Source organism: Clostridium algoriphilum (assembly GCF_020443705.1).
GTDB lineage: Bacteria > Bacillota > Clostridia > Clostridiales > Clostridiaceae > Clostridium_AD > Clostridium_AD algoriphilum.
Map to the genome: position 1 here is coordinate 1 of NZ_JAIZZK010000002.1, position 115,343 is coordinate 115,343.

At 29.9% G+C, this 115,343-nt stretch carries 111 protein-coding genes and 1 pseudogene (1 of these 112 running past the window's edge); 91 read left to right on the forward strand and 21 right to left on the reverse strand.

Annotation, left to right across the window (positions count from 1 at the left end; genetic code table 11):
- Nucleotides 1–134: 134 nt before the first annotated feature.
- The 5 genes from LGK95_RS02245 to LGK95_RS02265 all read left to right on the forward strand — a co-directional run bounded on the left by LGK95_RS02245 (nucleotide 135) and on the right by LGK95_RS02265 (nucleotide 4,943).
- Nucleotides 135–563 carry a DUF2304 domain-containing protein gene (locus LGK95_RS02245; protein ID WP_226121786.1) on the forward strand — a complete coding sequence of 143 codons (429 nt, stop codon included), beginning with the start codon at nucleotides 135–137 and terminating at the stop codon, nucleotides 561–563.
- A complete protein-coding gene (locus tag LGK95_RS02250) occupies nucleotides 547–2,382 on the forward strand; it encodes an HD-GYP domain-containing protein (RefSeq protein ID WP_226121788.1) in 1,836 nt (611 codons plus the stop codon). The genes LGK95_RS02245 and LGK95_RS02250 overlap by 17 nt, the downstream gene beginning before the upstream one ends.
- Nucleotides 2,382–3,149: an endo alpha-1,4 polygalactosaminidase gene (locus tag LGK95_RS02255; RefSeq protein WP_226121790.1), complete on the forward strand. Its 768-nt coding sequence runs from the start codon at nucleotides 2,382–2,384 to the stop codon at nucleotides 3,147–3,149. Before LGK95_RS02250 ends, LGK95_RS02255 begins: the two co-directional genes overlap by 1 nt.
- Before the next feature lie 374 nt (nucleotides 3,150–3,523).
- Nucleotides 3,524–4,702: a transglutaminase domain-containing protein gene (locus LGK95_RS02260; RefSeq protein ID WP_226121792.1), complete on the forward strand. Its 1,179-nt coding sequence runs from the start codon at nucleotides 3,524–3,526 to the stop codon at nucleotides 4,700–4,702.
- A gap of 100 nt (nucleotides 4,703–4,802) precedes the next feature.
- On the forward strand, nucleotides 4,803–4,943 hold the full coding sequence (locus LGK95_RS02265) for a hypothetical protein (RefSeq protein WP_226121794.1): 141 nt from the start codon (nucleotides 4,803–4,805) through the stop codon (nucleotides 4,941–4,943).
- Nucleotides 4,944–5,228: 285 nt separating this feature from the next.
- Here the strand turns inward: LGK95_RS02265 and LGK95_RS02270 are convergent, their stop codons facing one another.
- On the reverse strand, nucleotides 5,229–6,119 hold the full coding sequence (locus LGK95_RS02270) for a DMT family transporter (protein WP_226121796.1): 891 nt from the start codon (nucleotides 6,117–6,119) through the stop codon (nucleotides 5,229–5,231).
- Between the two features lie 292 nt (nucleotides 6,120–6,411).
- On the opposite strand from LGK95_RS02270, the gene LGK95_RS02275 reads away from it, so the two are divergent.
- The 6 genes from LGK95_RS02275 to LGK95_RS22640 all read left to right on the forward strand — a co-directional run bounded on the left by LGK95_RS02275 (nucleotide 6,412) and on the right by LGK95_RS22640 (nucleotide 12,472).
- Nucleotides 6,412–8,043 carry an NAD-dependent malic enzyme gene (locus LGK95_RS02275; RefSeq protein ID WP_226121798.1) on the forward strand — a complete coding sequence of 544 codons (1,632 nt, stop codon included), beginning with the start codon at nucleotides 6,412–6,414 and terminating at the stop codon, nucleotides 8,041–8,043.
- A 110-nt stretch (nucleotides 8,044–8,153) separates the two neighbouring features.
- Nucleotides 8,154–9,023 carry a LysR family transcriptional regulator gene (locus LGK95_RS02280; RefSeq protein WP_226121800.1) on the forward strand — a complete coding sequence of 290 codons (870 nt, stop codon included), beginning with the start codon at nucleotides 8,154–8,156 and terminating at the stop codon, nucleotides 9,021–9,023.
- 215 nt (nucleotides 9,024–9,238) lie between these two features.
- Nucleotides 9,239–9,640 (forward strand): hypothetical protein, encoded by a 402-nt coding sequence (locus LGK95_RS02285; protein WP_226121802.1) that lies wholly within the window; start codon nucleotides 9,239–9,241, stop codon nucleotides 9,638–9,640.
- Nucleotides 9,641–9,835: 195 nt separating this feature from the next.
- Nucleotides 9,836–10,978, forward strand: coding sequence for an aldo/keto reductase (locus LGK95_RS02290; protein ID WP_226121804.1), 1,143 nt, complete (start codon nucleotides 9,836–9,838; stop codon nucleotides 10,976–10,978).
- A 257-nt stretch (nucleotides 10,979–11,235) separates the two neighbouring features.
- A complete protein-coding gene (locus LGK95_RS02295; RefSeq protein WP_226121806.1) occupies nucleotides 11,236–11,898 on the forward strand; it encodes an ankyrin repeat domain-containing protein in 663 nt (220 codons plus the stop codon).
- A 34-nt stretch (nucleotides 11,899–11,932) separates the two neighbouring features.
- Nucleotides 11,933–12,472, forward strand: coding sequence for a DUF6241 domain-containing protein (locus LGK95_RS22640; protein WP_226121808.1), 540 nt, complete (start codon nucleotides 11,933–11,935; stop codon nucleotides 12,470–12,472).
- A gap of 209 nt (nucleotides 12,473–12,681) precedes the next feature.
- Here the strand turns inward: LGK95_RS22640 and LGK95_RS02305 are convergent, their stop codons facing one another.
- Entirely contained in the window at nucleotides 12,682–13,752 is a 1,071-nt protein-coding gene (locus tag LGK95_RS02305; RefSeq protein ID WP_226121810.1) for a M24 family metallopeptidase, read from the reverse strand.
- A gap of 299 nt (nucleotides 13,753–14,051) precedes the next feature.
- On the opposite strand from LGK95_RS02305, the gene ku reads away from it, so the two are divergent.
- The 6 genes from ku (at nucleotide 14,052) to LGK95_RS02335 (ending at nucleotide 17,774) form a co-directional block, all read left to right on the forward strand.
- Nucleotides 14,052–14,864: a non-homologous end joining protein Ku gene (gene ku, locus LGK95_RS02310; protein WP_226121812.1), complete on the forward strand. Its 813-nt coding sequence runs from the start codon at nucleotides 14,052–14,054 to the stop codon at nucleotides 14,862–14,864.
- Nucleotides 14,864–15,799 carry an ATP-dependent DNA ligase gene (locus tag LGK95_RS02315; protein WP_226121814.1) on the forward strand — a complete coding sequence of 312 codons (936 nt, stop codon included), beginning with the start codon at nucleotides 14,864–14,866 and terminating at the stop codon, nucleotides 15,797–15,799. Before ku ends, LGK95_RS02315 begins: the two co-directional genes overlap by 1 nt.
- A gap of 33 nt (nucleotides 15,800–15,832) precedes the next feature.
- Complete coding sequence (locus LGK95_RS02320; RefSeq protein WP_226121815.1) at nucleotides 15,833–16,006, forward strand: hypothetical protein; 174 nt, start codon at nucleotides 15,833–15,835, stop codon at nucleotides 16,004–16,006.
- Between the two features lie 235 nt (nucleotides 16,007–16,241).
- Entirely contained in the window at nucleotides 16,242–16,433 is a 192-nt protein-coding gene (locus tag LGK95_RS02325) for a hypothetical protein (RefSeq protein ID WP_226121817.1), read from the forward strand.
- Between the two features lie 345 nt (nucleotides 16,434–16,778).
- Complete coding sequence (locus LGK95_RS02330; protein WP_226121819.1) at nucleotides 16,779–17,216, forward strand: helix-turn-helix domain-containing protein; 438 nt, start codon at nucleotides 16,779–16,781, stop codon at nucleotides 17,214–17,216.
- 102 nt (nucleotides 17,217–17,318) lie between these two features.
- A complete protein-coding gene (locus tag LGK95_RS02335) occupies nucleotides 17,319–17,774 on the forward strand; it encodes a DMT family transporter (RefSeq protein WP_226121821.1) in 456 nt (151 codons plus the stop codon).
- Nucleotides 17,775–18,038: 264 nt separating this feature from the next.
- On the opposite strand, the gene LGK95_RS02340 is transcribed toward LGK95_RS02335, so the two are convergent.
- A complete protein-coding gene (locus tag LGK95_RS02340; protein ID WP_226121823.1) occupies nucleotides 18,039–18,221 on the reverse strand; it encodes an asparagine synthase in 183 nt (60 codons plus the stop codon).
- 206 nt (nucleotides 18,222–18,427) lie between these two features.
- Here LGK95_RS02340 and LGK95_RS02345 point away from each other — a divergent pair, with 206 nt between their 5' ends.
- Entirely contained in the window at nucleotides 18,428–18,799 is a 372-nt protein-coding gene (locus tag LGK95_RS02345; RefSeq protein WP_226121825.1) for a hypothetical protein, read from the forward strand.
- 403 nt (nucleotides 18,800–19,202) lie between these two features.
- Nucleotides 19,203–20,210: a DUF3231 family protein gene (locus LGK95_RS02350; protein ID WP_226121827.1), complete on the forward strand. Its 1,008-nt coding sequence runs from the start codon at nucleotides 19,203–19,205 to the stop codon at nucleotides 20,208–20,210.
- Between the two features lie 241 nt (nucleotides 20,211–20,451).
- On the opposite strand, the gene LGK95_RS02355 is transcribed toward LGK95_RS02350, so the two are convergent.
- A complete protein-coding gene (locus LGK95_RS02355; RefSeq protein ID WP_226121829.1) occupies nucleotides 20,452–20,724 on the reverse strand; it encodes a hypothetical protein in 273 nt (90 codons plus the stop codon).
- 539 nt (nucleotides 20,725–21,263) lie between these two features.
- On the opposite strand from LGK95_RS02355, the gene LGK95_RS02360 reads away from it, so the two are divergent.
- From LGK95_RS02360 to LGK95_RS22750, 4 genes and pseudogenes are all read left to right on the forward strand, one after another.
- Nucleotides 21,264–21,566, forward strand: a complete 303-nt coding sequence (locus LGK95_RS02360; protein WP_226121831.1) for a hypothetical protein — start codon at nucleotides 21,264–21,266, stop codon at nucleotides 21,564–21,566.
- 378 nt (nucleotides 21,567–21,944) lie between these two features.
- Complete coding sequence (locus tag LGK95_RS02365) at nucleotides 21,945–22,208, forward strand: hypothetical protein (RefSeq protein WP_226121833.1); 264 nt, start codon at nucleotides 21,945–21,947, stop codon at nucleotides 22,206–22,208.
- Nucleotides 22,209–22,456: 248 nt separating this feature from the next.
- Entirely contained in the window at nucleotides 22,457–22,762 is a 306-nt protein-coding gene (locus tag LGK95_RS02370; protein ID WP_226121835.1) for a hypothetical protein, read from the forward strand.
- A 161-nt stretch (nucleotides 22,763–22,923) separates the two neighbouring features.
- Nucleotides 22,924–23,040 (forward strand): annotated as a pseudogene (locus LGK95_RS22750) (DUF255 domain-containing protein); the annotation flags it as partial.
- Nucleotides 23,041–23,078: 38 nt separating this feature from the next.
- On the opposite strand, the gene ytaF reads toward LGK95_RS22750, so the two are convergent.
- Nucleotides 23,079–23,708 carry a sporulation membrane protein YtaF gene (gene ytaF / locus LGK95_RS02380; protein ID WP_226121839.1) on the reverse strand — a complete coding sequence of 210 codons (630 nt, stop codon included), beginning with the start codon at nucleotides 23,706–23,708 and terminating at the stop codon, nucleotides 23,079–23,081.
- A 249-nt stretch (nucleotides 23,709–23,957) separates the two neighbouring features.
- Between ytaF and LGK95_RS02385 the strand changes: the two genes are divergently transcribed.
- The 3 genes from LGK95_RS02385 to LGK95_RS02395 all read left to right on the forward strand — a co-directional run bounded on the left by LGK95_RS02385 (nucleotide 23,958) and on the right by LGK95_RS02395 (nucleotide 28,980).
- Nucleotides 23,958–26,033 carry a thioredoxin domain-containing protein gene (locus LGK95_RS02385; RefSeq protein WP_226121841.1) on the forward strand — a complete coding sequence of 692 codons (2,076 nt, stop codon included), beginning with the start codon at nucleotides 23,958–23,960 and terminating at the stop codon, nucleotides 26,031–26,033.
- A 354-nt stretch (nucleotides 26,034–26,387) separates the two neighbouring features.
- Nucleotides 26,388–28,097 carry an arginine--tRNA ligase gene (gene argS, locus LGK95_RS02390; RefSeq protein WP_226121843.1) on the forward strand — a complete coding sequence of 570 codons (1,710 nt, stop codon included), beginning with the start codon at nucleotides 26,388–26,390 and terminating at the stop codon, nucleotides 28,095–28,097.
- 172 nt (nucleotides 28,098–28,269) lie between these two features.
- Nucleotides 28,270–28,980 carry a ribonuclease H-like domain-containing protein gene (locus LGK95_RS02395; RefSeq protein WP_226121845.1) on the forward strand — a complete coding sequence of 237 codons (711 nt, stop codon included), beginning with the start codon at nucleotides 28,270–28,272 and terminating at the stop codon, nucleotides 28,978–28,980.
- Between the two features lie 93 nt (nucleotides 28,981–29,073).
- Here LGK95_RS02395 and LGK95_RS02400 read toward each other — a convergent pair whose 3' ends face one another.
- From LGK95_RS02400 to LGK95_RS02410, 3 genes are read right to left on the reverse strand one after another with little or no spacing between them, the layout of a single operon-like run.
- Nucleotides 29,074–29,241 carry a FeoB-associated Cys-rich membrane protein gene (locus LGK95_RS02400; protein ID WP_226121847.1) on the reverse strand — a complete coding sequence of 56 codons (168 nt, stop codon included), beginning with the start codon at nucleotides 29,239–29,241 and terminating at the stop codon, nucleotides 29,074–29,076.
- A gap of 54 nt (nucleotides 29,242–29,295) precedes the next feature.
- Nucleotides 29,296–31,059, reverse strand: a complete 1,764-nt coding sequence (gene feoB, locus LGK95_RS02405; protein ID WP_226121849.1) for a ferrous iron transport protein B — start codon at nucleotides 31,057–31,059, stop codon at nucleotides 29,296–29,298.
- 33 nt (nucleotides 31,060–31,092) lie between these two features.
- On the reverse strand, nucleotides 31,093–31,317 hold the full coding sequence (locus LGK95_RS02410) for a FeoA family protein (protein WP_226122298.1): 225 nt from the start codon (nucleotides 31,315–31,317) through the stop codon (nucleotides 31,093–31,095).
- 221 nt (nucleotides 31,318–31,538) lie between these two features.
- On the opposite strand from LGK95_RS02410, the gene LGK95_RS02415 reads away from it, so the two are divergent.
- The 5 genes from LGK95_RS02415 to LGK95_RS02435 all read left to right on the forward strand — a co-directional run bounded on the left by LGK95_RS02415 (nucleotide 31,539) and on the right by LGK95_RS02435 (nucleotide 36,491).
- Complete coding sequence (locus LGK95_RS02415; protein WP_404814396.1) at nucleotides 31,539–32,216, forward strand: ribonuclease H-like domain-containing protein; 678 nt, start codon at nucleotides 31,539–31,541, stop codon at nucleotides 32,214–32,216.
- A 122-nt stretch (nucleotides 32,217–32,338) separates the two neighbouring features.
- Entirely contained in the window at nucleotides 32,339–34,039 is a 1,701-nt protein-coding gene (gene ade, locus LGK95_RS02420; RefSeq protein WP_226121851.1) for an adenine deaminase, read from the forward strand.
- 94 nt (nucleotides 34,040–34,133) lie between these two features.
- Nucleotides 34,134–34,565: a prepilin-type N-terminal cleavage/methylation domain-containing protein gene (locus tag LGK95_RS22310; RefSeq protein ID WP_264174452.1), complete on the forward strand. Its 432-nt coding sequence runs from the start codon at nucleotides 34,134–34,136 to the stop codon at nucleotides 34,563–34,565.
- Between the two features lie 326 nt (nucleotides 34,566–34,891).
- Nucleotides 34,892–35,665: a prepilin peptidase gene (locus tag LGK95_RS02430; protein WP_226121852.1), complete on the forward strand. Its 774-nt coding sequence runs from the start codon at nucleotides 34,892–34,894 to the stop codon at nucleotides 35,663–35,665.
- A 187-nt stretch (nucleotides 35,666–35,852) separates the two neighbouring features.
- Complete coding sequence (locus tag LGK95_RS02435; RefSeq protein WP_226121853.1) at nucleotides 35,853–36,491, forward strand: hypothetical protein; 639 nt, start codon at nucleotides 35,853–35,855, stop codon at nucleotides 36,489–36,491.
- An 83-nt stretch (nucleotides 36,492–36,574) separates the two neighbouring features.
- Here the strand turns inward: LGK95_RS02435 and LGK95_RS02440 are convergent, their stop codons facing one another.
- Nucleotides 36,575–37,804, reverse strand: coding sequence for a 6-phosphofructokinase (locus tag LGK95_RS02440; protein WP_226121854.1), 1,230 nt, complete (start codon nucleotides 37,802–37,804; stop codon nucleotides 36,575–36,577).
- 228 nt (nucleotides 37,805–38,032) lie between these two features.
- Here LGK95_RS02440 and LGK95_RS02445 point away from each other — a divergent pair, with 228 nt between their 5' ends.
- The 6 genes from LGK95_RS02445 (at nucleotide 38,033) to radA (ending at nucleotide 49,358) form a co-directional block, all read left to right on the forward strand.
- Entirely contained in the window at nucleotides 38,033–40,357 is a 2,325-nt protein-coding gene (locus LGK95_RS02445) for a VIT and vWA domain-containing protein (protein WP_226121855.1), read from the forward strand.
- A gap of 35 nt (nucleotides 40,358–40,392) precedes the next feature.
- Nucleotides 40,393–41,142 (forward strand): SprT family zinc-dependent metalloprotease, encoded by a 750-nt coding sequence (locus LGK95_RS02450; protein ID WP_226121856.1) that lies wholly within the window; start codon nucleotides 40,393–40,395, stop codon nucleotides 41,140–41,142.
- Nucleotides 41,143–41,578: 436 nt separating this feature from the next.
- Nucleotides 41,579–42,925 carry a metallophosphoesterase family protein gene (locus tag LGK95_RS02455; RefSeq protein ID WP_226121857.1) on the forward strand — a complete coding sequence of 449 codons (1,347 nt, stop codon included), beginning with the start codon at nucleotides 41,579–41,581 and terminating at the stop codon, nucleotides 42,923–42,925.
- 11 nt (nucleotides 42,926–42,936) lie between these two features.
- Complete coding sequence (locus LGK95_RS02460) at nucleotides 42,937–45,768, forward strand: AAA family ATPase (RefSeq protein WP_226121858.1); 2,832 nt, start codon at nucleotides 42,937–42,939, stop codon at nucleotides 45,766–45,768.
- A 122-nt stretch (nucleotides 45,769–45,890) separates the two neighbouring features.
- Nucleotides 45,891–47,888, forward strand: a complete 1,998-nt coding sequence (locus tag LGK95_RS02465; RefSeq protein ID WP_226122302.1) for a DNA topoisomerase — start codon at nucleotides 45,891–45,893, stop codon at nucleotides 47,886–47,888.
- A gap of 87 nt (nucleotides 47,889–47,975) precedes the next feature.
- The gene (gene radA, locus LGK95_RS02470) at nucleotides 47,976–49,358 is read left to right on the forward strand and encodes a DNA repair protein RadA (RefSeq protein WP_226121860.1); all 1,383 of its coding nucleotides are present in this window, start codon (nucleotides 47,976–47,978) and stop codon (nucleotides 49,356–49,358) included.
- A 98-nt stretch (nucleotides 49,359–49,456) separates the two neighbouring features.
- Here radA and LGK95_RS02475 read toward each other — a convergent pair whose 3' ends face one another.
- The gene (locus LGK95_RS02475) at nucleotides 49,457–51,199 is read right to left on the reverse strand and encodes a phosphoenolpyruvate carboxykinase (protein WP_226121862.1); all 1,743 of its coding nucleotides are present in this window, start codon (nucleotides 51,197–51,199) and stop codon (nucleotides 49,457–49,459) included.
- 422 nt (nucleotides 51,200–51,621) lie between these two features.
- Here LGK95_RS02475 and LGK95_RS02480 point away from each other — a divergent pair, with 422 nt between their 5' ends.
- The gene (locus LGK95_RS02480) at nucleotides 51,622–52,530 is read left to right on the forward strand and encodes a DMT family transporter (protein ID WP_226121864.1); all 909 of its coding nucleotides are present in this window, start codon (nucleotides 51,622–51,624) and stop codon (nucleotides 52,528–52,530) included.
- Between the two features lie 111 nt (nucleotides 52,531–52,641).
- On the opposite strand, the gene LGK95_RS02485 is transcribed toward LGK95_RS02480, so the two are convergent.
- A complete protein-coding gene (locus LGK95_RS02485) occupies nucleotides 52,642–53,895 on the reverse strand; it encodes a D-alanyl-D-alanine carboxypeptidase family protein (RefSeq protein ID WP_226121866.1) in 1,254 nt (417 codons plus the stop codon).
- 199 nt (nucleotides 53,896–54,094) lie between these two features.
- Between LGK95_RS02485 and LGK95_RS02490 the strand changes: the two genes are divergently transcribed.
- The gene (locus tag LGK95_RS02490) at nucleotides 54,095–54,709 is read left to right on the forward strand and encodes an NUDIX hydrolase (RefSeq protein ID WP_226121868.1); all 615 of its coding nucleotides are present in this window, start codon (nucleotides 54,095–54,097) and stop codon (nucleotides 54,707–54,709) included.
- 24 nt (nucleotides 54,710–54,733) lie between these two features.
- Here the strand turns inward: LGK95_RS02490 and LGK95_RS02495 are convergent, their stop codons facing one another.
- A complete protein-coding gene (locus tag LGK95_RS02495) occupies nucleotides 54,734–55,084 on the reverse strand; it encodes a hypothetical protein (protein ID WP_226121870.1) in 351 nt (116 codons plus the stop codon).
- Nucleotides 55,085–55,139: 55 nt separating this feature from the next.
- Nucleotides 55,140–55,499, reverse strand: coding sequence for a winged helix-turn-helix transcriptional regulator (locus LGK95_RS02500; protein WP_226121873.1), 360 nt, complete (start codon nucleotides 55,497–55,499; stop codon nucleotides 55,140–55,142).
- Between the two features lie 371 nt (nucleotides 55,500–55,870).
- Between LGK95_RS02500 and LGK95_RS02505 the strand changes: the two genes are divergently transcribed.
- Both LGK95_RS02505 and ndk read left to right on the forward strand, forming a co-directional pair.
- Nucleotides 55,871–56,023, forward strand: a complete 153-nt coding sequence (locus LGK95_RS02505) for a hypothetical protein (protein ID WP_226121875.1) — start codon at nucleotides 55,871–55,873, stop codon at nucleotides 56,021–56,023.
- Nucleotides 56,024–56,117: 94 nt separating this feature from the next.
- On the forward strand, nucleotides 56,118–56,591 hold the full coding sequence (gene ndk, locus LGK95_RS02510; protein WP_226121877.1) for a nucleoside-diphosphate kinase: 474 nt from the start codon (nucleotides 56,118–56,120) through the stop codon (nucleotides 56,589–56,591).
- Between the two features lie 112 nt (nucleotides 56,592–56,703).
- Here the strand turns inward: ndk and LGK95_RS02515 are convergent, their stop codons facing one another.
- Nucleotides 56,704–57,063, reverse strand: coding sequence for a hypothetical protein (locus tag LGK95_RS02515; RefSeq protein ID WP_226121879.1), 360 nt, complete (start codon nucleotides 57,061–57,063; stop codon nucleotides 56,704–56,706).
- Nucleotides 57,064–57,113: 50 nt separating this feature from the next.
- Nucleotides 57,114–58,586, reverse strand: coding sequence for a nicotinate phosphoribosyltransferase (locus tag LGK95_RS02520; RefSeq protein WP_226121881.1), 1,473 nt, complete (start codon nucleotides 58,584–58,586; stop codon nucleotides 57,114–57,116).
- A gap of 158 nt (nucleotides 58,587–58,744) precedes the next feature.
- On the opposite strand from LGK95_RS02520, the gene LGK95_RS02525 reads away from it, so the two are divergent.
- The 12 genes from LGK95_RS02525 to LGK95_RS02580 all read left to right on the forward strand — a co-directional run bounded on the left by LGK95_RS02525 (nucleotide 58,745) and on the right by LGK95_RS02580 (nucleotide 72,289).
- Nucleotides 58,745–60,775, forward strand: a complete 2,031-nt coding sequence (locus LGK95_RS02525) for an ATP-dependent helicase (protein WP_226121884.1) — start codon at nucleotides 58,745–58,747, stop codon at nucleotides 60,773–60,775.
- A 105-nt stretch (nucleotides 60,776–60,880) separates the two neighbouring features.
- Nucleotides 60,881–61,840, forward strand: coding sequence for a tyrosine-type recombinase/integrase (locus tag LGK95_RS02530; RefSeq protein ID WP_226121886.1), 960 nt, complete (start codon nucleotides 60,881–60,883; stop codon nucleotides 61,838–61,840).
- 653 nt (nucleotides 61,841–62,493) lie between these two features.
- Nucleotides 62,494–62,661, forward strand: coding sequence for a hypothetical protein (locus LGK95_RS02535; protein ID WP_226121888.1), 168 nt, complete (start codon nucleotides 62,494–62,496; stop codon nucleotides 62,659–62,661).
- Between the two features lie 818 nt (nucleotides 62,662–63,479).
- Nucleotides 63,480–64,148 (forward strand): hypothetical protein, encoded by a 669-nt coding sequence (locus LGK95_RS02540; protein WP_226121892.1) that lies wholly within the window; start codon nucleotides 63,480–63,482, stop codon nucleotides 64,146–64,148.
- A gap of 159 nt (nucleotides 64,149–64,307) precedes the next feature.
- Nucleotides 64,308–64,790 carry an HNH endonuclease gene (locus tag LGK95_RS02545; protein WP_226121893.1) on the forward strand — a complete coding sequence of 161 codons (483 nt, stop codon included), beginning with the start codon at nucleotides 64,308–64,310 and terminating at the stop codon, nucleotides 64,788–64,790.
- A 233-nt stretch (nucleotides 64,791–65,023) separates the two neighbouring features.
- Entirely contained in the window at nucleotides 65,024–65,626 is a 603-nt protein-coding gene (locus tag LGK95_RS02550) for a helix-turn-helix domain-containing protein (protein WP_226121894.1), read from the forward strand.
- A 551-nt stretch (nucleotides 65,627–66,177) separates the two neighbouring features.
- On the forward strand, nucleotides 66,178–66,696 hold the full coding sequence (locus tag LGK95_RS02555; protein WP_226121896.1) for a hypothetical protein: 519 nt from the start codon (nucleotides 66,178–66,180) through the stop codon (nucleotides 66,694–66,696).
- Between the two features lie 261 nt (nucleotides 66,697–66,957).
- Nucleotides 66,958–68,055 (forward strand): hypothetical protein, encoded by a 1,098-nt coding sequence (locus LGK95_RS02560; RefSeq protein WP_226121898.1) that lies wholly within the window; start codon nucleotides 66,958–66,960, stop codon nucleotides 68,053–68,055.
- Between the two features lie 728 nt (nucleotides 68,056–68,783).
- Nucleotides 68,784–69,029, forward strand: a complete 246-nt coding sequence (locus LGK95_RS02565; protein ID WP_226121900.1) for a hypothetical protein — start codon at nucleotides 68,784–68,786, stop codon at nucleotides 69,027–69,029.
- Nucleotides 69,030–69,121: 92 nt separating this feature from the next.
- On the forward strand, nucleotides 69,122–69,487 hold the full coding sequence (locus LGK95_RS02570) for a hypothetical protein (RefSeq protein WP_226121903.1): 366 nt from the start codon (nucleotides 69,122–69,124) through the stop codon (nucleotides 69,485–69,487).
- Nucleotides 69,488–69,884: 397 nt separating this feature from the next.
- Nucleotides 69,885–70,346 (forward strand): hypothetical protein, encoded by a 462-nt coding sequence (locus LGK95_RS02575; RefSeq protein WP_226121905.1) that lies wholly within the window; start codon nucleotides 69,885–69,887, stop codon nucleotides 70,344–70,346.
- 560 nt (nucleotides 70,347–70,906) lie between these two features.
- Entirely contained in the window at nucleotides 70,907–72,289 is a 1,383-nt protein-coding gene (locus LGK95_RS02580; protein WP_226121907.1) for a restriction endonuclease, read from the forward strand.
- A gap of 275 nt (nucleotides 72,290–72,564) precedes the next feature.
- On the opposite strand, the gene LGK95_RS22755 is transcribed toward LGK95_RS02580, so the two are convergent.
- A complete protein-coding gene (locus LGK95_RS22755) occupies nucleotides 72,565–72,732 on the reverse strand; it encodes a BRO family protein (RefSeq protein ID WP_226121909.1) in 168 nt (55 codons plus the stop codon).
- Between the two features lie 408 nt (nucleotides 72,733–73,140).
- Here LGK95_RS22755 and LGK95_RS22315 point away from each other — a divergent pair, with 408 nt between their 5' ends.
- Complete coding sequence (locus LGK95_RS22315; protein WP_264174454.1) at nucleotides 73,141–73,272, forward strand: hypothetical protein; 132 nt, start codon at nucleotides 73,141–73,143, stop codon at nucleotides 73,270–73,272.
- Between the two features lie 152 nt (nucleotides 73,273–73,424).
- Here the strand turns inward: LGK95_RS22315 and LGK95_RS02590 are convergent, their stop codons facing one another.
- Nucleotides 73,425–74,159, reverse strand: a complete 735-nt coding sequence (locus LGK95_RS02590) for a zinc ribbon domain-containing protein (RefSeq protein ID WP_226121911.1) — start codon at nucleotides 74,157–74,159, stop codon at nucleotides 73,425–73,427.
- A 727-nt stretch (nucleotides 74,160–74,886) separates the two neighbouring features.
- Here LGK95_RS02590 and LGK95_RS02595 point away from each other — a divergent pair.
- The 17 genes from LGK95_RS02595 (at nucleotide 74,887) to LGK95_RS02670 (ending at nucleotide 94,467) form a co-directional block, all read left to right on the forward strand.
- Nucleotides 74,887–75,192 (forward strand): hypothetical protein, encoded by a 306-nt coding sequence (locus tag LGK95_RS02595; protein WP_226121913.1) that lies wholly within the window; start codon nucleotides 74,887–74,889, stop codon nucleotides 75,190–75,192.
- 101 nt (nucleotides 75,193–75,293) lie between these two features.
- Nucleotides 75,294–75,890, forward strand: a complete 597-nt coding sequence (locus LGK95_RS02600) for a hypothetical protein (RefSeq protein WP_226121915.1) — start codon at nucleotides 75,294–75,296, stop codon at nucleotides 75,888–75,890.
- Nucleotides 75,891–76,255: 365 nt separating this feature from the next.
- Nucleotides 76,256–76,903 carry an Ltp family lipoprotein gene (locus LGK95_RS02605; RefSeq protein ID WP_226121917.1) on the forward strand — a complete coding sequence of 216 codons (648 nt, stop codon included), beginning with the start codon at nucleotides 76,256–76,258 and terminating at the stop codon, nucleotides 76,901–76,903.
- Between the two features lie 267 nt (nucleotides 76,904–77,170).
- Nucleotides 77,171–77,833, forward strand: a complete 663-nt coding sequence (locus LGK95_RS02610; RefSeq protein WP_226121919.1) for a recombinase family protein — start codon at nucleotides 77,171–77,173, stop codon at nucleotides 77,831–77,833.
- Nucleotides 77,834–78,479: 646 nt separating this feature from the next.
- On the forward strand, nucleotides 78,480–80,261 hold the full coding sequence (locus LGK95_RS02615; protein WP_226121922.1) for a type I restriction-modification system subunit M: 1,782 nt from the start codon (nucleotides 78,480–78,482) through the stop codon (nucleotides 80,259–80,261).
- Nucleotides 80,254–81,561 (forward strand): restriction endonuclease subunit S, encoded by a 1,308-nt coding sequence (locus tag LGK95_RS02620; RefSeq protein WP_226121923.1) that lies wholly within the window; start codon nucleotides 80,254–80,256, stop codon nucleotides 81,559–81,561. The genes LGK95_RS02615 and LGK95_RS02620 overlap by 8 nt, the downstream gene beginning before the upstream one ends.
- Before the next feature lie 2 nt (nucleotides 81,562–81,563).
- Nucleotides 81,564–84,605: a type I restriction endonuclease subunit R gene (locus LGK95_RS02625; RefSeq protein ID WP_226121924.1), complete on the forward strand. Its 3,042-nt coding sequence runs from the start codon at nucleotides 81,564–81,566 to the stop codon at nucleotides 84,603–84,605.
- A gap of 747 nt (nucleotides 84,606–85,352) precedes the next feature.
- A complete protein-coding gene (locus LGK95_RS02630; RefSeq protein ID WP_226121926.1) occupies nucleotides 85,353–86,144 on the forward strand; it encodes a hypothetical protein in 792 nt (263 codons plus the stop codon).
- A gap of 224 nt (nucleotides 86,145–86,368) precedes the next feature.
- Nucleotides 86,369–86,731, forward strand: a complete 363-nt coding sequence (locus LGK95_RS02635) for a cyclic-phosphate processing receiver domain-containing protein (RefSeq protein ID WP_226121928.1) — start codon at nucleotides 86,369–86,371, stop codon at nucleotides 86,729–86,731.
- A 370-nt stretch (nucleotides 86,732–87,101) separates the two neighbouring features.
- The gene (locus LGK95_RS02640) at nucleotides 87,102–88,499 is read left to right on the forward strand and encodes a KAP family P-loop NTPase fold protein (RefSeq protein ID WP_226121930.1); all 1,398 of its coding nucleotides are present in this window, start codon (nucleotides 87,102–87,104) and stop codon (nucleotides 88,497–88,499) included.
- Nucleotides 88,500–88,735: 236 nt separating this feature from the next.
- Nucleotides 88,736–89,506, forward strand: a complete 771-nt coding sequence (locus tag LGK95_RS02645) for an HNH endonuclease (protein WP_226121932.1) — start codon at nucleotides 88,736–88,738, stop codon at nucleotides 89,504–89,506.
- Nucleotides 89,507–89,956: 450 nt separating this feature from the next.
- Nucleotides 89,957–90,370 (forward strand): 3'-5' exonuclease, encoded by a 414-nt coding sequence (locus tag LGK95_RS02650; RefSeq protein ID WP_226121934.1) that lies wholly within the window; start codon nucleotides 89,957–89,959, stop codon nucleotides 90,368–90,370.
- A 566-nt stretch (nucleotides 90,371–90,936) separates the two neighbouring features.
- On the forward strand, nucleotides 90,937–91,440 hold the full coding sequence (locus LGK95_RS02655) for a hypothetical protein (RefSeq protein ID WP_226121936.1): 504 nt from the start codon (nucleotides 90,937–90,939) through the stop codon (nucleotides 91,438–91,440).
- Between the two features lie 1,088 nt (nucleotides 91,441–92,528).
- Nucleotides 92,529–92,684, forward strand: coding sequence for a helix-turn-helix domain-containing protein (locus LGK95_RS02660; protein ID WP_226121938.1), 156 nt, complete (start codon nucleotides 92,529–92,531; stop codon nucleotides 92,682–92,684).
- A 155-nt stretch (nucleotides 92,685–92,839) separates the two neighbouring features.
- Nucleotides 92,840–93,028 (forward strand): hypothetical protein, encoded by a 189-nt coding sequence (locus LGK95_RS02665; protein ID WP_226121940.1) that lies wholly within the window; start codon nucleotides 92,840–92,842, stop codon nucleotides 93,026–93,028.
- Between the two features lie 460 nt (nucleotides 93,029–93,488).
- Nucleotides 93,489–93,632 (forward strand): hypothetical protein, encoded by a 144-nt coding sequence (locus LGK95_RS22760; RefSeq protein WP_404814394.1) that lies wholly within the window; start codon nucleotides 93,489–93,491, stop codon nucleotides 93,630–93,632.
- Between the two features lie 628 nt (nucleotides 93,633–94,260).
- A complete protein-coding gene (locus tag LGK95_RS02670) occupies nucleotides 94,261–94,467 on the forward strand; it encodes a helix-turn-helix domain-containing protein (protein ID WP_226121942.1) in 207 nt (68 codons plus the stop codon).
- 14 nt (nucleotides 94,468–94,481) lie between these two features.
- On the opposite strand, the gene LGK95_RS22320 is transcribed toward LGK95_RS02670, so the two are convergent.
- Complete coding sequence (locus LGK95_RS22320; RefSeq protein ID WP_264174455.1) at nucleotides 94,482–94,616, reverse strand: hypothetical protein; 135 nt, start codon at nucleotides 94,614–94,616, stop codon at nucleotides 94,482–94,484.
- A gap of 259 nt (nucleotides 94,617–94,875) precedes the next feature.
- Between LGK95_RS22320 and LGK95_RS02675 the strand changes: the two genes are divergently transcribed.
- The 5 genes from LGK95_RS02675 to LGK95_RS02690 all read left to right on the forward strand — a co-directional run bounded on the left by LGK95_RS02675 (nucleotide 94,876) and on the right by LGK95_RS02690 (nucleotide 98,553).
- On the forward strand, nucleotides 94,876–95,265 hold the full coding sequence (locus LGK95_RS02675) for a hypothetical protein (RefSeq protein WP_226121944.1): 390 nt from the start codon (nucleotides 94,876–94,878) through the stop codon (nucleotides 95,263–95,265).
- A gap of 642 nt (nucleotides 95,266–95,907) precedes the next feature.
- Nucleotides 95,908–96,294 (forward strand): 3'-5' exonuclease, encoded by a 387-nt coding sequence (locus LGK95_RS02680; RefSeq protein WP_226121946.1) that lies wholly within the window; start codon nucleotides 95,908–95,910, stop codon nucleotides 96,292–96,294.
- 288 nt (nucleotides 96,295–96,582) lie between these two features.
- The gene (locus tag LGK95_RS02685; protein ID WP_264174456.1) at nucleotides 96,583–96,921 is read left to right on the forward strand and encodes a site-specific integrase; all 339 of its coding nucleotides are present in this window, start codon (nucleotides 96,583–96,585) and stop codon (nucleotides 96,919–96,921) included.
- A gap of 644 nt (nucleotides 96,922–97,565) precedes the next feature.
- Nucleotides 97,566–97,694, forward strand: a complete 129-nt coding sequence (locus LGK95_RS22325; protein WP_264174457.1) for a hypothetical protein — start codon at nucleotides 97,566–97,568, stop codon at nucleotides 97,692–97,694.
- 652 nt (nucleotides 97,695–98,346) lie between these two features.
- Nucleotides 98,347–98,553, forward strand: coding sequence for a helix-turn-helix domain-containing protein (locus tag LGK95_RS02690; protein ID WP_226121948.1), 207 nt, complete (start codon nucleotides 98,347–98,349; stop codon nucleotides 98,551–98,553).
- A gap of 199 nt (nucleotides 98,554–98,752) precedes the next feature.
- On the opposite strand, the gene LGK95_RS02695 is transcribed toward LGK95_RS02690, so the two are convergent.
- A complete protein-coding gene (locus LGK95_RS02695) occupies nucleotides 98,753–99,124 on the reverse strand; it encodes a hypothetical protein (RefSeq protein ID WP_226121957.1) in 372 nt (123 codons plus the stop codon).
- 283 nt (nucleotides 99,125–99,407) lie between these two features.
- On the opposite strand from LGK95_RS02695, the gene LGK95_RS02700 reads away from it, so the two are divergent.
- Nucleotides 99,408–99,545 carry a hypothetical protein gene (locus LGK95_RS02700; protein ID WP_226121958.1) on the forward strand — a complete coding sequence of 46 codons (138 nt, stop codon included), beginning with the start codon at nucleotides 99,408–99,410 and terminating at the stop codon, nucleotides 99,543–99,545.
- Nucleotides 99,546–99,836: 291 nt separating this feature from the next.
- Here the strand turns inward: LGK95_RS02700 and LGK95_RS02705 are convergent, their stop codons facing one another.
- Entirely contained in the window at nucleotides 99,837–100,214 is a 378-nt protein-coding gene (locus LGK95_RS02705) for a hypothetical protein (RefSeq protein ID WP_226121959.1), read from the reverse strand.
- A gap of 898 nt (nucleotides 100,215–101,112) precedes the next feature.
- Between LGK95_RS02705 and LGK95_RS02710 the strand changes: the two genes are divergently transcribed.
- The 10 genes from LGK95_RS02710 to LGK95_RS02755 all read left to right on the forward strand — a co-directional run bounded on the left by LGK95_RS02710 (nucleotide 101,113) and on the right by LGK95_RS02755 (nucleotide 109,971).
- Complete coding sequence (locus tag LGK95_RS02710; RefSeq protein ID WP_226121960.1) at nucleotides 101,113–101,280, forward strand: hypothetical protein; 168 nt, start codon at nucleotides 101,113–101,115, stop codon at nucleotides 101,278–101,280.
- 333 nt (nucleotides 101,281–101,613) lie between these two features.
- Complete coding sequence (locus LGK95_RS02715) at nucleotides 101,614–102,087, forward strand: hypothetical protein (protein ID WP_226121961.1); 474 nt, start codon at nucleotides 101,614–101,616, stop codon at nucleotides 102,085–102,087.
- Between the two features lie 84 nt (nucleotides 102,088–102,171).
- Nucleotides 102,172–102,468, forward strand: coding sequence for a hypothetical protein (locus LGK95_RS02720; RefSeq protein ID WP_226121962.1), 297 nt, complete (start codon nucleotides 102,172–102,174; stop codon nucleotides 102,466–102,468).
- 380 nt (nucleotides 102,469–102,848) lie between these two features.
- The gene (locus LGK95_RS02725; RefSeq protein WP_226121963.1) at nucleotides 102,849–102,989 is read left to right on the forward strand and encodes a hypothetical protein; all 141 of its coding nucleotides are present in this window, start codon (nucleotides 102,849–102,851) and stop codon (nucleotides 102,987–102,989) included.
- A gap of 90 nt (nucleotides 102,990–103,079) precedes the next feature.
- Nucleotides 103,080–103,454: a hypothetical protein gene (locus LGK95_RS02730; RefSeq protein WP_226121965.1), complete on the forward strand. Its 375-nt coding sequence runs from the start codon at nucleotides 103,080–103,082 to the stop codon at nucleotides 103,452–103,454.
- A gap of 192 nt (nucleotides 103,455–103,646) precedes the next feature.
- Nucleotides 103,647–103,946 carry a hypothetical protein gene (locus tag LGK95_RS02735; RefSeq protein WP_226121967.1) on the forward strand — a complete coding sequence of 100 codons (300 nt, stop codon included), beginning with the start codon at nucleotides 103,647–103,649 and terminating at the stop codon, nucleotides 103,944–103,946.
- A gap of 119 nt (nucleotides 103,947–104,065) precedes the next feature.
- Nucleotides 104,066–106,084, forward strand: a complete 2,019-nt coding sequence (locus LGK95_RS02740) for a cell division protein FtsA (RefSeq protein ID WP_226121968.1) — start codon at nucleotides 104,066–104,068, stop codon at nucleotides 106,082–106,084.
- A 20-nt stretch (nucleotides 106,085–106,104) separates the two neighbouring features.
- Nucleotides 106,105–107,277 (forward strand): M20 metallopeptidase family protein, encoded by a 1,173-nt coding sequence (locus LGK95_RS02745; protein WP_264174458.1) that lies wholly within the window; start codon nucleotides 106,105–106,107, stop codon nucleotides 107,275–107,277.
- A gap of 99 nt (nucleotides 107,278–107,376) precedes the next feature.
- The gene (locus tag LGK95_RS02750) at nucleotides 107,377–108,330 is read left to right on the forward strand and encodes an RluA family pseudouridine synthase (protein ID WP_226121969.1); all 954 of its coding nucleotides are present in this window, start codon (nucleotides 107,377–107,379) and stop codon (nucleotides 108,328–108,330) included.
- A gap of 12 nt (nucleotides 108,331–108,342) precedes the next feature.
- Nucleotides 108,343–109,971, forward strand: coding sequence for a putative polysaccharide biosynthesis protein (locus tag LGK95_RS02755; RefSeq protein WP_226121970.1), 1,629 nt, complete (start codon nucleotides 108,343–108,345; stop codon nucleotides 109,969–109,971).
- Between the two features lie 61 nt (nucleotides 109,972–110,032).
- Here LGK95_RS02755 and spoVB read toward each other — a convergent pair whose 3' ends face one another.
- Nucleotides 110,033–111,544 carry a stage V sporulation protein B gene (gene spoVB, locus LGK95_RS02760; RefSeq protein ID WP_226121971.1) on the reverse strand — a complete coding sequence of 504 codons (1,512 nt, stop codon included), beginning with the start codon at nucleotides 111,542–111,544 and terminating at the stop codon, nucleotides 110,033–110,035.
- Nucleotides 111,545–111,771: 227 nt separating this feature from the next.
- Here spoVB and LGK95_RS02765 point away from each other — a divergent pair, with 227 nt between their 5' ends.
- From LGK95_RS02765 to LGK95_RS02780, 4 genes are all read left to right on the forward strand, one after another.
- The gene (locus LGK95_RS02765) at nucleotides 111,772–113,070 is read left to right on the forward strand and encodes a hypothetical protein (protein ID WP_226121972.1); all 1,299 of its coding nucleotides are present in this window, start codon (nucleotides 111,772–111,774) and stop codon (nucleotides 113,068–113,070) included.
- 88 nt (nucleotides 113,071–113,158) lie between these two features.
- A complete protein-coding gene (locus LGK95_RS02770) occupies nucleotides 113,159–113,857 on the forward strand; it encodes a zinc dependent phospholipase C family protein (protein ID WP_226121973.1) in 699 nt (232 codons plus the stop codon).
- Between the two features lie 92 nt (nucleotides 113,858–113,949).
- Nucleotides 113,950–114,489 (forward strand): class I SAM-dependent methyltransferase, encoded by a 540-nt coding sequence (locus LGK95_RS02775; protein WP_226121974.1) that lies wholly within the window; start codon nucleotides 113,950–113,952, stop codon nucleotides 114,487–114,489.
- Nucleotides 114,464–115,343: the 5' portion of a B12-binding domain-containing radical SAM protein gene (locus LGK95_RS02780; RefSeq protein WP_226121975.1), read on the forward strand. The gene runs 830 nt beyond the window's last position; the window shows 880 of its 1,710 coding nt (coding positions 1–880); it begins with the start codon at nucleotides 114,464–114,466; its stop codon lies beyond the right edge, outside the window. Before LGK95_RS02775 ends, LGK95_RS02780 begins: the two co-directional genes overlap by 26 nt.

Here is a 115,343-nt window from a genome sequence, read left to right on the forward strand (position 1 = left end):
ACAATTATAACAAATAGAGGGGGTCATTGTTTTTTTTATTATAAAAGTAGCTTAAACCCTTGCTAATGCAAGGATTCAAATAAATAAAACAAAGATAGTGTTAACACTATCGCATTTAATAAGGAGGTTAAGGTATGAGCTTAAACATACGGTTTAGTATTTTAATTTGTGGAATTTCTTTTTCTGTAGCTATAATAAAATTGCTTATTAATAAAAAATTTAGTGAAAGAATATCTTTGATTTGGTTAATTAGTGCTATGGGAATTTTTATAATTTCTATATTTCCTAAAATTTTAGACGTTTTTGCTAGATTACTTGGTGTAGATTATCCACCTTCCATATTGTTTTTACTTGCTATTTTAATATTACTATTTATTTGTTTTTATCATTCCATTCAAATATCAATGCTAAATAACCAGGTTAGAGAACTAGCTCAAAATATGGTGGTAAAAGAAACAGAACATGCAGAAAATGTAAATTTCAAGTTGGATTATAAAAAGGACGATAACTTTGAAAATGATTTAATTGAGGAGGAGCATAGAATAAATGGGGATAATAAATAGTTTTAGTTTGTATATTATAATATTTTTATTAATAATTGTTTTTACTATGGTAGTAATTTTTATTATTAAGAATAATAAAATGAAGGAATTAAAAAAGAGAGATTTCATTATTGACAAAATTCTAAACTCAATTAAAATAAGTAATAATTTAGACGATTCTTTAATGGAGTTACTTTCTGTTTTAACTCAAATAGTTAAAGCTCCTACTTATGCTTTTTATGTTAATGATTATAAAAATAGTTCCTATATTTTAAAGGCAGCCAGAAGTATGCTGGATGGTAATATTACTATTAATCCTTCTTATAGTGGATTATTACCATACAAAAAAGAAAAATTTAGTATGCCCGCCGTATTAAGCAGTGACAAAATACCTGAAGAAATAAATTTTTTAAAACAAGGAGAAGTACCACTAATTTTAGTGCCTTTTAAAAATGAAAAGGGATTAATATTAATTGGACCTATTTCAAAAATATCTTCAAGAGAATTAAGGGATTTACAGCAGTTAAGTTTAAGAATCAATAGAATTTTAGACTTTTTACTTGAGAAAGAGGAAAATAAAAATAAGATTAAGCAAATAGTCTCTTCAGAAAATGCTGTAAAAAATATTTCTAATGTTTTTTCTGATATAAAAGAAATGATGGAAATACTTTTGAACATAGCAGTGAAATCCATTAATGCAAATGGAGGCTTATTTCTTTCAGAGGATAAAGGTACTTTTCAGGTAGAGAAAATTATAGGATTAGAAACTGAAAAACAAGAGTTATTAATAAGAGATACCCAAACCCAGTCTTTGCTCTTTGACTTAATCATTGATAAGGATATGATTTTTTTAACTAAAAAAGATAAGGACTTCTTTAAGATACCACCCTATTTTGTTACTGACGGAATAGAAGAACTTTTATTTGTAAAGGTAAATTCAGAAAAAGGAATTGGATTGTCAGTTTTTTGGTATAAAGATAGTCTATCTTCTAAGGATCACCAAATTGCTGCAATTAAAATATTATCAAAGAGGATGGGAGATTTAATTAATAATCACATTAACTATCAACGTATAGCATATTCTTATAAAGATATTTTAAAAACTTTAGCAAAACTTATTGATAATTTAAGCAAAAACACAGTGTCATATTCTGAGTTAATGTACCGTTATGCATTTGTTATTGCAAAAGAAATGAACCTGTCAAAGGAAGAGATAGAGGATATTTCTCTTGCAGCTTATTTAAGTAACATTGGTGTTATAGGCTTGATAGATCAGTTGCTAAATAAAAAAGGTAAATATAATGAAATAGAGTATGAAAATATGAAATTACATGCGCAAGCAGGAGCAGCAATAATTGAAGCAACTCTTGGGAATGTTCAAGTAGCGGCTTATATAAGACATCATCATGAACGTTATGATGGGTACGGTTACCCCTCTAGGTTAAAGGGAGAAGAAATACCATTAGGTGCAAGAATTATATTTGTGATTCAAACTTTTCTTGCGAAAATTATGAGCCGTGATTATAGATCAGCAATTTCTTTTGAGGAAGCACTAAATCAATTAAAAATAGCGAGTGGAACTCAACTAGATGAAAAAGTAGTAGAGGCATTTATTAGTTGGTTTGAGAAAAAAGAAAAGATTTTCAAAAATAAAAATTGTGCGTTAGGGAATTGTTGGGATATGCGTTGCTCTCCAGAGCATATTTGTATCAACTGTCCTGCATATAAGAATACTACTAAAAATTGTTGGGAGTTTGGGGGTGCGAATTGTATCAAACATGGGAATAAATGTGAAGATTGTTTTGTTCGTACTGAGTATTTATATAGGATGAAGTCGTAATGATAAGTAAAAGACATGATTTTAAAAATATTAAAAATTTTTCATTGTTTTATGGAATTGGTAACAGTGAAGAGTTATCTAAATATGATTTAACTATAGTTGAACCTTTAGGTCAAAATGAGATTAGTGTTAAAGAAATGCAAGCTAAAGGAACCTTAGTGATAGCTTATGTAAGTGTAGTAGAAATAATTGAAGCTTTTCCACATTATAAATTCTTAAGAGAAGAGGATTTTCTTAAAATAGATAATAATCGTGTTATGAACAAAGAATTTAATACCTATTTGATAAACTTAAAATCTGAGCGGTGGATTTCAATTTTAATGCATCATATTGGCAATTTGATCCTAAATAGTAATTATGATGGCATATTTCTTGATACCATGGGAGATGTTGAATTTTCAGTGTTTAATGAACAACAACAAGAGTCTTTAATTTGTGGAGCTGTAGATTTTATAACAAAAATTAGAGAGCAGTACGAGGATATTATAATAATTCAAAATAACGGATTTAACAAACTTATAGAAAGTACATTTAATTTTATTGATGGGGTATGCTGGGAAAACCCAAGGCTCTGGGATATTAATAATTCTGATTGGATTAAGTACATTACAGGTAAGTTAACTAATTTATCTAAAGAGCAAATGAAGGTTTTATTACTTTATGAGGAAAATAGTTTTACATCACAAGAGTTTGCTAAGATTAATCTTGCAGAAAAAATAGCAAAAATAAATAATTTCTTAATTTATAAAACAGAAAGCTATTGTTAAATTTAAAAAATACCGGTTAATAATTTATGGACATATCCAGGGCAGGTTATAGCTGGGGGTGTTATATTTTTACTGATTAATTTATCTTGGTTTAAAAAACTTCCACTATCAAAATGGAAGGGATATCACTGCATGGATAAGGATAAAAATAACTGACAGTAGTTGAATGGATGAAATGTTTAAGTTGTGTTATTGATAATTTGTTGCTATAATTTGTAATTGCTTATGATATACTTATATTAAGTTAATATACAGTAGGGAGAATAACATTAGTTATAATTTAAGAGAATTAAGCAGGTTATGATTTTTGTTATTTATTTGATATAAGTTAAAGAGGTATCCTTTTCATGGCTATAAAGTGAAGGAGGGGTTTTATGTTACATAATTATAAAACAAATAAAGTATTATTATCTTTAGCTTTAACGATGAGTATAACAGCTTCGACTATAGGTAATTTAGTACAAGCAGCTCAGACTGGTTCAATATCAATAGTAAATAAATCAATTAAATCGCCAGTGTATACTGTAACAACTATTACTGCGTTTAGGGCTAGAGTGGCTTATGCAATTGGACATAGGGAGGATTCACTCAATATAAGTTATAAGGGATCAGAAACTATTCCAAACTATAATGCATTTTTGCTTGAAGTAGTAACAACTGCTGCTAAGACAGCGGGGAGTGATTATGAGAAAAATCTATTAAAGGGTTATCATTATGATGGAGCGTCAACACCGACTTTATCTAATACACATTTCTCTTTAACATACGGATTTGATTATACAGAGACTGCAAAGCAAGTAGCTAAGGTAAATACAAAAGTTAAAGAGGTTTTAAGCCAAATAATAACACCTAGTATGACTGAGGGGCAAAGAATAAAGGCTATAAATTCATATATATGTAAGAAGGTAGCTTATGATATTTCTTACAATAATAAAAATAACACAGCATACGAAGCACTACTCGGAAGTGGAAAAAGCATGTGCATGGGTTATTCTTTACTAGCTTACAGAATGCTCACAGATGCAGGTGTAGAGTCTAGAATAGTTCTAGGAATTGCTGATGGTAAACATGCTTGGAATATGGTGAAAGTAGCAGGTAGTTGGTATCATTTAGACACAACTTGGAATGATCCATTGCCAGACTTAAGTGGAAGGGTATATGAAACTTATTCTTTGCGTAGTGATGTTCAAATGAAGCCTAGTCATGTTTGGATGAATTCATTATATCCAATTGCTGCTAAGTCATATATTAAGTCTACTGACGTAGTTATACCTAAATCACCAGTAGTACAATCTCACTCTGTAGTAGCACGTTACATGTCAGTTGAAAAAGGTAAATTATACGTGAAAGGACTTGCAAAGGGAGACATAATTACTGTATATCCCTCTAATCCTGCTGCATTAAAGGGAGCAAAACCAATATCTATAGTAACAGTAAAAAAGGGGTATTCATCCCTATGGGCTACGGCCAAAACAAATACTAAATATCTTTACGTCACTAAGACATCAGTGAATAAACTGCAATCAAACGCAATATCCATAAGGAATAGGTAGATGCAAGGTAATAAATGCATATAAAGTTATCACATTTACAACAATTATTACCAAATTATGGTATAATAAATGAAGCGAGCAGCTTAGTAGGAGGGACAAGATGAAATTAATTTGTAAATGTGGTAATGTTGAGGATATAAAAACTGATAAGAAAATTGAAAGATATGAATTTAGAACATGTGAGGATTCTACTTTAATATTAGTATGCAAGAACTGTAATGAAGTAGTATTTATAAAATAAAGAACGTTATGGACAGAACATAGAATTGATTTAATGATAAATTAAAAAAGTTGCAGGCAAATAAAAAAACAAGTCTTACATTTTTAATGTGAGACTTGTTTTTTTATTTGCCTGCTTTTTCAATAGAATCAGCAAGACATTCATCAATAACATCCTTACTAATTATAATAATATTTTTATTACTCATTAAATTCACTCTCCTTCGTCTTATATAAATAATAGCATGTTAATGTTAAAGGGATATTATATTAACATTAACATTCAGCAAACTTTTAATGATTATTCCTAGAGTTCAACAGTATTGTGTGTAAATTTAGTTTCTAAGAATTCACCTAAAAATGTGGAACCTAAAATAAGTACTCCTCCAATTATCTTAACAAATGTTATAGTTTCGCCTAAAAAAATTGAAGCTATAATTACAGCAGATATTGGGTCAATATAGCTTAAGATAGCTATAGATTGTCCCTTTAATTCTTTTATTGAAGAGAAATACATTAGATACGCGATTCCTGTATGAAGGATTCCAATCATTAATATAAAAATCCAAGCTTTAGAACCTATTTTACTTAAATTAAGATTGCCACGATAAACAATGCTTGGAAGTAATACTAAAGCAGATACAGATAATTGAATTAGCGTTGTTTCAAAGCCAGATAAATTTTTTATAAACTTATTCATTAAAATAATACTAGCATATAATACGGCGGCGGCGAGTCCATACATTATTCCAACTATATGATTGTACGAGCCCGATGGGTTATTACTTCCTATACTAACTATTAAGAACAGTCCACACATAGCCATAATAACGCAGAGAATTTTTGTGATTGTGAGTTTTTCTTTAAGAATTATAGGGGCTAGCATTATTACAAATACAGGAGCAAAATAGTAACTCAAAGTTGAGTTTGAAATAGTGGTATATTTGTATGCCTGAAATAAAAGAATCCAGTTAAAACCTAAAGCAACTCCAGACAAAATGAGAATTAATATATTCTTCTTTATTACTTTAAACGATATTTTTTGTCCCATTATAAGACCTGCAAGGAGTAAAAATATGCTACCTATAATAGCTCTTAAAAAAGCAATTTCCAAGGAGGGCAGGTTTATATTCTTTATAAAAACTCCTAAGCTTCCAAAAATAATCATAGCACTAATAATATTAAGTTTGTTTTTCATCTAATTCCTCCTAGCCTAGTTTGGACTAATTAATATTTTATATAATTATAATGAGATTATTTGACAATGTCAAATGATAGTCATTGATATAGACAATTTTGTAGCGTTATAAAAAACATTTATAACACTATAAATAATCTATATTTCTAAAATGAAATATATGAATGTATAATATAGTTAAAGAAAAAAGATCATTGTTAATAATGAAAGAGACGTAGCTAGGATACATTTAATAATTTCTACATTATATAAATGGAACAAAAACATTTAATATTCAAAGGAGTGTTAATAAATGATAAATTTAAAAGGTCAAGAATTATTAAGAAACCCTTTCTTAAATAGAGGAATCGCTTTTACAGAAGATGAAAGAAAAAAGTATGAAATTATAGGGTTATTACCAAACATAGTAAGAACTATTGAGGAACAAGAACAGATAATTTATCTAAGAACTAAAGATTTTGAAGATAAATTAGAAAAACGTAATTACTTAATGAATTTATATGATACTAACAGAACGCTTTTTTGCTATGTTATTGGTAAACACATTACTGAATTTCTTCCTATAATATATACTCCAACTATAGGTGATTCAGTAATAAATTATTCAAAAAATTACGATACTCCAAAGGATGCTGTTTTTCTTTCAGTAGATCATCCTGAAGACATTAAAAAATCTATTGAGAATTCTTTAAAAGATCTTGATGAAATAAAACTTATTGTTGTGACAGATGGTGAAGGTGTACTTGGAATAGGTGATTGGGGTGTTCAAGGAGTTGACATAGCCATAGGAAAACTGGCCGTATATACAGTAGCTGCAGGTGTAAATCCTAAAAATGTTCTTCCTATAGTAATTGATTCTGGAACAAATAACGAGATACTCCTAAATGATCCACTCTATATCGGGAATAAACACAAGAGAGTAATTGGAGGAAAGTACTATGATTTTATAGATGAATTTGTAAAGATTTCTAATGATTTATTTCCAGGGGTACTTCTTCACTGGGAAGACCTTGGACGTGGAAACGCAAGTGCTATTCTTAATAAATACAAATCAAAGATTTGTACATTTAATGATGATATACAAGGAACTGGAGTTATGATGGTTTCAGCAATGAGTGCTATTGCAAAGGTAACTGGGATACCAATTAGAGACCATAAAATATTAGTTTTTGGTGGCGGCACTGCAGGTGTTGGTGTATCAGATCAGATATTAATTGAAAAAATCCAGAGCGGATTAACTTATGAAGAAGCAATAAAACAGTTTTATCTTGTTGACCGTTTTGGTCTTATTACTGAAGATATGGAAAATCTTACTGAGGGTCAAAAAAAATATTCAAAAAGCATTGGTGAATTTGAAAAACCACTTACAGATCTCGCAGAAATAGTAGCTGCTGTTAAACCCACAGTACTTATTGGAACTTCTGGGGTTCGTGGTGCTTTCACAGAAAAAGCCATAAGAAAAATGGCAGAATTAAATGAGAAACCTGCTATTATGCCTATCTCAAATCCAACAAAACTTGCAGAGGCAAAAGCTACAGACTTAATAAACTGGACAGATGGTCGGGCATTGGTAGTAACAGGAAGTCCATCCGAGCCAATAATTCATAATGGGGTAACATATACCATTGGTCAGGCTAATAATGCACTTCTGTACCCAGGCTTAGGACTTGGTATAATAGTTGCAAAAGCTAAAACTGTATCCAATGGAATGTTATCAGCTGCAGCTCATGGAATTGCTTCTCTTCAAGATTTTTCAAAGACCGGAGCTGCAATTTTACCATCAGTTGAAAAACTTAGACAAGCATCAAAACTTGTTGCAATTGCTGTGGTGAAGCAAGCAGTTAAAGAGGGGTTAAATCGTATAGAAATTACAGATGCTAAGAAGGCAGTGGAAGATAATATATGGGAACCAATCTATAAATAAGTTATACTAAATTACTATAGGAATAGTTCCTATAGTAATTTGTGATTTGGTACATTATTTGCTTAAAATAAATTAATAGTGTATGCTCATTTTTTAAGGAGTTGTGATAAATGAACATAAGAGATTTGGAATACTTCTATTATTTGTGCCAAAATAAAAATTTTACAAAAACTGCACAAGAGTTTTTTGTTTCGCAGCCTTCAATAACAATGGCACTACATAGAATAGAAAAAGAACTAGGGGAAACACTTATAATTAGAAATCAATCTAAAGCACAACTTTCGTTAACGCAAGCAGGTAAAATCCTTGAGAAACGAGCATACAATGTACTCAATGAAATAAAAGAAGCAAAACTCGAAATATCAAGAATAAGTGGAGCAAAAATTAAATTGGGGGTTCCACCAATGATTGGTGGTTATTTTTTTCCGTCAATTATGAAGGCTTTAGATATAAGGGGTCTTGTTGACGACATTGAACTTGTCGAAACGGGTTCCGCAGATATGAAAAAATTACTAGTTTCTGGTGAAGCAGATATTGCATTAATAGGTTCAACTTCTCCTATAAAAGATAATATGCTTAATGCTACTATTCTAAAAATAGATCGATTTATGGTTTGTACAAATAATAGTAATCAATTTTTAGGCAAAGATGAAATTAACTTTAATGAGATCGAAGATGAGCGTTTTATTGTCTTAGGCGATTCATATATTCATAATCAAGTGTTTAAAGATCTTTGTTTAAAGAAAGGTGTTTCCACTAAAAATTTATATTTCACAGCTGAAATACAAACAGCTAATTCTCTAATAGCATCAGGCCTTGGTATAGGAATAATGATTAACATGGCAGTTGAAAATATGGAATCTATAAAAACAGTACCTTTAGTTCCTGCTATAAATTTCTACATATCTATTGCTACAAAAAAAGAACATTATATGACTACAAAGGAAGAAGAGATAATGAAAATAATACTTAGTAGCTGAGGTTAAACTTGGCTACTATTTTAATTTGTTTATTAACATCTGTTTATACAATACTTTTATACCAAATATAGATAATATTTATGAGATTTAGTATGAATTCATGCATAAAATGAAAATAATCATAGCAATTATAAATTAACCGAATATTAATAATAGTACAGAGAATAAAGCAGCAACACGTGGAAATGTAAAATACCAATAAGGAGGTATAGCTAATGGGTAAAATAATTGACTTAAAAAAGGAATATGAGGTTTATATTGAAGACATTAAAGAAATGAAAGGTAGTATAGATACTGAAAAAAATAATGAAATTAAAGAAACTCAAAAAGATTCTTTGTCAGTTATTCATCAATTTGTTGAAGCCTTTTATAGGGACGAGGGACAAGAAAAAGGAGAAATACACCCTTATGAAATAAATGGTTTCGAAGTAGGCTTAATTTCGTATCTTAATCTTTTAGAAAAGGGTCTACTACCATATTCTATTAAAAATATAAACGTTCTCGCTGTTAAAAAATTCGAGAGACTTACTAATTTATTTCCAGAAGTTCCTATTCCACAAGAATTCTATATAGGTTTTTTGAAAGGCTTTTGTAGTCTTTATAAAAAATATATGTAATAATAAAAATATTTATTTTTAACTAAGTAAAGATATTGTCTTTCGTTAGTTTGCTTTTTCATTTCTTATAAAATAATCATTTTTGCATGATAGCTATGTTATAATATTCTATATAAAATAAGCCACATAAAAATAATTTTATGTGGCTTATTAACTTAGGGGGAATAGTACTATTTACTTAAAGGAGGAGTTATAATGTTATACAGAAAGTTTGGGAAGACAAATGAAATGGTTTCAGCTTTGGGATTTGGATGTATGAGGCTTCCACTTCTTCCAGGAGGAGATCCGACTAAAATAGATGAAGAAAAAGCAATAAAGTTAGTTCGTTTTGCTATTGATGAAGGGGTTAATTATATAGACACTGCTTATCCTTATCATGGAACAGGAATGCAAGAAGGTGGTGCAAGTGAGCCATTTGTAGCAAAAGTATTAAAAGATGGTTACCGAGAGAAAGTTAAACTTGCTACAAAACTTCCTAGTTGGCTTATAAAAACAAGAGAAGATATGGACAAATACCTAAATGAGCAATTACAAAGACTTGAGACAGATAGTATAGATTTTTACTTAGTTCATGCGCTTAATGCTGGAGTGTGGGCAACGCTTAAAGAAGCAGGTATTTCTGAATTTTTAGACCAAGCTATAAAAGATGGAAGAATAAAGCATGCAGGATTTTCATTCCATGATAAACTGGATCTTTTTAAAGAAATAGTTGATTATTATGATTGGTCATTTTGCCAAATTCAGTACAATTATTTAGATGAAGATTTTCAGGCTGGAACAGAAGGCTTAAAGTATGCTTCACAAAAGGGCTTAGGAATTACAATTATGGAACCGCTTAGAGGTGGTAAGCTAGCATCTAATCTTCCGGCAGAGGCTTATAAGGTATTTGATAAGACCAATATAAAAAGAACACCAGTTGATTGGGCGTTAAGTTGGGTATGGAACCACTCAGAAGTAGCAGTAGTTTTAAGCGGAATGAATGAAATGAACCAAATTATAGAGAATATAAAAACAGCAAGCGAAACGAAAGCAAATTCATTAACTCAAAAAGAATTAAATCTAATAGCTGAGGTTAAAACGATTATTAAGGAAAAAGTAAAAGTTAATTGTACAGCTTGTGAGTACTGTATGCCATGTCCATCAGGTGTGAATATTCCTGGATGTTTTACTTTTTATAATAATTACCATATGTTTGGCAAAGAGGAGAATTACAACCGATTTCTTACATCTAAGCAAAAGGCATCGAATTGCGTAGAGTGTGGTAAATGTGAAACTCATTGTCCACAAGGAATTTCAATACGCGCGGAATTAAAAAACGTTAAAACATTATTTGAATAGGATTTAAAATAATTATATTTAAGAAAAAAATTAAACTGAAATATATAATTAGTTATACACGAGTGAATGTGTATAGCTAATTTTTTTATACGATTATTTTAAAAAAATTAGCATTGAGCTTTAAGGTAAACAAATACTACAGAAAATTAGTTGGTGAATGAGATGAATAAGGAACATAAAAATAAAGGAATTTAATATATATCGTAGAATTAGTTAAATCAATGAACTTTATACAAATAATGGAGGAATACAAAAATATGAGAAAGATAATATTAGTGGTATTAAGTGGTTTTATTATAATATCTTCAATGTTTGTCATATCATTTGGAAATAACAAAATAGGTAGCCATATATCTACGACAAGAAATGAAAGAAAATTGTTTGCGGCAATACAAAATAATGATATTTCATCTGTAAAAAAGTTAATTCAAAAGGGTGTAAATATTAATTCGAAAGATGAGTTAGGATTCACTCCAATTTCACAATCAATCAAAATGAAAAATTTAGAGTTAACAAAGTATCTTATAAGTGAAAATGCAGATATAAATACTCTAGTTAAATCTGAAAAAACATGTTTAATACTTGCAGTAGAAACAAATAGAATTGACCTCGTTAATCTAGTAATACCAAAAATCAAAGATATTAATGCTAAAGATAATGATGGAGAAACAGCACTAGAAGAAGCAGTTAAAACAGATAATAAAGATATAGTAGAACTCTTGATTAGTAAGGAGGCAAATTTAAATACAATGGATGCTCAGAAAAGTACTCCTTTATCAGTTATTAAAAGTGAATCAATGATGAATTTGTTATTAAGTAAGGGGTCTAACGCTGATACTATGGTTTTTGCAGGAGATGGTGAAACTGATGAAACAGCTATAGAGGTAGCAAAGTATATCGTGGCAATTTTACCTAATTAACTTAGAAAACTAAAGTATGAAAGGGGTATACAGGGTGGTAAAAAATAAAACGAAAATATTAAGATTTAGAAAAAGAGGAGTTTCAAAAATAGTAATGTCAATATTCATTGGGGCGGTTCTGATTGTAACTGCAGCATTTGGGTTTATAGTTCAGTCTAAGAACTCAAAAGCTGCAACCCAATCAGCTAAGATGGTGGCATTACGGAAGGAAACGGAAGATGCTCAGGCAATTAAGAACCACCAACGAATTGAGTATGATATATACAATGATATGCATAATATGATTAATTCAGTTGTAATCGCTGACGATGTGCGGACGAAAGAAGAAATCACGGAAGCCAAAATTGCATCGTTAACTAAAGAAGTAACCGTTTCCCAATTTTCAGACAAAGACGACGTACTTGCAATACTTAATAAATGGGCAGCCGGTGACTTTACGCAAGCAGACAAAGACCATAATTATGTGTGGGGTAATTTACAAGGAACTGTAGGAGTAGCAACTGGAGTAGATGTGGCAGCAATACCAAAATGGGCGAAAGTTGTGGCAAAAGCAAAGAAAGAGAATAGTCAATAGAATAAAGGCTATGCTGAAACTTTAAAACATCTCCTATCAAATACAAATTGGATTAATACAACCCCCGTAAAATAGTATATAGCCACATGTTGGATATTGATTCCAGCAGGTGGCTATATGTTTACATAAGTGTAGGTTGTACTTAAAATATAATTCAAGTAATTTAAAGCTATTATAATATTATAAACTTTTAATTTTATTATATTTGTTTAGTCTATGCATATTAGGTGCTTTGGTGAATTAGACAGTACTTCTGATCCATTTTCAGTGATTACAAGAAGATCTTCTATTCGTACTCCACCAAATCCCGGTATATATATTCCTGGTTCATCTGTTACTACCATACCTGATTGTAGTAGTTGCTTGTTTCCATATCCAACTGTAGGTGCTTCATGGATTTCTCTTCCTACACCGTGGCCAAGACTATGTCCAAAGTACTCTCCATAACCTTTGTCTTCTATATAATCTCTTGCAATTTTATCTACACTTGTGGCAGGTATATTCGGTTTAAAAGTTCTTAAAGCCAGTTTTTGAGCTTCGAGTACAGTGTTATATATTTCTACCATTTTTTCTGATGGCTTTCCAATTACAATTGTTCTTGTCATATCAGAACAATATCCTTTGTAAACACACCCAAAGTCAAGAGTTAAAAATTCACCTTCATTTACAACCTTATCTGTAGCCTGCCCATGTGGTAAACTTGATCTAACACCAGATGCGATGATGGAAGGAAAAGATAATTCTTGTGCTCCTAATTTTTTCATTTTAAATTCAAGCTCAAGTCCTATTTCTCTTTCTGTCATTCCAGATTTTATAAATTTAAGTAGATGTCCAAAAGCCTCATCTGCAATTTGGGCTGCTTTTTTTATTAACTTTAGTTCTGATTCGTCCTTTATAGTTCTTATAGTCTCAATTATCTTCTCTATAGGAACGAATTCACACTGAACTTTACTTTTATAAAGACTATAATCACTAAAGGAAAGTATATCTTCTTCAAAGCCAAGTCTTTTTATATTATTATCTTTAACTAATTCGCCTAAAAAATCTGGAAGGTTTTTAGAGTGTTCTAATATTTCATAGTTCTTAACCTGTTGCTTTGCCTGTTCAGTAAACCTCGAGTCTGTAATGAAAAATGCTTTATTTTCAGTTATAACTGAGTAACTCTCGTTTCCTGTAAACCCACTTAAATAATTTCTGTTAGGATCTCCTACAAGAAGTACAGCATCAATGTCTTTAGCTTTCATTGAATCTCTTAACTTTAATATTCTTTCCTTATACATATTTTTCCCCCATAATCGTTTTTTGAAAAACTCATAATATGATTACTACACACTTCAAACGCTTGAGTAAGGAAACAATATAATGTTGAAAAATATATACCATTTCGCAAAACCTCACTTTTACTTGAACGTCATCTTTAGTATATAACATTCTAGATTAACTTTATTATTCCTTTATTTTGTATTATCTATAGCACATATTTGCAACTCCTTCATCCAACTTAAGTTTTGTTCATTAAAAACAATTTAGTAAAGAGATTACACTTTGGTTATACTATTAAAAAAGCGAGGTGTTAATAATGGCTATAGCCCATAGAACAGTAATTTCATTCGGTCTTGTTGCTATTCCAATATCCATGTATACTGCTACACAAGATAACGACATTCATTTTAACCAGCTCCACAAAGAGGATAACTCGCGAATAAAATACAAGAAGACTTGTGGTCATTGTGGTAAAGAAGTTACAACAAAAGATATCATTAAAGGATATGAATATGATAAAGAGCATTATGTAGTTGTAACAGATGATGATTTAGAAAAAATTAAAACTGAAAAAGAAAGATCCATACAGATATTGCACTTTGCACAACTAAATCAAATATCTCCCATTTTCTATGACAAAACATATCAAGCAATCCCAGATGCTGGTGGTGATAAAGCTTTTGAGCTTTTACGTGCAGCTCTTATGTCCGAGCAAAAGATTGCCATTGGCAAAACTGTTATGGGGACAAGGGAGACTTTACTTGCTATCATTCCACGAGAAGATGGAATATTAATTTCCAAAATGTTTTATGAAGATGAAATTAAAGACCTACCCAAAACTTATAATAAACCCGAGTTGTCAGAGGCTGAACTTACAATGGCAAATACCCTTATTAACTCAATGATTACTCCCTTTAATCCAGCAGAATATAAGGATGAGTATCAGATAAAGCTACGAGAATTACTTGAAACAAAAATATCCGGGCAAGATATTGTTGCATCTAAGTCGGAAGCTCCAAGTAATATAATTAATCTTATGGATGCATTGAAGGCGAGCATTGAGCAAAATAAAGTTAAAGAAGCTCCGAAGCCTAAGGTAAAGAAGAAAAGAATTCCAAAAGGTGCATAATGGATCTATTTGAGAGTAAAAACATAAAGCCTATGCTAATTGGTGAAATGCAAGATGCGTTTGACAGCCCTGAATATATTTTTGAGTTAAAGCTAGATGGGGAACGATGTATTGCTTACTTGGATAATGATGTTACTGAACTGCGCAACAAACGAAATATGAGGATGCTTGTAAAAGTTCCAGAACTGACTAACATACACAAACAGATCAAACGACGTTGCATTTTAGATGGTGAATTGATTGTTGTTAAGGATGGTAAGCCTGATTTCTTTGAGATTCAGAGGCGGTCTTTAATGTCAAACACCTTTAAAATCCATCTTGCGTCATCTAAATTACCGGCCAGTTTTATCGCATTTGATATACTTTACTATGAAGATCATGCTGTCACAGATTTGCCCTTGATGCAACGTAAAAAGTTACTAGATAAGGTAGTTAAGGAAAATGAACGCATTGCTATTTCTCGATATATCGAGGAACGTGGAGTTGAATTTTATCAGCTTGCTAAGCAAAAGCAATTAGAGGGCATAGTCGCTAAGAGAAAAGAAAGTAAATATTATTTAGATAAACGAACTAAGGAATGGATAAAAATCAAGAATCTTTTGGATGATGACTTTGTAGTGTGTGGTTATATTTTTAAAGAGAATGGTGTAATTAGCGTAGTACTTGGTCAATATTTGAGCAAACAATTGTTATACAAAGGACATGTTACTCTAGGAATATCAACAGCAGATTTTCACATAATAAAATCCATGCCTGAAATAAGCATGCAACCTTTTAATGATTTGCCTTCAGGGAATGATAATGCGATGTGGATAGAACCTAGCCTAGTGTGCACCGTAATATTCATGATGAAAACTTCTAAGGGCTCGTTGAGGCAACCTGTATTTAAAGGTCTAAGAGATGATAAAGACCCTAAAGATTGTTTACTTAATTAGCATCAATGCTATGTAGAACCACAGGAGGTAATTATGGATTTAAAACAAGCTAAAGAGTTTTCTTACGACGCAATATATGAAATTTCTCAAATGGTAACTCTTATTAAAGATCAAACAGAGGAAATTGAATATTTAAAAGATAAGCTTTTAGAAGCTACAACATTTATCAAAGAAACAAATGAAAACAAAATATATATAAAAAAATAAAAGAAGCCTGAAGCTAGTATAAATTTAGAGTAGGCATCTAAAATTATATAGTGTGGATGATGAAATAATATATGGGAATCTGATGTGTCTTCATGAATTTACCAATTTAATATAACATAAAAAAAACCCATCTTAATGGTGGGTTTTTATGTTTTAAAATATTTTTTTAAATATTTACTTAGCTGTATTTCTATAGTATGATATATATATAAATAATTTATTGGAGGTCTAAAACATGAAAATGAAAAAGAGTAAATCAATGACAATAGACATAAATGCATTACAATTAAATTGTAGAAAATTTACAACTTCAGAAATTGGACGGGGAATAGGAATTAAACCTGCTAAAAAAGGAAGAAGAAGTTATAATAGAAGGCAAAAACACCAAACTGATGAGGTTTACCATAAAACTACCTACTTAATGTAGACTATTTGCAAGTATAGTTAAAATGTTGAGCTTGGTAAACCTCTAGTAATAATTTAATAGTATAAATAAGCTTAAAGCTATACTTCGGTATGGCTTTTTTATATTGTTATTAAGTAATATAGTTATATAATAATTATGATTAACTAAAGCAACTATGTATATGGAGATATTTATAAAAGTATATAGAATCATGTAAAATAATGCTATAATTTTCATAAGTTATTACAATATTCTTATGAGATAGAAGAATGTCAACTACAGGTTGCTTTTAGAAACACTGAGTAGGTTTGTCTTTTTACTGCAGAATGCTACAATTAAAGCATAAAGTCGAAAGGGGATAGAAAAATGAAAATAGGCGAAAAAATAGCTAAGGCAAGAAAAAATATAAATTTAACACAAGACCAATTAGCCGAATTATTAGTAGTTACAAGGCAGACTATTTCCAAATGGGAATCTAATTTAGCTTTTCCAGAAACTGCAAAAGTTTCGAAATTAGCTGAAGTGCTGAAGGTAAGTTGTGATTATCTATTGAGGGATGATAAGTCAATGACAGCTGAAGTATCTATGCAGAGTTCAAATAGTTATGTTGTTGACTGGACTAAACTTTATCCTATTCTTGGGGAATATCAAAACACTGTAGATTATAAGCAATATCATAACATATTTACTAAGATGATAAAAGAGATGATGACAACATATAATTATTCTTTAGATAATACAATTTTGGTTCTCAAAGATTTGCTATACAAAGCATATCTAGATAAGCAGAAGGAAGAAAAATAAAGCAATGGAAAAGGTGAAATTTAAAGTCGTGAGGTTGTGAATAAGTGTGAGCATAAAACCATTGTGAGTAAATCAAAAAATAAAAGTATTGGAGGGTAAAGTGTGGTATTTATATATTACTTACTAGCATTGGTATCTGGATTTGCAGTAACCTTACAGGTTGGTATAAATGGTCAACTTCGTTCAAAAATAGGAAATCCTATACTTTCATCCCTTATTAGCTTTGGTGTAGGAACTCTAGGTCTTGCAATAGTATTTTTCTCTACTGTAATAATTGGTTCTAGCGTATTGCCAACTGCTAATAATATTAAAAATACAAGTTGGTGGATGTACATAGGAGGGTTATTTGGAGCATTTTATATATTTACAACCATATTCGCTTCTCCTAAAATTGGATTTGCCAATATGTTTAGTCTTATTATATGTGGACAAATAATCCTTGCTGTTATATTTGACCATTTTGGGTTATTAGGAAATCCAATTCATTTACTAACTCCACTAAGAACACTAGGAATTATTTTATTAGTCTTAGGTGTTTATATTATTCAAACTCATTAATAGAGACATACATTTAAATCTTAATTTTTGCAAATTGTCCAATACTCATATTACATGGTAAGTTTCGATCTATATATTTTATATGTACAATATATAGATACTTAAATTATGAATAGTTTATCTGCATTTAGTACAGATAAACTTGTAAGTGGATTTTATTTAAAATTTAATAATGGGAATTACAATAATTTTAAGCCTGAGGTTAGTTTAAATACTAGCTTCAGGCTTTTGTTTTTGACAACTGAAACTGTCTAAATTATCAAATTAACGAAAATTAATGTGCTTTTTATGCTGAATCAAATCGATTGAACCAAGTACAATATGCGCTACACCGAAGCCTACTACTCCAGCACCAACCATAGGTGCCACTTCCATTACAAGCATTGCTATTCCAGCTCCAGTGACTATTATACCTAAAGTGAGTGGTATTTTTCCTTCTCGAACCATATTAGCCCTCCTAATATATTTATATTAATATATATTTTATATAAAAAAACTAATTTTAAACATGTATTATTTTCTATATATTAGTTAAGTCATATTTATTTGAGTTAAAACATAAAAGTGATTATTAAATTAAATAGTACATATAACAATTATAAATGTAGTTGTTCTTAAATTAGAATATTTTATGTTTTGTCATAACTTTCATTTTGAAAAATAAATATATATATAAAGAGAATGCAGAGAAGGGAGAAAAAATGGGCGTATATACAACGAAATTAATTGATTTATTTATGGATGGTAAAAATTGGACAAGAGCGGATACTTTAAATGCATATGATTATTTACATGGTGCTTTTTATGAAAATGAAATAAATATAAATATAAAAGAATGTGAACCTAGTAAAATATCGTGGGGTATAATTCATTTATGTGATATTTTGAAAGGTGAAGGTATGTATGGTTCAAATGGTGTTCAGGATGAAATAAGAAACAGTATTTTAGCAGTAATGGAGAATTTGAATGTAATAACAAAAGGGCAATATAAAAGTATAACTGATTACTTATACAAATATTATTAAATAAGAAAATTGCAATCAAGTAATCTTTCAACACAAAAATCATACCCAACACCAATAACTAACAAAGCAGATATTAACTTATCTGCTTTGTCTTTTGTTCGCGTTTTAGCTTTCTGCTGAGTTTAAATAGTTGTACGTTTGGCTTAACATATACACTTTTGACACTTACTTCTTTTAAGAGTGATTTAAGAATGCTTATATAGACTAATCTAAACTACGTATTCAAAAGGGAGAGCAAAGCAGTATTCAAAAATATATAAGAATAGAATATTTATAAATGGGTTATATTAATATCAATTGAAATTTTAAGATATATTATTTAAGATATCTTTGTACTTATAAGAAAGATATATAAAATCCTGTTTTTATCATATTATAAATTTTAATAGAAAGAAGGATATAAATGACAACTGAAGCAAAAATACAATTAACTTCATCAGAACTAGGTATATTATGGATGACTTATCAATCAACATGCGCAACGATAATAAAGTGTGAATTTATGAAAGATAAAACTATAAATAAAGAGGCTCAAAACATAATAATCACCTATATTAATGAAGGACAAAGTGTAAAAGATAAAATTGTGTCTGTATTTAATAATGAAAAAGCAGTTATCCCAATAGGGTTTGATGAACGCGATATTGTAAGGGAAGCACCTGCTCTATTTGATGACATTTTTAATATAATGACTCTTCGCCAAATGATGAAATTAAATTTTGGTCATTCTGCTGTATTTTCAGCTATGTCATATATGAAAGAAGTTCAAGATATATTAAAGACTAACTATGATATTGCTAATAAATATTATGTTATATCAACAGACTATCTATTAGGAAAAGGAGTGCTTGCAAGACCACCATATGTAGCTATGCCAAAACAAGTAGAATTTATTGAAGATAAAAATTATATGAGTGGAACAAATATATTTTCTGATAAACGCTCATTAAATACAATTGAGGTTGGTTTTCTTAATGAAGCTATTGAAGATAACATTTTTGGTATGCAGTTGATGACAGGATTTTCACAAGTTGCAACAGATAATGAGGTTAAAAAATACTTTTTAGAGGGTAAAGAATTAGCAAAAAAAATTATCACTAATTTAAGTAATATATTATCACAAAGTGATATCCAGCCCCCGAGCACATGGGCAGGTAAAGCTACAGATTCAACTAAGACGCCTTATTCAGATAAACTGATGATGTATACAACTAGTTTAATATCTAGCTCAGCAATAGGTTATAATGCTTTAGGTACGTCTTTTAGTATGAGAAGTGATTTACATACTAAACTTTCACTTATTGCAAAGGATACATTTGGTTATGCAAAAAAAGGTGGAAAACTAATGATTGAACATAAATGGATGGAAGAACCGCCTCAAATGGAAGACCGAAATCAGCTTACAAAATAAAAGAATAAATATAGGGACATAGATAAGGTTACAATGTTATTTTTTTATAAAAACGAGTGTAACGCCAGCTGAAAGAGTAGTAGAGGATATATCTTTACTGCTTTTTTTATTTCATTTATTTTATCTAATGATATTAAATCATAATCCGTGGGGAGAAGAGGCATTCAAATTTATTAACAAAGGTTTAAATTCTTTAGGTTCATCTTTTAGTTTGAGAAGCGATTTACATGCAAAACTTTCATCATTGAATTTTTACTTTTTCATTATAAAATCCTTTATCTTTACTGAAACATTTGGCATATTTGAACCCAATATTAATTAAATCCAGAACTCCACAACCTCTATAACATTGATAATTTATTTCCGCTTCAGTCATACCTGATTTATAAAGTATTTTTCGGTTTTTTTCGTTATCCATTGTATAAGCGAACGCCCTTTCTTTAGAAGTAGCAGCACAACTTAAAATTTCAATACTGTTTATTAATTCTAACTTTTCATTATTTGTTAAACTCATTATTACACACTCCTGTCAATTTACTTGGCGTATATATTTAAAACATGGTAGTTCCATATTACAAATTTCTTCACCATAATTTATAGCATATCTACTAACAATTTTTAATAAACTCAAGTACCATATGTAATTATGTCCAACATTACCATATATATACAGTTAATGGATATCATTATCAATGCAAATATATCAACATTTTAAAAGTGATCGCATTAATTAAATTTATAAAAATGTAGATTATAAGCATTATATTTACTTAATATGAATGCATTCTTCTTATATAACGCAACAATCCATATCTAAATTTATCCACATATTAAGAAGTAATTATGTTATGTTGCTTCTTTATTTTCTGTGACTTAAAGTAGTTACCTTGGTACATAATTCTTAGTGCTATTTTCTTGCGCCTTTTAAATGGTTATTAAGTAATATAGTTATAAATAATCAGGATTAACCAGAGTTGTTTGGCAAGTGTGGAATATTGTCCATTTATTCTAAATAAAATAGAAGATAGTATCTTGATTAAAAGGAGGTTTAATATGAGAAAGAAAATTTTTATATTAAGTATTATAACTGTTTCAATTTTACTTACACTAACAGGATGTGTTCCAGGAGATGGAAGCTATACATCTTCAAATCCAGCAGGATTCTTTTGGGGTATTTGGCATGGATGGATTTCACCTATTTCACTTATAATAGGGCTGGTTAGCAAAAACATTAGAATTTATGAAGTAATAAATTCAGGCTGGTGGTATGACTTTGGATTTTATATTGCAGTTATTAGTGGATTTGGTGGGCTGTCTTTATTTCGTAAAAAGAGCTCAAATAAGAGGGATAATTAGACTTTAACAGAATTAGTAATTAGAATGCTGACAGATGGATGGTATACATTCAAAATATCAAAGCAAATCTGATGAAATAACTTCCCTTACGAACGGAAAATCGTTAACACTTATAGAAATATATACAACTATAACGCAACAACCCCTATATAAATTTATGGCACATATAAAGAAGTAATAAGGTCATATTGCTTCTTTATTATCTGGGACTTAAAGTAGTTACCTTGGGCATAATATTGTTAATGCATATAGAACGTAATGTTCATAATTACTTCATCAATCGTAAATATACGATATACGAATAATAATTTGTGTTTACAGGGGGGATGTTTTGGTATTTAATTTAGAATTTACTCTTCAAGAAGGGAGATGAAGAAAATGAAAATTACTTTATTGCCGAAAACTGATTTGGGGAAATGGGCTACCGTGTTGAGTATTGCTTTTATCATCTTAATTTTCTTTAAAATACAATACAGCATACATGTCCCTACATTTACTATTGCTGCGTTGGGATTGACAGGATTTGTTGTTGGCATCATAGCAATCATCAAAAGGGACAGATTTATGGGGAGTTTTCTTTCAATCTTAGTAGGACTGGTAATCATTCTCTGGATTATAGGTGAATTTACAAATCCTCACTAAGAATACATAGTAACGTTGTTTACCAAGGAAACGAAAGTAATATTGTTGATGGAGTAAGTTATAAAGAATTATTGATACATTTTCTAAATAACCTTTAGAATTAAGCATGAAAGTATATTAATAACATACTGAAAAGGGGCGAACAATAAAATTAATCATTTTACCGTTGTCAATACTTTTAAGTTTGATACCAAGTGTATTATTAAGCTATGGTTTAAACGGATACTATTTATGAAGGAGATGATAATATGAAAATTAGCTTTTTACCAAAATCTCGTTTGGGTAATTGGGCAGTAGGGTTGAGTATTTTTTTCTTATTAGTAGCTATATTTTTTTATATTTTTGCTGAAAGGCTACATGTCATTACTTCTGACATGTTAGTAACAATATTCGGAGCTACATCAATCATTGCATCAGTAATTGCTTTTTTTATAGGTGTTGTAGCTATTATAAAAAACAAAGAGCGCTCTGTTCTGGTTTTTCTGGCTATTTTCATAGGTTTCGTTGTTTTAGCATTTATTATTGGCGATATTTTAGGCTTTCCCGATGTCTGATTAAATCGCAATGTTCTTATAAAATGCAACAACCCCTATACAAATTTATGGCAAATATTAAGAAGTAATAAGGTTATGTTGCTTCTTTATTTTTGGGGACTTAAAGTAGTTACCTTGGGCATAATATTATTAATACATATTTGATAAGAGGTGTTGTAGCTATGACTAAACATAATACTACTAAACAAAACAGAAAACCTAATAGATTAATTAATGAAAAGTCTCCATACCTTCTGCAACATGCATATAACCTAGTAAATTGGTTTCCATGGGGAGATTTATTTTACTCGTTTATAAATTTATTAATATTCCGACTTCATACAAATAGATCATACATCCCAAGAATTAAAATAATACATATTGAAATTATTTCTGAATATCTTGATAACTTATCAGAAATTACCTTTTCACCAATGTAATACCCTATTGGTATAAATACAAGGCTAAAAATCAAAGAGGATATAGATGTTATAAAAATGTTTAACCCTGAAATACTTGCCCCTATTCCTAAACCAATATTATTTAAACAAAGAACAATTCCTAGGATAATAGCTTCTTTAAAGTCTATAGTTTTTGAGTCATTTGTATCTATTATTTCTGGGTTTCTAAGTGTGTTTTCATAGTGTTTAAACCCTGATGCATCCTCATTAACTTCTTCTGTGCTTTTCTTGCTGTCAATGTTTTTTTTGAGCCAATTTATTAATAGAAATATGCCCAATAATATTAATATGCCACTTCCTATTATATTTGAATATTTTAGGGGGATTAATTGCAAAAGCGTTCTTCCAAATAACATTGCTAAAAAAGTACCGATACCAGAAATAAAGGATATCATAAAGTTATTTATAAAATTTATTCTAACTTTTTTAGCCCCATAACTCAGCCCTACAATAAGATTATCGCTGCTTGAGGAAATAGCAAAAAGAAAAATCGATAAAATGTTCATATAATTCCTCCAAAGTAAAGATATCACGAGATTATAGTATTATAGGACTCATTAAAAGGTTACTGAATTCCAATTTAATGACTTCAAAAGAAGCTACATGTTTATGCATGTTTTTCTTATATAATTCAAACTCCCTATATAATTTATAAAGAAGTAATAAGGTTATGTTGCTTCTTTATTTTGAGGACTTAAAGTAGTTACCTTGGGCATAATATTATTAATACATATTTGAAAGGAGTTGCTGTAGCTATGACTAAATCAGATACTATTAAACAAAACAGAAAACCTAATAAATTAATTAATGAAAAGTCCCCATACCTTCTGCAACATGCATATAACCCAGTAAATTGGAATCCTTGGGGAGACGAAGCCTTTGCAAAAGCAAAAGCAGAAGATAAACCAATCTTTCTTTCAATCGGTTATAGTACTTGTCACTGGTGTCATGTCATGGAGAAAGAATCCTTTGAAAATGAGGAAGTAGCAGCAATCTTAAATAGATATTTTGTAGCAATAAAGGTTGATAGGGAAGAAAGACCAGATGTAGACAGTATTTATATGACGGTATGTCAAGCTTTAATCGGAAGTGGTGGATGGCCCCTAACTATTTTTATGACCCCAGACAAAAAACCGTTTTATGCAGGTACTTATTATCCGAGGGAGAGTAAATATGGAATGCCTGGTATAATGGATATACTTAATTCTATTGCGCAGCAATGGAAGGTCGAAAGAGAAAACATTGTAGACTCTAGTGAGAAAATAATACAGCATATAAAAAGTATAGATGCTAAAGTGAAGCAAGCAGATGTAGGAGAAGAACTAGGCGAAGATGAAATACATAATGCATATAATAGCTTTATGAGTGCATTCGATAAAAATTATGGTGGATTTGGAAGAGCTCCTAAATTTCCAGCACCTCACAATTTGCAATTTTTATTAAGATACTGGAAAAATTATAATGAACCTAAAGCATTAAAAATGGTAGAAAAAACTTTGGAGTCAATGTATGAGGGTGGGATTTTTGACCATATTGGTTTTGGGTTCTCAAGGTATTCTACAGATCAGAAGTGGTTAGTACCTCACTTTGAGAAAATGTTGTATGATAATGCATTATTAGCACAAGTATATATTGAGGCCTTTGAGGCTACGGGTAAAGTATTCTACAAAGAAGTTGCAGAGAAAATTTTTACTTATATACTAAGGGATATGACATCTAAAGAGGGTGCTTTTTACTCAGCTGAGGATGCAGATAGTGAGGGAGTAGAGGGTAAATATTATTTATTAACGTTAAGCGAAGTAGGTTTAGTGTTAGGTGAGCAATATTATAAGACTTATTGTGAATATTACGATATAACAAAAGAGGGTAATTTTGAAGGCAAAAACATACCAAACCTTATTGGTAAAAAAAGCAGCTCAAAACTAGATGAAGAATTAGGGCAAAAACTAGATAAAATGAGACAAAGATTGCTAGAGTATAGAGAAAGAAGAATTCATCCTTATAAGGATGATAAGATATTGACCTCATGGAACGGACTTATGATTGCGACGCTCGCTTATGGAGGCAGAGTTTTTGAAAATAAGAGTTATATAAATCAGGCAGAAAAGGCTATGAATTTTATCTTAAATAACATGATTAACGAAAAAGGAAGATTAATGGCTAGGTATAGGGATGGTGATGTTGCTCACTTAGGCTACCTTGAGGATTATGCATACGTTGTTCATGCATTAATTGAATTATATGAGGCTACATTTAACGTAGTATATTTAAGTAGAGCAATAGAGCTTAATCAAAATATGCTCAATTTGTTTAAAGATGAAGAGCAGGGTGGATTGTTTTTATACGGAATTGATGGAGAAGAGCTAATTGTTAGACCTAAAGATATATATGATGGTGCGGTGCCTTCAGGTAACTCCGTGGCAACTTTAAATATGCTAAGGCTCGCTAGATTAACTACAAATGGTGATTTAGAAAGTGAAGCATATAAGCAATTTGAGGTTTTTGCTTCAAAGGTTAAAACTATAGAAAGTGCCCATGCATATTTTATGACCGCTTTATTATATAGTATGGTACCAGGAAAGGACATTATTATTGCAGGTGATGAAAATGAAAGCAATACTAAGGTTATGATTAAAGAATTAAATAGCAAGTATCTTCCTTTTTCTACAGTAGTTTTGGATATTGGTGACGAAAGGTTAACTTCTATTAATTCTGAGATTAAAGCACACAAACCTATAATGGGGAAAACTACTGCTTATATTTGTGAAAACTTTTCTTGCAAAGAGCCCATTACAGATCTTAAAAAGTTTATTGATATTATCAAGGGTTAGGGTGAATTATTATTACACAGCTCAAACATTAAGAAAATTTGACAATAATGGACTATTGGTGATAAAATATAATGTATTATGGAGTAAATATATAATAAATAAATTTTAACTCTTATAGGGTAAATCGCGAGTAGCGTTAAAATATTGAGTGGACGTTATAGTCAACTATAGTGGTCTTTCGCAAGATATAACCCGTCTCTATGTGTAGAGATGGGTTTTTGTTATATTACAACATATATTTGTTTTCAAAGTAGAGACAACAATTAATAATTGTTATCGAGCGTCAAAGGAATACAGGAGAGATAACAATTATTAATTGTCATCTACCCCAGAGCTATATAGGAGGGTACTTTTATGGATTATAAAAAAATAGTTGCACAGAGAATTAAACAATTGGTAGAAATAGACATAGAAACAATAGAGAGCTTAATTGAAATACCACCAAGACCTGAAATGGGGGAATTTGCTTTTCCGTGTTTTCAATTAGCAAAAACCATGAGAAAAGCACCAAATATGATAGCAATCGACTTAAAAGAGAAAATAGAAAAAGATGGTTTTGAAAAAATAGAATGTTTTGGACCTTACTTAAACTTCTTCCTAGATAAAGGAGTATTTATTAAGAATACTATAGAAAAAATACTAGAAGAAGGAGATAGTTATGGTTCGTCTAAAATGGGTGAAGGCAAGAATATAGTAGTGGAGTATTCATCACCTAATATAGCAAAACCGTTTCATGTAGGACATTTATTCACTACAGTTATCGGTAACTCTTTATATAAGATACTTTCTTTTGAAGGGTACAATTGTACAGGAATTAATCATCTTGGAGACTGGGGAACACAATTTGGTAAGCTTATTTATGCTTATAAAAACTGGGTGGATGAAGAAGCTTTAGCTAGCGAGCCTATTAAAGAATTATTAAGAATTTATGTTAAATTTCATGAAGAGGCTGATATAGACCCAACACTTAATGATGAAGCAAAGATGTACTTTAAAAGATTAGAAGATGGATCTTCCGAAGAAGTTGAACTTTGGACTAAATTCAGAGACTTAAGTTTAGTTGAGTTTAAAAAGCTATATGAAACCTTAAATGTTAAATTCGATTCATATGCTGGGGAAAGTTTTTATTGTGACAAGATGGATGACGTGATTAAGGACATAGAGGATAAGGGACTACTTGTTGAAAGTAATGGAGCTAAGGTTGTAATGCTGGATGAGTACAATATGCCACCTTGCATAATTAAAAAGTCAGATGGAGCAACAATTTATGCAACTCGTGATTTAGCTGCAGCAACTTACAGAAAGAATACTTATGATTTTTATAAAAACATCTATGTAGTTGGAAAAGATCAATCTCTTCATTTTAATCAGGTATTTACTACTTTAAAGCTTATGGGTAATAAGTGGGCAGATGATTGTAAACATGTAGCATTTGGAACAGTAAGATTTGCAGATAAAAAATTATCTACAAGAAAAGGGGATGTTATCTTCTTGGATGAGTTATTAAATCAAGCGGTTGCGAAAACTCTTGAAATAATAAACGAAAAAAATCCTGAACTAGAAAACAAAGAAGATGTAGCTAAAAAAGTAGGAATAGGCGCTATTATATTCACTTACCTTAAGAATCATAGAGAAAGAGATATAGTTTTTAATTGGGAAGAAATGCTTAGTTTTGAAGGTGAAACAGGTCCTTATGTTCAATATACTTATGCAAGAGCAAAAAGCATATTAAGAAGAGTAGAAGAAAATAGTAATAAAACTGAAACTAATGTTGAGCTTGATTACAATAAACTTAATTCTAAAGAAGAATTTGAACTTGTAAAGGAATTAGAAGGGTTTAAGAACTCGATTATGTACGCTATTGATAAATTAGAGCCTTCTATGGTTACCAGGTATGTTATCGAAGTAGCTAAAGCCTTTAATAAGTTCTATAATCAGCACAATATAGCTAACTTGGAAGATGAATCCAATAAAAGAGCAAAAATTAAAATGGTAGAAGCTACTTGTCAGGTTATTAAAAATGCATTAAACCTTATAGGTATAGAAGTAGTAGATAGAATGTAAGATGCCTTTGTTATTTATAAGAATTTGCGTTATTGTGGCATTTGCAATAACGCTCTTTTTAAGGTATTATTATATTATAGAAAAATGTAAAACTTGTTTAGAATTACGTAACAAATAAAAACACATTTGTTATAATGTATGCTTTTCTTTTTTTTATAGATTAGGGGGAACTATGTTCATAAAAGAGTATCAAATAAAAGTTGTTTTACCTAGCGAAATTTATAACAAATATAAGATGGACACTATTGCGTATTTAGATATTGAAGCTACTGGCTTTGATATGGAATATGATAAGATAGTATTGATATCTTTAGGGTATTACATAAAAGAAGGTCTATTTAAAATTGTTCAATTTTTTGCAGAGACGCCTAGCGACGAGGAGAGTCTTTTGAAAGAACTTAAAAAATCTATGGGTAAGTTTAAAAGATGGTGTTCTTTTAATGGAACAGCGTTTGATGAACCTTTCATAATTAGAAAGATGTATAGATATGATCTCGGATTTAGATTGCCGAGGGAACACATTGATTTGTTCAGGATGATAAGACCATTTCATAAAAAGATGGGAATTAAAAATTGTAGTTTAAAAAGTGTAGAGCAGTTTACTGGAGTTAAGAGAAAAGATGAAATAAATGGAGCCAGATGCGTAGAACTGTATAATGAATACCTAGTAAAGCATGACGAAAAATTGAAGGAAATTTTAATGCTTCATAATTATGAAGATGTTGTAAATTTACCTAAAATATTTAAAGTAATTAACACTATTGAAATTGATTTAGATCTTAAGAGAAAAGAAAAACTAGCTAAAAAACAAATGTCTCATTTGAAGAATAATAGAAATTCAAATGAGTCATTAAAAATAGTTAACAGCCAACAACGATTATAACGATATCTTAGTTATATTAGCAAACTAGATGTATACATAAGATATTATAAAAAAACAGTGGTATAATACAAAAATGTATTATACCACTGTTTTTTATTTAATTTTGTTATCTTTTTTATTTGATGGTTTTATTTCACAATTATGGTTACAGCTTTTGCATCCATTTCCACAACCACAATCGCCTTTTGCTTGCTTTTTTATAGTAGAATACAAGATATATCCAGCTGCAATAACAATCACGCCAACTATAATAAATTCCATGGCCGCTTCACCTCTTTATATTTATAGTATATATTTTATACTATAAATTTTTTATTATCCCATTATTATACTACCGACATTAAATATTATGAATGAAACAACCCAGGCTAGAATTAATTGATAAGATACTGAAAAAACTGCCATTTTGGTTCCATATTCCTTTTTCATAATAGCTATTACTGATACACAAGGAGTATATAATAACACGAAAACTAAAAAACTATAAGCGGATAATGGCGTAAAATAGCTAGCTAAAGCATGTGTTAAATTACCACCATATATAACCCCCATAGTACCTACAACAACTTCTTTAGCCATTAGTCCAGTTAATAGTGCTATTGAATTTTGCCAAGACGCAAATCCAAGTGGGATAAATATTGGGTTTATAAATTTTCCGATAGAAGCTAGAAAGCTAAGGTTTATGTCAACCATACCAGTTGAGTTGAAATTTGATAAAAACCATACTACTACGGAAACTGAGAAAATTATAGTTCCGGCTTTCTTTAAGAAACCTTTGCCTTTTTCCCAAGTATGTATTAATAAGCTCTTTGGTTCTGGTAATTTATATTCTGGTAATTCTATAATAAAAGGTTCCTCATTCTTTTTGAATAAAGTATTTTTAAATAATAAGCCGATTGCAAATGCTAAGGTAATACCCATTAAGTATAATGAGAATACCATAAGTGTTTCTCTACCTGGAAAGAATACTGATACAAATAATGCATAAACTGGAAGCCTAGCATTGCACGACATAAGAGGTATCAAAAGTGCAGTTAATTTTCGGTCTTTTTCACTCTCTAGTGTTCTAGCAGACATTATTGCTGGAACAGAGCAACCGAAACCAACTATCATAGGAATAAAAGCTTTACCTGATAAGCCCATTTTTCTCATTAGCTTATCCATTATAAAGGCCGCTCTAGCCATGTATCCACAGTCTTCTAAAAATGAAATACCTAAGAATAATGCCAATATAACTGGTAAAAATACTATTACAGAACCTACTCCACCCACGATACCATCTATTAATAAAGATGAAAACCACGCACTGTTATTAGACAGTAAATGAGTTAAAGCTGGAACAATAGAATCATTAAGCAAGCTATCTAGTAAATTAGCTAAGGGCTGTCCAACCCAATTAAAGGTAAACATAAAAATTATAAATAGACATACGAAAAATAAAGGATAAGCAAGAATTCTATTAAGCACGATTTTATCTATTTTTTGTGTAGCAGAAGCTTTATCATCACTTTTTTTATTAGTACATGATTTTAGCAGCGTTTCAATGTAGGAATAAGTTTCTCTTTCATCTTTAAATTTTAAGCTATTTGATGATGAAGTAGAATAATCTCCCTTAAGAAGGCAATCTTTAAGTTCAGAAATACCCTTACTCTTTGAGGCCACTATAGGCATTATTTTTACCCCTAGTTTTTTTTCTAAAAGGTCGTAGTTAATATCTAAACCCTTAGCAATTGCTACGTCAATCATGTTTAATACTAAAATTATTGGTTTGTTGAATTGTTTTAGTTGAGTTGTAAGGTATAAATTTCTATCAAGGACCGACGCATCAACAATGTTTATAATTACATCTACGTTACCATTTTCTAAAAATTCTTTAGAAACTTTTTCTTCATTTGAATAAGTATCCATGGCATAAATGCCAGGCAAGTCAACAATTTTAATTTTATTGTCTATAAAGCCTTCCTTTTTTTCAACTGTTACTCCAGCCCAATTACCTACATATTGGTTAGACCCTGTAAGTGCATTAAATAGAGTTGTTTTACCAACATTAGGATTACCTAGTAAAGCAGCAGTGATCATTCAAACCCTCCTTGTAATGTCTCGAAATAATAATTACGCTTTTCTTATACATATACTTTTAGCATCATTTTTTCTTATTGCTAAATTAAAACCACGTAAATTTATAATAATAGGATCTCCTAGAGGTGCAGTAGCTATTAATTTAACTTCAGTACCTTCGATAAAACCTAATGCGAGTAATCTTTTAGCGAACTTATCGTCACCACATATTGACTCAATAAATGCATTGTCTCCTGGTTTTAAATCATAAATGCTTATAATAATCACTCCTTAATGAAAACACTTCTCAATACAATATTAACATGGATATTAATTAGTGTCAATATAAAGAAAAAAGATAATTTATATAAAAGAATTTAATAAAATAATTTTATAAAATAGTGGATATGTGATAACATATAAGTAGAGCAGAGTTTTAAATTAGATATGTGCAAATTTACGGTTTTGCTCCCAGTAAATTAGTAGAAAAGAGTGATATTGTGATTACAAAACTTATTAGTGTTAAGGTAGGGGAAATCTCTACGGAAGGGTCCTTTACCATAGACGGAAATAAACAACTCTTTAAAGATGCATTGTTTTTTGATTTAGAGCATTACATTTACAAGAAGCCTATATGTATTGGAGTTTTTGGATGCTGCTTTTATGATGAAATAACAAATGAGCTAAAGGTTACTCAATATATGGCAGAAAACAAAACAGATGCTATAGAAATATTAACTTTAGCTAAAAACTATTTTGAAGAAATGAAAATAAAATACAATAAAAAATACATCGTTACATTTTCAGGTAACAATGATTTTACAGTTATAAACTATTTATTAAAAGCTCATAAAGTTGATTTTTTACTAGAAGGGTATTTTGGTGAAGTAGATCTACAAAAATGTTATGAGAAAGCTGAAGGAGTTTGCATTGGACTTAAAGCTTTAGAAAAAATATTTAACATAGATCGAGAGAGCGAAGTAATAAGTGGCTCTAATCTAGCTAAAACCTTCAGTAGAATAGTAAAGGATAACGAGTATATAAATAGAATGCCACAAGCGAAAAAAGAAAAAATATTATTATATAATCAACAAGATGTTGTCAGTTTATTCTATATATATGTAGATTGGTTTAATAGAATAGGGTTAAAAACAGAAGAAGACACAACACAGCAGTAGCTGTGTTTTTTATTTTCAAGAATTTATTATAATAAGCCTTACAATAAGGAATATCGTGACGACTTCTTTAATAATTTAATATAAAGATATTTTATAAAAATATTATATGAGGGGGGAAGTATATGGAGAAGGTTAAGCAATACATTGATGCAGCCATGGGTAGGATTAAAGCAGATCTGGTGTTAAAGAATGCAAGTTTTATCAATGTTTTTACTGAGAGCATAGATAGAGGAGACATTGCAATAGTTGGGGATACCATTGTAGGAATTGGTAAATACACGGGCGACGTAGAAATGGATTGTTCAGATTTATATGTGTCACCTGGGTTTATTGATGCACATGTACACATAGAATCCTCCATGATTATGCCTAAAGAATTTGCAAAGGTAATAATAAAAAAAGGTATAACTTCGATAATAGCGGATCCACATGAAATTGCTAATGTAGAAGGCATGAGTGGTGTTAATTTTATGATAGACAATAGTAAGCAGGCACCTATAGATGTTTTCTTCATGCTACCATCGTGTGTTCCAGCAACTAAATTTGAGGATAGTGCATATGTTCTTAATGCTGAGGATTTAGAAAAACTAATAAATTACGATAAAGTGCTAGGTCTTGGTGAAGTAATGGATGTTCCAGCAGTTATAAATAATGATGAGGGTATGTTGAAAAAATTAGATGTAGCAAAGAATAAACTCATTGATGGGCATTGCCCTAATATATTACCTGGCGAGTTAAATGCATGCTTAAGCTGTGGAGTAAGAACAGATCATGAAAGTACAAGTGTTAAAGATGCATTATTAAAAGTTAGCAGGGGAATGTACGTTATGCTAAGAGAGGGATCCGCTGCAAAGAATTTAAAAGCAATACTCCCAGCTGTAAACAATCAAAATTTTGGAAGATTTTTATTTTGCACTGATGATAGGCATATTGATGACCTACTAGAAAGTGGATCAATAGATAATTGTATTAGAATTTCTATAAAACAAGGGCTTAACCCTATAAAGGCATTTATAATGGCCTCATATAATGCGGCTAAATGTTATAACTTAAAGGATAGAGGAGCTATAGCCCCGGGATATAAAGCAGATTTGGTAATGTTTGAAGACTTAAAGGGTGTTAATATAATAAAAGTTATAAAAAACGGTAAAGAGTATAAAGAATCAAGGGATAAAAAACATGTTAAAGTAAATGTAAAATCTTCTATGCATATGGATTTTATAGATAGTGAAATTTTTAAAGTTGAAAGTGAAGCCTCAGCCGTAAATGTTATAAAATTAATACCCAATTCTCTAGAAACTAAATTGGTACAGAGAAAAACAGAAAATAAGCTGGGCTACATAAAAAGAATAATTGATAAAGATATATTAAAAATAGCAGTATTTGAAAGGCATCATAAAACAGGTAAACATTTTGTTGGATTTTTAGAAGGACTAGGTTTAAAGAATTGTTCAATAGCGCAAACTATATCTCATGATTCCCATAATGTTATAGTTGTAGGAGATAACGATAAGGACATGGAAGTGGCTGTTAATTCTTTAATTTCTATTGGTGGAGGTATAACTATGGTATCAGGTGGAAGGATTATTGCCCAGTTAAACTTGCCAATTGCTGGAATAATGACATTGGAGGCTCCATATATGGTAGCAGAGCATCTAAAAAGGCTCAGTAGAATCGCTAGAGGGTTCGGAGTTCGAAACGAATATGATCCTTTTATAAGTTTATCGTTTATGGCACTGCCTGTAATACCAGCAGTTAAGATTACTGCTAGAGGGTTGTTCGACTATAATAAATTTGGGTTTATAAAACTTATTGTAAAATAATATAAATATTAAAGATTAAATTGAATACAAAGTACTCTTCCTTGGCAATAATTGAGATAAATCAATTTCAATAAGTGTAAGGAGGAGTATTTTTATGTCATGTATTTCAGATGGAAGGTTACAACAGAAAAACATAAAAAATAACAAGAAAAGGGGGTTCACGCTAATTGAACTTATAATTGTAATTTCAATTATTGGAATCCTAGCAGCAATTGCGGTGCCTAAGTTTAGTGGAATACAAAAGGATGCTAAGATAAAGGCTGACATTGCTAGTGCAAGGGTTATCGGTGATGCTACAAATTCACTTATTGCTGAAGATAAAATCACAGGAACTTATACTACTTCAGCTATTTTAGGTGCGGATATAAAGGGTTATATTCAAGCTGAGCCAACTGTTAAGACGACTCCAGAAGGCTTGTTTAAAGTTCTAATAGATACTAATGGCAATGTTGTGGTTTCAGCTGGTTCTGGAATTGTTACCTATAAAAACTTGTATCCTACGCCAGATCCACAATATGGGAAATAAATAGTCATATTTAGAGTGAATTTATTATTAAAAGGTTTTAATGCATTGTGCTTTAAAACCTTTTACATTTAAGAAGTTATATTGTATTAATTATTTATTGATAAATTTATAGTAGAGTAAAACTCCTAAAACATGTTATGCAAATTCTACAATATTAAGAATGAATATAGACATTTTACATGTTAATATTTCCTTATATATGTTAAAGTTATAATGAAAATAAATACAATAGAGTTAAATACTTATATTAGTATTATATTAATACAAGTAAGAAAATCTTTTATTGTATTAAGGACAGAATAACTTAACTTAAGGAGGATTCACCAATGGAAAGCATTTTTCCAATATATATTTTTATCTTAGGACTATTAATAGGAAGTTTTTTAAATGTATGTATATATAGAATTCCAAAAGGAGAAAATATATCATATCCACCATCTCATTGTACCTCTTGTGGGAATAATATTAAGTTTTATGATCTTATACCAGTACTTAGTTGGATTTTTTTAAGAGGTAAATGTAGAAAATGTGGTGAGAAGATATCTAGCAGATATGCCTTAATAGAACTTGCTACAGCTATTCTTTTTTTATTAACTTATTTTCATTATGGAATCAGTATTAATCTTGTACGGTTCCTAATACTTATACCTTTTTTAATAGTCATAGCTATGATAGATTATGATACTATGGACGTATATACTATTACCACATGGATTGCAATATCTATAGGTGTTGTTTTACTAGGAGTGAACTTTTATCTAAAAGAACCAGTAGCTACCTACATTTACGGTGGAATCTTAGGCTCAGGTCTTATAATTTTTATTATTCTTTTGTCAAAACTTATTCTTGGGACAGAAGGTATGGGTTGGGGAGATGCAGAGATTTGTGGACTTTGTGGTCTGTTTCTTGGTTTTAAACTAACCGTTGCTATGCTGTTTTTTTCTTTTATAATTGGTGGAGTCATTGGCGTTTATTTACTTAAATTAAAGAAAAAAAGTGGTAGATCAGAGATGCCCTTTGGTCCGTCTATTATTATTGCTGCATTAATAATAATAATTTGGGGATATAGAATTATGAACTGGTACTTAGGAACATTCTAAAATCATTAATGATATTCATTCAAGCATTTGAAAATAGTAGTCTAAACATAAGAAATTTAACGAGAACTAGAGGATAACCTGGATAGATTAAGTAATTGGTAAACTATCTTGAATGGTTCTACTTGGCGATTTGGATTAAAAGTTGTATAATAAAACATAACTGAATTAGTTATGAAGGGTTGATATAATGCAAAATGCATTGCAGAACATGAATACTAAATGGAAGGAAAAAATCATGAAGCCGAAGAAAAGTGATTATCTTCAAAAGATTTATGAGCAGAATGCTAGCACAGGAAATTACGTTATACAGGTAGCTATAGATAAGTACACTGATATATTTAATGACTGGGATAATGCTCCTTTTAGAAAAAGAGACATGGATCCGGATTTAGCAATTTTTCTAGAAAACTGTTTTGAAGAGATTCCTGAAAAACATGGAGTAGATATATGTTTTTATTTACCCAAAGAAGGAAAAGACGTAAACAGAGAAGAATCGTTAATTGCAGGTATTAAAACCTACTATTCCTTTTATTTACATCAGGAAATTAAAGTACTAAAGAATAATTATCATAAGATATTTAAATATGTATTCGCATCACTTTGTCTACTGGCTGTGTCTGTTTTTTTAGGCGCAAATGTCGGTGATAACATAATACTTGGAACCATACAACAAGGATTTAACATAGGTGGTTGGGTGTTTTTATGGGAAGTTATTTCAATGGTGATCTTTCGAGGACGTGAAGTAAGCTCTGAAATTAGTAAATACCAAAGATTTTTAAACTCATTAATATATTTTAAATATGGTAATGAGAATCCATTACCATAATGCGAATAATATAAAAGCTCTACGAAATTTATCGTAGAGCTTTTATATTTGTTAATTGATTTCAAAACATCATTAATAATAATTTATAGATTAAAGGCATCTTCTAAAAATGTGTATTTAGGAAGACCGTTTTCTATTAGTATCTTTGGCTCTCCCATTATTAATGGCAGAGTATACTCGTAAGCTTCAAGGGTAACATTATTTCCCTCAGCATTTATCCATTCTTTAGGAAAGTATTTAATGTTATTTGCAACCTCAGCTGCTTTAAGTGCAAAAGGAACAGACGTATAAGGTGAGTTTGAAAGTCTTCTTATACCTATCATGTTTCCGCTTATCCCATCAACAGAATAATCTGCTGCAGCTTTACCTACGTCGTATGCTTCATCAATATCTGTTTGAGATGCGCAGTGCATTGCACATCGCTGAATGGTAGAAAGTTCTAAGACTCTAACTTTCTGCGCAGTATTTGTAGTTAAAATTAAATTCTTAAGGTAGGCACAAACACCACCTAATTGTGCGTGACCAAATTTATCAAGGCATACTTCTCCAATCTCACCTAAAAATACTCCTTCTTTAGTTCTTATTCCTTCAGATACAACTACAAAAACATGTTTTTTCTCAATAAGTTTTTTACTTACATCCCTTAAAAATTTTTCTATATCAAAAGCTACTTCTGGAAGATATATGAAATCTGCAGCAGGTTTACCGTTAACAGTTGCAATGCAAGCACTAGCTGCGAGCCAGCCAGTATCACGTCCCATAGTTTCGAGTATGAAGACTCCTTTAGTTGGATATACACTAGCATCTAGGAAGTTTTCAAGAACTTGAGTGGCTATTAGTTTAGCTGCACTTCCAAAGCCAGGGGTATGATCCATAATTGGTAGGTCATTATCTATAGTTTTAGGAATTCCAATAAATTTTACATCACTTTTGTGCTCATTCGCGTAAATACTTAATTTGTGAACAGTATCTTGAGAATCATTACCACCGATATAGAAGAAGGTCTTAATCTCATATGCTTCTAGTATCTCAAAAAGTTTTATATACTCTTCAGTGCTTTCTTTAAATGGTTTCAACTTATACCTGCAAGAACCAAGACCGGAAGACGGAGTATATTTTAATCCTTTAACATCGTCATACGCAATATTGGATAGGTTTATAATATTACTGTTTAGAATACCTTGTATCCCATTTATACCAGCATAAACGTTGTCATAATAGTGAGAGTTGTTATTTGCGTCTAGCACCCCTATAACACTGGAATTTATAACAGAGGTTGGCCCCCCTGATTGAGCTACTATACAATTTTTCATATAAGAATTCCCCTTTCGATAGGACATAAATTAATATTATAATTTATAGGATTCATTAGTATTATAAGGTACATAAAAGTAAATAACAAGGAAGTATAATAGAGTCTTTGACGTTGGAAATAAAATGTTAAAAAAATCAAAGACTAATTATAATATTAATGATAAAATATGTGTATAATATTTTTAAGATTCTGTAATGTTTTTGTTATATAAATCAGGAGGGATACTATGTCAATTAACGGTACAAAACATAAAAAAGAATTAAAAAACAACATAATTTTAAAGGAAGTTAATGTGCGAGGAAATTTGTGTGGCGAGTTCGCTGAGTATACTATAGATCATGTATATGAAAATAAAGGAACAAATAATGTAGAAGCAATATATACTTTCCCAATCCCAGAGCAAGCTGTTATATCTGGTTTTGAAGCAGTACTTGGTGGGAGAACTATAAAAGGGCTAATCCAAGATAAAGAAGAAGCAAATAAAATATATGAGAATTCTAAGGATAAAGATAATAATACTTTTTTGCTTGAAGAATTTAGAGATAATACAATTAGAATAGTTATTGGTAAGATAATACCTAATGAAGTTGTAAAAATCAAAGTATCTTATATTGAAGAACTTAGTTATGAAAACAGAAATTTAAAATTAGTTATTCCAACAATTGTAACTCCAATAAATCTTTCTGAGAAGAGTGAAGGACTAAATAGTGAATATGGCAGCACTAATAAAGAGTACAATTACAAGTTCACGTTAAGTTTACTTGTAGAATCATTAACTAAATTAAAATTTAAGTGTATTAATCATAAATTAAAGGTTGAATATGAAGATAATAATTTATATAAAGTAACATTAGATGGAAACAATCAGAAAATGGATAAAGATTTAGAAATAGTACTTGAAGAGCAGGAGAAATTGGAAACTACAGGAATGATATATGAATATCCTAGAGATGATAAAGGAATATTATATTTAAGATTTATACCAGAGCTTGAAAGAGAGCAAAGCGAATCGGGATCAAACTATATTTTCCTTCTAGATATATCACAGTCAATGGGTGGAGATAAGTTAATGGAGGGTAAAAATGCACTTCAGTTATGTTTAAGAAATTTGAGCATAGGAGATACCTTTAATATAGCAGCTTTTGGAGATAAGCTTAATTATTTTTCCAAAGAGACAAAGGTTGATTTCAATGAAGAGAATTTGAGTAAGGCTAGTAAATGGATTAAGGAACTTGTAGCTGAAAAAAATGCAGTAATTTTTGATGCTTTAAAATATGCACTACTTGGAAAAACTTATAAAGAGGAGAATATAATATTTCTATTTACAGATGATTCAGTTGAAAATGAAAAAGAAATATTAGATTTCGTTGAAGAAAATATTAAAGAAAGTAGAATATTTCCTTTTGGAATAGATACTTCAGTAAACAGCTATTTCATAAATAAATTGGCTCGTATTAGTTTTGGTGCCGCGGAAGTTATTAATCCTGATGAGCGAATTGAAGATATAGTGCTTAAACAATTTAATAGAATTAAAAATCCTCAAGTTACTGATATACAGATTGATTGGGGTAAAATGAATGTGGAAACAACTTTCCCAAGAACTATAGAATATATGTATGATAAAGAACCATTTTCAATCTTTGCTAAAATTAGGGGGGAAGTAGGTGGAGTTGTAGTATTAAAAGGAAAGGTCGGGAAAAATAGAATTCAAAGAATAATTTCTTTGAATGACCTTGAACTAGAAGAAAATGTTAATTTGATTGAGAAAATATGGTACAAGAGAAGAATAGAATCTCTTCAACATAGAGTTAAATATGAACGTGGAGAACTTCAGAAAGCAATGAATAATAAAATCATTGAAATCTCTAAAAAAGTTGGTATAATATGCAAAGAAACTGCTTTCATTCTTTATGAAGAGATGGAAGATCCAATACTTGGTATAAGAATAAGGGAAATATTACCTGTAAAAACAACAAAAAGATTAGAGATTTCTTATGAAAAATTAGATGAAGATTCAGAATCAACAGCATTTTATTATAAAGACGAATCAGAGCTAAATGAAAATCACAATGAATATACTAATTATAAAAGAAGTGAATTATTGAGATTATTGGCTTCTAATCAATTTGCTAGCGGAGCATTTGGTATTAATGTTGAAGATAGCGTAGAAAGCAATATAAAATATACTATAAAAGCAATATTAGCATTTGTCATTGGTAATGAAGATACTAAGATGTACACTATTCAGTTGAATAAATCCTTAGAGTTTTTAAACAAATCATTAAGAAAAAGCGATATATCTTTAAGTAAAAGAGAATATCTAAATTTATTTTTAGTTTTAAAGTTATCTATTAAGAAAGATATAGCATTATCTTTTCACAAAGATAACATTGATAAAAAAATGCATGAAATTGAAGAGAAATTACAATTACATAATGTTGATGTAATTGAAATACAAGAAGAAATTATTAATAGATTAAGGCAGAGTGCGAATGAACCTAAAGATACACTTGATTTTATAATTGATGCTGCTATTTTAAAAACTGTTTAAAATTCACTGGATTTTTGCAAAAGGAAGTAATATTAATGAGGACTGAGAATATAAAAGGGTTGAAATATAGCAGCTCAGAAATAAATAAAAAGAGAGATTTGGTAAGAAACAGATTTATTATTGAATCTAAGAATGTAAAGACAGGCAACATACAAAATATGTCAAAGGTCGATCTGAAAATTTTATTTGATTTGTATGATAAAGAATTTTTTAATGATTACTTTAGTAAAAGTTTCAAGGGATCCTTAACTTTTTCCTTGTCCACTAGAATGACATCTTCTGCAGGAAAAACTATATATAGTAGAAAACTAAAACTATTACGAGAAGCAGAAGAAACTTATGAAATTAGGATGGGAATAAAGTTTTTTTATCAGTATTATAAGGTTGATAGAGAGAAAATAGTATCTGGTATAAACACAAAGGATTCCTTAGAGGCATTTCAAATAGTATTTGAACATGAATTATGTCATTTAATTGAGTTACACCTATATAAAGAATCTAGTTGCAAAAAGATCAGGTTTAAAACTATGGTTAATGTCATGTTCGGTCATACAGATGTGTATCACCAATTACCTAATCAAAAAGAAATAGTTTCAAAGGAGTATGGATTAGCAATTGGACAAAAGGTTAGCTTTATAAATGAGGGCACAAAATATAATGGTTTCATTTATAAAATAAATAAAAGAGCTACAGTTATGGTTAAGGATTCTAAAGGTACTTATAGAGATGGGAATGGAAATGCCTATTCTAAATGGTATGTACAGTTTGGACAACTTAATATTTAATAAACGAAAACCCATATTTAAAGTTACTATAAATAAAAAAGGCAAGTTATATGCAATGAACATTTAAATAAATAACAAGTCAGAATGCTAGTCTTTTGATTTGTTATTTATTTTCATGTAATTGATAACTTGCCTTTTAACCCTAGGGAATTTTGACAACTCAAAACAATCTACGCTACAACCCATATACATGCTTACATACATATAGACAATCTTTCGACTACAAACAAGTATTACAGCACATATATACATCTTTGCTCGCCGAACACTCTAAAGCTATTTCAGCCTACGAGCACTCTAGACTCAACCATTTTAAATCATCTACTAACATTATTGTATGCTCTTTTTTATTTATTATACTATATGGCATTAGAAAAATTGTAGTAACATGTACAGTTGGTTTATATGGTAAAATCTATACTGGGGGTGAAAAGTAATGAGTGAAACATTTAAATTTATTCATGCTGCAGACTTGCATTTAGGTTCATTTCTTAATACAAATGGAAAACCACAACAAGAAATACAAGACCTGTGTAAAAGCGCTGTTTATGATGCCTATGAAAGAATATGTAATAAAGCCATATTATATAAGGTGGATTTTATTTTGCTCTGTGGAGACGTTTATGATAGCTATTTAAGGTCAGTAAGAGGAAATAAATTTTTTATTAATCAATGTATAAGATTGGGTACAAAGAATATAGGTGTATATGTTATTTACGGTAATCATGATGCCATAAATGATTCAAAGGAATTATTTACTATGCCTAATAATGTTCATATATTAAGTTCCAATAAAGAAGAAACCATTGAAGTATATAAAGAAGGAGAAGTTATTGCAAAAATCACAGGTAGATCATATAAAAGAAGAAATGAAAAAGAAAAGACTTATGAAAACTATTTAGTGGACAACGATGTTTTTAATATTGCTATGCTCCATACTGCGCTGGAGAGGGATAATAAAAATTATATTCCTTGCACTTTGGAGGAAATATCTAAGGTACCTAACATAGACTATTGGGCGCTAGGACATATTCACAAACAAAATATTTTGAGTAAATCAAAACCAATTATTGCCTTTTCTGGGATTCCTCAAGGGCGTGATATGGGAGAACAGGGAGTAGGAGGAGTTTTCTTAGTTACAGCATGTAAGAAGGATGTTGTCCACATGGAAATGTTGCCTATAGCAGCAGTTATATATATAAGTAGAGAAATAATATTAGATGATAGTAATATTATAGAAAATTATAGCGACTTAATTAGGGTGATTTATGATGAAGTAAGTAGTTTAACATATGAACTTCCATATCATCTAAATGAAGTAAAGGATTCTAGGGAAGATATAGGGGATGAATTTAAAGGGTATATTGTTCAATTAACAATAAAAGGAAGAACGGACATGCACCACGATATAACTCAAATGACAGAAGATGATTATAATCAACTTATAGAAAGCATAAATGAAGAATTGGGATTCCAAAAATATTTTCTGTGGATAGACTCAATATTATTTAGAACCACTGCACTTATGCAGGATTTTGAAAGCCTAAAGATGCAAAACTCTATTTTTAAGGATTTAGAGGATGTAATTAGCATGTATTCTACGGATAGTGATTTTAAAAATCAACTCGTGAAAAACTGGGGATCCATCTGGAAAAAGCAGTTATGTACAGAAGACATAGATGAAGAGAAATTTGATTATGATGAAAAAGTTATTGCAGATATTATATTGCAAGCAAGGGAATTAGTTATTGAAAAATTAGCGGAGGTTTTAGACATAATGTAGGGAGGTGTAACTTGAAAATAACAGAGCTTGATATCAGAGATTTTGGAGTGTTTCAAGGCGAAAAGTTAGAAGACCTAGGAGACGGTATAATAGTTATTGGCGGAGCTAATAGGGCGGGTAAAACCAGCTTAATGCAGGTGCTTAGAAACATACCTTTTGGATTTCCAAAGAAGAAAGATCTACCACCTCCAAAATTTGAATATGATGTTAGATGTGATTTATTGTTAGAGGATGGAGCCTATGCAAATGTACACCTAAAAGGATTTAGTAATCCAGAGGTAGTTTATAGTGATGCTTTAGGAAGTACTGCTAACAAAGGAATATACAATATAGATAAGGCAACTTACAGAGAGCTTTTTACCATAAGCCTTGATGAACTAAATAAGAGCACTGACAAGGAAGATAATGATTTGCAGTCTATGCTACTAGGCGCTGGGTTCAAACACATTGTAAAAATACCTTCAATTTCTAAAGAATTAAGGCAAAACGCTAATGCGATTGGAGGTACTAGGGGGAATCCTTCTACTAAGATGTTTAAGCCATACACTCAAAATATTAAAAAAGGTGTGGAGGGTAGGAAAAAATCTATAATGTTATTAGATTCTTTTAATATTAAGAAAAATAGTTTATTACGTCTTGAAAGCGATATTTCTTCAAAAGAAGAAGAACTCTTAATTAGCAATAACAATATAATAAAATTAGATGTTTTAAAGCAAAATTACAATCTAAATGAATATGGAAAAAGGCTTGAGGCTGAGCTTAGTACATATTCTTTTAGTGGTACAAGCTTTAAGGAATATAATATAGAAAAAGCCAAGGCACTAAAAAATGAATATATTAAAGTACTAGAACAATATAATAATGACAACTATGAATTTATAAAGGATGCACCAAAAGACAAGATTTTTAAAGAATTGCTACTCCATAGCAAAGTTGAGATTATTAGTTTTTATAGTGGTATATCGGGCATTAAAGAAATGAGCAAGAATTTGTTCATTATAAAAAATGAGTATTATGAGAAAACTGGAGAACTAAAGAGAAAAATAAAAAGAGCTAATGATAACTGGGTTAGTTTTGAAGATGTTACAGAGATTAACTGTGATGAGGTGCAACGAGAAATTTTAAATCATAATATTAATGAATTCAAAAGAAATGAAGTTGAAAAAACAGTTTTGGATAAAAAAGTAGAGGAATACAAGATTCAAAAAGAAATCACTGAAAAGCAAATAGTACCAAACAGCTCAGTAGAATACTTAAAGAAATATTTTTATTATACTTTATTTTTCTTGATTTTAGGACTGGCACTGTCTTTTATAGATAAGTTACTTGGATGTTCACTAATAATTATTGGAGCAGTAGGGACAGCACTATATTTGTATATAAATCACTCGAACAAAAAATTAATAATAACTAGAAATCTACAATTAAGAGAACAAATAGATTATATTAATGTTAATTTGAGTAAAAGTTCTGAGAAGCTAAAAAACTTAAATGAAAGCCTTAGAGTGTTATACAATAAAATGGATGAGTATAGGGATATTCTAAAGCTTGATGCAAGAGTTTCAGAAGATGGAATTAAAGATTATTTTAAAACAGCAGCATATTTTAAGGATGATATATCTGGATATTATTTATTAAAGAAAAAGCTAAGTAATCAGTTTGATAATCTTTGTCATTCTTTGAATAAGATAAATAAAGTGCTTAATAAGTTTAATGAATATTTTACTAAAGAACTCGAGAAAACATGTTTAGATAATATTGAGAATGCTTGCAATGATATTATACTAAAGGTAGAAAGTTTATATAAAAATTCCATGCTTTTAGAAAAAGTTGATATGAGTTTTTCAAAATTAAGCCTGTTAGAGCAAGAGATACTAGAGTTTCTATCTGTTATTCACTCAGAGGATGTAATTTCAGATGTTGAAGAGTATATTAAACAAGGCGAGAAGTATATAAAATATATGAATCGGAAGAATGAATTTAATATTAATCAGGACAAATTATTACAAGCGGCAAAAAGCAAGCGTATAAAAGAAATATTATATGATGAAAAAGAAGAACTTGATCCAATTGATGATGAAAAGTTACTTGAAATTATACGAGAGTTATATAATCAGTATATTAGTGGGGATGAGATTAACGAGAATTATGAGGTAATGGAGTCTGAAAATAAGGAATTAGTGGTGCAACTGGATAGGTTAAAGAATGAAAAACAAACTTTGAAAGATAAGCTAAGAGCTTTAAATTCTGATGAGTTGTTAGTTATGCATGAGAAAGAGATAAGGCAGGCAAGAAGCCAGCTGAGACCCCTTGCAGAAAAATATGCTGTTTATAGTACAGCGGCACTTCTACTTGAAAAAATTAGAGAAAGATTTTTAGTAAATACAAAGGATAAGTTACTGAAAGGGGCTAGTGATATTTTAAGTGACATAACATCTGGTGAGTATAAAAGTATTATGCCACCGGATGATTTAATGCAGGGAGATTTTAAAACAAAGTTACAAGATGAGAGTATTAAGGAGAGTTCAAAAGAATTAAGTAGGGGTACAAAAGAACAACTTTTTTTGGCAGTTCGCATAAGCAGAATAAAGGAAATAAAGCCATATTTACCAGTAATATTAGACGACTCATTTGTTAATTTTGATATAGCACACACACGAAATACAGTTAAAGCCTTAATAAAGCTTTCAAAATCTCATCAAATTTTTGTGCTTACCTGTCATGCACCTTTAGTAGAGCTAATAGTTGCATTATCATCTAAAGCACAATATTTCAAATTAGATAAGGGTAGGTTTACAAAAACATTAGGTGAAGATTTAAAAGAGTATCTTAAACAACTTTAGGGCATTTTAATTTTTTTGAACTAGATGTATAAAAAATGGTATAATAGATTGCTTAAAGAATTATTAGGGTCATGTATTTCGAAGTTTATTGATTCAATTTAATGGAAAGTGGAGTGGTAATTATTAGTAAAGCATTATTTATTACAGAAAAACCAAGTGTTGCTGCGGAGTTTGCCAAAGCCTTAAAAATAAATGGTAGAAAGTTAGATGGATATATAGAGTCTGACAAAGCCGTCGTAACATGGTGTGTTGGACACCTTGTTACTATGAGTTATCCTGAAAAATACGATGCAAAACTTAAAAAATGGTCTTTAGATACTTTGCCATTTTTACCTAAAGAATATAAATATGAAGTTATAGATGGAGTTAAAAAACAATTTAATATAGTTAAGAGTCAATTAGTTCGCGATGATATTGATAGAATTTATGTTTGTACAGATTCTGGAAGGGAAGGCGAATACATATATAGATTAGTAGATGAAATGTCAGGTAAACCTAATAAGCAAAAACGAAGGGTATGGATAGATTCACAAACAGAAGCAGAGATTATTCGGGGTGTTAAAGAAGCCAAGGATTTAAGTGAGTATGATAATTTATCGGAAGCGGCTTATTTAAGAGCAAAAGAAGATTATCTAATGGGAATTAATTTCTCAAGACTTTTAAGTTTAGTCTATGGAAAAACCGTAAGCAATTATCTTGGGAAAAATTATATAGTTATAGCTGTAGGACGGGTAATGTCTTGTGTTCTTGGGATGGTAGTCCAAAGGGAAAGAGAAGTTCGAGAGTTTATAGTTACTCCTTTTTATAGGATTATCGGAAGCTTTAATGTGGATGAGGACTGTAATTATGATGGAGAATGGAAGGCTGTAGAAGGCTCTAAATATTTTGAATCACCTATGCTCTATAATGAGGGTGGATTTAAAACACAAGAAACGGCAGAAAAGTTAATAGGAGAACTCAGAGATTCTAGCATGGATGGTAAAATCTTCGTTGAGAGCATTACCAAGAAAAAAGAAAATAAGAATGCTCCATTGCTTTTTAATTTAGCAGAAATACAAAATGAGTGTTCTAAAAAATTCAAAATAAATCCAGAGCAAACGCTTAGTCATATTCAAGCATTATATGAGAAGAAAATGCTTACATATCCAAGAACTGATGCTAGAGTATTGTCTACAACGATAGCAAAAGAAATAGATGAGAATATAAAAAAATTAACGAAGTTAAATGGAAATACTGAGATAAATAATATAGCTCAGCATATTTTAGAAAATAAATGGTACAGTAATATAGCTAAAACAAAATATGTTGATGATAGCAAGGTAACAGATCATTATGCTATTATTCCAACAGGTGAAGGGCTTCAAAACTATTCATCATTAAAGGATATACAAAAGAAAATTTATGATTTAGTGCTACGACGGTTTTTGGCGATTTTTTATCCGCCTGCTGTGTATAGTAAGGTCTCTGTTATAACAAAGATTGATACGGAAAGATTTTTTACGTCAGATAAGGTTTGCGTTGAACTCGGCTATTTGGAGGTTTTAAAACCAGATAGTGACAGCAATGATCGCGAGAGTACAAATATGAAATTTTTAAGTCTATTAAAAAAAGGTCAAAGTGTGACGCTTAAGGATTTAATAGTGAAAGAAGGTAAAACTTCACCTCCTAAAAGATTTACTACAGGTTCTATAATTATAGCCATGGAGAATGCAGGTAAACTTATTGAAGATGAAGAACTAAGGGAACATATAAAGGGATCGGGAATTGGTACCAGTGCAACTCGCTCAGGAATATTAACGAAGCTTGAGAAAATTGGATACATTAAATCTAATAATAAAACACAAGTGGTTATGCCAACACTCCTTGGAGAAATCATATATGATGTAGTGAAAAATTCTATTCCTACATTGTTAAATCCGGAACTAACAGCTAGTTGGGAAAAAGGTTTGACTATGGTTACTCAAAGCGAAATAGCAGGCAATATATATATGGATAAGCTTGAGAATTATATAATTAAAAATACAGATAGAGTACTTCAACTTAAGAATGGCTTAAGACTTAAGAGTAATTTTGATGTGGCAAGTGGATTTTATAAAAATTCTAAAGCTGGTGTAGAATAATAGAAAAGATAAGTAGAAATTATAATATACCTTCTGCTTATCTATTTAAATTTAACTAATATGATAATTAAAGGGAGATGACTCTAATTGGCAAAAGATAAAACAATCTATGTTTGTAAAGAGTGTGGGTCACATGCTCCAAAATGGATGGGCAAATGTAGTGATTGCGGTGCATGGAATTCATATGAAGAGAAAGTTATTAAGGGGGGGTTAGCTAAATCAAATACCTTAAATAGTATGGTAACAGCAACTAAACCTACAAAACTAAAGGCGGTTCTTCAGGCGAGCAGTGATAGAATAATTACTGGAGTTTCAGAGTTTGACAGAGTTATGGGTGGAGGGATAGTTAGGGATAGTGTGACTATTATATCTGCTCCACCAGGGGCTGGAAAGTCTACACTTTTGCTACAATTAGCGAATTCACTGTCATTAAAAGAATATAAAATTTTATATGCGTCTGGAGAGGAAAGTAATAGTCAAATTAAAAATAGAGCTGACCGAACAGTAAAAGAGATAGCTGATAATTTTTGGGTTGTTTCAGATACAAAGTTAGACGAAATATTACAACATATAGAAACTGTTGATGCTGATTTAATAATACTCGACAGTATTCAAACATTTACTTTGGACGAATATTCAAGTTCTAGGGCAGGTTCTCCTACTCAAGTAATTGAATGTGCCACAGCTTTAAAGGATAAAGCAAAAAATCCAGATAGACCAAGGGCTGTTTTTCTGGTTGGGCAAATGACAAAGGCAGATGAGATGGCAGGACCACGCATATTAGAGCATTTAGTAGACACTGTATTATATATTGAAGGAGAAGACGGAGAAGAGCTAAAACACTTGGTAAGTAAGAAGAATCGCTTCGGAAATACAGAAGAGAGTGGTATGTTTAGGCTTTCGGACGCGGGAATGGAAGAGATTACTGACCCCTCTGAGTTCTTTATGACCAAAAGAGATGAGTTAGTTCCAGGAAGTGCTTTAGCTGTTATAAAGGATGGAACAAGACCCATTGTTATAGAAATAGAAAGTCTTGTATCTAAATCTTTTACTCCTTACCCAAGCAGGTTAAGTGAGTGCTTTTCAAGGAAGGAACAACTGGGAACTCTTATTTCTATTCTTGAAGAAAGAGGAGGAATAGGTCTTTATGATAAGAATGTTATTATAAAAGCAACAGGGGGTCTTAAACTAACTGAAACATCGGTGAATCTTGCTGTAGTTATGAGCATTGCATCTTCTGCACTTAACCACGGAATAGCTACAGATACAGTATTTATTGGAGAACTGGGTCTTACTGGTGAATTAAAAAAAGTTCCATCTTTAGAGCAAAGACTAAAAGAAGTAGACCGTATGGGGTTTAAAAAGGCTTATATACCTCAAAATTGTTTAAAGGCGGGAGTTAAATTTAAGAACTTAAAGGTTATCCCATGTAAAAAATTAACCGATGTTATCAAAAAAGAATTCAAGTAACATAATAGTATGAACTTTCTCCTGCGTGACTTCAAATAGGAGATTGAAACGTGAATTCAAGTCATTTCCGGAGAAAGTTCATAGGTCTTGCATCTTTCTTATTTTATAATTAAATCAAATAGCTTTTTAGCTGCTTTTTTAGGACCATCTTTTTCTTGGCCAACTACACCTAAAGAAGTTCTAATTTGACCAACTTTTACTCCTGTTTTGAAGAATTCCTCAAAATAACTATCTATAAGTACATCTACTAGTTCTTGTTTTTGCACTGGCCCAAAAGGGTTTGCAAAATAAGATGTTACAAGGCCTAATTCAGTTGTGGTACCCTTTGCCATCCTTGCCCCTCTTTTGCAAACATCAATGGCATCTTTTGAATTCGTAAAGAAATTAATTTCTTCCAACCCATCCTTTACTTCCTCATAATTGTTTGCATAAAGGAACAAATCTATAGGATATCCTTTAATAATATCTTTATAACTTGCTACAGGCATAACAAGTCTTGCGTTAATTTTATCAGGGTTCATAAATATACTTCTATCAATTTCTTTGAAAGCATAACCTGCATCCAAATCATCGAGCCTTACGAAAGCTCCAATTTCAGTTCCAAAGGCTAGTGGTTTTGAGCCTTCATCTAGAGTTAGGTATCCCATGTCATCAAAGACTATGGTCATATCACTGATGTAATCTTCACTTAAGCTTCTAAAAGCTTCTAAGCACTCAGATTTACCTGCACCACTATCACCCATAATAACAACATTTGCACTGTTACCATTATTCATAATAATGTGTACCATTGCACCGTGAATTGGTAGTGAACCTCGTTTTATCATTATTAGGTTATGAAGTGTTAAGGCCATTTTTTTTACATATCCGAAGTAATCAATTTCGTCTCCATAACTTATATAGCCAAGCATAATATTATTTTCTATGTCATCATAAAATACTGTTTTAACTTTAGAAAAGGAATCTTTAGCACCAAAAACAAAAACTATATCTGGTTTAATGTCTCTATATTCTTTTTCTTTTGCCATTTCAAATAGGTTACAAAGAGTTATTGCATGAGCCATAAAATCTCTGTGAACATAAATAAAAGCAAGCAATGTACCTACTTTAGCGGGATAACAAAACCAATGATCTGTGCTTATAGTACAATTTTTTAATGGATTTTCAAAACATTCATCAAAAATTCCATCGCGAGTATTCTTTTTAGGATAACTTATATAAGGTAGATCTAGTATTATTGCATCAATAAAAGGAACGTGTTTCAATAGTTCATATCCAGTAGGCAATGGCCAATTAACATTATTCACTATTAGACCAGCATTGCCACCGGCAGGTAGTTGTCTGTAAACCTTAGGTTTATAACCAACAACATTTTCTTCGATTTTTCTGTATAAACTAAGTATAAGCATTGAAAAATCATTATTGGCTTCAACAAAGCTTGTTTTCTCTAAACCCTCATTAATTTTATTGTTGTGGATTACTGTGTATCTTTCAAGTTTTCTCCAAAATCCATAAAAATCTTCTATAAAATCAATAAAATTACTCTTTCTATCTATAAGAGAACTATATTTAGTATTTAAGTTTATGATTTCATTTAAATTTAACACAGATAGGAGTTTAAACAAATGCACAATAAAAACATCTAATTCCTCACTGTCTGTTTGTGCATCTTGGATTAGGTATTTATATATATTTGATTTTTTCTTCTTTATTTTCCTAAAATAGGCATTAAAAACTCTTCTGAAACCATAACTTTCTAATAATTGAACATGACTATTACAATATTTTGAAGTGAAATTTATCATTACTTTTTCATTACTTAGAGAAAATTCTTTTTTCAATTTGGCACCTCCGTGTGTGAGTAATTAAATTGTAACTATTAAAATGAAATATATATATGCGAATATTATCATTAAAGCAATGAATATTCGAATATTATAACATAATACTCTAAAAGTGATGTGTTAACAATACTAAAATTGCAAAACAGTTTTTTAGCATAATGACATCTTAAAGCAATAAAGGATTAAATATATTAAAATATCTATATATTTTTTGTAATAGAAAACCCTATTATTATAATATACTATAGTAAATAAGTAATTAGAATGAAAATATTTGTGTAATATTTGTGTAATTTTTGGTACTTCTGAGATATAATAATAGTAAGCTTATTATAAAAATAACAAGTCAAATAGATTTGCATATTGACTTGTTATTTGTTTTGAAGCGCAGTTAAGAACAAATAAAGGGGAGTGATATATTGACAAATAAAAGAATATCTCATGTAATGGCAATTGGTTTAATGTTTATATGGAGCTTATCTTATTTAAGCATAAAGGTTATATCGGAGGAAGTAAGTCCCATATTATCAGCATTTTACAGATTTGTGGTAGCCGCAATTATTCTATTTATAATACTTAAAGTGAAATTTCCAGAGGAAAAAGTTTTAAAAAAGGATAAATTCAAATTTGCCTTAGGTGGTCTTTTTGGAGTAGCTATATATTTTATTTTTGAAAACTATGCTGTAGCATATACATCTGCATCAAATGTTGCAATTTTAATTGCGTCTATACCTGTATTTACTATTTTTACCCAGAGGATAATTTTCAAAGAAAAATTAACATACGGGAAAATATTAGGTGCCACATTAAGTTTAGTTGGAATCATTATAATAATTGCGTCAAAGGAAAGAGTAAGCATATTATCAAAAGGAAGTATAGGCGATTTGATGGCGCTTGGAGCAGTATTTTCCTGGGTGATTTATAACATGGTTTGCAGTACTTTTACAGGAAAATATAAAGTGATAACTATAACTACCTATGAAATCATGTGGGGATCATTGTTCTTAAGTCCTTCACTGTTTTTTAGCACACTGCAAATTCCTTCTACAAAGGTTGTATTAAATTTAATATTTTTATCTATTTTTTGCTCTTGCATTGGGTATGTAATGTACGTACATTGCTTAAAAGATCTTGGAGCAACCGTTCTTACTACGTATATTAATCTACAGCCTATTATGAGTTTATTCGCAGCAGCAATCATATTAAATGAAGTTATTACAATCTGGCAGGTTTTAGGTTGCATTATTATAATAACAGGTGTAACTCTAGTAAGCTTAGATAATAGGTTTAATTTGAGAAAACGAAGAAGGGCTTATAAAAATTTATAAATAAAATATATGCTGTTATATTAGATGAATATTATGTAAATAACATAAAAGGGACTATATTAACATTAAAGTTAATATAGTCCCTAAATTTACAAATTCATTAATTACTTCCTAAAATCTTATTCTTCTACCATGACGATTTTTACGCCCATTAATAAAATTAATTAATAAAATAATTAAAGCTATAACTACAATTAATACAATGGCAGCTGCGGCATATATAATTATATTATCTTTGATAAGAGCAGATTTTGAAATCATTGGATATAATTTATAACTTTTTTCATAGTCTCTTTGTTTAATATTAACAGTTCCAACAGAAGTGTCTTTATTAAGCTTCCATGCACTTATTCCAGAGGTTTTAAAGGTTGTTTGTGATTTAACATCATTGTTGTAAAGAGTCAAATCTTCTTTTGATGTTAGTGGTACATTGATTGTTTTTTCTGGTCCTATGAATGGAATAACTTTATAAGGTACCGAAATTGTTTTGATTGTAGTATTTTTTTTATGTAGGACTTCTGTTTTAGCGGCATAACTATAGTTAATTAGTTTTGTCATGTCTTCAAAGACTTTTGTATCCTTTGGTAGGTTATATTCAGAATTCATAACAACACCTATAATATGGCGACCGTTACGTTCATATATAGAAACTAAGCATCTTCCAGCCTTTAATGTGTAACCGGTTTTACCACCTACGTTACCGTCTATCCCAAGAAGTTTATTTCTATTTGAAACAGTAGCTGGGGCACCGTTAGTAGATTTTATCAAGCTTGTTTTTTTACCCATAGATTTCTTAACCCATTCATTTTTATTCGCAGCTCGACCTAAAAGAGATAAGTCGTAAGGGGTTGTATAATGATTATTGTTTGCATCATCTAAACCATTTGGCGTAAGAAAATGAGAGTTTTTCATTCCAAGCTTCGCAGCCTTATCGTTCATCATTTTAGCAAAATTAACTGGATTTCCACCAACGTTATCAGCTATCATATAGGCAATATCGTTTCCAGAATAAAGAAGAAGTCCATCCATTACGTTATCAGCGGACATAGTATCTCCGATTGCTACAGGTTGAATGTTTAAATTATACGAATAAGGGGGCTGAGATTTTGCATTTTTTGTATAAGTTAAATCTTCTGTTGATTTTTTGTTTTCAGCAAGAAGCAATGCTGTAATAAGCTTTGTAATGCTTGCAGGGTACATCTTATTATCAATGTTTTTAGTGTAAATAATCTCATTAGTATCGATATCTACAGAAATAGCAGCTTTACCAATCAACTCTGGTGGGTTTACGGTAGCAAAAACAGTTGTAGAAAAGACAACAGTAAATGCTAGTGATAATAAAAAAAGTCCGTTTCTTCTTTTCAATTTTCATCTCTCCATTACAGTTAAATTTTATATTTATTTAGTGATAAATACAAGAATAAGTATATCATTTTAACATATGAAGAACAAGGTACAATAATATCAATTTCATGACGGCCAAAATATAATTGTCAACAATAATCTTATGTAAAAAAATGTTTTTAATGGCGTATTGTGATATTATTAATTTGGTGGTGATTACATGAAAAATGATATAAAAAAGATATTTGAGAATAGAAATTCTAAGGTAATAGGGGAATTTGAGGAAAGCGCAGTTATGATATTATTATCTGAGGACTCAAATGAACTATCAATTATATTTGAAGTTCGTGCTCGTGGATTAAGAAGTCAGCCTGGTGATGTTTGTCTTCCGGGTGGTAAAGTGGAAATAGATGAGAATCCAAAGCAAGCTTCAATAAGAGAGACAATGGAAGAATTAAATTTAAAAAGAGATCAATTAAATATTATAGGAGATATGGATTATTACGTAAGTCCTTATGGAAACATATTGTATCCTTTTGTAGGCATGTTAAAATATGGAGATATAAATCCTAACGAGGATGAAGTAAATAATATATTCAAAGTTCCTTTAAAATTCTTTATGGAAAATGAACCACTGCTTTATAAAATGGAGATAGGACCAATTAACAAAGAGGGGTTTCCGTTTCATTTAATTAATGGAGGGAAGGATTATAAGTTTAGGAAAGGGTATTTAGAACAGTATTTTTATCAGTATAATGACTATAAAATATGGGGTTTCACAGCTCAAATAATTAAAAGTTTTATTTCGGTTATAAAAAATAGTAATAATATTTAAATTATTACTACTTTTTATGTTATATTATTTAGTCCTAACAAGTTTGTTCTGTTTAATAAACAATGCAACACTTAATACAATAAGAACTACATAGATAAAAATATATACAATTGAAGCTAATCCCGAAGTATAGAAAAACTTCAGATAAATGAAAGCAGCCATAGAGACTAGTGCCCAAAATAAGGAAATAAATGCAACGATATTGTTGCGATGTCTCCAATGGTCAGGATCCTTCATAGATCCAACAATTTTCTTTCGTGTCTTACTTTTAGGGTCGGTATTAATTACTAGAAATTTATAATACAAAAAAACAATAAATTCCACTGCAGAGATTGCAAAAAACATATAGGATAAAGATATACTCGTTATGTTCAAAAAAATCACTCCTTTTAGTATATAATTAATATGTCCTAAAAGTTAAAACATAACACTAATCTTTTTTATCACAAATAACACCTTCATAATAATCTGTTCCCCATTTACTCATAACTTCTAATATAGGCATTACACTTTTACCTTGTTTGGTTAAAGAGTATTCTACTTTAGGAGGAACTTCTGCATATACTTTTCTATTAACCATATCGTATGCTTCTAATTCTCTAAGTTGTTGTGTTAACATTTTTTGTGTTATACCACACATTGATCTTTTAAGTTCACTAAACCTAAATACACCATTTTGCGCTAATTTCCATAGAATTAATGGTTTCCATTTACCACCTATAATATCTAGTGTTAACTCTATGGCACAGCTATATTCTTTATTATTTATTTTCATAGTTTTATCGCACATAATACCTCCTAGTTTTCTTAGGTCCTAATAATAGTTATTATATTTAATCTAATACATACTTAGTAAAAATAGTTAATTTGTATACTAAGTAACTTAACAGACTCTTAGTAACTAATAGGTAAGTACCTATTTAAAAAACCTTTAGTATATGATTATATCATTGATATATTTTATATACAACACAACTTTCAGATTATGTTTTTATGTAAAATTATAAAAAACACTTTTAATTTTCATTAAAATGTATTATAATGTTACTAAATTAATAATATTACTAAAATTACAAAAAATAGGAAAGAAGTGATAGTATGTTACAGTGTCCTTTTTTAACGACTGAGAATGAAAATGTAGACTGTTTTAAGGAGTGTGATTTGAATAAGTGGCAGGGAAATGGAGGAGAATGTCCATTTGTTGAATTAAAGAATTATAACTCTTCTAGTATTAATAATGCTTTTGATTACGAATTGCTTGGTAATGATAAAACTTCACCATTAGGAATGTTATATAACGATAAATATATATAGTATTTTACTGTGTAATCGTTTATAATGTTGAATTATAGGATATAATAAGATATATCGTGTATTATAATTAAACTAAAATAGGGAGTGAATTTAAATGGAGAGAACCTTAGTATTAATTAAACCTGATGGGGTTAAGCGTGGATTGATTGGAAAAATTCTTAATCAGTATGAGGAGAAAACACTTGAAATAGTGGAACTTAAAATAATTACTGCAACAAGAGAGGATGCGCAAGAACATTATAGTGAACACGCAGGAAAAGGATTTTTTGAGGAGTTAATTAGTTACATTACTGAAGGTAAAATTTGTGCTATGATTGTAATGGGAGACAGTGCTGTTGAAGTAGTGAGAAAAATCAATGGCGATAAGGATCCTGTAAAAGCAGAACTCAGCAGTATAAGAGGCAGATTTGCAATAGACAAAACTCAAAATTTAGTTCATGCCTCAGATAGTCATGATAGTGCAGAACGTGAAATTGCAATTTGGTTTCCAGAACTTAATGATAAATATAGACTTAGTAATGTAAACGATTTATTTTCAAGAGTTGATGGTCCATTAGTGAATGTATAGGCGATTGTACATGTAAATAGTCTAGTTTGCTAATAATTATTATTTGAATATGGTTTAACTAAAAAAGCTAACCAATTAATATTGGTTAGCTTTTTTAGTTATTTCCATGTGATTAATGAGAACCACAATGTCCAGAGCAACCGTTACAGGAGTCGGTACCAGCACTTGAACAACCCTTTTTACTATCTTTTGCAGATATTGTTTTAATCCAAAATCTAGTATCTTTATAGGCTATTGTGAGTTCATTAATGTTTTCTAAAAGAGTTTCATCATATAATATTTTTAAATCATCAATATTATTTTTAATGTCTCCAGTTTTAAAATTATCTAAATAAATATCAACTTTTGCGGTTTTGCAACAACCGCTAACGTATACAAATCTTACACTATCATGTGCTTCATCGAGTTTAATCATTTCCATAAGCTCGAAAAGAGCAACTTTTGAAAGCTTGATTTTTAAAGGTTGTGCCATAAGTCCTCCTAGTATTTCTCTTTTGGATAACAAATTTATTTCTTCGACTATTACAGAATTTCAGAATAATGATTTAATAAATTTTGCTTAAGGGTCCATAAATCCCAAGATAAGTCCACAGAATATACATGTGGATTGTCAAACCTTAAAACTTCACTCCATAATTTAGAAACTTCTTTAGCAGAGAATGCTTTAATGTCCATAACAGATGGAGATTCATAAATCTGCTTACCATTCTCAAATAGTTTAACCATAAGATCTTTTATATAGTAATGTTTAAGAATTTTCTTTTTCCATGTATAAATGGGATTGAATATTTCAAGGGGTTTGCTTTCATCAATTACCTCATCATTAAGGGTAATTAAATCTGCAATAGCCTTGTTTGTTGTTTTATCAAAGATTCTATATAATTTTTTAAATGCAGGGTTAATGATTTTTTCTGCATTCTCACTAATTTTTATCTTTGGTACTATCTTTCCATCATTTTCAATAGCAACAAGTTTATAAACACCGCCGAATACTGGTTCTGATCTTGCAGTAATAAGTCTTTCACCAACACCAAAGTTATCAATTTGTGCTCCGTTTTCCAAAACACCTCTTATGATATATTCATCAAGAGAGTTAGAAACCGTAATTTTAACGTCTGAATAGCCAGCGTTATCTAACATTATTCTAACCTGTTTGGTTAGGTATGTTATGTCACCACTGTCAATACGTATTCCTATAGGTCTCTTGCCCATAGGTTTAAGTACCTCATCAAACACCTTTATAGCGTTTGGTACGCCAGAGCGTAGGACGTTATAAGTATCTATAAGAAGTACGCAATTATCAGGGTAAGTTATAGTCCATGCTTTAAAGGCATCATATTCAGTATCAAAAAGTTGTACCCAACTATGTGCCATAGTGCCGAGGGCTGGAATATCAAACATCTCTTCAGATATAGTGCAAGCAGTACCAGCGCAACCACCAATAACAGCAGCACGAGCTCCATATATAGCACCATCATAACCTTGAGCACGCCTTGAACCAAATTCCATAACCGGTCTGCCTTTTGCCGCTCTACATATTCTACTTGATTTAGTAGCTATTAAAGTTTGATGATTTATTGTAAGTAGTGTCATTGTTTCAACAAATTGAGCCTGGATAATAGGTCCTTTAACTATAACTAATGGTTCACCAGGAAAAACAGGGTAACCTTCAGGTATAGCCCACACATCACAAGAAAATTTGAAATCCTTTAGATAATTAATAAAAATTTCTGAAAAAATGCCTTTGCTTTTTAAATAAGCTATATCATCATTAGAAAATTTTAAATTTGAAAGGTATTCAATTAATTGTTGTACTCCACCCATAATACAATATCCACCACTGTCAGGTATACGTCTAAAAAACATATCAAAGTAGGCAATTGTATCTTGAACATTGTTATCTAGATAACCGTTTGCCATAGTTAATTCATAAAAATCTACTAGCATCGTTAGGTTTCTTTCATTCCTCACATTAAAATCTTTTGAGTATATCATAATTTATTCCCCTTTGAAATTTAATAAAAGTATATAATAGAGTTATAACACAATTACATTTTAATGTAATAATAGGAATATTACAATAGTAATTTGGGTATAAAAATGATTTTAGATTAATTTAAAGTAGGTGCATGAGAGTGGAGACAAGACAAAGTATGAATAATAAAGTAGTTAATAATAGAATAAGTTCAAAATTAAGTGCCGAGCAAAGGGCTGCCGTATTTTCTACTAATAGAAATTTATTGGTCACAGCTGGCCCAGGGTCAGGTAAAACAGTAGTAATTGTCAATAGGTTAGTTCATTTAATAAATGAGCAAAACGTTAATCCTAAGAATATAATCGTTATTACGTTTACAAGAGCTGCATCTATTAATATGAAAAATAGGTATATAGCTATTAATGGAAAAGAGAGGGTTCCTTTCTTTGGAACCTTTCATGGTTTGTTTTATAAAATTCTTAAGAACTATTATGGTCAGATAAACATAATTGACACGCTTGAAGTATATAAGCTCATAAAAAATGTATTAATGTCCTATCTAGATGAGGTAGGAGATGAAAAAGTGAAGGAGGTCATAAATAACATTTCTGTGTTTAAAACAAGTGGAGATGTCATAGAAAATTTTACGTCAAGTGTTGATAAGGGCATATTTACAGCTGCCTATAATATTTATGAGCAGTATAGGAAAGAAAAGAATCTGTTTGATTTTGATGATCTTCAAATAGGCTGTAAAGATTTGTTTGTAAAAAATTACAAAATACTTCAGGGGTACAAAAAATTATTTAAACATATTTTAGTTGATGAATTTCAGGATTGTGATTCCATGCAAGTTGATATACTAAAACTCTTAAATGAGGGTAATTCAATTTTTGCGGTAGGAGATGAGGACCAATGTATTTATGGTTTTAGAGGATCCAATCCTGAATGCATGGTTAAGTTTTCTGAGCACTTTGACGGTGGAGGTATATTGCCTCTTTCTACTAATTATAGATGTCCAAAGAACATAGTAGAGATATCAATGAATATAATAAAGAATAATAACATGAGGAATGAAAAAGAGATAATAGCATTTAAAGAGCGAGATGGTATTGTTAAAGTTCTTAATAATATAAATGAAAACTCGCAGGCAGAAGAAATTAGCTGCATTATTCAAAAATATAAAGAAGATGAAGATAAGGATTATCGGGATAACGCGATACTTTATAGAACAAACGTAGAGTGTAGAAGCCTAATTGATATTTTTATAAAAAAGAGGATACCATTTAAGCTTTTAGATAGGGAATATGACTTCTTTCAGCACTTCATTTGTAAAGACATTATTGCTTATCTAAAACTAAGCATTGATAGTAGTGATAAAGGTAGCTTTCTAAGAATAATTAATAAGCCGTTTAGATATATAAGTAAATTAAACTTAGATAATTTAAAGAGAAATTATGTAAAAGAAGACTGCTTTGAAATGGTAAAGGACATTGAAGGTGTACCTGTTTTTCAAATGAAGATGCTGGATAAGCTAAATAAAGACATACATTTTTTAAATAAAATTTCATTAGATAACGCTATAAATAATTTAGTTGAGAATATAGGCTATCATGATTATATCAAAGGATATTGCACTAAATTCAAGATTGATTTAGGTGAGATGGAAGATGTTATTGACGAGTTTAGACAATCTACAGAAGGGTACAGTTCTATAATAGCTTTTCTAGCTCATGTAGAGCAGGTAAAAGAAGAGATTAGTAAGCATAAGAAGAATATGGATGAGGATGCGGTAATACTTAGTACAATCCATGGAGTGAAGGGTATGGAGTTTAAGAATGTTTACCTAATTAATTGTAATGAGGAAAACATACCTCATGTAAATAGCATAGATAATAACTTAGAGGAAGAAAGAAGATTATTTTATGTAGGAATTACAAGGGCAATAGATAATGTTTGGTTATGCATTTGTAAAAATGTAAAAGGAAAAGCAAAAGAAACCTCACGGTTTATTAAAGAATGCAATATATTAGGGGCAAGTGATTCGGAGTTACCTTTTAAAGAAGGGGATGGGGTGCTACATAAAAGTTTTGGCAGTGGTAATGTTGTTTCAATTACTAGTAAAGATTTAGAAATTAAATTCGAGGGAGGAGTTGTAAGAAAATTTGATACAGATATTTTATATAACAACTCTCTGATTTCAAAGAAATAATGGATGGACTAGACTGAAATTTAGGTGCAATAAACGACCATAAGACCATTAAAAAGACTCCATACATGTAACTATTAAAAAAACGTGTGGAGGGATGGAATAAAAATGGCTAAAATGATGCTGAAAAACATGAGAAAAACTATTGATAAAACTATTGATGAATGTCACAAAGATTATTTAAATTATTGTATTGCTATAGGGCAAAGGGATAAAACACTTGAAAGCAAAATAAGATTCTACAGATATGAATTATCTAAAATTTTAAACATTTCAGAGAGTATAGAAACGCTTACTAAGTATAAAATAGAAAATAAGGTTGTCTCTATGAGAAGAGATGGATACAAAGGGAATACTTATAAAACATTTGTAATTAAGACTAGAGCATTTTTAACCTACTGCTTTGATAATAATTATTTGAAAAGGTTTGATGTCAAAATTCCTACAGTTGATTTAGATAAAAAAACAATTTATACTGAAGATGAGTTAAATAAATTGCTAAAAAAGCCTAACCTAGATAAGTGTTTAGTTGGAGATTTTAAAGGGTGGGCAACAATTAATTTCCTTTTTGGAACAGGTTGCCGTTCAGAGACTTTATTAAATGTGAAAGTACAGGATATTAATTTCCTTAATGATATGATTTTATTTAGGCATATGAAAACTAGAAGGCAAATTACAGTTCCATTAAGTCCTACACTAAAGAAGGTTTTAAAAGAATATATAGATATAATGGATTTAAGTAATGAGGACTTATTATTCTCTAAGCTAAATAAAGAAAAGATGTGTTATGATACATTGCACCAGAACATAAGTAATTACTTTAATAATAGAAATGTTAAAATGAGAGGAGTAAACACTTTCAGAAATACATTTGCTACCTTTTTTATAATTAATCATGGTGATATCTACAGATTAAAAATTATTCTAGGACATTCAAATATTAAAACTACGGAACGATATATTAGTCTTTTACCACTTGATTTAAATGAAGATATTAGTAAGTTTAATCCATTGGATGTGCTAAATAAGAAAAATTTGAAGACTAGATTAAAAATAAATAAGACATAAAAAATGGGTACTGCACAGTATAATCAAACTTGCTTCACAAAAACAGTAATATTAAAATACTACAGGTCAAACTAGCAATGTTGACCTGTAGTACTATTATGCGTATATTACCTATGAGCCACCCACCAGTATAATGGAAAATATTTGCTGATGCTGTATAATACATCAATAAATTTATAAATAAATAACCATTAACAAGACTACCTTAATTGGTAGTTTTTTTTATTATAATAAGATAGTAAAAGATACGCCTGTTCAAATAGGAATGCCTAAGCTTGGAGTGGAAACACAAGTAAGTGAACATATATTATTTCAGTAATAGTTGATTATTTAGATGCTACATATTTTACTATCTTATGGTTATTTGGATAATACAATAATAGTGAGTCTATTTATTTATAAGTATAATATGTATAATCCCAAAACCTAAGGAATTATAGGCTGTAGGAGCCATTCTAAGCGATTAGAACATCTAAAACACACTATTACATTACCTTAAATCAGATATTCGTATTGGTGGCAAGGGGAGAGTTGTTTTCTTTAGTTGTAGTTGTAGATTGAATTGGAGTGGTCTTTAATTTATGCTATAGAAGCAATTAGGATTATATTTTATTGCAGTTTTCAAGCACCACAGATTTATGGAGGTTGGGTGTATGTTGAACATACACGTAGTACTCGATACAATTTCTTATACTAAAACTTACAGGGTAGGACATTTTTGGGACACGCTTACAGAGGGGTGGGTAAAACACCATGTCATTGAAGAAGAAAAGGTGAACGGAGCAATACTCCTAGCAGGTCAAAATCGGTGCTCTAACTAATAGTTATACTGCCACTACAAGCATTGTTTGTGTTAGGTAGCAAATCACGACGTAGGGGTCAAACTAAACAATGCTTATGATGACGTTATCTCCTCGTTCAAAGTGTGTAGCGATATACGACAACATTTAGTTTTAGTTGGAAAAGACTAATAGCTTTGACGGTGTAACGATTCGTGAGGTCAAAAAAGAAGTGGAGTGTTTCATTTACAGTTAATAGTTAATGACTTTCGCAAGGGCATTACCTATTAGTCTTTTTTTGTACTTATTTTTTTATCTTTTACCTTTCTCGTAGTTTCCCAATTTCTCGTCATTCAGTCATATTCTCTCGTTCACAGTTATATCCTGTCTGAATCAAATCTGTATTTTATTTAACATATTTTAGAGCGTTTTGACGTACGTATGTACACAAAAATATTATATTATAGTTATTGACTTGCAGGTTTCAAGAATACAGTTATTGATTTATCAGCTTGGAGAACTAATGAGTGGGAAGTAATTATTTTACTATCTTATAATGTTCATATAACCTCAAAAGTAGAGCGTCAAAAGCTTATATGACGTTCTAAAAGCCTATTATATTGATTATGGCATCTTAAAGGATGAAATTATATATTAGTTTTTGTCGTTATAGATTGTATTAGAGGTGATGGTGTATTTTACTATCTTATAATATGTAATAATTTGACATATAATGCGAATAGGTATATGATACTAATAGTAACTTACTTGTTTAGACTGAATGGGTTAAGGCTTTAAAATAATTTTTATTAAGTAGCGTTAAAAAATCTATTAATATAATGAAAGGAGAAGTACTGTAAATGAAGTTGGTTAAAATTGGTAAGTTGGCAGTTAAAAACTATTCTACTACAATTTCTAATAAGGAAATATATGAATGCATTAAGATTCTCCCTGTAGAATATAAGAAGGTCAACTCTCGTGTATTCATTCATGAAAATAGAAAATCCTACCTCTGCTTCTGCATAAGGCATCTTAGATTTATTGATTTTTACATTGGCATTGAAGATGGAGTAATTGAAAAGTTTAAACGAGTGTTTAAATTAGCAGTTTATAAAAAATACAAAAATGAGATTCATTTGTTCGAATATAAAATAAATACATTTCTTCTTTTGGTTAAAAAGGAAATTAAAAAAACAGAAGAAGGGAAATATGTAACTCAAGATGTATGGGAAAAATATAGATATGTTTGGGTTAAATACATAATAATGTATAATTTAATTCACGAAATGAATCATGATATTCAAAATAGGAGAAAAGAACTTAATTTCAAATTATATGATTTAGTCTTTTCGAAGTGGGAGAATAGTAACCATGAGATAGATTCAGCGAAAAGAAGCGAGAGAATCTATGAAAAGTATGGAGATAAATTTAATAAAATTTTGAAAACAGAAGGTATAGAAGTTTACCATAAATTTGAGAATGGATTAGATATTGGATATAAGTATAATATTGATATAGATAGTGACTAGGAAACGGAGAATTAACAAAAGGATGTCTGAAACATAATTCTTGACATCGTCAGAAAAGTAAAGTAATAGTAAACAAAATCTGAGATTTATGCAAAAATACTTTCTCATAATAAATTTTAAAAATATAACAATGAAAAAGGTGATAATTTGAAATTAAAATTGAAGAAATATAATATTCAAGACATGATTTATACTATAAGCAACTATGGAGAAGTATTTGGTAAAAGTGGATTATTAAAAACTAGACCAGATAAAGATGGGTATTTAGTTGTTACACTAGGAAGAAAAGGAAAGAGACAAACAAAGAAAATACATAGACTTGTGGCTGAACTATTCTTACTTAATGAGCATAATTTGTTAGAAGTAAATCATAAAGATTTTAACAGAGCGAATCCTAGATTTGATAATCTAGAATGGTCTACTCATAAAGATAATGTTTTGCATTCGAGTTTGCAAGGCAGATATTCAGCTAGTAGCATAGGGTCAAAAAATAGCAATGCAAGACTTACAGAAAAAGAAGTATTAAAAATAAGAGCGTTACATGATAATGGGGATACTGTATATAAAATTGCAAAATTGTATGTTAGAGGGTGGCAAACCATTAACCATGTTGTCAAAAGAACAACATGGAAACATGTTTAATGGTGGCACTTTATTGTTTGGTAATTAGCTAACAAAGAGTCAACAGGGATTAATATCTGTTGGCTTTTATAATTGTTGAAGGAAAGAAAAAATAAAATGCAACGGAAAGGTGTAAAGGCTAAATTGATTTTATAATTTACTGTAAAAGTAGTTGACAATGCTAAAATATCATGATAATATGTACTAGTAAGTATTTATTAGTAAATATTCTGAATTTGGAGGAAACAATAATTATGATAGGATTAGAATTCATACTTAACCTTTATGGTATGCAACAACAAGAACTTGCTGTTAAATTAAAAATAAAGAAACAAAATATTAACCTTTGGTTTAAAGGAAGACAGGATGTATCCAAAAAACATTTACATACACTTTCTGAAATGTTCAACATTCCACAAGAATACTTTCAGAAAGAACTTGGTGAAATTGATAAATTAGAAATCCAAAAGATGAAATTAGAAACAAGTGTTGAATCAGATATTGGTGTTGGATATGCAATTGAACGTTATGACTATGAAATTAAAGAAAGAAAACTATTCGTACAAATTGGGAACACCCTTACGACGTGTTTTAATGATGAAAAGTCAGATGGAGGACTTTATGATGCATCCGAGTTGCTAGATTTATATAAAATGTTTACAGACATAGTGGCAGATAAAGAAATCAATAAAAGTATATTAGAAGGACTGCTTTTAGCAACCGTGAATAAATATCAAGGAAATTCCACAGAGAAGGATAAATTTGTACTTAAGGTGGCAGATGAAATTAAAGAATATAATAAAAAGTTACTTGATGAAAAGATTCTTATGGATATGGATGATGGTTCAGACGAATAACAAATTAAATTCAAGCTATAAATATAGATAGGCACCAGTACGGCAAGTAAAACATATAACACATAAATTATAAAATAGTAAAATATCAAATAAATATAGAAAATAACGCAGGGAGGAATTTAGAGTGAAACCAAAAGAATTATATTATTCGGACACATAGAAAATTCAAATATTAAAATGCTTAGTCTAATTTAACTATAAAATATAAATTGAGAAAGGGGAATTAAAGAAGGGATTGCTACCACCACATATATACGTGGAATATTTAATCTTGGTTAGCAAACCAAAATAATTATAGAAAGTTGGGTAACAACTATGAAATCACTTAAAATCATAAAAATGTCAACAACTAAATATCGGGATTTAGCCCTAGTTACCATGTGAGATACTATGTTTTGTTCATAGCATTGCTTTGCTATACCCTTAAATAATCAAGGCATAAGCAGTAAGCAATGAACTATATTGATATAGGTCAGATTACGCAAATAATTAGGGTGAATTGTGGACGGCAAAAATAAAATAAACAATATTATATGGAGGAGGAAATTATAATGAATCACTTTATGCAAACTCAACAATTATCAAGTATGTCTTCAGATATAGCTAGAGAATTACAATCAATACTAGCCTGCAGTGTAGTAACGTCAATTTTCCCTATCACCAACACTATGGAATTTTATATATTTATTTCTTCAAATGGATTACTAAGTGAAAATGAATATAGAATAGTAATTGTGAATTTGATTGAACACATTACTGATTTAGATATTTATGTAAACTACTTAATGGCGTGCTTGAATGCCCAAATATTTGTTCAAGGAAATATTAACTTAATGAGCAAAGTTGTATATAACACTAGCATTGAGATTGGTTACGAAAGCTTACCTACTAAATTTTCAACTGCAGAGGATATGACATACCAAGAAAGCAAATACCTATTTTATATCAATGAGGATATAAGCATGAAAGCTTCATTGGAGGATGAAATTTTTATAATCCAAGATAGGGGGTATGGGACTACCATAATAGATTTGAACAGGAACCATTATTCTATAAAAGAAGTAGCATAGGACATCACTGATTAAAGTATTATACGAAATTACATATTAGATTTAAAAGCAAACTAACAACATACATAAATTAGATTATAACGCTGTAATATTTTTAAAGTACTCAATAATTATAAAATAGTAAAGTAGGAGGAGAATTATGTATCAAACAAAATAAAATGAATAAATTATGAAATTCACAACAACAATTGATGTGCCTGCTTTAGAGTGGGCAATAGAGAATTTGACTAATAATAAGAAGAAAGGGATGAATGTGAAACAATGGATAAAATAAATCTAAGTATAAGGATGCTTAGAGGCGAGAAAACAAGTGATGAATTAGCAGTAGCATTATTTGTTTATATAAAATGCATGAGGATAGAGAAAATTTCATTGAATTTGTTAATGAAATTGTTTGGGTACAAGTTAAGAACAGAAACAGCATTGAAATTTAGAACGTCATTGTCAGTGCTGATAAGTGAGGGGGTTATAGTTGTGAGTGAGGATATTGAAAAGGTAAAACGAAATAGTAACTTTAGTATAAAAGTAGACGATGCAGAAGATGAGCATTTAGAAGCCAACGAGGATATTTTTAATTTAGTCTACAATAAATTAGATGATAAATCACTAATATGGTTATATATGTTTCTGTTATCATTCAAACATAAGTGCGAAATATATGGTGCTGTTACACTTAATATGATAATGCTTGGATTTAATATTAAAGATGAAAGAACGGTAAGGAAGTATTTAAAAAAGTTAACTGATTGTGGGATAATAAATAAAAGCATATCAAAAGTTGGAACCTATAGTTTGTATTATTATTTATTGGAAGAGTTTAATGAAACAGAAATTTCAGATGTAGAAAATAATAAGATATTTGGAACATTAAAACGTGATTTAAGTGGATATGGATTAAATTTGTTTGGAATGAAGGGAAGTTTCTTGCCAAGATTTTCAATGCCTAAGAGAATATTGAGTTTAATTATTCAAGGGGCTATTGATTTAGATAAGCTTAAGTTGAGCATGGATTACCATAAAAGACACGTCGGTTACTTAATGAAAAACCATGTGCCAGTAGGAATAATTTTAAACAGCTTAGTTAAAATTTCCTATGAAAATTATTATGCTGTAGACTTTAAGATAAAAATTTATAGCTATGAATACAAAATTGAAGATAAACAGGCACTTGTGTATTATTATGTTGACCTTGATGGCAATGTTCAAGGAGAAATAAATAAAATAGAAAGGGACAAAAAAATGGTTGAGATTTCGAAGATAAAAGAAGAAGAAAGAGCTAGGGGCATTGATGAGTGGAAACAGAAGAAAGAAAAAGAGGAACAACTTGAATGGGAGGAAAATGTGGCATTATTCGGTTAAAATATACAAAAAATGTAGGGTACTATATTAGAGCACATTTTATTACCTTAATATAGTACCCTACATAAAATGTATATTTAAAGATTATCAACTAAGTGAATCCAATAATACAATCTAAGAGAGATGGTTAAGAAAATACATAGAAAATAAGTAGTTATGTTATTATCGCTTTAATATGTTTATCACATTTCTTCTAGGATTAGAGGACTCCGTCCACACTCGCTCTGCGAGTGGCTTGAGCAAAAATAAAATTAATCGTTCTATGAATTATCCTTTTTTAAAGGACTAATTATTTATGGTGTCTTAAAGGTTGGATATCTGTTGATGAAGATAATAAATACCTTAAGATGGTTTTAAGGATTCTCTGGTGGATTTAGAGGGAGAGCAATTTAATGCATTTGTACGAGATAAAAACTTATTAAGGTGGCAATAACATAAGCTTTCTACTTTGTGAATTTTTATGTAATTACACAGTGACAATATCGTTTGTAAGACACTTAGTAATTAATTAGGTGCAAGTGTATGGGTGAAAATAGTATGTTTAGGAAGGATAAATTAACGAGTGGAAATGGATGTATTCAGTTATACGAGGAGAGTAGTAATTGAAATATAAAGAGAATGTTCGACAATAAATATGTTGAAACTCTATGAAATTATACAGGCTAGAGCATATGAAAATATAATTTACAATAATTGCTACATGAGATATTTAGAGGAGGAAGTTAATAATGGCAAGAGAGAAAAAAGGATTAGCAAAATTGGGGGACATTAAAATTATTCATGGCAAGACATATGAATTTCAAGAGGTGATTGAGGATTTATTTGTTAATCATGTATGGGAATGTATTGATTTAGAACTGGAATATTTATTTGGAGATGGAGATAAACCAAAGTCTATGGATGACGACGAACAGAAGGAGCGTTATAGTGACTTTGATGCATATGATTATTTAAATAGGTATAGTATGGAGTAATGTATGATTATTATTAGTTTTAGAAATTGAAGTACATAAAACAAAAAAATGAAATGACAATAAAAATAATTTATAGTAAGGTGGTGATATCCATGCCATGCAGATTTCCCGAAAGTACAATTAGAAAATATGAATCACTTGGATATTCACTCGAAGAAGCTACATTGGAAGAGATGTCATTTATTTATGAATTAAATATTGCAATGACATTGAGACATTTAAAATTTTTACATAAGAAAAAGTGGATTGTGCTAGACAGATACCTAATAAAAAATAGACCCTTGGAGATGTTTAGTTATTTATTTGCCGACGAAGAAGCATACCAGAACTATTTAGAGTGGAAAGAGTCCAAGGCTAAATTGCTTGAAGAAAGAAGGGTGAGGAGAAAAAGGCGTGTTTATAGAAAGCGTATGGAAAATAAAAAGTTGAAAGATAGTTTGAAGAAATTGGATATATGATAGATGGATATAGACATTCTCTTGTATTAATAGGATTCCGATAAATGTTGAAAATTAATCCATGAAACTAAGGCTATCATTAGTGGGACTCGAAACGTCCCAGAAAGGATGCTGGATTTTGAATTATAGGAGGGAGGGTGTGGTAAAAATTCGCCTCATACATTAGGATTATCCAATCTAATGTATATTAAGCTGTTGTAAAAAATGAGATAACCCATCTATAAGTTTTTGAGGAATTACAATTTATTGAAGGATACTAAAAACATAGTTATCATATGTCCATGGATTTGGTAGGTGATAGATTATTTTTATGGAAAGTAATGTTCATTGAATTATCTTAGAGCATATGGTATTATCTATTTTGAAATTATTAGAATTATAAGGGGGACATTTTAGAATGAAGAAGAATAGTAAATTTTTAGTAGCAACTATGGTAATTGGGGTAATACTAAGTGGGTGTAGTTCTAAGCCAGTAACTAAAGTTGTAGATACTGCGAAACCAGTTGCCACACAAAAGTCTTCATCAAAGCCAACACAAGCAGATTTAGATGCAAAATTAAAAGCAGTGGCAGTTAAAGCAGACTTTGTAAAACTAAATGGTCATGAGTCTGAAAACAAGGACTTAAAAGTAAAAGTAACAGGCAAAGTATCAGTTGTAGATAATACTAAAAAAATAGAATTATTTGATTGCTTTCAACTAACTACAAAAGAAGGTGATGGATATGGAAGGTATACTATAATTAATGTGTTAAGTACTCCAGTAGCAGAAGGGGATACAGTAACGGCATATGGAACTGTAAATGAAGAAAAAAGTGGATATGGTGGCACAGGTATAACGTCCACAGTTGTAGAGAAATAAATAAAATAACATTAATGCGAGAACAAAAGTTGCTAGGATAGGTATGACAACGCAGGAATGTATTGATTCTACTTGGGGACGTACAGAAAGTATTAATCGAACTACGACTGCAGACGGGTAAGTGAACAATGGGTTTATGGTGATACGGCAATGAGTTTTTTATATTTTGATGATGTAATACTAACATACATACAGAATTAAATAATTATTAACAGATAAGAGGCTACCTTGATTGGTAGTCTTTTTATTTTTAAAGATTAGCCAGCCTATTTTAATAATATGATTAAAGCATCTAAGATTGTTTCTAAGAGACTATAATATTGAATTAATGCTAGAGTATAGGAGGGAATTGGGTATTCAGATTTAATTCCAATATGAAGAAAAAATTAACTTATAAACAAAATTAAACATATATGTATATAGTTGTTTTAACTAGGGGTAAATGGTACAATCTATGCATCAGGTGATAAGTATTCGTAAATTTAGCGTAACAGTTATTATAATTTATTTTGATGTATGGGTGAGCATAGTTTAATTTAATAAGTAAAGGGATGATATAGTTGGCAATTAAAGAAGAAGATTTAGTACAAGATAATTATTACGTACATTCTAATCACGGTGTATGTCTATATAAGGGTATAAAATACTTGACAGTGCGAAACATCGAAAACATAAAATGTTACTGTCTTATCTTTCTTGATGGAGAGAGTTTATATGTACCTAACGACCAATTAGACCTCATTACTGAATGTGATAAACAATATGGACAAAATATTGGACTAACTAAGTTAGGAAATATAAGGTGGAAGAATAAATACAATAAAATTTTATTGGATAATGAAATTCTAACTAAAACAAAGAAGTCTCTTTTACAGATTAAGGCGTATGAAAATATATTAATGAATGGAGTTAAAAACAATAAAATAGTGTTAGAACAATATTATAAAAAATATATTGGTGATGATAAAGCTATGAATAATTTTATTGAATCCGTTCTTCAGAAGTCTACTTATCCAGAAGGATATAATAAAGACATTGAAGTTGAATATGAAGCTAGTTCTAAAACAGCTATTATAAATTATAGAATACCAAATACGGTTGAAGTACCTAATACAATCAAATATAAGTATGATTCACTAATTGAAGGATTAATTGAAATTAAGATGAAGGATAAGGAATTTAATAAATATTACGAATCAGTAGTATTTCAGAGTACACTACGCTCAATAAAGGAAGTATTTGATGCAATTGGAAATGATATACTTGATACAATTGTATTTAACGGATTGGCTGAGGATATTGATAAGAAAACTGGAAATAATTTTACATCTTGTATTATTTCATTAATGGTACCAAGAAGCCAATTTGAAAAAATAAACTTAACACAGATTTCATATAAGGATTGTATTCTGTATCTTAAAGGGATTTTCGTTGGTCAGTTACAACAACTTTCTCCAGTTAAACCTATATTAGATATAAATAGGAATGATAGAAGATTTATATCTAATAAGGGCATTTTATCAGAATTGGATGAAGGTGTTAATCTTGCTGAGATGGATTGGGAAGATTTCGAATATTTAGTACGTGAGTTATTTGAAAAAATCTTTTCTGATGATGGCTCAGAGGTTAGGGTAACACAAGCGAGTAGAGATGGTGGAGTCGACGCAGTAGCATTTGATAACGACCCAATAAAGGGAGGTAAGTTTATAATACAAGCTAAAAGGTACAATAATGTTGTATCAGTTTCGGCATCCCGAGATTTATATGGTACTGTAATTAATGAAGGTGCAGTTAAGGGTATTTTAGTAACAACAAGTTATTTTGGAAATGATTCGAGGGAGTTTGCAAAAGATAAGCCTATTACATTAATAGATGGGTCTAACCTAGTATATCTTCTAAATAAATATGGTTATAAAGCCCATATTAAGCTTAAGAAAAAGTGATACTGATAACGGAATAGTAGACCTACATGAATCTTGCATCTTTCACTTTGAGGAGGGTAGGTAATACTTTTTTTGTTACACACTTTCTAAAGGCTCTGCACCTTTCTGTTTTAGTTTCTAACATAAAACGATATAACATCTCTTTTGTTAAATAAAGTTTCCCATTGTGGAAAACCGTTAGAATTTCAGCACTCTTTATATTTTGGTGAATTATATCTTTCCTAGGAATCTAAACCGTGTCCCTCAAATTCTGTTGTTGTAGCCGTAGGTTTGACTTACATTTTATAGCCCCTAATAGAAGGGAAAACTGTTCCAGTGACCCAGTTTCTAAATGCTCTGCATTTATCCATTCTAGCTTCTAATATAAAATCATACAACATATCTTCTGTTAAATATCTGCTTACACAGTGTAAGCAAGTAGCTATATAGCCATTCTTAACCACTTTATCTATTCTTGTTTTATGTGCGTAAACAGTTCCTTTAGTATTAGGTGATGTTACATACCTACCCTAATGCCATTCCAGTTGAATATTAGTATAATGGAGAATCATCTACTATTATTATATCTACACCTTGACCCTCAAATTAACAATGGTTGAACCTTAACAAAAGATGTATTTAAATTGCGTGTTAGTCCAAGTAGACGTACTAAATATGGAAGATGTAATTTTAAACTAAAGTGTTAATTAGAAGACAGTTAGAGGACTATGTGATGACTGAACATGGTAGTATGTGTGCCTAGTAGAATATTTTTAGAAGCTATCTTAATTGGTAGCTTTTTTATTTTTGAAGATTAGTCTATTTTAATAATATGATTAGAGCCTCTAAGATTCCTTCAAGAGCCTACAATATTGAACTTATTCGTAATCTTAGGTGTAGTTAAGGTTGGTCATAAATACACAAAATCACTTTATGTATTATTTAGAGGTGAAGATATATTAATTAAAGGTTTAGACGTCTTAGAAGGCTATACAGAGCCATAGATTATAGAAAGTAGCGTTTTAAAGGGTGGTGGAATATATATTATTACATCCTACCTTATTTTTTTTAATCATGATACTCATTTAAATATATACATCATACTTATTAAGTACAGCCGACATACATGTAAAAACCACATGATGGAATTTATCCATTATGTGGTGGGTATTTGTTTAAGCAATATTTCATCTATTGCATCGTTTATAGTATTACGAGCACTGGCAACAGAAATAGTATTTATTGCGTTCATCTGCGCATCTATCTGTCCATACCCATCAGCTAAACCAGTATTTTTGAATGAATCACTATTAGCTTGAATTTTCATTAGCTTATAATTTAAACTATCTTTAATGGCAATTATATATGTTGATAATTCTGATTTATCATTTGCAGAAATACCTTCAAAAGTTTTAAGCTGACTAACAAGGTCTCTCATTGAATACTCCATATCTGATAATGTGACTGTAATGCCACTACGAAGTTTAGTTTCTTGCAATTTTTTTATAAAATTTACAAAGCCAACAACTTTGTTACGGTTCTCATTTTCAATTATTTTTTCTTCGGTGATTTTGATTTTTTTGGTTACATCTGAAGTGTTTTTATCTGTTTGAAGTGATTTAAATGCAGATAAAGCTTTATCATATTGTTTGTTTTTAAAGAAATCATCAGCAACCGATAAATTATTTTCATATGTTTTATTTTGTATGTAGGATATAGTTATAGGCGTTCCAATGCCTATTATGCATACACATAATATTGCTATTGATATTATTAGTTTCTTTTGTTTAATAGTTTTCTTAGGCTTTTTCCTTTTGAAACCACAGTTAGGACATTGTTTTGTTGTATCCGAAATTTCTTTTTCGCATTCTGGACAGTTGATAAGAGCCATATGTAATTCACCTCACTAATTATTTTATATTTACCAAACATAGTATACCACTTAATTACTACGTTTACATAAATTATAAATAATGAATATTAAATCCATTAGACCAACCTATAGACTCATTGTTAAGTCGTAATATATGATAACAGACTACCTTTATTGGTGGTCTTTTTTATTTTTGCTGATTAACCTATTTTATTACAATGATTAAAGCCTCTAGGACTCTATCTAAGAGCCTAGAATAAAGAATTAATGATAGAGTATAGGTGAAAAGTGGGTATTCATTTAATTTCTAATAAAAAGTAATGGAACTAAAGGTGTTTTAAACCAATGATTTTAAGCTACTTAAAGCCTCGTGATTGTCGACGAAAACGAAATAAATTGTTGATTTTATATGTTCTGTTTGTAATAGTTTATGATGTGATGTAGCCACCTTTATTTACAATTTAAGGGAACAAAATTCGTATAAATAAAGTTATTCTTATACTAAAGATTTAGCAATTAATCACGATAATCAATATGGTAAAACTATTTAAATTAATGCTTGTTATAGGTTAAGGCAACGGTGGATGCACTGCAGACCATGATTTCTTTGGAAATATTATAGAGATAGACGACCCAACATTTAGAAAGGTACATAAGGAGTTTTATCAGTTTTATGGGATGCATGATATTCCCGAATTGGTGAAGTAATAGAATTAGAATTTTTAAAAATGAGGGGGATTTATTAATGAGTGAAGTAAAAGTTGAAAATGAGACAGTTGAAAAGCCAAAAACACATGGTGCAATTATTGGTGATTTAGTAAGTGGAATGGGCAAGGTTACGTTAGTGATAGGAATATCGTTAGGTCTTATCGTAGGTGCTACTTTAACAATACCCGACCCAACTTACTCCTTATTAACATTGCCAAATCCTATGAGATATGTATATGGCTTAACCATAATGGCATCTTCGTTTGTGAGTGGTATTGCGTTCTTGGGTTTGGGAGAAGTTGTTACTTTATTAGAAAAAATTAGACAAAGGGGTTCAGAATAATCTCGGAGACTAGAAATATGTGCAAGGTTAATACACAAATGATGGGTATGAATACTATAGATGAATTGTTCAGCAGTAATTAGAATTAGGGGGGCATTAAAATGGAAAACAATGTAGAAACAAAGGTAGGAAAAAAGGTAGAAAAAAATAAAGCAGTTAAAATTGTAGTTATAATAGTACTTTTAGCCGTTATTATAGGTGGAGGGATTTTTTATCAGAATGCAAAAGCTGAAAAAGCTAAAAAAGCAGAAGCAATTTACAATATAGAGTTACAACAAGTAATGCTTTTGGCTTCAATACAAGGTGCTAAAATTGAAACAGATGCACAAGAAATTGCCAGTGTTTGGCATAGTGCTATTTTTAGCGCACCTGTTACGGTCAATGGGAAACCTGCATATGATTTTGACGATGCGATTCAATATAAGAATGAAGAATTCAAAGCAAATGGAGAAATGGATGCAATTATTGAAGGTAAAGCCGAAATGCAAAAACATATGGATGCATTAGTTAATCCTTCCATAGAAAATAAAGAAGCTTATGAATTAGTTATGAAAATATTTACCACATATAATGAATTTGAGGGTATGGTTGAGTCTCCAAATGGCTCACTAACAGATTACAATCAAAAATATAGCACATTAGATAATAGTTTGGCATCTCAGATTAAAGAGTTTCAAACAAGATATCCAAGTAAATAAAAATCAAAGTTTAGTTTTATTAAGAAAGGTTGATGAATACTTGTGGACGATAAAAAACCTGTTTATGTTGGGTATAATAGATATTATTAGTATCAGTCGTAGATAACTCTAAAGAAATAGAATTATTTGATTCCTTTAAGCTAACTACAAAAGAAGGCAATGGATATGGTGGCATAGGTATAACGTCCACAGTTATAGAGAAACAAATGAAATCACATAATAAATATAAAATAACTATTGTAATATTTATTTAATTATGGTAATGTCTAATTGGAATAATATATAAATAATATGTATAAACTGTGAAGGCCATAATTTGCATCTTAAACAATGGGGTATTAATTAAATTTTAGGGGGACTTATTAATGAGTAAATTAGTTAAATGTAAAGCGTGTGACAAGGAAATAGCGAAGGGTGTAAAGAAATGTCCTAGTTGTGGACATGACCAAAGGAATTTCTTCGGTAAGCATAAGATATTAACAGGACTAGCAGTAATAGTATTATTAGTAGCAATTAGCAATGCAGGAGGAAAAGATACGACAACTACACCAGTAGCAGATAGTAATAGCACTACAACGACTACAACTACTGAACCTGCAACAACTCCAACTGCTGAACCTACAACGACTACAACTACTGAACCTGCAACAACTCCAACTGCTGAACCTATAACGACTACAACTGCTGAACCTGCAACAACCCCAACTGCTTCGTCAGAAGATACTTCTGCTTTAGCAATGGCAGAAACATATGGTACTACCATGAATATGTCTAAAGCAGGAATATACGACCAGTTAACATCTGAAGCAGGAGAGAAATTTTCAGCAGAATCTGCTCAATATGCAGTAGACAATGTAAAGATTGATTATAACGCAAATGCATTAGCATCAGCAGAAACGTATCAAAAAACTATGAATATGTCTCCAAGTGCAATTTATGACCAATTAATATCTTCGGCAGGAGAAAAATTTACACCATCAGAGGCTCAATACGCTAAAGATAACTTAAAATAATTAAACTAAATATTATATGAGACTGCCGTTGAGGTGGTCTTTTTTTGTAATATACATTAACTAAAAAGTATTTTATATATCATATTAATTTCCATGTATTGGTGTCTACAAAAACATATGATTTCACGTACATGAGAAAGACATAGATAAACCTTGATAGACATAGATAAATAGGTTTAATTTATGCTAATAAGTGTCTATGATACTTGAATATGATTTCATAGACGGATATAATATAATCATAAGATAGATGGAAGGATGATTGTAATGATATACGGATATATGAGAATAAGCACACAGAAGGAAAAGCAGACAACAGATAGACAAAGAATAACCTTAGAGCAGTATGCAAGTGAGAATGACTTCAAGTTTGATGATATTAAAGAAGAGAGAATTTCGGGTACAGTAAAAGCACAAAACAGAGAAGTGTTTGGTAACCTAAAGAATGATACATTAAGGAAAGACGATATTCTTGTTATAACTGATTTAGATAGATTAGGTAGAGATGCAGATGATGTTATTTCAGAACTCAAAGACCTTAAAGCCAAAGGAATAAAGGTTGTAAGTTTAGATATACCATATATGAACAATTGGGAAAAGGTTACCGATACAACTACAGATAAGAACAATGACAGTATGTATAGTATGATAATTGATATAGTAATAACATTGAAAGCACATATGGCACAACAAGAGAGAGAAAAAACAGTTAGTAGAATAAATCAAGGGTTAGCATCTGCAAGGGCGAAGGGTAAGACATTAGGCAGACCACAGGCAGAGTTACCAAAGGATTTTATCAAAGAATATAAGAAATTTAAAAATGGCGAATATGGTAAAATATCTGCATTACAATTTGCTAAAATACAAGGTATAGGCAGGTCGACACTATACAAATACATTAATATTTATGAAACACCTGAAGGTAGATAATGCTACCTTCGATTTTTTTTACCCATTATATATCGTTTAAAGAAAGGTAAGTAACCTATCTTGTTTTTAATGGTAGACCCTTTAAATGTTTTGTTTTAAGACTCCACAAGGCACTACAAGCACTGTTATTACTTTAGGAGTGCCATAGCACCTCTTATATTGTGAATAAGATACTTATCCACAGACTCGGGGGTATGTCACAATATTAAATCCTTTTGGTTGTAATGTATACAGCTTAGTAGTTCATCAAAGACAGGCTGACCTAGAATAACTCACTAAAGATTAGTAATGGAAAGCACTCCATCCATTTGTTATATTACTATATGATTTTTATAATATTTGAGGGATGAATTTAGCTATTTTTAATAATTTAGTTCAATGAACTGAACCACTAAAAACCGAAATTTAGAAAATACCCCTCAATTGTAGCTATTGTCACCTTAAAAGCTCCTTAATTACAAATTTGTTTCTTAAACCAAAATGCTTCTCTATTTTTTTATGTCTTCCCCTTTGAAACCATTCCTTTAACTTCATTTACAATTGCGTATCCAAACTGTCTTTTGTCCCTGACATAATAAATTTCCCAATCATATTCAATGAATAACATACATAAATTTACATAAGAGCATAAATAAAGGGGAAGAAAATGACAGAAGACATTAAAAACAAGCAAACAGCTGTTAATGTAAATGAAAAAGCAAACCTAATATGGAGCATTGCAGATATTATAGGACAAGGATTATATAAACCTCACGAATATGGGAAAGTTATACTTCCAATGACTGTAATAAAAAGATTTAATGATACTTTATTGCCATCAAAACAAGCTGTCTTAGATAAATATGAAGAGATTAAGAAATTTGAAGTAAAAGATGGTTTTCTTGAAAGTGCATCAGGTTATTCTTTTTACAATACTAGTCCTTTTACATTTGAAAATTTAATAGCTGATTCAGAACATATTGAAGTTAATTTTAGAACTTTCCTTGCAGGCTTTTCCGAGAATGTACAAGATGTTCTTGAAAATTTTGAATTTGAAAAAGAAATTACAAAGCTTGCAAACAACGGTATGTTATTTCTTATCGTTCAGGAATTCAATAAAAAAAATGCTTATATGGGTGCTGATATTATCTCAAGTACTGATATGGGCTATATATTTGAAGAACTAGTTAGGCAATTTTCAGAGTCTTATAATGAGCAGGCAGGTTCACATTTTACAAGCAGAGATATTATTTACCTTATGACTGATTTACTTATTTCAGAAGAGAAGGATGCCCTTATTGAAGAAGGTGTTGTAAAAACTGTATACGACCAAACTATGGGAACAAGCCAGATGCTTGGTTGTATGGAAGAAAGATTAAAGTTATTAGATGAAGAAGCTGAAATTACAACATTTGGTCAAGAATTAAATCCTGAAACCTTTGCAATTGCAAAGGCAGATATGATTATTAAAGGCGATAGCTCTGGTAATATGAGGCAAGGAAATACCTTATCAGATGATAAGTTTAAAGATTTCACCTTTGATTATTGCATTAGTAATCCCCCATTTGGTATCGATTGGAAGGTTGAAAAAGCATCTGTTGAAGCAGAAGCTAAACTTGGTTATAATGGCAGATTTAGTGTTGGATTACCTAAGATAAGCGATGGACAGCAATTATTTGACCTTAATGGTCTTAAGAAGCTAAAAGATACAGGTAGAATGGCTATTGTTCATAATGGCTCATCTCTATTTAGTGGTGATGCTGGTTCTGGTTCAAGCGAAATCAGAAGATATATTATTGAAAATGACTGGTTAGAAGCAATTATACAACTTAGCAATGATGCTTTTTACAATACTGGTATCACCACATATGTTTGGATTATGTCAAAAAATAAACCAGCTAACAGAGAAGGAAAAGTTCAATTAATTGATGCTTCAAAGATGTATGAAAAACGTAGAAAGGCAATTGGAAATAAGAGAAATGATATTACAGAAGAATGCAGAGATATTATTGTAAAAGCTTATGGAGAATTCCAAAATAAAGTTTATACTCTTCGGGACAAGACCTGTGAATCTAAAATCTTTGACAATGTAGAATTTGGTTTTAATAAAATAGTTATTGATAGTCCAATACTTGATGAAAATGATAAAGTAGTTAAGAATAAAAATAAACCAGTTATAGATACATCGAAGAGAGATACTGAAAATGTGCCAATTACAGAAGACATAGATAGCTATTTCAATAGAGAAGTATTGCCATATAATAAAGATGCTTGGATTGATAAGTCAAAAACAAAAGTTGGCTATGAAATTCCATTTACAAGATACTTTTACAAATACAAAGCACCTGAAAAAGCTGATGATATTGCAGAGAGAATCAGTAAAATTGAAACTAAATTAATGTTTTCCTTAAAGTCATTATTTGGTAAAAATGGTGAAAATAATGAGTAGAGAAATGAAGGATAGCGCGATTAAGTGGATTGGGGAAATCCCTGAAAACTGGGGAGTATCAAAACTTAAAACTATCGGTAATACAAAGTCTGGGTTAGCCAATAAAAAACCAGAAGATTTTGGACATGGTTATCCGTTTATTAGTTATAAAAATGTATATTCCAATATTATAATAAATAAAAACTATCCTGATTTAGTTGAATCTACAGAAATAGATAGAACAAATTTTAATGTTCTTAAGGGTGATACATTTTTTACAGGTTCATCTGAAACAATTAAAGAATTAGGATTTGCTTCTATGTGTTTAGAAGATATTCCAAACGCAACCTATAATGGATTTTGTATTAGATTTAGACCAAATAGTTTTGAAAATTATAATCTAAATTTTATGAAGTATAATTTCAGAAGTGAAGCAACGAGGGGCTATTTAATTCAAAATGATAATTCTATAACAAGAGCAAATCTGAGTCAAAAAGTGTTAAAGATAATGCCTGTAGTTATTCCATCTATAAAAGAACAACAAAAAATTGCAGAATACCTCGATAAAAAAGTAACTTTAATAGATAATATTATCACTAAAACAACTCTTTCTATTAAAGAGTATAAGAAATACAAACAATCAGTTATTACTGAAGCAGTAACAAAAGGATTAAATCCAAAAGCTGAAATGAAAGATAGCGGGATTAAATGGATAGGGGAAATTCCAAAAGAATGGAATATTAAAAGAATTAAACATTGTTGTAAGTTGAAAAATGGTACAACTCCGTCTACGTCACAAATAAAATATTTTAATGGTGATGTTAATTGGTTTACTCCATCAGATTTTAAATCTAGTTTTTTATTAAAACAACCCATAAAAACACTCTCTGAATTAGCAATTACAAATGGTATTATCTCTTTGTATCCTGAAAAATCTATTTTATTAATATGTATTGGGGGTACTGTTGGGAAAATTGGATATATAGATAAAAAAGGTTACAGTAATCAACAGATTACTGCTCTAATACCAAGAGATATTTATTATAAATACCTCTTGTATTATTTGGTTTCCAAAACTGAATATATTAAAGATAATGCACTATATACAACATTGCCTATTATCAATATTTCATATTTAAAGGATATTCCAATTTTAGCTCCTTCAAAAACAGAACAAAAACAAATAGTGGATTACCTTGACCAAAAATGCTCCACAATAGACAACCTTATAACTCAAAAACAACAATTACTTAGAGAACTTGAAGCTTATAAAAAATCACTTATCTATGAATGTGTAACAGGTAAAAGGGAGTTGAGCTAATTTTGGAAGATAAAGAGAAACGCTTTGAAGCAGATATAGAAAACTACCTTCTCACAAAAGGTGGTTACGTAAAAGGTGATATGACTACTTATAATCGAGAAAAGGCTATGGATATATCAAAATTAGTTACTTTTATTAAAGCTACACAGCCAAAGCGATGGGAACGATATGAAAGAATATATAAAGGTGATGCTGAGAATAAACTTTATAAAAGGTTCAATGAAGCAGTAGAAATTCATGGACTTATTTATGTGCTTAGAAATGGCATTAATGACAGAGGCGTTAAAATTAATATTGCTTATTTTAGACCTGAAACATCTCTAAATCCTGAGGTTGTTAAGTTATATGAAGAAAATATCCTTACTTGCACAAGACAGTTTTATTATTCAACTGAAAACAATAATTCTATCGATATGGTTTTATCATTAAACGGTATTCCTCTTGTTGCAATCGAGCTAAAGAATCAAATTACAGGTCAATCCGTTCAAAATGCAAAAACTCAATTTATGTATGATAGAAATCCAAAAGAATTGTGCTTGCAATTTAATAAAAGATTTCTGGTATATTTTGCGACAGATTTATACGAAATAGCAATGACCACTCAATTAAATGGTAAAAATACTTTCTTTTTACCATTTAACCAAGGCTCTAATGGGTCAGGAAATGTTGGAGGAGTAGGTAATCCAGAAAATCCAAAAGGATATGCAACTTCTTACCTTTGGGAGTCTGTTTTAACTAAAGATGTATTTATGGATATTCTGCAAAGATATATTCATTTAAGTGTTGAGGAAACGAAAATAGTAAAAGATGGTAAGGAAGTAAAGAAAGTATCTAAGAAAATTATATTCCCAAGATATCATCAGTTAGATGTAGTTACAAAACTACTTGCAGATGTGAAAATAAATGGTAGTGGCGATAACTACTTAATTCAGCACAGTGCAGGTTCGGGTAAAAGTAATTCAATTGCATGGCTATCCTATGGATTATCAAGTATACACAATAAAGATAATGAAAATATTTTTACGTCAGTTATTGTTGTTACTGATAGAAGAGTTCTTGATAGTCAATTACAAGATACAATCTCAGGATTCGACCATACAAAAGGTATTGTAGAAACAATAGGCGAGGGAAAGACCTCTAAAGACCTAAAAGATGCGATTAATGACGGAAAAAAAATTATTATCACTACGCTTCAAAAATTTCCTGTAATCTACCAAGATATTGATGACAATAAAGGAAGACATTTTGCTATTATTGTAGATGAAGCTCATTCAAGCCAAACTGGGAATAGTGCGAGAAAGTTAAAATCAGCTCTTTCAGATACCCATGAAGCTTTAATAGAATACGCAGTTATCGAGGGTAAAGCCGAATCAGAAGTAATAGATGATGAAGACAAACTTGTAAATGAGCTACTAACACATGGAAAGCATAAGAATCTTTCGTTTTTCGCATTTACTGCGACACCAAAAGAAAAAACATTGGGAATGTTTGGCAAACAATATTCAGATGGTACTTTGCACCCATTTCATATTTATAGCATGAAACAAGCGATTGAAGAAGGCTTTATCCTTGATGTATTAAAAAATTACATGACCTATAAAACTTGTTATAAAATTGCTAAGAATACATCCGACAATCCAGAAGTACCAACTTCTAAAGCAATAAAAACCGTTAGACGTTACGCGTCACTCCATCCACATAATTTACAACAAAAAACGGCTATTATTATTGAACAATTCAGGGATATAACTAGAAATAAAATTGGTGGTCGTGGCAAAGCAATGATAGTAACATCATCAAGGCTTCACGCAGTTCGTTATTACCACGAATTTAAACGATACATTGAGAAAAAAAGCTATACTAATTTAGATATTTTGATTGCTTTTTCAGGTGTAGTGAAAGATGACTCAAATGATTTTACAGAAGAAGCCATGAACAAGCGTAAGGATGGTTCTAAAATTAAAGAAAACCAATTAAAAGCAGATTTTCACACAGATGACTTTAGTATGTTAATCGTAGCTGAAAAATATCAAACAGGATTCGATGAACCTTTACTACATTCAATGTTTATTGATAAGAAACTGAGTGGAGTTAAAGCAGTACAAACTCTTTCGCGATTAAATAGAATCTGTGAAGATAAAAAAGATACATTTATTCTTGATTTTGTTAATACAGCAGAAGAGATTCAAGAAGCATTTAAACCATATTATGAATCAACAATTCTGGAAGAAGAAATTAATGTCAATCTTATTTATGACACGAAAATATTATTAAGACAGTTTAATCTTTATAATGGTGATGATATTGAGAAATTCATAAAAATTTATTATAAAAAGGGAAGTCAAAACAATACAGATTTAGGTAAAATGATAAGCCTTTTAAAGCCAGTCACAAATAGGTATTTGGAGCTTAGCGAAGAAAAAAGATTTGAATTCAAGAAAACTGTTCGCAACTTTAATAAATGGTATTCATACATTATTCAAATTGCAAGAATGTTTGATAAAGACCTGCATAAAGAATATATGTTTACGGCTTATCTTGAAAAATTACTTCCAAGAGCTACCGAAAGGGATATAGATTTAGAAGGTAAATTAAAGCTTGAATTTTACAATTTAATGGAAACTTTCAAAGGAGATATTACACTAAATCCTACAATTGAGGATTCAATATTGGAGAATCCCCCAAAAATAGATGTAGGTGGCAAACCAGAAGATACAGATGTGCTCTTAGAAGAGATTATTAACAAAATCAATGATAGATTTAAAGGTATTTTTAATGAGGGAGATAGAGTTATAGTGGAAACCATTTATAAAAAGTGCGTGAAAGGTAATAAAAAACTTAAACAATACGCTAAAAAGAATGATTCAGAAATATTTGAGCAAAGCATCTTTCCTGAAATCTTTAAAAAGGTTGCACAAGATTGCTATAGTGAGTCCGTGTCATCATTCTCTAAGTTATTCGAGGATAAGGCATTCTACAAATCGGTAATGGAAGAAATTGCTAAAGAAGCATATAAGGATTTGAGGAGTGGGAAAATATCATAAAAATATATCTGGGGGTACAGGAAAGTTAAAGAATGAGGAAGGTTTGAAATAGACCTTCTTTTTTTATGGTGAGTCTTATTTAGCATTAAACAAGGTTTTACAATGCGATTTGTTATTTAGAGATAATTATGGCACTCCTAGATTTAAACATAAAATACTCGGGTCTATATACTGGGGGCGTATCAAACAATTTTTGAACTCTTTGTACTTCTGAATTACCTTATAGTAGTTGAGAAAAGACAGAGCCTTCAAATATCAAAATTAGCAAGAAGGATAAAAAGCAGATTGATTGCTATAACCATAGTATTAAGCCTTGATTATAGGGACATATAAATACACTTATATATGCTTTAGGGATGCTTAGAATGGCTCTTAGGAGGTTCAATATAATAGGATAATCATATAAAATGTCATTATTAAAAAAAGTCTGTATTTTATGTGAAATAAATGAGGTAAAATTATAAGCAAGGAATAGGGTTCCTTTCGTTATTCAAAAATAAAATTGTAGATATATTTTAACTTATTTACAAGTGAGGCAATTAAAGGTAAAATTATGTAGAAACTAGTAAAATATGCTTCAAGGGAAGCATAGAAAAATTGTAACTATATTGCCGAAGAAATTAAAAACGCATTTTAAGATAAAGAAGCAGTTAAGATGTTGAGCATATAGAATTTTAAAAGGATTGAATGATAAGTGTACAAGCTTTTTCTAAATATAAGAATGGATAAATTTGGGGAGGAAGTTTAATGAAAAATATGAGTAAGATGAAAAAAGGAATAATCACAATGGCAGTAGTGGTAATAGTTGCAGTGGTAGGAATAGCAGGAGTTGTTATGAATCCAAATTATAAGTATAGAAAAGTAAATTCATTAGTCGCTGATGGAAAATTTGATGAAGCTGTGGCAGTTTGCGAAAAGTTAATAACTTCTGAAAACAAAGCTGAGGTACAAGCTAAGATAGCCAAGGTGAAAGTTTTAAAAGAATCTACATATTCCTTTAATATTGGAATGACAGAGTTTAATAGCGAAAGTTATAAAGATGCATATTATCAGTTTACTACTGTACCAAAGGAAGATACAAAAAATTATGATAATGCATCAGATAAAATTAAGCAATGTATAGACCTAGAAAACAAACAAGCAATTGCACAAGCTGAATTATCTGTTTCTAAACTAGATTATCAAGGTGCATTGTATGATATTGAGCCAGCTTTAGATATAGACAAAGACAATAAACAATTGCTTGATTTGAAGGGGAAATATATTAAATTAAATGAAGAATCAAAAGCAAAAGCGTCTGAAGAGTTTAAAACGCAGTTATTTAATGAAAATGGTATATTAACACCTAAACAAGAGGAAGCAAAATCAAAGGGTGCAACAGTTGGAATGACAAAACAAGAATGCCTAGATTCAAGTTGGGGAAACCCCGAAGATATAAATAAGACAACTACAGCTAGTGGAGTTAGTGAACAGTGGGTTTATAGTAGTAACCGTTATTTGTATTTTGAAGATGGAATTTTAACAACAATACAAGATTAATAATAGGGTTAGTGAGGTTAAATAATATATGGAATAACTCCAATAATATTAGAAAGTGTAAAAGGCTTTAGAATAGATAATCCTATACTACATTGATAAAAGCAAATAAAATATAAGTTTTATTTTATTTTCATAAGGTAGAGGAAATGGGTATATAATCAGTATATATATTTAGTATGTAGTCGTAGATTAGTGCGAAATAAAATTCGGGAGATTTGAATGTTATGAAAGAAAAAATAAATTTATATGTTGATGATTTACGTGATTGTCCAGAGGGGTTTGTAATAGCAAGAACAGTAGAACAGGCGAAATATTATCTTGAAAATTTTAAAATTGAGATTCTTTCACTTGACCACGACTTAGGGATTGATGAACAAGGAAAACTAATACCTACGGGATACGATTTAGTCAAATATATTTGTGAAAAAGGGTTAAGAGCCGAGCGTATATATTTACATACTGATAATTCTGTAGGTAGAGAAAATATGTATCATACTCTATTGGGTGCGCAAAAAAGGGGTTTTATAGATGATGACATTAAAATTTATTACTATCCAATAACTCAAAACAAATATTCTGGAAAATAAGCAATATTATAAGCTAATAGATGGGAAAACAGCTATAGTAGTAGGTAGTTGATTGAGAATGAACCCATAGATGAGGATATGTAAGGCTTTTATTTTGGGTATGAAGTAATCATAAATTAACTTAGGGATAACATGAAAAATTATCAGTTTTATGCTTAAACTGACGAGAAAATAAATACAGAATGGATATATAAAGGCATTTGGAAGCAAAATTTTTTAATTAGTACAATATATAATGCATAATTACGAGCGTATATCTCAAAAAGAATATAAGAAAGACTAGTTAACTAAAAGAACTAATCGACTTTGATGACAAGTTATTTAGTTGGTTAGTAAATTAATTCTTATTTAAATTGGTGGGGGGATAAAAGTGAAATTACATAAAACTATAGAAATACCAGAGGATAATCCTTTTCAGAATGATAAATTTCACAGAAAAGATTTCATTAATAATTTGATGTCAGTATTAAGTACGTATGATTCAGGTTTAGTTTTATCAATTGATTCATCTTGGGGTACAGGCAAAACAACTTTTGTTAAAATGTGGGAAACTTATCTTAATGATAATGTAGATTTTAAACCAATATACTTTAATGCATGGGAAAATGATGATAGTTTAGACCCTTTAGTACCTTTAATCAGTTTAATGTCAGATGAATTGTCTAATGAAAACGGAATCAAAATTAAGGATAGACAGCTATATAAAATAGGTGCTAAAATAATAAGAAAAGGTATCCCTTATCTTATTAAAATGGCTTCACATGGTATTTTAGAAGTGCCTGAAATTAGCTTAGGTAGTGATACTGAGAAAGAAATAGAAGAGTATACAAGCAAAATAGGGGAAACAATATTTGATGATTATAAGGAAAAAAGCAGTTTAAAAAGACAGTTCAAGAATGCTCTTATAGAATATCAAGAGAGTATAAATAAAAAAGTTGTAATTTTTATTGATGAGTTAGACAGATGCAGACCTTTATATGCAATAGAAACATTGGAAAGAATAAAGCATTTTTTTGATTTGGATAACTTTATTTTTATTTTATCTATGGATAAAACTCAATTGTCACATTCTGTATCTACAATATATGGAAATGGAATGGATAGTATTGGATATTTAAGACGGTTTATAGATTTAGAATTTACACTGCCAGAACCAAATCGGAATGTTTATTTTGATTACCTAATATCACAATATGGTTTGACTTTTATTAATATTGATTATTTTTGGGGAGTATTAAAGGAGATATCTGTAAAATCAAAAATATCATTGAGAGATATAGATAAACTTTTTATTAATCTTAATATTCTGATTCCTACAATAGATATTTTTAATAAAGAGAGTAACTACAAATTTATATGTAAAATGGTAATTAGTAACATTTATGTCTATCTTATAATATTAAAAATAAAAAATCCAAATGATTATCAAAATATAATCGATAAGAAGTATACTGTTAAGGAAATTGAAAGGCTCGGTAAGCTTATAGCTATCGATGATATACAACCTAAATTGCAATCTATTGATAATGGTATTATGCGTAAAGTATTGTCGGAGTCAATTTCAAAATTTTTATTAGTTAATTTGTGGAATTTAGATGATACTGAGTCATATTTTAAAGAAATTAATGAAAATCGTGAAACATATTTGATTGTAATTGGAGATAGTTCTAAAAGTCATGATAGAGTTAACATTGCCGATATGTGGAATCGAGATAACCCTTGTCCTATTATAAAAAATATGATGTTTACTAATAATATGAAAATATAGCGTAAATTGAGAACATCAATGAATGTTACAGAGAAAATCAAAAATGGTATTTCAAAGATTAGAATGGGTGAAGGCTTTAATATTGTTAAATTCTTAAAATAAATATTGATGAAGTGGAGAACAACTATTTTTCAGAAGAATAAGTAAACCAGCCTATATACTCATTGATAGGCTAGAAGAAAGAGATGATATAAAAATTTTATTCTTGTGAAGTATTATTGAGGGGGACAATTAAGATGAATGCAAAGATTCTAGAGGCCATTGCTATAATATTAGTTGAGTATGCACGAAATCATAAAACAATAACGTATATTGATTTAAGTAAGGGGATAAATAATGCGATAAGACCAGTAAAACTAGGCGACCCTCTTGGAGAAATATCTGTAATAGCACATGAACTAGGACTTCCTTTAATATCCGTATTAGTGATTAATTCAACTTCTCGTCTGCCAGGAGATGGTTATTACCCTCTTGCTTCTCAATTACATGGAATAAGTGAAGACCAAGCTATGAACGATTTTGAGAAAGAAATTGATGACTGTAAGCAATGTAAAGATTGGAATAAGCTATTAGAGTATTTTAGTGGCAAATCAGAAAATTCTAAGACAATAGCTGAGATTAGTTCTAAAGTGACAGTCAATGATGATTACGAAGAAATATTACAAGAGGTTGATACTATTGAAAATGAGACTGTAGAACAAAAGAGTATTAGGATAAAGCGAAATCAGAGAATTGTATACGACCTTAAAGAGAAGTATAAAAACAAATGTCAGATTGAAGGGTGTGGTTTTACATTCAAAAAGAAAGATGGTAATTGTTATTCTGAGGCTCATCATTTAGATTACTTATCTAAGGGGGGAAAACAAGTGGCGAACAATATGGTTATATTATGTGCTAATCACCATAGAATGTTTCATTATGCCGATGTAAAAATATCTGATATGATAAAAGGGAGTCGCAAAGTTTATATTAATGGAGAGGGATTTAGTATAAAATATATTTGCTGAATACAAGTTGGAAAGTAATATTATAGGAAACCGAAAGGCAGTGTAGGAGTGGAAGGTGAGATTTTTACGAGGACTCTAGTTGTAAGTATAATATGTCCATATAATGTAAACTAGTAGTCGTATAATTCAGAATATTTTCTTGAACATAAATGTTTTATGTATATATGCATTAGAGCAATGATTTAATTATTTGAGATAATTGAATAACAATTTTTAAAAAGGAGAAGCATTAAATAATGTAGATAAAATTGCAACAGCAGAACACTAACATAAAATATTACATAATTTAAAATTTTTTATCTTTTTATATTATCTCATATATTGAACTTATTTCTATAAATATGATATAATTGCAATATAGTTATGTGTATGGAATAAATTAAATATAAAAGTAAGGAAAGATATCTAAAGCTAGGCATATCAATACTTCACAATATTTATAAATCATTCATGGATTTCATCCATGGTGTTAAGGGTATGGAGTTTAAGAATGTCTACCTGATTAATTGTAATGAAGAGAACATTCCTCATGTAAATAGCATAGATAATAACCTAGAGGAAGAAAGAAGACTATTTTATGTAGGAATTACAAGGGCAATAGATAATGTTTGGTTATGCATTTGTAAAAATGTAAAAGGAAAAGCAAAAGAAACCTCACGGTTTATTAAAGAATGCAATATATTAGGGGCAAGTGATTCGGAGTTACCTTTTAAAGAAGGGGATGGGGTGCTACATAAAAGTTTTGGCAGTGGTAATGTTGTTTCAATTACTAGTAAAGATTTAGAAATTAAATTCGAGGGAGGAGTTGTAAGAAAATTTGATACAGATATTTTGTATAACAACTCTCTGATTTCAAAAAAATAACAGGTATAATAAAAAGGATGTCTTGGTAATACCATATAATGTATATACAGTAATGAGAATAATTCAACAGAAGATACCTTTGAATAAGTCCCTTTTTAATGCAAAAAAATAAAGCAGAAGGCAATATTAGGGAAGCCTCCTGCAACTCAAATTTAAGAAACAGTGTCTTATTACATAATATCATATTATGTAAAAGATGTAAAGGAAATAACTAACAATGTACAAAAAATAAAAAATGCAAAGGCGGGACGTGAAATCCTGATTACCTTTGCATTTTTTAATAATTAATGAATGTTAATAGTATACTACCTTACTTCCACCAAAACATCAATGACAAAAAACAGGATGTAATTGATAATTATGGGAGTAAAACTAAACCCTTTAATAAGGATGTTTTATTATTTTGATGGATGGAAATTGTATGTTTTGGCAGGAGAGATTATCAAGTAGCAGTAGTTGTAATTGTTAAGTGGAACGGATGAAGGGTTGAAGAAAGTTGAGTAATTGTCTTCATAGCATACATAAAACTTTTGTGTTTTGAATATAAAGAATGGGGGTGGAAATTTATGAATGAGTTAACTTTAAAAAGAAGATTCTTAAAAATAAGTAACAAATTTAGAACAGGTGATTTTAATTTAAGTACAATAGCATCCATAATTGACGAAATAAGATTCTCAGTAGGAGAACTAACTTCAGATGAAGTGAAGTTATTATTAGAAATACCAATGAGCGTTTTAAAACATGATGTTGATTTGAATGATGAGTCTCACTGGAGCAAAGAAAATATGGATTATTTTGGAGGCAATCTATGCATAGAAGATGAATTTGTAATGGACTTAAGAAAAAAAGTTTTAAAAGGTCATTGTGGCTTTAACGATATGTGGAGTTCATTAGATTATGTGAAAAATAATTACAATAAATTAAAAAGTAGACATGGAAGAAACATAGAATTAATATTAAGAAATCCCGAGGTAACAATACGGGAAGATTGTAAAATAATTAATGAAGATGAATTTAGAAATAGTGGTGAGATATTTGCTCAATATGTAGATAAGGCAATTAACTTATAAATTAATAGATGAGGAGCCTTTTAAATGGGCTCCTTTTTATTGCAATGAAACTAAATTGTGGGTGAAACTGCAGTGTAAGGTAGGGTCAATATAATTACTATGGAGATAAAGTTGTACTCAATTCACAACTTTATTTAACAGTCTCTGTATCTAAATATGTACACATCAAAGGAATACTTGAAAAACAGGTAACTACCATAAGCATTTAAATCTATTTCAAAGCTTGTGGTGAGGCTGTTCTAGCCTAAACAAGTAAAAACTAATACAATTATTGCAGAGAGATTATAAAGGAGTTTAGTAACACACTTAAAACTATGCATTGCATCTATTCATAACCTAGAGAGACTATAATTTTATTTTTAACGGGAGCGAAAACGACCCACTCAACATCTGACAAAGCCTTGATATGACTACATTCTATCGTAATGTAGCGACAAAGAAAATTTGTTGCTAAAATGGATAATATAAGGTAATAAGGTTGTGATGGTAAGATATGTCGGTAGATTAATTAGAAAAGGAACCTATATGGCTTAGTTAATCAGATATCACGAAATATAACGAACACATGTTCTCAATAATGGTGCTGTATGTACTGTTGAATGCAAATTAGTTGTTAGAATGGCTTAGATAGGGACTTCTATAGTAAATGAAAATATATAAAGGGGGGGACCCATAAGGTGTGTTATTTTAAGGGGGAATTACACGAAAAATTTATAAGAATTACAAGCACTATTAAAATCATAGCCAACAAACCTAGTGATATAGTCATTTTAAATACTTAACAAGTGAATAAATTCGCCATTTAGTTATGTTTGTAATAATGTAAGAATGTTCTGCATTTTCCTGTTTTAGCATCTAACATTAAATCATGTAGTACATCTTATGCTAAATATTTGTTTGTGTTGTGCAAACAAATATTTAGCATTTTTAATATTATTCTACATAAATTAATATGCCCATAAATAACTATTTATGTAAAAAGGTAAGTTGTAAAATGAAATGACCGCAAAACAAAAAAATAAAGACCCAAGAGAAATACTCTAGTATAATGTTAAGTGACAAAACCAACAAGTACTGGAGGATTTCAAATGAGCCAATTAAATTTTATCACTGTGAGCAGAAAAGGTAAACACCTAACCTACGAAGAACGCATAAAGTTAGAAGTTTTATACAAGAGTGGATTAAGTTCGAGCAGTATTGCGGAGCAAATAGGTGGACGTTCAGAACGTACAATAAGGCGTTAGGATAGGAATGACAACACAGGATGATTCTACGTGGGGAAGACCCGACAGTATTAAATCTAACTACGACAGCATGTGGAGTAAGTGAGCAATGGGTTTATGGCGATACAAGTTATCTATATTTCGATAGTGGAATATTAACAGACATACAGAATTAAATGATTACTAATAGACAAAAGGCTACCTTAATTGGTAGCTTTTTTATTTTTGAGTCTACCCTGCTTTTAATTCTAGGATTAGAGCTTCTAAGAGCCGTCAATATAGAATTAATGCAAGAGTATAGGTGGAAAATAGACATTCATTTAAGTCTTAAGATTGTTGATTTGTTTATGTTTGTTATATACTAAGACTGCAAAAATTACTACCCTAAAACTAGATTAGCTAACTATATATATAGGCTATTAGTATATGTGTTATTTATGTCGGATTATATATAATGGTATCCTGCCACCATTCAAATTTAAAAATCTTTTAAAGAAAGATTATGATTAAATGGTTTATAGAAATTCTAAATGTAATATTTATGACACATTATTAGAATACTATGATTGACTGGCAGTAAAGTATATTTTACAAATGAATTATAATTCAAAAATTAAAGGAGTGTGAATTATATGCTATCTATAATTGGTGGAATTGTTGTCATAATTATAATACTTAAAGTTCTCCATATTTTTTAAGTATTACTTTATCAATTAATTATAAAAATATTGATTTAGTGGATTTTATAAAAATCATTAAATAAAGAAAGTAATATATATGGGACTTTTTTACGTTGGTTAGTAGGAATAATAAATTTTCTGGCTATTGGGGTTTATAGTTAATATTTGTGGTGGCATGATACACATTTTTCTTTTTCTTATCATAGCTAGACAACTGATGAATGTATTAATTCTACTTGGGGACGACCCGACAGTATTATCGAACTACGACTGCAGATGGGGTAAGTGAGCAATGGGTTTATGGAGATACAGCAATGATTTTATTATATTTTGATAATGGAATATTAACAAACATACAGAATTAAACAATTACTAACAGATAAGAGGCTACCTTGATTGGTGGTCTTTTTTGTTTTTGAGGATTATCCTATTTTATTACTATGATTAAAGCGTCTAAGACTGTTTATGAGAGCCTAAAATATTGAATTAGTTCTAGAGTATAGGTGGGAATTGGACATTCATTTTCAAACCATATATGAAGAATAATTGTAGCAAAAGTGTATGGAATCAATGATTTTATGTTATTTTAAGTCTTAAGATTATTCATAAAAAACAAATAAATTGTTTATTTGTTTTTTATGAATAATCCTAAGACTGCAAGAATTACTACCCTAAAACTAGATTAGCTAACTATATATGTAGACTATTAGCATATGTATTATTTATGTCGAATTATATATAATGGTATCATACCACCATTAAAATCTAAACATAATTTAAAGGAAAATTATGATTAAATGGTTTATAGAAATTCTAAATGTAATATTTATGACACTTTATAATATTATGATTGATTAGCAGTAAAGTATGCTTTACAAATAAATTATAATTCAAAAATAAAAAGGAGTGTGAATTATATGCTATCTATAATTGGTGGAATTGACAAAAATGGTGATATAGATATAATTGAAAAGATTGAAGATATCATAGATGATGAAATTATGACAGTACGTAAAGTTGCGGCATATTTTAAAGTCAGTGATAGGACTGCACTCAAATTGATAGAAGATGGAGAAATATCTGTTTTTTATTGTGAACAAATTCTCGACTTTATTTGTAAATAATAGTTAAGATGGTTTTATGTTAATATATAATCTTCTTTATCTACATATCTCTTAATTGTATAAAAATCATGACCAGTAATTTTAGCAATTTTTCTTAGACTTTTCCCTTCAAATTTCCTCATATATTTGATATTATATACTTGTTCCATTGTTAGCATCCCCTTGCTATCCTTTTCAGTTTCGTCACTAAAAAGGATATTATATTTTGTGGGTGCTGGCAATGGAATTTTTCCATTTTATGCTTGGGTTTTTAAAGGCCGTTCTGTATGGTTTTTATTATACCAAAAACAAGTACCTATAAGATAAATTTATATTGTAGCAAGTAAAGCATAGTTTCATCCAGTTATCCTAATAATAATGAAAGCTAATAAAATAAAAACAAATATTATGAGGATGGTGTGTGTAAAAATGAAAAATGTGAAAATTACTTCAATATTTATAATAGTAAGTATATCTATTATGATATTTACTGCTTGTAGTTCTATGAAGTCACCGACTATTAAAAAACCACTGATGGCTCCACAAAAAGAAATTAATAATACTGTAAAAGCAATATCGACAGCTATGAAAACAATTTATACTGACACCCTTAAGGGACTAGTTACTGCTAAAACAATAACACAGGCTCAATCAGATAAAGTAATGGAAGAAGTAACAAAAAATGTGTCAAAAGCTAAAGGTAGTATTAATAGATTAAGTAAATTAGTAAAAAATAATGTGATTACCCAAGGTCAAGCGGATAAAATAAACCAAAATATTGAGAAAGCTATGAAGAGTATCAAAAGTCAACTTAAATAAAATTAAGGTAATTTATTTACAGATTGCAACAGGATAATTATGAACTGCCAAGCAGTTATAATAAAGGTCTAGTTAGAATTTAGAGCAAGAATTTGCAGAGTTATAATGGTAGTTGGAAGTATAATATAAGTTAGTAATGTAGTGGAAATATATTTTTCATATATTATGTAATATGTATATCTAAAATAAGTAAATTTGAATAATTTGGGACACACTTATTATTTGCTTATTTAAAGTCTAATTTAAATTATAATAAATAAAGCAAATATAAAAGGACTATTAACATAGTTCTTTTTTTATAAAAAAAGTAGAAGGGCGACTATAAAGTACAACCTTCTGCAATAATCCTTAAAGGATATGAGCAAACTATACCATTATTTAAAAATAAAAGCAATGTAAAAATAAGGTCGAAAGAAGAGCGAATATGGAAGATACGGAGCATGACATTACTTTAAGAAGTTTAAAATTTTACTAATTGAAATGATTCCTAGCCTTAATTGCTCGGAAGTCTTTTTTCTTTTTTACTTATGTGTATGGAATAGAATAAAGATAAAAGTATGGAATGATATCTAAAGATTGTCATATCAATGCTTCACGGGGTTGATATATCACTACAGGAATCAATCCATGGTGTTAAGGGGTATGGAGTTTAAGAATGTCTACCTGATTAATTGTAATGAAGAGAACATTCCTCATGTAAATAGCATAGATAATAACCTAGAGGAAGAAAGAAGACTATTTTATGTAGGAATTACAAGGGCTATAGATAATGTTTGGTTATGCATATGTAAAAATGTAAAAGGAAAAGCGAAAGAAACCTCAAGGTTTATTAAAGAATGCAATATATTAGGCGCAAGTGATTCGGACTTACCTTTTAAAGAAGAGGATGAGGTGATACATAAAAGCTTTGGTAGTGGAACTGTTATTTCAATTACTAGTAAAGATTTAGAAATTAAGTTTGAGGGAGGAATTATAAGAAAATTTGATACTGATATTTTGTATAATAACTCTTTAATATCAAAGAGATAAAACTATAGAAAGTAAAATAAGATTCTATAGATTTGAATTATCTAAGATTATAAACATTTCAGAGAGCATAGAAACTCCTACTAAGACTAAAATAGAAAATAAAGTTATTTCTATGAGAAGAGATGGTTACAAAGGGAATACTTATAAGACTTTTGTGATTAAGACTAGAGCATTTTTAACCTACTGTTTTAATGACATGATTTTATTTAGACATATGAAAACTAGAAGACAAATTACAGTCCCTTTAAGTCCCACATTAAAGAATGTATTAAAGAATATATTGTTGTAATGAATTTGATTAGTGATGACTTATTATTCCCTAAGCTAAATAAGGAAAAGATGTGTTACGATACCTTGCATCAAAACATAAGTAATTATTTTAAAAATAGAAATGTTAAAATGCGAGGTGTCAATACTTTCAGAAATACATTTGCTACCTTTTTTATAATCAATCACGGAGACATTTATAGATTGAAAATTATCTTAGGGCATTCAAATATAAAAACTACCGAAAGATATATTAATCTTTTACCAATTAATATTAGTGCAGACATTTGTAAATTTAATCCACTAGATGTGCTAAATAAGAAGAATCTGAAGACTAGACTAAAAATAAATAACGCATAAAAAAGCAGACAAAAATATAGTTCTTCAAATATAAAAAAAGGGTACTGCAGAGGATAACCAAACTCACTTAACAAAAACATTAATATTAAAACCCCACAGGTCATACTAGCCATGTTGAACTGTGGGGTTAATGCTATATAATACATCAACTAAATTTATAATTTAATAATTAATGACAAGACTACCTTAACGGGTAGTTTTTTTTATAAGTATGCTTTTTTAAATAAGAATGCCTCAACTTGGGGTGGTAACGCAGGCAAGAGAGAGAACGATACAGGACAATCAGAGGTAAGGATTGAGCCAACGAATATTTAAATGAATTAGGAATTTCTCCACTGGTGGGGAAGGGTGATTTTATACCCGAAAATCGGTATGGCAAATAATGAAAAAGCTACTAGGTTCATGCTATGGATAAGAAGAACGTTGGAAGAAAATAGGATTAATTACATCTTAAGATATACAGAACTTTTTTAACAAAGAAATACTGCATGATTTAATGCTAGATACAAGAAGAATAAGTATTCAAAGGTTGTGTTTAAACAGATACATAATAAACAACTAATTGGAAAACGGGGCTATACTATGCCATAAGAATCACTTAAAGGCTCGTAGAGAGGCTGTAATAGCTTAACAAATAAACTCTAATGCAATTATATGCAGGTGGGTTAACAGGCTATACATATGGGTTCTCTTTATTCGCACCGAGTACAAGCTATAGAGTATACAACAGTAATAAATCTGTAAATATAATTGGCTCTGCAACACTAGATTAGTATATCCTTGTTAGTGGTCTTGGCAAGATATATTCTAGAACAATTACTCATACAACTACTTATAATTTATATTAATTTTGATGTTGGAATACTAACAGACATACAGAATTAAATAACTACTAATAGACAAGTGGCTACCTTAATTGGTAGCTTTTTATTTTGAGGATTAACCAACTTTAATACTATGATTAAAGCACCTAAGACTGTTTCTAAGGGCTTACAATATATAATTAATGCTAGAGTATAGACGAAAATTGGGAATTCATCGTTAATCTCTTATATTATAAATTAGGGTGCTAAATGTGTGTAAAACCAATGATTTGAAACTCAAGATTGCTTATAAAAGGTAGATAAATTGTTGGTTTGTTTATGTTTGAGTAATCCTAAGACTGCAAGAATTACTACCCTAAAACTAGATTAGCTAACTATATATGTAGACTATTAGCAAATGTATTATTTATGTCGAATTATATATAATGGTATCATACCACCATTAAAATCTAAACAAAATTTAAAGGAAAATTATGTTTAAATGGTTTATAGAAATTCTAAATGTAATATATATGACACTTTATAATATTATGATTGATTAGCAGTAAAGTACGCTTTACAAATAAATTATAATTCAAAAATAAAAAGGAGTGTGAATTATATGCTATCTATAATTGGTGGAATTGACAAAAATGGTGATGTAGATATAATTGAAAAGATTGAAGATATCATAGATGATGAAATTATGACAGTACGTAAAGTTGCGGCATATTTTAAAGTCAGTGATAGGACTGCACTCAAATTGATAGAAGATGGAGAAATATCTGTTTTTTATTGTGAACAAATTCTCGACTTTATTTGTAAATAATAGTTAAGATGGTTTTATGTTAATATGTCTTTACCCCCTCAATTTTTAGTAATATACATATGTTTTGGCTGTACCAGTGCAATCTGATGCATTGAGATGTTATCTTAGAAGGTTATATGAGTATTTACCAATGAGAAGACCGAATCAAATCTTTGTTTTAATACTTGTGGTAAAATAGTACTCCTAAACTCTAACACATTTAAAATTCTTCTAATAGTGAAAAATGATACTTACCTTCTTTTATCCAACAATTCGTTAAAGCAACTATGGCTGTATTTATAAATTCTCTTATTTTGTCTAATCCGTCACCATTGTTATATTTTAATTCAACTATATCACCTGGAAAATGAATCAGATTTCTTTGTTTCCTAAAATTATCCATTATTTGTAAAACCCCATTATCATCTATTTGTAGACAATCCTTATACTTATCCTTGTTAAGTATTTTATCGAAATTTATGCTTTTATCAGATAACCCTCTCAGTCTATTTACCTTCCCGTCAAAACGATATCCCTCAATTTCAAAATATTCTTTAGCAAGTATAGGTTGGTTCTCCTGCCTAGTTCTCAATTCTGTAAAATATTCATTTCCCTTTTGATTCAGAGTGGAGCAGGAGCAATCCTGTTCATTTTCTTGTTGAAGGATAGGTATTTTAATAGATAATAGTAGTTTTCAGTGACTTATATATTGAACTAGATTATTTTATGTAGGAATTACAAGGGCTATAGATAATGTTTGGTTATGTATCTGTAAAAATGTAAAAGGAAAAGCGAAAGAAACCTCAAGGTTTAGTAAAGAATGCAATATATTAGGCGCAAGTGATTCGGACTTACCTTTTAAAGAAGAGGATGAGGTGATACATAAAAGCTTTGGTAGTGGAACTGTTGTTTCAATTACTAGTAAAGATTTAGAAATTAAGTTTGAGGGAGGGATTATAAGAAAATTTGATACTGATATTTTGTATAATAACTCTTTAATATCAAAGAGATAAAACTATAGAAGTAAAATAAGATTCTATAGTTTTGAGTTACCTAAAATTGTGGGTATTTAAGAGGATATACAGACACTTACTCTCATGAGAAATAATATTATCTCCATGAGAAAAAGTTTTGTAATTAAGACTAGAGCATTTTTAAATTATTGTTTTGATACTCATTATTTACAAAAAATATATTTTAAATATAAAAAAGGATAAAGATACATAATTTAATTGTATCTTTTTTTATGTTTAATTAGTAAATCATCTAAAAATATACTTTTATAATTAATTATATATAAATCCTTAAGCTTTCATAAATTGATCGAATAACAATCTTCGAAAACTCAAAGTTGTAGATTCTGTACTGCTTTCAGAAATATATTTAACATCTATATTCTCCCAACCATTAGTTGATTGTACAGGGTAAATAATTCCTTCGGACATCAATTTTATAAATATTTTTTCTTTTATCTTATACCGAATAACTTCATTAGCCACTTTTTCAGCTAATTCTTCTTCATCATCAAATTTAAATTCCTTGCTTAAATAAACATTTAGTAGAATTATATTGGTTATCTTTTCATTTTTAAAGAATTCCCTATATTCATTTATACCTTTTGTAACCGAACTAGTATAGTCAAAATTATTTGCTATTTCCATTATTTTATTTTGTATATTCATATCCTATTTCAACCCCTCATAAGAGAAACATTCTACATAAAAGAGGTGAATTCCTTCTTTTATTACATATTATTATATTATTTAATATGTTACGCACATCAAAAAATATGATTTCCTGACGTGATTATTACTAACTTATTAATGTTACAGTAGGTTTAAGAACAAATTCTATTACAAGATCATCTTTTGAATATCATATGGTACATAAAAGTTTTGACAGCGGCATCGTTGTTTCAATTACTATTTACAGTTTATTGTTACTCTTGACATCAGTATGACATAGTTACTTGTTAATATGAATTCATAGCAAGTAATTAGTAATTGAATTTTTTAATTAGAGTCCCCCTTTAATTAAGAATATATCGAAAACTATTAATGGACTGGCATAATTTAGCCAGTCTGTTTCTTTTTTTTGCTTACGTGCAAACCTACACTTAAAGCCCAAGTATTAAAATTAAATAAGCTTGTAATGGTGCTATAGGATAATTATGAACTGCCAAGCAGATATAATAAAAGTCTAGTTAGAATTTAGAGCAAGAATTTGCAGAGTTTATAAGGGGAGTTGGAAGATAGTAGTCATATAATTCAGAATATTTCCTCGGAAATATATCTTTCATATATGATGTAATATGTATATCTAAAATAAGTAAATTTAAATAATTTAGGAAATACTTATTTTTTATAAAAAAAAGTAGAAGGGCGACTATAAAGTACAACCTTCTGCAACAATCCTTAAAGGACATGAGCAAACTATACCATTATTTAAAAATAAAAGCAATGTAATAAGGTCGAAAAAAGGCGAATATGGAATATTAATTTATGGATTTTATATACAGAGGATAAGACTTGCTCTTATAGAATATGTAATATATGATTTTATATGGAGGGAGGGAAGAATATGAAATGTTTATCTTGTGGAAATGAAATGAAAGTATATGAATTTGAAGATTATGAGAGTTTTACAGATGAAGAGATATTAAAAGTAATAAGTGAACATACAGAAAAATGTGAATGGGTTGAAAACTTAAAAGGGTTCAGGATATTATATAGTGACAGTAGATTTTAAATCAAGAGATAAGACGATAAAAAGAATAAGAAATGAATACAAATAACAAAAAGGAGCTAAGAGATTAGCTCCTTTTGTCGCGTAGAAATATATTGGGAGGTTTTAAATTTCAAAAGATAAAAGCCCTGCTGAAATAAACGTACTTGAAAATTTTATTGTAGGTATTAAATTGAATAGTATAAATATAAGTCGGTTGTAGGTAAGTTTTAAGTATAAAGAGAATAGATTTTGAAGTTTCAGAGAAAGCTAAATGTAATAAAGATTTAGTAGTTACAAAACTTAGTTGTAATAATTTGAGAAAAAAATAATGGTGTTGAAAGGAATGAATAATTTATGCCTACTATTACAAATGTAATAATAAAAGATACTGATAGTTTAGTTGTTAGAAAAATAAAAGGGAAACTTAATGATGTAGGGGGACAAGTAATAGTTACACTTTATAGTGGAGATAGCTGTGATATTTGCTTTGATGAAGGCGATAAAGGACTTGTCTCTTCAAAGATACCTACAGAAAATCAACTTGTATGGGAAGCTTTTGATGCTGCAGTTGAGGTTGCAATGAATAATGGTGGTAAAGCAAAAAAAGGAAATGCCCAGTCTGGTGCCAAGTTAGGCAGTGGGAAATTGATGACTAATTCAGTTGAAGGATACATTGCCCATAAAGTACATGGGGTTCAGGAGGGTGAAACAGCATTTGGTCCTGGTTTTGTTATTTGTGCTATTCTTGATTGGGCTGAAATTTGCAAAAATGAAAAGTGGTATCTTTCAATTAATCCAATATTTTTAGAAGAATACAGAAATCAATAAAATTAGAAAATAAATAATATATAAAGGAGATTAATAACTTATGTAGAATAATATTATTATAATAACTTTATAGGAGGTAGGAATATGAGTTCTGAAAGTAAAAACGAAGCAAGAAGCATAGAACATACACTTAGAAGTATATATAATTGTAGTAGGTATGAATTTGGTGGTAATATAGATCAAGATTTAATAGAAGCAAGCCCAGTACAATCATACATATTAGGACTAGCACCTATTTATGTTAATGCTGATAAAGCTAAAAGAAAAAACATTGATACATATATAGAAAACTTATATCAATATGCAGGTATGCCAATTGAAGCAATTGGCATTGATGTAGTTCAGAATTTAACTAAAGTATTTGAAACATTAATAAAATAAATTTAATTATAGCATATTAAATTGGTACTTATAGAACTAGACACTTTGAAAAAGTGTTTGGGCTATAAGTACTTTTTTGTTTAATAAGAATATTATTGAATCATTTTTTTAAACGTGTCTTGTATTGGCTGAGTTCCATTAATAAAAACAGATATATTATTGTAAATCTTTTTATATTCATCTACAACAATTTGTAATGACGGATCGTCATGCTCTTGCTGATTTACATAAATTATAAAATTACTTAATAAAAAATTTTAATATTTACGTTATATTAAATATTAAGTCTTAAAATTAATAAAGTATATTGATTTATTACAAAATTTACCTTATAATAAGATTAAGGGTATAACTTAAACATAAAAGGGGGATATCTTAATATGCTAACTTTTATAGTTATGGTAGGTGTGTTGACAGCTAGTGTAGTTTTTTCAGCGACAATATTATTAAAAATAGCTAATTTTTCATCAGTCAAACAAGCAGAACTCCAAGCAAAACAAAGGATGAAAAACGAAATATAATTCTACGATGTAATTAGAAGTAGCAATTTGTGTGCTTTTATATGGTAATAAAACCATAGAACTAGGAATAATGTTGTATAGGGTGATATTATGGTAATCGATAATAAAAAAAAATTCGATACTGATAAAGATGAATTAGTATGGACTAAAATAATTAGCACTTATCCATATGCTAAAGATAATAATAGAAGTACACACTTAGTAAAATATTATAAAACCCAATTCAATGAGGAATATTATATATTTAAGTATATAAAAACTAATAATAATGGTTATATTGTAGACGATTTTGATGAGTTTCATTGGAGCGAAATCATACAACAAATTGATATTTCAGATAAGTGTTATATTTATTCCCAACTTTGTAATGATATAAATTGTATAAAATCAGTAACAAGTGGAAGAATAATTAAAAGAGATATACAAGAATATACAAGAATATATGAGCTAAAGCATCATCAATGATGCTTTTTTTATTTCAATTACTATAGTTGGGCTGTGAATTTATAAAATGTATTAATAATAAATATGTGAATTTAGAAATTACACTGTTGCAGTGTAAAGGGACAACACATATAATGTAATGAAGAACAATAATTGGCAGGGCATTTGATTATGATATAATTTAAATGAATTGTCTATTTAGGAGGAGATTTAATGGTTGCCTTTAAGAAGATGTGGGATGATGTATTATTAATTTTATCAAATGAAAATAACTCGGACAAAGATATTTTAGAGAAATTTACTTGCGGATTTACTGTTAAAGAGAGGGATGACATAATTTTTATTACAAGAGATGACTTTGTAGATTTTTGGTGTAAGCTGGTGTATTATACTGAACTATCTTTAGAGGATATTTTAGAAGATAATAAATTAAAGCCAAAGTATGTTTATAATATTTTAAAACAATTACCTTATGTATCAGAGAGTTCTGGCGTAGTTAAGTTATTACAATAGTTTAATTGAATGTTTTTATATAATGTTATATAATTTTATTAAGCTCATATTCTATGAATATGAGCTTAATTTAGATTTATGCAGATCTTTAAATAATTTTGTGAGGAAGAGGTATATAGATGGAGATCACAAATGTTAATGATCAGGAACTTATATTTGCTTTAGATATAGGAACAAGATCCATTATAGGAACAGTTGGAGTAATATTTGAAAAAAAGTTTCAAGTGCTATTTGAGAGTTACATAGAACATGAAGAAAGAGCTATGATAGATGGTCAAATTCACGATATTCAATTGGTCGCTAGTGGAGTAATAAAGGTGAAAAAAGAATTAGAGAGTAGCTTAAAGATGCCATTAACTAAAGTTGCAATTGCAGCTGCAGGAAGATTTCTAAGGACAACTTCAATTAAAACTGAACTAGAAATTGAAGCGGATATTGACATTGATAGGGAAACGATTCGAAGTTTAGAGCTTACTGCAGTTAAAATCGCTGAGGATGAAGTTGCAAGGACTTCACAAGGTAAACTTTATTGCGTAGGATATAGCGTTAAAAATTACTATTTAAATGGATATATAATTACAAATTTGAACTCCCATAAGGGAGAAAAAATTGCAGTAGAAATAATAGCTACCTTTCTTCCACGTTCGGTTATTGACAGTCTTTATGCTGTTATGAATAAGGCTGGACTTGAGGTTATAAGCTTAACGCTTGAGCCTATAGCTGCAATGGAAGCTGCTGTGCCACAAAATTTACGACTTTTAAATTTAGCATTAGTTGATATTGGAGCAGGTACTTCTGATATTGCCATTAGTAGTAAGGATAGTATAAGTGCATATGGGATGGTACCTATTGCAGGTGATGAGGTAACAGAAATAATAGCACAAACCTATTTAGTTGATTTTAACACTGCTGAAAAAATTAAAAAGCAATGTAGTGGAAAAGACAAAATAGAGTACATAGATGTTTTAGGACTTGAAAATGAGATAGATCCAGGGGAAGTACTAAAGATAATTAACCCTTTAGTTATGAAAATTTCTGAAGAAATAGGAAATAGAATAATCGAATTAAATGGGGGAAAAGCTCCTAACGCTGTATTTCTTGTAGGAGGGGGAGCACATACACCTTGGATAAAAGAAAATATTGCTAAAATATTAAACCTACCAATACAAAGGGTTGCAATCAAAGGCAGAGAATCAGTAGTTGATTGCATTTGTGATGGGGGTTTAGGAAGTATCGGTGTTACAGTTTTAGGTATAGCATTAATATCAATAAAGAAATTAGGACATGATTTTGTTGATGTAACTATAAATGACAAGATTATAAGTCTATTTAATTCGCATAAACATACAGTGATGGATGTGATGGCTCAAGAAGGTATAAACCCTAAAATTCTTATTGGTAAGAACGGACATAACATCAGGTTCAGTGTTGATGGAATAAAACGGGTGGCATTTGGAACTTTAGCTAAGGGAGCAGAAATTAAGATAAATAACATACTTAGCAACATTGATTCTGAGGTAGTTGAAGGCGACATTATTGAGATCGTTTTCTGCAAGGATGGTAAAAATGCTGAGCCTAGAATTATGGACTATGTAAAAAATATACAAGCAGTAAGCTTTTATTATGAGGATGCAATTTGTAACATTGAGCCGGTTTCGTTCATTAATGGAGAAAGAGTCTTAATAAATGATATAATAAAAGAAAATGACAATGTTCTCATAGAATTCCCTGCTACAATACTAGAATACTCAAAGTATTTTGGAGATAAACTGCAAGGATTAACTTTTATAATGAATAATAAGCAAATTCTTGAGGATTATGTTATAAAAGAAGGGGACATGATATATAAAAAACAGGTTCTTGACGAAAATGATAAAGTTGGAAAAAAAGTAACAAAGGTAGATAAAGAAGTAACGATGATGAAAAAACAAGTATTAGAAATAAAAGTTGAGGTTAATAAAAAAAATATAACACTTAAAAATAAAGAAAAATACGTATTTGTAGATATATTTGATTATGTGGAATTTGACTTATCTATCTCAAAAGGTAACTTGGTACTAATGCTTAACAAAAGTAAAGCTAGTTATTACCAGCCACTAAATGATAAGGATGTTATAGAGATATATTGGGAAAAATAATAAGTAAAGAGGTGTATAAAATGAATTTTTTGGATATGGCAATATCTATTGAAAGTGATTTAATTGACATAAGGCGTGACATACATGAAAATCCTGAATTAGGGTTTGATTTGTTTAGGACTTCCCAAAAGGTAAAAGATTTTTTATCTAAGGAAGGCATTGAATTTTACACTGTAGCAGGAACTGGAATCTGCGCTATCATTAGGGGATGTGGTGAAAAAACCATTGCTTTAAGAGCAGATATGGATGCACTTCCATTACAAGATAAGAAAACATGCGATTACGTCTCTAAAATTAATGGCAAAATGCATGCCTGTGGACATGATGCTCATACTACTATACTTTTAGGAACAGCTAAAATATTGAACGGTATGAAAGACGTGCTTCACGGTAATGTTAAATTATTTTTTGAACCGGCAGAAGAAACCACTGGTGGGTCACCTCTAATGATTAAAGAAGGGGTACTTACAAATCCTAATGTGGATGCTGTTATTGGGCTTCATGTTGAGGAGTGGTTAGAAGCTGGAACTGTTGGTTTAAAACGAGGCGTTGCATATGCAGCATCAAATCCGTTTACCATAAAAATAATTGGTAAAGGCGGACATGGTGCAAGCCCACATATGACAATAGATCCTATTGTTATAGCAAGCAATGTTATAATTACTCTTCAAAGTATTGTAAGTCGGGAAATTCCACCTACAGATCCCGCGGTTATAACTATAGGTTCAATACATGGAGGGACAGCTCAAAATATAATACCTGAAGACGTTACAATATCAGGAATTATTAGAACTATGAAAAGTGAACATAGGGAATATATAAAGACTAGATTAGTTCAAGTAGTTGAAGGTATAGTTACATCAATGCGAGGAAAATGTGAAATTAACATTGAGGAAAGTTATCCTTGCCTTTATAATGATGATGCACTAGCTGAGATATTTGAGAATAAGGCGAGTGAATTAATTGGAGAGAACAATGTTTATAAATTAGATCAGCCTACTATGGGGGTTGAAAGCTTTGCTTACTTTTCTATGGAAAAACCGGCATTATTTTACTTTTTAGGAAGTGGGAACAAGGAAAAAGGTATAGTAAATCCAGCCCACGGAAGTTTATTTGATATAGATGAGAGCTGTCTATCCTTAGGTGTAGCTATGCAATGCAATTTAGCTTATGAATTTTTATTGAAATCATAACGCAATTTAGTATATAATTGATGCTTGATGTAATTTTTAAATGTAGAATAATTATGTGCAAGTTTCGTCAATAGATAAAAGAGAACTAGGAGGATATGAATGAGAATAGAAATCGGAGCAAATGAAGCAGGACAAAGAACAGATAAATTTATGAGAAAAGTACTTGGGGATGTGCCTTTAAGCAAAATATATAAAGCTTTCAGAAAAGGTGATATTAGGGTTAATGGTAATAAAATCAAGGAAAAACATTCTTTAGTACAAGGTGATGTTGTTGAAACAAAATATATTACCAGTGAGTTTAAGAAACCAGAGTTCAAAAGAATAGATAATAAGTTAAAAATAACATTTGAAGATGCTAATATATTAATGGTGGAAAAATGGCCAGGAGTTTTAGTTCATGCTGATCAAAAGGATGGTGACCCTACTTTAACAGATTATGTACTTTCTTATTTGTTTGATAAGGGTGATTACAGACCAGAAAATGAAATAACATTTACGCCTGCACCTTGTAACAGATTAGACAGAAATACTTCAGGTATAGTTATGTTTGGTAAAAACTTTAAAGCTCTTAAACTTTTAAATGAAATGATAAGAGCAAAAGACATAGAAAAGTATTATATGGCACTAGTGACAGGAAGAATTAAAGATGGAGTTTATGAGGGATATATATATAAAAATGAAGATGCAAACATATCACAGGTATTTAACTCACAAATGCCAGATACGAAAAGAATAGCAATGGAAGTTAAAACTATAGAAAGTTGCGGTACATTTTCTTTATTAGATATCAACCTTTTAACAGGTAGAAGCCATCAGCTTAGAGCTCATCTAAGTCAGCTTGGTAATCCTATTGTTGGTGATCCTAAATATGGTGATAAAAAAATGAATAGCTTTTTCAATAACAAATATGGTTTGGATTCTCAATATCTATATGCATATAAGACAATATTTAAGAATTGCCCAGAGGATTTATATTATATGGAAAATAAAACTATTGCAGAGAGTTTACCACCAGCATTGAAAAAAATCAAAAGGGATGTATTTAAATTTTAGAGGGTGAATCTAATGAGTGAACAAGGAGATTTTAAAACACAATCCACTACAAAAGGTTTTGCAATATTAACCGCTGCAGGTTTTATGGTTAAGTTTTTATCATTACTTTATGTTCCTTTTTTAGGGAAAATACTAGGCGAGAATGGGATAGGAGTATATGCTTCTGCATACAATATATTTACATATGTATATATATTAACTAATGCGGGCATTCCTGTTGCTATTTCTAAGATGGTGTCAGAACTTATAGCGCTCGGGAATTATAAGGATGCTATAAGGACTTTTAAAGTAGCTAGATTTTTACTTCTTATTTTAGGAATGGTTATGTCAATTTTAATGCTTATATTCGTAACCCCTATAGCTAATGCAACAGAAAGCTCTACTTCAAAATTAGCTATTATGGCACTTGCTCCAACTATTTTATTGACTTCTGTTTTATCTGCTTATAGAGGCTATTTCCAAGGAAGAGGTAATATGACACCTACTGCAGTATCACAGGTATTAGAACAGATTGCGAATACTATATTTAGTTTAGTTTTTGCAGCATGTTTTATAAAATATGGGGTAGCACAAGGTGCAGCAGGTGGAACAATTGGGACATCGGTAGGAGCACTAGTTGCTGTAATTTATATGATCCATTATTATGAAAAAAATAAAGTCTTTAGAGTTCCTAAAGGATATAACCAGTTAAGTATAAAGAGATTTACTACTAAAAGAATAATAAAAAAACTATTGAATGTTGCCATTCCTATGACGATATGTTTAGGGATACAACAATCTGGATTATTTATTGATTTGTGGTTAGTTAAATCAAGGATGATATCTTTTGGAATGACTAAAGTACAGGCAGATGTTTTATGGGGTGTGTTATTTAAATATACAACATTAATAAATGTGCCTATAGCTATTATTTCATCACTTGCCATAACTATATTGCCGTCTATTTCTAGTTTAATGGCACTTAAGGATAAAAAAGCTGTAAGAAATAAAATTAATTACGCTTTTAGGTTATGTTTCTTAGTGGCAGTACCTTGCGCATTTGGACTTGCAGTTTTAGCGGGCCCTGTAGTATATTTAATCCAATATGGTTCTGGTGTTGGAAGGTTACTAATATATGGGTCAGTGGTAATTATTCTTATGGCTGTGGTTAGTATTCAAACTTCAATTCTTCAAGGAATTGGAAAAGTATATTTAGTAACTGTTTATGCGTTTTTTGGAATAATTGGAAAAATAATTACTAATTATATTTTTGTTGCAATTCCAAGCATTAATATATTAGGTGCAATCATGGGTAATGCAGTAAGTTTTGCAATACTTTTGATGTTGAACTATTTTACTATTAATAAAGTATTGAAAATTAAAATTAAACTACCTAGTCTTGCAATAAAACCTGTAATAGCATCAGTTGTTATGGCGATAGTTGCAAAGATAATTTATAGTAACTTTAATCTATTATTAAGCTTTGTTAGCAATGAATATATTGCTAGTGCAATTGCGGTATTAATTTCTATGTGTTTCGCAATAGTATCTTATTTCTTAATACTAGTGCTCATAGGTGGATTAACTAAAGAAGATTTAGAAATATTTCCACGTAAGATTATAAAACTTATACCTAAATCTATTTTATCTAGAATTAAATAGAAATGAAGTAAGTCTAAGGCACATTATAGAAGATGATGATAAATAGCATCTTCTATGATAATTAAGTCTTAGGCCTATTTGATTTTTTTGTAAGAATGAGAGAAAATAATAAGAGAGAGAAACCAGTTGCAATAATTACAATGTTTTTTGTAATGAAAATAGTATCTGGTATAGTACTTTGCAAAATTTTTAATATGAAGTATAAAAATATGCTAAGACTAATATCAATTAAAATTTCACCCCATGAAAAATGTATATAACAACTTTTCTTAATTGAAATTATATTCATTAGAAAGCTTAGAATAGAGGTTACAAGTAAAGTTATTCCATAGCCTAAAATATTTATATTTGGAATCCCTAATAATATATATAAAAGTATTAGTTCAAGAATTGAGATTACTACAGAGTTAATTAAAAGAGCCTTTTGACTTCCTAGTCCGTTTAATATTCCAAAGGTTGAACCAGACATGTACATAAATGGTGCACATAAAGCAGCAAGGCGTATGTACAAACCTAAATCATATCTGTCAAAAAATAATTTGCCTAAAGAATCCCCACTGCATAAACATATTATCATAGTAGAAACTCCTAGTAAAAATGAAATTTTTATAACTTCCTTTATTCTACTTTCTAGACCCTTATAATCATTTTTACTAATACTTTTAGAAATATCAGGAGTTAGCATGGTTGCCATGGACATTACGATAATAAAAGGAAAGAAAACAATGCTCATAGCCATACCTGAAAATTTGCCTATTAAAGCTAAGCTTTCAGTATATTCTATGCCTGAATAAACTAGACGTCCTGGGATGATTAATGTTGATAATGCTGATATTACAGTGTTTAAAAACCCATTTAAACCTAATGGGAATGAAACAACAAGTATATTAAATAAAAGTTGAGCTCTTCCTTCAGTCTTTTTCACAATTTTCTTAAATTTATTTTTACTTTTTTCATAAAATAAAAATAGTAGAATAAAACTTATCAGTTCCCCAATTGATAGCGAAACATATGTAGCAGTTACTGTAGCAGTTACATTTTTTAATGCAAAGAAATTTATTATACCAAGAATTATTGCCATTCTTACGGTTTTTTCAACAATATCTATGATTGCAGGTACTTTAACATTAGAAATGCCATAAAAATAACCCTTATATATAGAAGAAAGAGCAACAAAAATTAGAGCGGGGCATATAACCCAAAGGGAATAGAGTGTTCTTTGATCTTTTATTATATATGTACTAATATAGGGTGAAAAAATAAATACTGCAATTGTTATTACTATAGATAAGGCAAGATCAAAAATTAAGGCAGTATGTATAGTTTTATTTAAATTACCATAATCATTTACCTCATAATAGGATGAAGCTTCTTTTGAAATGGCTGTTACCATTCCCCCACAAATAAGGCAAGTAAATAAATCGTAAATAGGCATTACAAGGCTGTATAAACCCATACCTTCAGCTCCTAATTTTTTTGAAAGTAAAATAGAAAACATAAATCTTAATATTCCAGCAGTTAAATTTGAAATCGTTAGTATTATTGAATCCCTGTAAAAATTATCTTTAATCATAAAAGGTTCCCCCTAATTCTTAAACGTTAGTAAATAATAGTTATTAATAATTAATATGTGAAGGTTTATGATTATATTCTATAAGGAACATTAAAATAAAAATGGGGGTTATTTCAAATAAGATTTGGAAGAGTTATCATACTATAATATTTAGTTGCCATTAACACATATACTTTAAGCTATATAAATATATATAAGTTAGAGTATTTATAAATTAGGAGGCTAGTATGAAGAAAAGCATTGGATTTATAGTTATTTTAGCTGTAATGACTTTTGCACTATTTTCGTTAAAGAATTCATTTAAAGACTATAGGGTTACAGTTAAAGATGGACTTATAAAATCACAAATTATGTTTAAAGGGTTAAATAATGCAGTAGATTTTACGAAGGATACTAACGAAAATTATTATGTAGCTTTCAAAGATAGAGTACAGTACATAGATAAAATGGGAAAAGCTTACAATGTATTTGCAAATAAGAAGCTAAGTATATCTAGTTTAGATTATAATAATGGTGTATTGTATTACGCATCAGCTACATCAGTATATTCTTATAATATAATATCAAAGGAAACTAAAGAAATAATTAAAGGTATACCTAATTATGGAGATTATAATAAGAGTTTAATTCGAATTAATGGAAATTATCTATTTGTTACAATAGGGGCAGCAACAAATTCTGGAGTAGTTGGTCCAGACAATATGTGGCTAACAAGTTATCCTGAAAATCATGATGTTTCACCCAAAAGCATAACTATTAAAGGAATTAATTTTGGAGAACGAAAAACTGGAGCATTTGTTTCCTATCAAACTAGGAACATAAAGGGACAAATGATTACAGAACATATGATTGGAAATTCATCTATAATTATTTATAATTTAAAAACGGGTGCAGAGGGAAATTTTGCTTGGGGCATAAGAAATATGAGAGGGATGGATATTAACAGCGAGGGGAAAATATTAGTTACTGTTGGAGGCATGGAGAATAGGGGATTAAGGCCTGTTAAGGGTGATAGTGATTATATATATAAAATTAAAAAAAGTGCATGGTATGGTTTTCCGGATTATACTGGAGGAGACCCAATAAATTCTCCTAAATTCAAAGATGGATTAAATAAGACTATACCACTTATTTTAGATCATCACCCTACTACAAACCCTTCTGCACCACTTTATCAACATAAATCCGTAAGTAGTTTAGTAAGTCTAGCAATTGATAAAAAAGGAATACTTAGGGATGAAGACTGTATATATTTTTATGAAAAGAATGATAATAGTATATATAGTCTAAATAAAACGGGCGCACTTAAAGAAAAAGTAAACTTTGGAGGAAACACTTATATATCCAGCATGAAGTTTTTTAATAATTTAATGGTTTTAGATTCTAAAAACGGATATTTAATTAGTCTTAGTAAAAATACAAACAATAATATTGGCGGCTTAACGCAAAGGGTTAGTTATTATTTATTAGCGATTGTAATGACACTAATAGTTAGCATACTTGTTGGATTGAGCAAAAAGAATTAGAATGTAATAAGTATTTGTTATTATATAAATTGAACTATGTGCTTAGAGCACATTTAGAGTATACTAAATTGAGAGGGTGAACAAGTTAATGGGAAGAATTGAAACAACTTATGGAAGAACTTTAAAAGGACTAATGATAACAGTAAATCCAATTAAAAAAAAGGTAATGAAAACTCATTGTATTGTTCACAAATTTATAAATATTCAAGCTATTGCAATATTAAAAAATAAGGAATATAGCGAAGTTAATAATTTTTATAAAGGGCATATAAAAGAACTAAACAAAGGGGTTACTTGGGCAGATCAAGATTTTAAAAGCTCGAATCATTTTTATCATCATATTAAAGGAACTGGTCTTTATGGATTTTCAAATGCATTAACTGAATTTGAAAAATATTATAAAGGCGCTTTGAGATTTATGGAAGCAGGAGATACAAGGCAAGCACTATTTTATTTTGGAGCAGCTTGCCATTTAATTCAAGATGCGACTGTTCCTCAACATGTGAACAATAAACTGCTAAAAAACCACAGAAATTTTGAGCTTTGGATTATAAGTAGATTAATGAGTGATTATTCATTTCCTATTTTTAATGAAATAATAAAACTAGATAAGGTAGAAGACTATATAAAAAATAATGCATTATTTGCTAATGAAACTTATATTTCTTACGCAAACATAAAAAACAAGGAGGATAGGTACAAGAAGATATCTACCCTTATAGTGCAGAGAGCACAAAAGACAACTGCAGGCTTAATGTTAAATTTTTATGATGAAGTTAAGAAATAATTCCTTTGTTTTAGAGGAATTATTTTGTTTTTGAAGAATAAATTAAGAGAAGTAAAAACAAATGAAATCACATTTATGGGGGGGAGTAACAATTGAAGAAGGAGGTTTTTATAAACTTAGAAAAAGAAATCTTCAAAGGAAATTTGTTAGACATAGGTTTTTCTAACTATGGGATTATATATAATATATATAAACAAAATACTGATGATAGTAGTAGCGTAGATTATGTAGAAGGTAAGGAAGAGAAGATAGGGATAGAAAAGGGAGTATATGACATATGCGCACTGTTTTTTACTTTAAGTGATATAAAGACTACAAAAAACAAGGAAAAATTAATAGAAGACATATATAAATTCTTAAAAGAAGACGGATTGTTATATATATGGGACATAGATAAAGGAATTTCTAAAATCTTCAACTCTAAAATAAAGATTGTATTACCTGATAAAAACACAAAGCAGATATATCTTAGAGACTTAAATATGTTTAAAAATAGTTCTAAAGAGAATACAATTAAGGTTTTACAACCTTATTTTGAAATATTAACCATCAAAAACTCAGACAATATTTACTACATGATATGCAAAAAGAAAGGGAAATCAAAAGATGAAAGTAACACTAGTAGGAATTAATGCAAAATACATTCACAGTAACTTAGCAGTAAGATATTTAAAATCATATACAGAGAACTTAGATTATGAATGTGAGATTATGGAGTTTTCTATCAATGATCAAATTGAAAGAATCTTAGAGGAAATTCTGAAAAATAAACCAGATATTGTAGTATTATCCTGCTACATATGGAATATTGATTATATAAAGGCTGTAGCATCTCTTATAAAGCTTGTAGATAGTAAAATAGAAATCATTTATGGCGGACCAGAAGTTAGTTACGACTGTGAAGCTTTTCTTACCGAAAATGTAGGGGACTACGTTATAGAGGGGGAAGGCGAAGAAACATATAAAGAATTTATTAATTGGAAGATTTCATGTGAGAAAAATAAGACGCTTAGCGATGTGAGCAGTATTCAAAACATTCTAGGTCTATATTATAGAGATAATTGTAAAATTGGTTATAATGGCAAAAGGCCATTAATGGATATTAATAAGGTTGTTTTTCCATATAGTGAGGAGATATTTACTAAGAAAATAGTTTATTATGAAGCATCAAGAGGATGTCCTTTTAGTTGTAAGTATTGTCTTTCGTCCACAACTCATGGAGTTAGATTTCTAAATACTGAAAGGGTAAAGAAAGAATTGAAATTCTTGGCAGATAAAAAGGTGCAACTTATAAAGTTTGTTGATCGAACATTTAATTGCAATCCGAAATTTGCAGCGGAAATTTGGGAATATTTAATAAATATGAAATGTGAAACAACATTTCACTTTGAAATTTCTGCGGATTTGTTAAACAAACAAGAACTAGATATTTTATCTAAGGCACCAAAGGGAAGATTTCAATTTGAAGTGGGCGTACAAACAACTA

Excerpts from the sequence above, each read along its gene's own strand:
- LGK95_RS02245 (WP_226121786.1), top strand. The coding sequence starts at position 135 with ATGAGCTTAAACATACGGTTTAGTATTTTAATTTGTGGAATTTCTTTT.
- LGK95_RS02250 (WP_226121788.1), top strand. The coding sequence starts at position 547 with ATGGGGATAATAAATAGTTTTAGTTTGTATATTATAATATTTTTATTA.
- LGK95_RS02255 (WP_226121790.1), top strand. The coding sequence starts at position 2,382 with ATGATAAGTAAAAGACATGATTTTAAAAATATTAAAAATTTTTCATTG.
- LGK95_RS02260 (WP_226121792.1), top strand. The coding sequence starts at position 3,524 with ATGTTACATAATTATAAAACAAATAAAGTATTATTATCTTTAGCTTTA.
- LGK95_RS02265 (WP_226121794.1), top strand. The coding sequence starts at position 4,803 with ATGAAATTAATTTGTAAATGTGGTAATGTTGAGGATATAAAAACTGAT.
- LGK95_RS02270 (WP_226121796.1), bottom strand. The coding sequence starts at position 6,119 with ATGAAAAACAAACTTAATATTATTAGTGCTATGATTATTTTTGGAAGC.
- LGK95_RS02275 (WP_226121798.1), top strand. The coding sequence starts at position 6,412 with ATGATAAATTTAAAAGGTCAAGAATTATTAAGAAACCCTTTCTTAAAT.
- LGK95_RS02280 (WP_226121800.1), top strand. The coding sequence starts at position 8,154 with ATGAACATAAGAGATTTGGAATACTTCTATTATTTGTGCCAAAATAAA.
- LGK95_RS02285 (WP_226121802.1), top strand. The coding sequence starts at position 9,239 with ATGGGTAAAATAATTGACTTAAAAAAGGAATATGAGGTTTATATTGAA.
- LGK95_RS02290 (WP_226121804.1), top strand. The coding sequence starts at position 9,836 with ATGTTATACAGAAAGTTTGGGAAGACAAATGAAATGGTTTCAGCTTTG.
- LGK95_RS02295 (WP_226121806.1), top strand. The coding sequence starts at position 11,236 with ATGAGAAAGATAATATTAGTGGTATTAAGTGGTTTTATTATAATATCT.
- LGK95_RS02305 (WP_226121810.1), bottom strand. The coding sequence starts at position 13,752 with ATGTATAAGGAAAGAATATTAAAGTTAAGAGATTCAATGAAAGCTAAA.
- ku (WP_226121812.1), top strand. The coding sequence starts at position 14,052 with ATGGCTATAGCCCATAGAACAGTAATTTCATTCGGTCTTGTTGCTATT.
- LGK95_RS02315 (WP_226121814.1), top strand. The coding sequence starts at position 14,864 with ATGGATCTATTTGAGAGTAAAAACATAAAGCCTATGCTAATTGGTGAA.
- LGK95_RS02320 (WP_226121815.1), top strand. The coding sequence starts at position 15,833 with ATGGATTTAAAACAAGCTAAAGAGTTTTCTTACGACGCAATATATGAA.
- LGK95_RS02325 (WP_226121817.1), top strand. The coding sequence starts at position 16,242 with ATGAAAATGAAAAAGAGTAAATCAATGACAATAGACATAAATGCATTA.
- LGK95_RS02330 (WP_226121819.1), top strand. The coding sequence starts at position 16,779 with ATGAAAATAGGCGAAAAAATAGCTAAGGCAAGAAAAAATATAAATTTA.
- LGK95_RS02340 (WP_226121823.1), bottom strand. The coding sequence starts at position 18,221 with ATGGTTCGAGAAGGAAAAATACCACTCACTTTAGGTATAATAGTCACT.
- LGK95_RS02350 (WP_226121827.1), top strand. The coding sequence starts at position 19,203 with ATGACAACTGAAGCAAAAATACAATTAACTTCATCAGAACTAGGTATA.
- LGK95_RS02355 (WP_226121829.1), bottom strand. The coding sequence starts at position 20,724 with ATGAGTTTAACAAATAATGAAAAGTTAGAATTAATAAACAGTATTGAA.
- LGK95_RS02360 (WP_226121831.1), top strand. The coding sequence starts at position 21,264 with ATGAGAAAGAAAATTTTTATATTAAGTATTATAACTGTTTCAATTTTA.
- LGK95_RS02365 (WP_226121833.1), top strand. The coding sequence starts at position 21,945 with ATGAAAATTACTTTATTGCCGAAAACTGATTTGGGGAAATGGGCTACC.
- LGK95_RS02370 (WP_226121835.1), top strand. The coding sequence starts at position 22,457 with ATGAAAATTAGCTTTTTACCAAAATCTCGTTTGGGTAATTGGGCAGTA.
- ytaF (WP_226121839.1), bottom strand. The coding sequence starts at position 23,708 with ATGAACATTTTATCGATTTTTCTTTTTGCTATTTCCTCAAGCAGCGAT.
- LGK95_RS02385 (WP_226121841.1), top strand. The coding sequence starts at position 23,958 with ATGACTAAATCAGATACTATTAAACAAAACAGAAAACCTAATAAATTA.
- argS (WP_226121843.1), top strand. The coding sequence starts at position 26,388 with ATGGATTATAAAAAAATAGTTGCACAGAGAATTAAACAATTGGTAGAA.
- LGK95_RS02395 (WP_226121845.1), top strand. The coding sequence starts at position 28,270 with ATGTTCATAAAAGAGTATCAAATAAAAGTTGTTTTACCTAGCGAAATT.
- LGK95_RS02400 (WP_226121847.1), bottom strand. The coding sequence starts at position 29,241 with ATGGAATTTATTATAGTTGGCGTGATTGTTATTGCAGCTGGATATATC.
- feoB (WP_226121849.1), bottom strand. The coding sequence starts at position 31,059 with ATGATCACTGCTGCTTTACTAGGTAATCCTAATGTTGGTAAAACAACT.
- ade (WP_226121851.1), top strand. The coding sequence starts at position 32,339 with ATGGAGAAGGTTAAGCAATACATTGATGCAGCCATGGGTAGGATTAAA.
- LGK95_RS22310 (WP_264174452.1), top strand. The coding sequence starts at position 34,134 with ATGTCATGTATTTCAGATGGAAGGTTACAACAGAAAAACATAAAAAAT.
- LGK95_RS02430 (WP_226121852.1), top strand. The coding sequence starts at position 34,892 with ATGGAAAGCATTTTTCCAATATATATTTTTATCTTAGGACTATTAATA.
- LGK95_RS02435 (WP_226121853.1), top strand. The coding sequence starts at position 35,853 with ATGCAAAATGCATTGCAGAACATGAATACTAAATGGAAGGAAAAAATC.
- LGK95_RS02440 (WP_226121854.1), bottom strand. The coding sequence starts at position 37,804 with ATGAAAAATTGTATAGTAGCTCAATCAGGGGGGCCAACCTCTGTTATA.
- LGK95_RS02445 (WP_226121855.1), top strand. The coding sequence starts at position 38,033 with ATGTCAATTAACGGTACAAAACATAAAAAAGAATTAAAAAACAACATA.
- LGK95_RS02450 (WP_226121856.1), top strand. The coding sequence starts at position 40,393 with ATGAGGACTGAGAATATAAAAGGGTTGAAATATAGCAGCTCAGAAATA.
- LGK95_RS02455 (WP_226121857.1), top strand. The coding sequence starts at position 41,579 with ATGAGTGAAACATTTAAATTTATTCATGCTGCAGACTTGCATTTAGGT.
- LGK95_RS02490 (WP_226121868.1), top strand. The coding sequence starts at position 54,095 with ATGAAAAATGATATAAAAAAGATATTTGAGAATAGAAATTCTAAGGTA.
- LGK95_RS02500 (WP_226121873.1), bottom strand. The coding sequence starts at position 55,499 with ATGTGCGATAAAACTATGAAAATAAATAATAAAGAATATAGCTGTGCC.
- ndk (WP_226121877.1), top strand. The coding sequence starts at position 56,118 with ATGGAGAGAACCTTAGTATTAATTAAACCTGATGGGGTTAAGCGTGGA.
- LGK95_RS02515 (WP_226121879.1), bottom strand. The coding sequence starts at position 57,063 with ATGGCACAACCTTTAAAAATCAAGCTTTCAAAAGTTGCTCTTTTCGAG.
- LGK95_RS02520 (WP_226121881.1), bottom strand. The coding sequence starts at position 58,586 with ATGATATACTCAAAAGATTTTAATGTGAGGAATGAAAGAAACCTAACG.
- LGK95_RS02525 (WP_226121884.1), top strand. The coding sequence starts at position 58,745 with ATGAATAATAAAGTAGTTAATAATAGAATAAGTTCAAAATTAAGTGCC.
- LGK95_RS02530 (WP_226121886.1), top strand. The coding sequence starts at position 60,881 with ATGGCTAAAATGATGCTGAAAAACATGAGAAAAACTATTGATAAAACT.
- LGK95_RS02535 (WP_226121888.1), top strand. The coding sequence starts at position 62,494 with ATGTTGAACATACACGTAGTACTCGATACAATTTCTTATACTAAAACT.
- LGK95_RS02540 (WP_226121892.1), top strand. The coding sequence starts at position 63,480 with ATGAAGTTGGTTAAAATTGGTAAGTTGGCAGTTAAAAACTATTCTACT.
- LGK95_RS02550 (WP_226121894.1), top strand. The coding sequence starts at position 65,024 with ATGATAGGATTAGAATTCATACTTAACCTTTATGGTATGCAACAACAA.
- LGK95_RS02555 (WP_226121896.1), top strand. The coding sequence starts at position 66,178 with ATGAATCACTTTATGCAAACTCAACAATTATCAAGTATGTCTTCAGAT.
- LGK95_RS02560 (WP_226121898.1), top strand. The coding sequence starts at position 66,958 with ATGGATAAAATAAATCTAAGTATAAGGATGCTTAGAGGCGAGAAAACA.
- LGK95_RS02565 (WP_226121900.1), top strand. The coding sequence starts at position 68,784 with ATGGCAAGAGAGAAAAAAGGATTAGCAAAATTGGGGGACATTAAAATT.
- LGK95_RS02570 (WP_226121903.1), top strand. The coding sequence starts at position 69,122 with ATGCCATGCAGATTTCCCGAAAGTACAATTAGAAAATATGAATCACTT.
- LGK95_RS02575 (WP_226121905.1), top strand. The coding sequence starts at position 69,885 with ATGAAGAAGAATAGTAAATTTTTAGTAGCAACTATGGTAATTGGGGTA.
- LGK95_RS02590 (WP_226121911.1), bottom strand. The coding sequence starts at position 74,159 with ATGGCTCTTATCAACTGTCCAGAATGCGAAAAAGAAATTTCGGATACA.
- LGK95_RS02595 (WP_226121913.1), top strand. The coding sequence starts at position 74,887 with ATGAGTGAAGTAAAAGTTGAAAATGAGACAGTTGAAAAGCCAAAAACA.
- LGK95_RS02600 (WP_226121915.1), top strand. The coding sequence starts at position 75,294 with ATGGAAAACAATGTAGAAACAAAGGTAGGAAAAAAGGTAGAAAAAAAT.
- LGK95_RS02605 (WP_226121917.1), top strand. The coding sequence starts at position 76,256 with ATGAGTAAATTAGTTAAATGTAAAGCGTGTGACAAGGAAATAGCGAAG.
- LGK95_RS02610 (WP_226121919.1), top strand. The coding sequence starts at position 77,171 with ATGATATACGGATATATGAGAATAAGCACACAGAAGGAAAAGCAGACA.
- LGK95_RS02615 (WP_226121922.1), top strand. The coding sequence starts at position 78,480 with ATGACAGAAGACATTAAAAACAAGCAAACAGCTGTTAATGTAAATGAA.
- LGK95_RS02620 (WP_226121923.1), top strand. The coding sequence starts at position 80,254 with ATGAGTAGAGAAATGAAGGATAGCGCGATTAAGTGGATTGGGGAAATC.
- LGK95_RS02630 (WP_226121926.1), top strand. The coding sequence starts at position 85,353 with ATGAAAAATATGAGTAAGATGAAAAAAGGAATAATCACAATGGCAGTA.
- LGK95_RS02635 (WP_226121928.1), top strand. The coding sequence starts at position 86,369 with ATGAAAGAAAAAATAAATTTATATGTTGATGATTTACGTGATTGTCCA.
- LGK95_RS02645 (WP_226121932.1), top strand. The coding sequence starts at position 88,736 with ATGAATGCAAAGATTCTAGAGGCCATTGCTATAATATTAGTTGAGTAT.
- LGK95_RS02650 (WP_226121934.1), top strand. The coding sequence starts at position 89,957 with ATGGATTTCATCCATGGTGTTAAGGGTATGGAGTTTAAGAATGTCTAC.
- LGK95_RS02655 (WP_226121936.1), top strand. The coding sequence starts at position 90,937 with ATGAATGAGTTAACTTTAAAAAGAAGATTCTTAAAAATAAGTAACAAA.
- LGK95_RS02660 (WP_226121938.1), top strand. The coding sequence starts at position 92,529 with ATGAGCCAATTAAATTTTATCACTGTGAGCAGAAAAGGTAAACACCTA.
- LGK95_RS02665 (WP_226121940.1), top strand. The coding sequence starts at position 92,840 with ATGATTACTAATAGACAAAAGGCTACCTTAATTGGTAGCTTTTTTATT.
- LGK95_RS02670 (WP_226121942.1), top strand. The coding sequence starts at position 94,261 with ATGCTATCTATAATTGGTGGAATTGACAAAAATGGTGATATAGATATA.
- LGK95_RS22320 (WP_264174455.1), bottom strand. The coding sequence starts at position 94,616 with ATGGAACAAGTATATAATATCAAATATATGAGGAAATTTGAAGGGAAA.
- LGK95_RS02675 (WP_226121944.1), top strand. The coding sequence starts at position 94,876 with ATGAAAAATGTGAAAATTACTTCAATATTTATAATAGTAAGTATATCT.
- LGK95_RS02680 (WP_226121946.1), top strand. The coding sequence starts at position 95,908 with ATGGAGTTTAAGAATGTCTACCTGATTAATTGTAATGAAGAGAACATT.
- LGK95_RS02685 (WP_264174456.1), top strand. The coding sequence starts at position 96,583 with ATGAATTTGATTAGTGATGACTTATTATTCCCTAAGCTAAATAAGGAA.
- LGK95_RS22325 (WP_264174457.1), top strand. The coding sequence starts at position 97,566 with ATGCAATTATATGCAGGTGGGTTAACAGGCTATACATATGGGTTCTCT.
- LGK95_RS02690 (WP_226121948.1), top strand. The coding sequence starts at position 98,347 with ATGCTATCTATAATTGGTGGAATTGACAAAAATGGTGATGTAGATATA.
- LGK95_RS02705 (WP_226121959.1), bottom strand. The coding sequence starts at position 100,214 with ATGAATATACAAAATAAAATAATGGAAATAGCAAATAATTTTGACTAT.
- LGK95_RS02710 (WP_226121960.1), top strand. The coding sequence starts at position 101,113 with ATGAAATGTTTATCTTGTGGAAATGAAATGAAAGTATATGAATTTGAA.
- LGK95_RS02715 (WP_226121961.1), top strand. The coding sequence starts at position 101,614 with ATGCCTACTATTACAAATGTAATAATAAAAGATACTGATAGTTTAGTT.
- LGK95_RS02720 (WP_226121962.1), top strand. The coding sequence starts at position 102,172 with ATGAGTTCTGAAAGTAAAAACGAAGCAAGAAGCATAGAACATACACTT.
- LGK95_RS02725 (WP_226121963.1), top strand. The coding sequence starts at position 102,849 with ATGCTAACTTTTATAGTTATGGTAGGTGTGTTGACAGCTAGTGTAGTT.
- LGK95_RS02730 (WP_226121965.1), top strand. The coding sequence starts at position 103,080 with ATGGTAATCGATAATAAAAAAAAATTCGATACTGATAAAGATGAATTA.
- LGK95_RS02735 (WP_226121967.1), top strand. The coding sequence starts at position 103,647 with ATGGTTGCCTTTAAGAAGATGTGGGATGATGTATTATTAATTTTATCA.
- LGK95_RS02740 (WP_226121968.1), top strand. The coding sequence starts at position 104,066 with ATGGAGATCACAAATGTTAATGATCAGGAACTTATATTTGCTTTAGAT.
- LGK95_RS02745 (WP_264174458.1), top strand. The coding sequence starts at position 106,105 with ATGAATTTTTTGGATATGGCAATATCTATTGAAAGTGATTTAATTGAC.
- LGK95_RS02750 (WP_226121969.1), top strand. The coding sequence starts at position 107,377 with ATGAGAATAGAAATCGGAGCAAATGAAGCAGGACAAAGAACAGATAAA.
- LGK95_RS02755 (WP_226121970.1), top strand. The coding sequence starts at position 108,343 with ATGAGTGAACAAGGAGATTTTAAAACACAATCCACTACAAAAGGTTTT.
- spoVB (WP_226121971.1), bottom strand. The coding sequence starts at position 111,544 with ATGATTAAAGATAATTTTTACAGGGATTCAATAATACTAACGATTTCA.
- LGK95_RS02765 (WP_226121972.1), top strand. The coding sequence starts at position 111,772 with ATGAAGAAAAGCATTGGATTTATAGTTATTTTAGCTGTAATGACTTTT.
- LGK95_RS02770 (WP_226121973.1), top strand. The coding sequence starts at position 113,159 with ATGGGAAGAATTGAAACAACTTATGGAAGAACTTTAAAAGGACTAATG.